The organism is Ruegeria marisrubri (genome assembly GCF_001507595.1).
GTDB classification, from domain to species: domain Bacteria; phylum Pseudomonadota; class Alphaproteobacteria; order Rhodobacterales; family Rhodobacteraceae; genus Ruegeria; species Ruegeria marisrubri.
This window is the reverse complement of the sequence record NZ_LQBQ01000002.1, coordinates 1-111609: the sequence shown is the minus strand read 5'-3', so window position 1 is coordinate 111609 and position 111609 is coordinate 1. Positions and strand designations below refer to the sequence as shown.

Here is a 111609-nt window from a genome sequence, read left to right as displayed (position 1 = left end):
CCATTCCAGCCGCATCCTGCGCGATGCCCGCGGATGGGAGAAGCCCAGCGATCACGCCCCCGTTTTCGCGACATTCGATCTCTGAGTGGGCGGTACCGTTGAACTCGGCTCTTGGTTTCCGGTGCAAGCGACTGCATATAGAGGCCAAGTTCGAACCGGAGAGTTGAAGCCATGGATATTCTGAACGGCGCAGGCACACCCGCCGCCACCGATCTCATCAAGGACGGGACCGAAGCCACCTTCATGACCGACGTGGTCGAGGAGTCGCAGCAGGTTCCGGTGATCGTGGACTTCTGGGCGCCCTGGTGCGGCCCGTGCAAGACGCTGGGCCCGATGCTGGAAGAGGCCGTGACCGCGGCCAAGGGCGCGGTGAAGATGGTCAAGATCAACGTGGACGAGTCGCAGATGATCGCGGCGCAGATGCGCATCCAGTCGATCCCGACGGTTTATGCCTTCTACAAGGGGCAGCCGGTTGACGGGTTCCAGGGCGCGCTGCCGGGGTCAGAGATCAAGGCCTTCGTGGATCGCGTGATCAAGGCCGCCGGGGGCGAAAGCCCGGGGGAGCAGCTGGATGATGCGGTTGCCGCGGCCGAAGAGATGCTGGCCGAGGGCGCCGCTGCGGACGCGGCACAGACCTTCGCCGCCATTCTGGGCGAGGATCCCAACCATGCCGGTGCCTATGGCGGGCTGGTGCGCGCGCATATCGCTCTGGGCGATCTGGACCAGGCCGAGGCGGTTCTGAACGGCGCACCCGCCGAAATTTCCGGCGCTCCCGAACTGGAAGCGGCCCATGCCCAGCTGGAACTGGCCAAGCAGGCCGCCGATGCCGGGCCGGTCGCCGAATTGACCGCGCAGGTCGAGGCCGAGCCGGACAATCATCAGGCCCGGTTCGATCTGGCGCAGGCGCTCTATGCCAATGGCAATGCCGAAGAGGCCGTAGCGCAGCTGCTCGAGCTCTTCCGCCGCGACCGCGAATGGAATGACGGCGCCGCCAAGACGCAGCTGTTCACCATTTTCGACGCGCTCAAGCCGAACGACCCGATCGTTCTGAACGGCCGGCGCAAGCTCAGTTCGATGATATTTGCCTAAATCCGGATCAGAGCTACACTCGGGTACATGATGCACCCAGCCGATCTTCCGGAGACGGTTCCGGTCTTCCCGTTGCCCGGTGCGCTTCTGCTGCCCCGGGCGCGGTTGCCGCTGCACATCTTCGAGCCGCGCTATCTGCAGATGCTGGATGACGCGCTGAAGACGTCCGAGCGGCTGATCGGCATGGTCCAGCCCAACCCCTGCAAGGGAAACGGTGACAATCTGCACCTGATCGGCTGCGCCGGGCGGGTCACGCAGTTCTCGGAAACCGAGGACGGGCGCTATCTGATCACCCTGACCGGCATCTCGCGCTTTCGCATCCGTTCGCGCGTCGATGGTTTTGCGCCCTATCAGCGTTGCACCGTGTCCTGGGACGGGTTCGAACGTGATCTGGGCAAGCCCGAGGCGGATGACACCTTCAACCGGACCCGCTTTCTGCGCCTGCTCGAGCGGTTCTTCGCCGCGCGTCACCTCTCGACCGATTGGGAGACGCTCAAGGACGCCGATGACGAACTGCTCGTCAACTCCCTGTCGATGCTGCTGGATTTCGACCCCGAGGACAAACAGGCGCTGCTCGAGGCGCCCTGCCTGAAAACCCGGCGCGAAACGCTGGTCACTTTGATCGAATTCGCCCTGCGCGGCGGCTCAAACGAGGAAACCCTGCAATGACCGAACCCCAACCCGCCTTTGATCGCCGGATGCTCGAGGCGCTGGTCTGCCCGCAGACGCACACCACGCTTGAGTATGACGCCGAGCGGCAGGAACTGATCTCGAAGGCGGCTGGCCTTGCCTTTCCGATCCGCAACGGCATCCCGGTCATGCTGGTGGACGAAGCCCGCAAGCTGGACTAGATCGCGCGCCCCTGCAGAAGTTTCGGCAGGTCTCCGGTCAGCCCGGCGGCCTCGCGCACGAAGCCACGGCGCAGGCCGGGAATGGCGTTGACGACGCCCATGCCGATGTCGCGGCCCAGCCGCAGGATGGGGTTGTCGTTGGAAAACAGCCGGTTGAACGCATCCGTCGCCAGCGCAAGCGTCGCCGTGTCGAACCGCCGCCACTCCTGATACCGTTCCAGAACGAGGGTCGAGCCGATGTCCTCGCCCCGCCGCCCGGCCAGCGTCAGCACCTCGGCCAGGGCGCCCACGTCACGCAGACCTGCGTTCAGGCCCTGACCCGCGATCGGGTGCATCCCGTGCGCGGCATCGCCCACCAGCGCCAGCCGCTCGGCGATGAAGGAATTGGCGACGGTCAGGTTCAGCGGATAGGTGAACCGCTGGCCCTCCAGCTTGATCTCGCCCAGGAAATCGCCAAAGCGCGGGCGCAGCACCTGAAGGTAATCCTCGTCCGACATTGCGTTGATGCGCTGGGCCATCTCGCTGCGCTCGCTCCAGACGATCGAGCTGCGGTTGCCGGTCAGCGGCAGGATCGCCAGCGGCCCCGGCGGCATGAAGAACTGGTGCGCGATGCCGTGATGCGGTTTCTCATGCGCGATGGCGCAGACCAGCGCCGTCTGGCCATAGTCCCAGCCGGTGCGCTTGATCCCGGCCCTCTGCGCGGTGCCGCTGCGGCGTCCGTCGCAGCCGACCAGCAGGCGTCCGCGCAGATGGGTTCCGTCGTCCAGCGTCACGGTCGCGCCGGTGGCATCGGTTTCCTGCGCCACCACCGACTTGCCGCTGATCTGGGTGATCGCCTTTTCCTCGGCCATGGCGTCCAGAAACGCCCGGCGCAGGTGGCGGTCCTCGACCATGTAGCCCATCGGGCCTTCCTCGATCTCGGCATGGTCGAAATGCATGAAGAACGGCGAAGGCCCTTCGCCCGCATGGCCATCGGTCACCTTGATCTCCAGCATCGGCTGCGCGTGCTCGGCGACCCGCTCCCAGATACCGATGGCCGCCAGCAGCCGTTTCGAGGCCAGCGCCAGCGCGTAGGCGCGCCCGTCAAAGGCCGCGTTCTTGCGTACTTTCTCGGCCAGTGCGTCGATCACCGTCACCGAGTGACCGGTCTGCGCCAGTGCCAATGCCAAGGCCGGGCCATTCAGGCCGCCGCCCCCGATCAGGATATCCGAAACCTTTTCCATGGCCTGCAATATGCGCGACCGTTCGGGATTGTCCATGGTCCGTCCTGTCGCTACCGTCGCGAAGACTGACAAAAGCGGAGGCAGAGATGCAGGACTGGCTGAGGATGACGGCAAGCGATCTGGGCCGGGGGATCGGGGCAGGGCAGATCGACCCGGTTGAACTGACCGAGTGCTACCTGTCCGCCATCGACGCCCATCCGCATCGCGACCGCATCTATGCCCGCGTCACCCACCACCGCGCCCGGGCCGAGGCACTGGCCGCGCGGGACCGAGCCCGGCTGGGTCTGCGGCGCTCGCTGCTCGATGGCGTGCCGATCAGTTGGAAAGACCTGTTCGACACTGCCGGGATCGGAACCGAGGCTGGCTCGGCCCTGCTCAAGGATCGCGTGCCCGAGGCTGACGCCGTGGTGGTGCGAAACGCCACCGCGATGGGCACGGTCTGCCTGGGCAAGACCCACATGAGCGAGCTGGCCTTTTCGGGGCTGGGCCTGAACCCGATCACCGCGACGCCCCCCTGCATCCACGACGAGGCGGCCGTTCCCGGCGGGTCGTCCTCGGGCGCGGCGGCATCGGTGGCCTGGGGGCTGGCGGCTTGCGGCATCGGGTCCGACACGGGCGGCTCGGTGCGCATCCCCTCGGCCTGGAACGACCTGGTGGGGCTCAAGACCACTTCGGGCCGTCTGAGCCTCGAAGGCGTGGTGCCGCTGTGCCTGAAATTCGACACGGTCGGCCCGCTGGCCCGCTCGGTCGAGGACGCGGCGCAGGTGCTGGCGCTGCTCGAGGGCGGCACGCCGGCCGATCTGCGGGGCGCATCGCTGAAGGGGCGGCGCTTTGCCGACCTGCGGACCGTGGCGCGGGATGATCTGCGGGAGGCGCCGGGCAAGGCCCATGACGCGGCCCTGCAGCGACTGGCCGCCGCAGGGGCCGAGATCGTGCCGCTGGAGGTGCCGGAGCTGTCCGAGGCGATGGCGCTGTCGGGGGCGCTCTACACCGCCGAGGCCTACGGCCTGTGGCGCGACGTGATCGAGGCGAATCCCGGCGCGATGTATCCCGAGATCCTCGAACGGTTCCGGGCGGGCAGGATGTTCTCGGGCCCCGATTATGTCGCCGCATGGGCCAGACTGGAAAACTGCCGCGCGGCATGGGACGCGGCCACCGCCGGTTTTGACGCCGTGCTGGCCCCGACCGCGCCGATCCTGCCGCCCGGCCGGGAACGGTTGATGAACGACCATGACTACTATGTCACCGAGAATCTTCTGGCCCTGCGCAACACGCGGATCGGCAACCTGATGGGGCTGGCGGCGCTGACGCTGCCCGCCGGAACGCCCGGTTGCGGGCTGATGCTGCTGGGCCATCCGAACGGGGAAGAGGCGCTGCTGCGGCTGGGCGCGGCGGCCGAAAAGGCCCTGACCTGAATGCCACAATCCCCTGTTTCGCCGTCACTTTGTCTGGACGAAACAAGGCCCCGCCTGTAATTTGGGGCAAAACGGGGCGTCAACGATCCCGGTATTGAGGCAGTTGTGATGGATTTTCCCGAGCGGTTTTCGAACCTACCGCCATATGCATTTCCGCGTCTGCGCGCCTTGCTCGATCAGCACGAGCCGGGCGGTGACGTCGTGCATATGACGATCGGAGAGCCCAAGCATGCTTTTCCCGCCTGGGTGACGGACGTCATCATGGAAAACGCGGCCGGGTTTCAGGGCTATCCCAACAACGACGGCACGCCGGAACTGCGCAAGGCCATCACCGACTGGATCGAGCGCCGCTATGGCGTCGCGATGGACCCCGATTCCAACGTGATGGCGCTGAACGGCACGCGCGAGGGGCTCTACAACGCCGCCATGGCGCTCTGCCCCGAGCAGAAGAACGGCAGACAGCCGATCGTGCTGTGCCCCAACCCGTTCTACCAGGTTTACATGGTCGCCTCGATCTCGGTCGGGGCCGAGCCGTATTTCGTGCCGGCCACCGCGGCCACCGGGCACCTGCCCGACTATGCCGGGCTGCCCGAGGATGTGCTGAACCGCACCGCCGTGGCCTATGTCTGTTCCCCCGCCAATCCGCAGGGCGCGGTGGCGTCGCGCGGCTATTGGGTCGAGCTGATCCGGCTGGCCGAGCAATACGATTTCCGCATTTTCGCCGACGAATGCTATTCCGAGATCTACCGCGACGAGGCACCGACAGGAGTCCTGACCGTGGCGCAGGAACTTGGGGCCGACCCGGAACGGATCACGCTGTTCAACTCGCTGTCGAAACGTTCGAACCTGGCGGGTCTGCGGTCGGGGCTGATCGCGGGCGGGCCGGAATCGATCCGGCGGGTCAAGCAGCTGCGGGCCTATTCCGGTGCGCCGCTGCCATCGCCGCTGCAGGCCGCCGCTGCAAGGGTGTGGGCCGACGAGGCGCATGTTCAGGAGAACCGCGCGCTCTACCAAGAGAAATACCGCATCGCCGACGAGGTTTTTGCCGGTGTGCAGGGCTACATGTCGCCCGAGGCGGGGTTCTTCCTGTGGCTGCCGGTGGATGACGGCGAGCAGGCGGCGCTGAAACTCTGGCGCGAAACCGGGGTTCGGGTATTGCCGGGTGCCTATCTGGCGCAGGGAAAACCGGGTCAGAACCCGGGCGAGGGATATATTCGGGTCGCCATGGTGGCCCCAAAAACAGAGATGCGGCGCGGGCTGATCACGCTGCGCGACTGCATCTATACGTGAGGTACGAGGGTAGCATGGCATCATACAACGCGCGCAACCGCGACCCGCTGCTGGACAGCAACATGCAGGCGGCGATCGAGAAACGCAGCAAGGAACTGATCGGCATCGCGCTGATCGTGCTGGGCTTTGCCGCCGCCGCGATGATCGGGTCCTACACCCCGGACGATCCCAACTGGATGGTCTCGACCGACGCGCCGGTGCAGAACTGGATGGGGCGGATCGGCGCCTCGATCGCGGCGCCGCTGTTCATGATCGTGGGCTGGGGCAGCTGGGGCATCGCGCTGGTGCTTATCGCCTGGGGCGTGCGCTTTGCCCTGCATCTGGGCGAAGAACGCGCCGTCGCCCGCCTGATCTTTGCCCCGATCTGGATCGCCGTCGTGTCGGTCTATGCCGCGACGCTGGTGCCCGGTGCCGAATGGCGCGCGACGCACAGCTACGGGCTGGGCGGGCTGTTCGGCGACACCGTGATGGGGGCCTTGCTGACGCTGCTGCCGGTCTCGTCGCATTTCATGGTCAAGCTGATGTCGCTGATGATGGCGGCCGGGATGCTGGCGCTGGGCATTTTCGTTCTCGGCTTCACCACGGCGGACGTGAGGCGTGGCTTCCGCGCGTTCCTGATCGGGCTGGTGATGGCCTATGACCTGCTGATGACCCTGCTGGGCCGGGGCGCTTCGGCCACCGCCCAAGCGGCGCGCGCCCGCCGCGCCCAACGGGCCGAACGCAAGGCGGCCCGTGCCGTGGCGGCCGACGCGGTTCTGGACGACGACGTTGCCTATGTCGACCCGATGGTCGAGGATCCCATGCTTGAAACCCCGGAACCTGCGCCGAAACCGGGTCTGCTGTCGCGGATGCCCGGCCTGATCCGCCGCCCGGAGCCGATGCCGGAACCCGAACTGGTCGAACGCGAGCCGGTGCAGGGCTATGACGAGATGCCCGGCGACGACCGGATCCGCTCCAAGATCGCCGCCGCCGTGCGCAGCCGCAAGGTCGCCGCCGGCGTCATGGAGCCCGAACCCGATCCGACGCTCCCGCTGACCAAGGGGCGAGGACGTGGCCCTGACCCGCTGGTTCTGGACGCCGGACGTCACGGAGAACTGCCGCCGGAACCGCCGGTAACGGCCAGTGCGGGCAATCTGGCCGACCAGATGCAGCCTGACCCTGTGATCGAAGAGGATGACGAGCCGCTTGCCATGTCGCAGCCCCGCCCGGCAGCGATGAAGATCCCGGTGGCCGAGCCACGCAGGCCGGTCGTCGCCCAGCCGGTGCGCCGTGCGCCGCAACCGTCGCGCCGGGCCAAGGCCGAGGCGCAGCCCGGATTGTCGTTCGAGGACAGTGCCTCGGATTTCGAACTGCCGCCGCTCAGCCTGCTGACCAACCCTGTCAGCATCCAGCGTCACCACCTCAGCGACGAGGCGCTTGAGGAAAACGCGCGGATGCTGGAAAACGTGCTGGATGACTATGGCGTCAAGGGCGAGATCGTCAGCGTGCGCCCCGGCCCGGTGGTCACCATGTATGAACTGGAACCGGCGCCGGGCCTGAAGGCCAGCCGGGTCATCGGTCTGGCCGATGACATCGCCCGGTCGATGTCGGCGCTGTCGGCGCGGGTCTCCACCGTCCCCGGCCGTTCGGTCATCGGCATCGAACTGCCCAACGAGAACCGCGAGATGGTGGTGCTGCGCGAAATCCTTGCCAGCCGCGATTTCGGTGACGGCAACCACGCGCTGCCGCTGGCGCTGGGCAAGGATATCGGCGGCGATTCCGTGGTGGCCAACCTGGCCAAGATGCCTCACCTGCTGATCGCGGGGACGACCGGCTCGGGCAAGTCGGTGGCGATCAACACGATGATCCTGTCGCTCTTGTACAAACTGACGCCGGATGAATGCCGCCTGATCATGATCGACCCCAAGATGCTGGAACTCAGCGTCTATGACGGCATTCCGCACCTGCTGTCGCCGGTCGTGACCGACCCAAAAAAGGCGGTTGTCGCCCTGAAATGGGTCGTGGGCGAAATGGAGGACCGCTATCGCAAGATGTCCAAGATGGGCGTGCGCAACATCGCCGGCTACAACGGCCGGGTGAAGGATGCGCTGGCCAAGGGCGAGATGTTCAGCCGCACGGTCCAGACCGGGTTCGACGACGAAACCGGCGAGCCGATTTTCGAGACCGAGGAATTCGAGCCCAAGGCCATGCCCTATATCGTCGTCATCGTCGACGAGATGGCCGACCTGATGATGGTGGCGGGCAAAGAGATCGAGGCCTGCATCCAGCGTCTGGCGCAGATGGCGCGGGCCTCGGGCATCCACCTGATCATGGCGACGCAGCGCCCGTCGGTGGACGTCATCACCGGCACGATCAAGGCCAATTTCCCGACCCGGATCTCGTTCCAGGTGACGTCCAAGGTCGACAGCCGCACCATCCTGGGCGAAATGGGGGCCGAGCAGTTGCTGGGCCAAGGCGACATGCTGTATATGGCCGGGGGCGCCAAGATCACCCGTTGCCACGGGCCGTTCGTGTCGGACGAAGAGGTCGAAGAGGTGGTCAACCACCTCAAACAGTTCGGCCCGCCGGACTATGTCGGTGGCGTCGTCGAGGGGCCGGACGAGGAAAAGGTCAGCAATATCGACGCGGTTCTGGGCCTGAACACGGGTGGCAATACCGACGGAGAGGACGCGCTCTACGATCAGGCGGTTGCCATCGTGATCAAGGACCGCAAGTGCTCGACCTCCTACATCCAGCGCAAGCTGGCCATCGGCTACAACAAGGCCGCGCGTCTGGTCGAGCAGATGGAGGACGAGGGCGTGGTGTCCGCCGCCAACCATGTCGGCAAGCGCGAAATTCTGGTGCCCGAGCAGTGAGGCATTTCCAAACGGGGGCAGAGCACCTATCTGATCTCACATGAAACAGATTGCCTTTGCCCTCGTGCTATCGTTGGCGGCGCCCGCCGCCTGGGCAGCCGACAAGCTGCCGCTTTCCGAGATTTCAAGATACCTGAACAGCCTGACGACCGTCGAGACGACCTTCACGCAGGTGAATGACGATGGATCTCTGAGCACCGGCAAGCTGTGGCTGCAGCGCCCCGGCCGGATGCGGTTTGAATACGACCCGCCGGAACGTGCCGTCGTCGTCGCCAAGGGCGGGACGGTGATCATCCACGATCCCAAATCGAACCAGCCGCCCGAGCAGTATCCGCTCAGCAAGACTCCGCTCTCGATCGTTCTGGCCCGCAACGTGGATCTGGGGCAGGCCAACATGGTCGTCGGTCACGGGTTCGACGGCACCGCTACGGTGGTGACCGCGCAGGACCCGAAAAACCCAGAATATGGCAAGATCGAACTGATGTTCACCGGCGACCCGGTCGAGCTGCGCAAATGGGTGGTGCATGACAGCGCCGGATCACGCACGACCGTGATCCTCGGGCCGCTGACCAAGGGCAACAGCTTCAACCAGAACCTGTTTGTGGACGGGGAGCCGGGCGTCTCGACGGATCGCTGAGGCGCCCGGTCCGGGGTTCAATATCCGCAGAAGGCCAGTTGCTGGCGATACCGCTCGGCGCGGGCATCGACGTCGTCGGCAACCCGCAACAGCCACGACTTTCCGCGATAGGTGCCGCGTGCGTAACCGGCATGACCCTCGTGATAGGCCAGATACTGATTCCGGGTGTCGCTGGGGGGAATGCCGTTCTTTTCCCAGCTCTTGTTCATGTACCAGCCCACGAAATCCGAGGCATCCCGGATGCGGTCCCGCTTGGCCCGACGCTTGCCGGTTTCCTTCTGGTATTGCTCCCAGGTGCCATCCAGCGCCTGGCTGAAACCATAGGCGCTGCTCTGCCGGCCCATCGGAATCACGCCCAGAACGTATTTGTGCGGCGTGCGGGCGTCATGGCGATACTTGCTCTCCTGATAGATCGTCGCCATCTGGACGTGAACCGGAACGCCCCAGCGGCGTTCCGTGGCTTTGAATGCTTTCATGTAGTCGGGGCGCTGCTTGGCGATGCTGCAGGCATCATTGAGATTGCTGGGCGGAGCCTTTGACCCGCCACAGGACGCCAGCAGCAGCACTGCCAACAGTGCGCAAAGAGTTCTGCTCATGTGCCTCTTGCCTTTTTTCGACCAGTTTAACGCATTTCGGACGGCGAGGAAATCACAATTGATACAGGGTCATAGCCTTGATCGACGCCTCAAGTGCCGCAAACTCGGCGCCGAATTCTTCAAACAAACCTGCTTGTTATCCTGTCTCCGGGATACCGAGTTCAGGCACTGTACGAGCCAGGTTCACAGACTGTTTCTTTGAATCTTGGATCAATCAATAGACATTCAGGCCCATTTGGGGGTACCAAGATAGGCGGGGGCTAGTACCATGTTAAAAACGTGTGCCAAGTATTCCTTGGGCCAAGTGGTCCGCCATAAAAAGCACCCCTTCCGAGGGGTGGTTTTCGATGTCGATCCGGAATTCTCCAATACCGAAGAATGGTATCTGGCGATCCCGGAAGACAGCCGGCCGGCGAAAGAGCAGCCTTATTATCACCTGCTCGCCGAGAATGACCAAACCTATTACGTTGCCTATGTTTCGGAACAGAACCTTATCGAAGACCCGTCGGGAGAACCGTTGGACCATCCCGACATTCCCGAAATGTTCGGTCCTTTCCAGGACGGCGCTTATCCGCTGCACGTCCATTTGAACTGACAGGCACGGCCCGGGAATGTCCCGGGGGCCCAATGTATCAATATCCCAGCGCGCAGCCGTCCTTGCGTGGATCGCTGGCACCTTCGAGTGTGCCGTTGTCCCGAATGCGAATGGCCTGTGCGCCGCCGATCGGGGCGGGCGGAACTTCGACCCTGTGCCCGAGATCGGCCAGTTGCTGCCGAACCTTGTCGGAGTACCCTTGCTCTACCTTCAGCATGCCTCCATCGGCAAAGGCGCGCGGGGCGTCGATGGCCGCCTGAAGGCCCATTCCCGCATCCGCAAGGTTGGTCAGGAACCGGGCGTGGCCGTTGGGCTGATAGGCGCCGCCCATTACGCCGAACGGCATCGAAATTCGACCATTCTCACGCAGGAATCCCGGTATGATCGTGTGCATGGGCCTCTTGCCGCCCGCCAGTTCGTTCGGATGGCCCGGCTCCAGCGTGAAGCCGGCCCCGCGGTTCTGGAGAAGGATGCCGAACTTCTCGGAGGCGATACCGGACCCGAAACTGTGGTAGATCGAATAGATCAGGGATACCGCCATCCGGTCGCGATCCACGACGGTGATATAGACAGTATCCTTGTGCACCGCCTCGGTCAGCGGCGCGGCCGCGGGCATAGCCCGTTTCGGGTCGATCAGGGCCGCAAGCCGGGCTGCGGTCTCGGGCGCGAGGAAATGCTCCATCCGCGCCGTGTGGTCGGGATCGGCAATGAACCGGTTGCGCGCGTCATAGGCCAGCTTGGCCGCTTCGGCCTCGATATGGACCCGCTCGGATCCCAGCGGATCCATCGCGGCGATGTCGAAGTGGCTTAGAATGTTGAGCATCAGAATCGCGGTCGCGCCCTGGCCGTTGGGCGGATGTTCGAGCAGTTCCAACCCCTTGTATTCGCCGCTTACCGGTTCGGTTTCCATGCAGCGCGTGGCGGCGAAATCCTCGACCGTATGGCAGCCACCCATCGCGTTGAGCGAAGCGACCATGTCCTCGGCCACCTCGCCGGTGTAGAAGGCATCGCGCCCTTGTCGCGCGATCCTGTGCAGGACCTCGGCCTGCCGAGGTGCGCGGAACATCTGGCCGACCGAGGGAACACGACCGTGGATCAGATAGTGGTTGCGCGCTGCGCCTTGCAGGGCTTCAGCCCCGGGAATCCAGTCGAAGGCCACCCGCGGGGCAACCGGCACACCGCGCTCCGCGTAGTGGATTGCCGGCTGCAGGATGGCTCCCAACTCGAGCCGTCCCTCGGTTTCCGACAGGTGACAGAACGCGTCCACGGCACCCGGCACCGTAATGGCATGCGGGCTACCGATGGGGACACTGGTCAAACCGGCGTCTCTCAACTCCTGCGCATCGGCCGCAGCCGGTGCGCGACCCGACCCATTCAGGGCCCGGATTTTCGTCTCGCCCGGCCGGTTGTACAGCACGAAGCAGTCGCCGCCGAGCCCGGTCATCTGCGGTTCGCAGATTCCCAACAGAACGGCACCAGAGATTGCCGCGTCCATGGCATTGCCGCCGGATTTGAGGATGTCCAATGCCGCCTGCGCGGCCAAAGGGTGGGATGTCGCGCACATCCCCTCTGTCGCCAGCACTTCGGACCGGCCGGGCAAATGAAAATTGCGCATTCTGCTGCTCTCTCCAAGTATTGGCGAGAGCCTAGACGTTTCAACGCCTTTGTCCAGTTGCCGACGCAAAGAGGTCCTCGGCGCTGCTCACTGTTTTGGGGGCTGTGAAACGCAGCGCCGAGGGAAGCTGAAGTGAGCTACCCGAGGATTGTCAGCCTGCTTTTAGGTGAGGTCATGACCTGATTTGGGCCTTATTATGACCAAGTGCCGTGGCGTCCGCGCAGCGCAGATCAAAGCGCAGGTGCAGCCGGTTACTCCCGTCGCGGCGTTCATATCGCACATCTTTGGCCAATTGCCGGATGAGAAACCATCCGAATCCGCCCTCAGGCAAGTCCTGAAGAGGCGTATCTACGCTTGCCGGTTCGCCATCGGGTGGACGCGCGCCGGGCAGCGGTCGGCCCGTGTCCGAGATCAGGATGTCCAGCCGGTTCGGGCCGAAACGGCATTCCACTTGAACCAGAGCGGGCTCCATCCCCGCATAGGCATGCTCCACCACATTGTTGATGGCCTCGGCCAAGGCAATTTTCACGTCGCCCGCACGCTCCTGCGGCAAACCACGGGCCGCGAGCTGTGCGGACAGGTTAGCCAATCCGGCACTCGCAGCGACCTCAACCGCGGGAAAAGAGAGCTCCACTCTGTCCTGGTCGCGCCACAATGCCGGTCATCTCCCGCAGCGAGTCACCCTGCACACTTGGCAATTGCATCGCCGAGAGTGGGGTGCAGGGTAAATACAGTGTCCATGCGCGTCAGTCGGAACACCTTGACAACAACCGGGGTCAGCCCGGCCAATTCCAGGCGGCGATTGCCTCCCAGCTGTTTCATGGACGCCACGATCGCGCCAAGGCCGCTGGAATCGATGAATTGAACTGAAGTCAGATCCAGGATGACCCGGTCCGGCGCGGATTCCGTCTCTACCCGCATCTCCTCCTTGAACCGAATGGCCATTGCCGCGTCGATCCGGTCGGCATTGACCGTGATCACCTGCGTTTGCGCGTGCATGGTGCTGGTCAGGCTCATATATTCATATCCCGTAAAAATTGCTGCGGTTGCGTAGAAATACGCTAGACGGCAAAACTTACCATTCGGTATTCAACCTCGCAGATCAGGAGGAGTTTCGAGATGAAAGAGGTTGTCATTGCCGGCGCTGCCCGCACACCGATGGGCGGGTTCCAAGGCATGTTCGAAGGCGTCAGCGCCGCCGAGCTGGGCGGCACTGCCATTCGGGCCGCGCTCGAAGGGGCTGGGGCCACGACCGTGGACGAGCTGCTGGTGGGCTGTGTCCTGCCCGCGGGACAGGGTCAGGCACCGGCGCGGCAGGCGGGTTTTGCCGGCGGCTTGGGCGAAGAGGTTCCGGCCACCACGCTCAACAAGATGTGTGGCTCGGGGATGAAGGCCGCGATGATGGCCTTCGACCAGATCGCACTCGGCCACGCGGACACCATGATCGCGGGTGGGATGGAAAGCATGACCAACGCTCCCTACCTGCTGCCCAAGATGCGCGGAGGGGCGCGGATCGGCCACAGCCAGGTGATCGATCACATGTTCCTCGACGGCCTCGAAGATGCCTATGACAAGGGCCGCCTGATGGGTACCTTCGCCGAGGATTGCGCCGAAACCTATCAGTTCACTCGCGAAGCACAGGACGAATACGCCCTGCAATCGCTGTCCAATGCCCTGTCCGCACAGGAAACCGGCGCCTTCGACGGCGAAATCTCACCCGTCGCCGTGAAGACCCGCAAGGGCGAGGTCATCTGCGACGCGGACGAACAGCCCAAATCGGCGCGTCCCGAAAAGATCCCGACGCTGAAGCCCGCCTTCCGCAAGGACGGCACGGTGACGGCGGCCAACTCCTCGTCGATCTCCGACGGGGCTGCGGCGCTGGTGCTCGCCTCGGCCGATGCCGCCGAGGCGCAGGGCCTCAACGTGCGTGCCCGCATCGTCGGCCACGCCAGCCATGCCCAGGCGCCGGGCCTGTTCACCACCGCGCCGGTTCCGGCCGCGCGGAAACTGCTCGAACGGATCGGCTGGAGCAAGGACGACGTGGACCTCTGGGAGATCAACGAAGCCTTTGCGGTCGTGCCGATGGCGTTCATGCGCGAAATGGGACTGCCGCGCGACAAGGTGAACGTGAACGGCGGAGCCTGCGCGCTGGGCCACCCGATCGGGGCCTCCGGCGCCCGCATCATGGTGACCCTTCTCAACGCACTTGAAAAGCGCGGGCTGAAGCGCGGGGTCGCGGCAATCTGCATCGGCGGCGGCGAAGGAACCGCCATCGCAATCGAACGGGTGTGACCCTTCACCTTTTGGAAAATACTCCGGGGGTGAATTGAGCCGTAGGCTCAAGAGGGGGCAGCGCCCCCTCCCCCATACACGGGCCCGACCATGACCGCAGACTACGATTCACTTGCAAAAACGATCTCTGCCTTGACCGAGGGCGAAACCGACGAGGTCGCCCTGATGGCCACCGTAACATGCGAGGTCCACCATTCCGACGAGCGTTTCGACTGGACGGGGTTCTACCGTGTGACCGAACCCGGTCTGCTCAAGATCGGCCCCTATCAGGGCGGGCATGGCTGCCTTGTCATCCCTTTCGACAAAGGTGTCTGCGGAGCCGCCGCCCGCACCGGAGAGGTGCAGCTGGTGCCGGACGTGGACGCTTTCCCGGGCCATATCGCCTGTGCGTCCTCCACCCGATCGGAATTGGTTCTGCCGGTTCGCAACGCTGCTGGCGATATCATCGCGGTCTTCGACATCGACAGTGACCAACCCGATGCCTTCACCCAGGCCGATGCCGAGGCGCTGGGCGCAATCCTGTCACGGGTTTTCGCGCGCTAGTTTCGCGTTCGTGCATTGTCCAGGATTTCGCGGGCCGAGCCGAGGCGCGCCTCATAGCATCGTCCCGCCCTGAACCGAACCCAGAGGGACATCCGCGGTAAACGGTGTGCCGGTCAAGGCCAACGCGGCCCAGCTAGACCCGGCAAGCGAAAAAAGCAGGTTGCCAGTTCGCCTCACGTATTCGGTTCAATCGGAAAACAGATAATCGATGCTCATTACTCTCGCCGCCTGCTCTTCTGACACGGACAGAAATTCGGCGATCTTTTCGGTGTTTTCCGACCACGGCGCCGTTTCTCGCAGGAGCCAGTAATGGGAAAAATCCGCGTCGCGGATTCGCTCCGCTTCATGCGCAAGATCATTCCGAATCGTCGGCAGCAACGCGTCGAGCGTGCCCGTCGGCGTGTGCTCTCCGGCGAGGCCGACCCGCCGAGCATGCCCCACCAGGTAGTCATCCGAATACTGGCATTCGATTTCAAGCAGCCGCGTCGTCGCCCTGTCGGAACAGAGATCCTGCATCAGGTCCAGATCAGCGGGGTCGAGGCATAGGACCAGCCTTTCAGTCTCGAAGTGTTCGAACAGCATCCGCACCAGGGCGCGGCGATGTCGTGTTCGCTTGCCGAGCGTCTTTTCGATGCCGCCAAGGTCGGGCAGGCCGGCGCTCTCTTCGTTGAACAGGTATTCGACCGCCGGCACGTCCGTTTCGCGCCGGATCTGATCCACGAGGCGCTTTGCCACGTGCCATTTCTTGCAGACGACCAGCAGCAATTCGCGCCTCGGGCCCAGCGTGCTTTCGGCCTCCCAGAACCGTTTCGCAAAGCGGCGCCCGACCCGGCCACGGCCGGTCAGAAACGTGTACAGGTTCCGCCCCTCGTTCGAGACCCGGAATTCGATGCCCTCGGCCGCGTAGAGCTGGCCGAGCCGCTCCTTGAGTTTCAAGGCTTCCGGGCTGATCTTGCGTGCGAACAGGAAGTCCTGCGCCAACAGCATGTCGTAGTGATCGTTGTAGAACGTCACGGGCATCCCGTAGTCGGAAAACATCAGGAACGTGAGGGTCCGGTTTTCGATCTCGCGTTCCGGGATCAGGTGTCGGACCAACGTCTGAAAAAAGGTCTCGTCCGGTATCCAGGTCGTCAAGAAAAAGAGCATGACGTCCCGGCGAGCGCGTGTGAATTCGAGGATCCGCTCGATCGTCCGGCGCCGCAGGCACCACCATTGGCTGCCGATCATGACCTGGATGTCATGCGGGGTCTCGCGTGCCATGCCGAACCGCTTTTGCAGGTTGTACGAGGTGTAGAACCACCAAGGGTTGTTCCGTTCGTTGAAAAAGTGTCGATAGATCAATCGATCCTTCTTCAGGCCGGTCTTGATCCAATTGCTCTCGAAAAAGTCGTGGCTTTCGATGAAATCCTTGTCATTCTCATCGAGGAACCGGTGTACATATTGCGCCGTCTTGATCGCCATGCAGTCACCGGACAGCATGTAGAAATGCGTCGCAAGCGGGAATGCTTCCACGGCTGCTTCGATCGCGTTCAACGAGGCCCGAACCAGAGACCACTCTCCCCAGCCACATTTGACGCGTTTTCTGGCGAAGGTGACGTTCGGATTGCCGGCCAGCTCGGTCCGGATGCGGCGATAGTCGGCGGGGTTCGCACGGGCGTCGAAATGAATCGACATGCAATCGCCGGCTGCCGTCAGCTGCCCGGCTTGCGCAATGATCGCATCCGGGTTCTTGTGGCACAGCAGGATATAGGCGATCTTTGCCATTTCCGAAACGATGATCTCAGCAACTGCTCATTTCCTGCCCTGATAAAGGCGATGGCCGATTGAATAAACAGAATATTTTTGCTTCCTTGATTTCCAATAAACTGCCAATCAATTTGAGATGCGAAGGGCATAGGAGGCGCGGCGGATGGGTTTTCCCGGCACATGGATGACGGAAAGCGAGAGCATGGTCTATCGCGTCGTGCCGAAATGCGCCTGCTCCACCATCGGCCAGATCATGTATTACTCCGATCACGGCCATTTCTTCGATGGTGATATTCACGATGCGCAGGCAGGGCTGCACAAATGGGCGATGGACGGCAGCCAGGATGCGATTTCGCGGACGGTCAAGGCGCATAGCAGTTTTGCCTTCACCTGCGTCCGGAATCCCTACACCCGGATTCTCAGCTCGTTCTTTGACAAGATCTGCGGCATCCAGCGCAACGGCAAGCGGTATCGCGGAAATCTGGTGCCGAGCCTGATCTACAACTACGGGATCGAAGTCGGCGGGGATGACGGCAAGGGAGAGTTCGACCAGATCCAGAGCTTCCGCCGCTTTCTTCTTTTTGCCCGCGACACCATCCGCTGGCGGCGCCCGATGGATCCGGACATTCACTGGTCATCCATGTCAGGACACGTCTCGACCTTCGTCGTCAATGGCGGGCGTTATGACCGGATATTCTGGACCGAACGGTTCAACGAGGGGATGCAGGATGTTCTCGATCATATCGACACGCCGCATCCGGTGAACCTGTCCGAGATCCCGAGATTCAATGAATCCGAGGGCCACGGACCCAAACGCGCGCATCCTGTCGAGGATTACTTCGACGATCTGTCGATGCATCTCGTCTATGAAATCTACAAACGCGATTTCGAATTGTTCAAATACGATTTCGAGAACCCGGCCAACAAGATGCCGACCGGAGAAATCGATCTGGACGAGATACACGCCAAGCTCGGCGACTGATCCGAAGGATCGAAGAACTCCCGCCCATCGTCAATGTCTCTGACGAGACATCTCCTCTGGTTGGGCCGGGCGCCGCGCTTTGCGCGGCGCCCGGCCCAAGGCTGACGGAGGCATCGGCATCGCCGAAGGGTCCTGTCAGGCGCGGGAGCCCTTCGGGAGAAAGGGGCAGGCCGTCCCGCAACATGCGGGCTGGTAGGGTTCAGGCCTGGCGCACGGCACCCTTTGCCGCACTTGTGGCCAGCTTCGCATAGGCCTTCAGCGCCGTGGACACCTTGCGTTTGCGCGGCTGCGCCGGCTCCCAGCCTTTCGCGTCCTGCGCCTTGCGGCGCTCGGCCAGTTCCTCGTCGGACACGGCCAGGTGGATCGAGCGGTTGGGGATGTCGATCTCGATCGTGTCCCCGTTCTGCACCAGACCGATCTCGCCGCCTTCGGCCGCCTCGGGCGAGACGTGGCCGATCGACAGGCCCGAAGTGCCGCCCGAAAAACGTCCGTCGGTCAGCAGCGCGCAGGCTTTGCCCAGGCCCTTGGATTTCAGGTACGAGGTCGGGTACAGCATTTCCTGCATGCCCGGCCCGCCGCGGGGGCCTTCATAGCGGATCACGACGACGTCGCCTTCCTTGACCTTGCCGGTCAGGATGTCGTTCACCGCCTGGTCCTGGCTTTCGCAGACATAGGCGGTGCCGGTGAATTTCAGGATGTTCTCGTCTACACCCGCGGTCTTCACGATACAGCCATCGCGCGCGATGTTGCCGAACAGCACCGCCAGACCACCATCCTGGCTGAACGCATGTTCCTTGGACCGGATCACGCCGTTCACGCGGTCGGTGTCCAGTTCCTTGTAGCGGTTCGACTGGCTGAAGGCCTGGGTCGTCCGCACGCCGCCCGGCGCGGCCTTGAACAGCTCTTGCGCCTTGGGGTTGTTGGTGACCTTGATGTCCCAGTTGGCGATCGCCTCGGCCATGGTGGCGGAATGCACCGTCCGGCAGTCGTCATGCAGCAGGCCGGCGCGGCTCAACTCGCCCAGGATCGAAAAGATGCCACCCGCGCGGTGCACGTCCTCCATGTGGACGTTTTCGGTGTTGGGCGCGACCTTGCACAGGCAGGGCACCTTGCGGCTGAGCCGGTCCATGTCGGACATGGTGAAGTTCACCTCACCCTCATGCGCGATGGCCAGCAGGTGCAGCACCGTGTTGGTCGAGCCGCCCATGGCGATGTCCAGGCTCATGGCGTTTTCGAAGGCCTCGAAGGTCGCGATCTCGCGCGGCAGGAAGCCTTTTTCATCCAGATCATAATGGCGCTTGGTGATCTCGACGATGCGGCGTCCGGCCTCCAGGAACAGTTCCTTGCGGTCGGCATGGGTGGCCAGGGTCGAGCCATTGCCCGGCAGCGCCAGACCCAGTGCCTCGGCCAGACAGTTCATCGAGTTCGCCGTGAACATGCCCGAGCACGACCCACAGGTGGGGCAGGCGTTTTCTTCGATATGCTGCACCTGTTCGTCGGTATAGGCATCGCTGGCCGCCGCGACCATCGCATCGACCAGGTCGATCTTCTTGACCTCCAGATCGGCGATGTCGATCTTGCCGGCCTCCATCGGCCCGCCCGACACGAAAATGGTTGGAATATTCAGTCGCATCGCCGCCATCAGCATGCCCGGGGTGATCTTGTCGCAGTTCGAGATGCAGACCATCGCATCGGCACAGTGCGCGTTGACCATGTATTCTACGCTGTCGGCGATGATCTCGCGCGAGGGCAGCGAATACAGCATCCCGTCATGACCCATGGCGATGCCGTCATCGACGGCGATGGTGTTGAACTCCTTGGCGACACCACCCGCCGCCTCGACCTCGCGGGCGACCATCTGGCCCAGGTCCTTGAGGTGGACGTGCCCCGGCACGAATTGCGTAAACGAGTTGACGATGGCGATGATCGGCTTGCCGAAATCGTCGTCGCCCATTCCGGTGGCGCGCCACAGGCCGCGGGCACCGGCCATGTTGCGGCCATGGGTCGAAGTTCTGGATCGGTACATTGGCATGATGCTGTTTCCCTTTTGCCCCGGTTGCAAAACCAAGGTTTCGTGCGTTATAGCGCACGTAACATATGTGCGCTATAACGCACAAGGGGAAACGCAAGGCCAGATCATGGAATCAGACGACATCACTCTGAAACTGCGCGACGTGCGCGCTGCCGCGGGCCTGAGTCTGTCCAAGGCGGCCGAACTGACCGGCGTCAGCAAGGCCATGCTGGGCCAGATCGAGCGCGGCGAATCCAGCCCCACCATCGCGACGCTGTGGAAGATCGCCAAAGGGTTCCAACTGCCGTTGAGCGCCTTGATCGGCACCAGCGCCCTGCGCGACCCGGCGGATGCGGCCCGGTTCCGCACCGTGACCTTCCCAGGCAGTCTGAAGGTCAAGATTGTCTTTCCCTTTGATCCGGTGTTGGGGGCCGAGACCTTTCACGTCGAACTGGACAGCAACCAATGCCACGAATCCCCCGCCCATGCCGCCGGCGTGACCGAGGAAGTTTTTGTGTTGAACGGCTTGCTTGAGGTGCTGCGGAACGGCGAATGGGTGCCGCTGAACGCGGGCCAGGGGTTGCGCTTTCCGGCCGATCTGCCGCATGGATATCGCGCCGGGCCCGAGGGCGCGGCATTCTTGAACATGCATCACTACGGACACCGGCCCGCGACCGCCGCGGCCGGTTGATGCGGCAGAAGGAGGCAACCCGATGACGGAATTCCTGAACGGCCTGACGCTGGCCGATGCCATCGGGTCTTTCGGGGCGCTGATCGTGGTTGCGGCCTATTTCGCCACCCAGATGCGGATGATGAACTCCGACGATCTGGCGTTTCCGGTGGTGAACCTCGTCGGCTCGGTGCTGATCGTCTATTCGCTGCTGCAGAATTTCAATCTGGCCTCGATGCTGATCGAAGGCTTCTGGATCGCGATCAGCATGGTGGGGATCGTTCAGTATTTCAGACTGCGCCGAGAACCGTGACGCCTGCGGCATCCTACCCCCCTTCTGCGCCGTTCTCACCTTGAATCAATATCCGCTGAAGTATAGGGAAAACCCTGCGCGCATAGGGGAGGCATTGATGCAGGACGATCCGAAAACCCTCGTTTCCACAGACTGGCTTGCCGCTCATCTCAAGGATCCGGACCTTCGGATTCTGGATGGGTCCTGGTACCTGCCCCAGCAGGGCCGCGACGCGAAAGCCGAATATGACGAGGCGCATATCCCCGGTGCCCGCTTCTTTGACATTGACGAGATTTCCGATCACCGCTCGGACCTGCCGCACATGGCGCCGCCGGTGGAGAAATTCATGTCGCGCCTGCGTGCCATGGGCGTCGGCGACGGCCATCAGGTCGTGGTCTATGACGGCGCCGGCTTGATGTCGGCGGCCCGCGTCTGGTGGCTGTTCCGCCTGATGGGGCAGGAAAACGTGGCCGTTCTGGACGGCGGCTTTCCCAAATGGAAGGCCGAAGGTCGCGAAATCGAGGACCTGCCCCCGGTGATCCGCGACCGCCACATGACCGTGCGCGTGCAGAACCACCTTGTCCGCGACGTGACCCAAGTGTCGGCCGCCGCCAAGCTGGCCGATCACGAGATCATCGACGCCCGTTCCGCCGGGCGCTTTGCCGGAACCGAGCCGGAACCGCGCGAAGGCCTGCGGTCGGGCCATATCCCCGGCTCGCGCAACGTGCCCTTTGACAGCCTGCTCAACAAGGATGGCACGATGAAATCACCCGAAGAATGCCGCGCCGTGTTCGAGGCTGCCGGCGTCGAACTGTCGAAACCCGCCATCACCACCTGCGGATCCGGCGTGACCGCAGCCATCATCAGCCTTGCGCTCGAGCGCATGGGCAAGAAAGATCACTCGCTTTATGACGGCAGCTGGGCCGAATGGGGTGCCTTCCCGACCCTGCCCGTCGCAACCGGAGAGTCCTGATGTTCGAGAACCTCAAGCCGCAGCCAGCCGACAAGATCCTGGCGTTGATGCAGATGTATCGCGATGACCCGCGCGAGCAGAAGATCGACTTGGGCGTGGGCGTCTACAAGAATGCCGACGGCGTGACGCCCGTCATGCGCGCGGTCAAGGCCGCCGAGCTTCGCATCTGGGAAGAGCAGCAGACCAAGGCCTATACCGGTCTGGCTGGTGACCCGGCCTATGCGGACGTGATGATCAACCTCATTCTCGGAACCACGGTGCCGCGCGCCAATGTGGCGGCTGTTGCGACGCCGGGTGGAACCGGCGCTTGCCGTCAGGCGTTTGAATTGATCCGCATGGCCAACCCCTCGGCCCGGGTGTTCGTCTCGAACCCGACCTGGCCGAACCACATTTCGATTCTGAACTACCTGGGCATCGAAACCGTCGCCTACCGCTATTTCGACGATGAAACCCGCGGCGTCGATTTCGACGGCATGATCGAGGACCTCAAGACCGCCAATGCCGGCGACGTGGTGCTGCTGCATGGTTGCTGCCACAACCCGACCGGCGCCAACCTGAACATGGTGCAGTGGCAAGAGGTGGTGAACCTGATCAACGACCGCGGCCTGGTGGCCATGATCGACATCGCCTACCAGGGTTTCGGCGACGGACTGAACGAGGACGCGCAGGCGACCCGCCTTGTCGCCTCTTCGGTCAAGGAATGCCTGATCGCCGCTTCCTGCTCGAAGAACTTCGGCGTCTATCGCGAGCGCACCGGCCTTTTGATGGCCGTCAGCGCCGATGCCGGTCAGACCGCGCTGAACCAGGGCACGCTGGCCTTCCTGAACCGCCAGAACTACTCGTTCCCGCCGGATCATGGCGCGCGAGTCGTGACCCGGATCCTGCAGGACGAAGAGCTGCGCGCCGACTGGGCGGCGGAACTGGAAGAGGTGCGCCTGTCGATGCTGGGTCTGCGCCAGCAACTGGCCGACGAACTGCAGCGCCTGACCGGCTCGGACCGGTTCGGTTTCCTTGCCCAGCATCGCGGCATGTTCTCGCGCCTCGGCGCCTCGCCCGAACTGGTCGAGAAGCTGCGGGTCGAGCATGGCATCTACATGGTCGGCGACAGCCGCATGAACATCGCCGGCCTGAATGAAAAAACCGTGCCGATCCTTGCCAAGGCGATCGTCGAGGTCGGCGTCTGAGTCGACACCATCTTTGGAAAAAGAGAAAACCCGGGCGCGGATGCCCGGGTTTTTTTTGTTGTTGTGGCGGGGCGCTCAGCCCTTGGAGAACTCGGGATAGGCTTCCATCCCCAGCTCGGCCATGTCGAGACCGTTGATCTCTTCTTCCTCGCCGACCCGCAGGCCCACGGTGGCCTTGATGATCGCGAACAGGACATAGCTGACCGCGAAGACGAAGATGCCGATTGCCAGGAACCCGATGATCTGGGTGACGAAGGAAGCGTCCGAGTTGGTCCAGGCCACGATGAAGGTGCCCCAGAAACCCGCGATCAGGTGCACCGGGATGGCGCCGACGACGTCGTCGATCTTCATGCGGTCCAGCATCGGAACCGCGAAAACCACGATCACGCCGCCGATGCCGCCGATTATCAGCGACTGGAACAGCGACGGGGCCAGCGGCTCGGCGGTGATCGACACAAGGCCGGCCAGCGCGCCGTTCAGCGTCATGGTCAGATCGACCTTGCCATAGCGCACCTGGGTCAGCAGCAGCACGGCGACGGCGCCGGCGGCAGCGGCCATGTTGGTGTTGGCAAAGATGCGGCTGATGTCGGCAACGTCACCGATGGTGCCCATGGCCAGCTGCGAACCGCCGTTGAAGCCGAACCAGCCGAGCCACAGGATGAAGGTGCCCAGCGTGGCCAGGGCGAGGTTCGAGCCCGGGATCGGATGGACCTTGCCGTCCTTGGTGAACTTGCCGATGCGCGGACCCAGCACGATGGCGCCGGCCAGAGCGGCGAAACCGCCTGCGGCATGGACCAGGGTCGAACCGGCGAAGTCAGAGAAACCCATCTCGGACAGCCAGCCGCCGCCCCACTGCCACGAGGCCTCGATCGGGTAGATGATGCCGGTCAACACGACCACGAACAGCAGGAAGGGCCACAGCTTGACGCGCTCGGCCATGGTGCCCGAAACGATCGAGGCGGTGGTGGCGCAGAACATGAGCTGGAAGAAGAAGTCGGAACCGACAGACGCATAGGACAGGTCGGTTTCCGTGTCGGCCAGCCCAACGGGTTCGAGAGATGTGGGCGAGAACGCCCCCAGGAAACCGGTGATCGACCAGCCATCGCCCGGATACATCAGGTTGAAGCCAACCAGCCAGTACATGATCGCGGCCAGCGAAAACAGCGCGATGTTCTTGGTCAGCTGCATGGTCACGTTCTTGGAGCGGACCAGGCCGGCTTCGAGCATGGCAAAGCCCGCGGCCATCCAGAAGACCAGGAAACCGCCGACCAGAAACAGCAACGAGGTCAGGATGTATTGCGTATGTTGCGCCGCCTCGCCGCTGGCTGCGGCCTCCTGGGCCAGGCCCATTTGCGGCAACGCGGCGATCGCGACCGCGGGAATGAGAGTTTTGATTAGGTTCATTTTGATGTCCTCGGAGTGGAAGTGGCGGCGCTCAGAGCGCATCTTCGTCGGTTTCCCCGGTCCGCACGCGCACGGCCTGCTCGACGTCGAGCACGAAGATCTTGCCGTCGCCGATCTTGCCGGTCCTTGCGGTCGAGGAGATGGTTTCCGTGATCTGTTCGACCATCGTGGCGGGAACCACGATTTCGAGCTTGATCTTGGGAACGAAATTCACGGCATATTCCGCGCCCCGGTAGATTTCCGTGTGACCGGACTGCGAGCCGAAGCCCTTGATCTCGGTCACCATCATGCCGCGCACGCCCGCTTCGGTCAGTGCCTCGCGCACCTCCTCGAGCTTGAACGGCTTGATTGTCGCAATGATGAGTTTCACGTCTTTACCCCTTTGCCTTGCCGGCCACCCGGCCTGTTTGCACGTGCAGAAAAGCCGTGGCATGGGGCTTAGAGGAACCGCTCAGTGGGGTTGATTTTCCAAAACATCAGAAATATTGCACATTTTTTGCACATATCCGGTAGGGTGATTATTTTTTAATCGCTCCTGCAAGCATGGTTTATGGAAAATCGCACCTCTACACCGGCGGCCGGGCAGGCTATTGTCCGGCTCAAACAAGAAACGGGCAGAGTTGAGCATGACTGAGTCCAAGCGCCGCAAGCCACGGCTGGTGGCGGACAAGAGATACCCGTCCGCGGGCAGGGGCAAACCTTCGGGCAAGGCCGGAGGCAAAAAGCCGGCACGCAAGGCAACATCGGGAAAATCCGGGGCGAAAAAACCGTCGCGCCGCACAACGCGCCGGTCAACGAAAAAGTCCGGCGGCGGAGGTGGAATCCTCGGTCTGTTCCGCCGTTTCTTTGGTTGGTTGTTCCGCCTTGTCTGGGGCATCACCTGGCGCGTGGGAATGGTTGCCGCGCTGCTGATCGCCCTGGCGGTGGGGCTGGTTTACACGACCCTTCCCGAATCCGAGGCCCTGCTGGACGGGCGCGCGCGCGGCTCGGTCACGCTGCTGGACCGTGACGGCAAGGTGTTTGCGTGGCGCGGCGACCAGTTCGGGGGCGTGATCACCGCAGACACCGTCTCGCCGCATCTCAAGCACGCGGTCATCGCCACCGAGGACAAGCGTTTCTATCGCCATTTCGGCATCAGCCCGCGCGGCATCGCCAGCGCCATCCGCATCAATCTGAGCGAAGGGCGCGGCCCTTTGTCCGGGCACGGCGGCTCGACCATCACCCAGCAGACCGCCAAGCTGTTGTGTCTGGGCGTGCCCTACGAGCCAGAGAAATGGGACTCCGAGGCCGCCTACGAGGCCGACTGCCGCCAGGGCTCGCTGTGGCGCAAGGCCAAGGAGGCCATCTATGCGATGGCGATGGAGGTCAAGTATACCAAGGACGAGATCCTGACGATCTATCTCAACCGGGCCTTCCTTGGCGCGGGCGCGCGTGGGTTCGAGGCCGCCAGCCAGCGATACTTCGGAAAATCGGCGGCCGAAGTCGACCCGGCCGAGGCGGCGATGCTGGCCGGTCTGCTGGTGGCGCCGACCCGATATGCGCCGACCAACAACCTGCAACGGTCGCAGAACAGGGCGAATGTGGTCATCGGGCTGATGGAGGATCAGGGATATCTGACCGCAGCCCAGGCCCGGGACGCGCGCAACAACCCCGCGCAGCTCTCCGAGGCGGCAGCGGCCCGGGCGGGCGGGTATTTCGCCGATTGGGTGATGGCCAGCGGGCCGGAATTCTTTACCCGCAACACGACCGAAGACGTGGTGATCCGCACCACGCTGGACCAGCGGATACAGGCGGCGGCGGAAGAGGCGCTCAAGTTCATCTTCCAGGAAAAGGTCAAACCCGGCTCCAAGGCGCAGGCGGCCATCGTGGTGATGTCGGCGGACGGCGCGGTCCGCGCCATGGTCGGCGGGCGCAAGACCCGCGTCTCGGGCGCGTTCAACCGCGCGACCCAGGCGCTGCGGCAGACCGGTTCTTCCTTCAAGCCCTTCGTCTATGCCACTGCGCTGGAACTGGGATATTCACCGCTCGATACGGTGGTGGACGAACCTTATTGCGAGATGATCCCCGGCTCGGGCCAGTGGTGCCCGAAGAACTACACCAACAAGCATTACGGTCGCGTGACGTTGACGCGGGCGCTGAGGGATTCTCTGAACGTCCCCGCCGTGAAGGTGGCCAACATCGCCGGACTGGACAATGTGCGTACCGTGGCCAGCGGCTTTGGCATCGACAGCGATCTGGCCTCGGGGCCCGCGCTGGCGCTGGGGGTCTCGGAAAGCACGCTGATCGAGATGACCGGCGCCTATGCGGGCATCCTCAATGGCGGCTCCTCGGTGGAGCCCTACGGGCTGACCGAGTTGAAACTGCTGGGCGACGACCAGCCGCTGATGGTGACCACGACCGGCATCGGCGAACGGGTGATCCGCACCGATGCGGCGCAGCAGCTGATCTGGATGATGGAGAAGGTCGTCTCGGAAGGGTCGGGCAAACGGGCGGCGCTGCCGGGCTGGCAGGTGGCGGGCAAGACCGGCACCACGCAGGCGGCGCGGGATGCCTGGTTCATCGGCTTCACCGCCGATTATGTGGCCGGGGTCTGGATGGGCTATGACGACAACACGCCGCTTTCGGGGGTCACTGGCGGTGGTCTGCCCGCCGAGATCTGGCACGAAACCATGATGCGGGTGACCGAGGGCATGACGCCGACACCCCTGCCCATGCAGCCGCCCAAGGAGCCCACCCAGACAGCCCAACCCAACCGGAGCCGGAAGGGCGGCGGCGGGCTGGGCTTTGCGGTGGAAAAGCTGCTCAGGGATATTTTCGGCGGTAATTGATGGGGCGCCTGCCTTTCGTGTTTTCCCCGGCGAGAAGAGAATTGTGTTGCGGCGGGCAGGCGGCCCGCCCTTGGCGACCCGCATTCTTGTAACGGCAGAGAATCACTCGCCATGGGCAGGGCGAATCACAATGCGGCCCGATTCGCCAAGTTTGGCCAAGAAAATGTCAAAAACCACGAAGAATTCAACCTGTGCTTGAATTCCTTTCCGTTTGGGGGGACGCGGAAAGATTAACGGTTTGGTAGTGAATTGTGTGACGGGGGAAGTCTGCCTCGTGTAAGTGCGGCGCAAATTAGCCCGCTTAGTACAACGTAGTATGGAGTAACAAACATGTTGAATACTGTCCGCAAAATTTTCGTGCAGCTGCGCCGCGACGAGCGTGGGGCAACCCTGGTGGAATATGCGATTGCGCTGCTGGTCGCGATTGGTGTTGGCGGCTTCATCGTCTCCAACCTGGCGGTGCACACCCAAGACAACTTCTGTGACGCGGATAACGTGATCCAAGGAAACGCTCTTTCCACTGCCGGTGGCTGCTGATCGACCGGTCACACCTGACAAATTCTGCAGCGGCTAACGCTGCAGAAATGGCACAAACTCATTTGATGCAGGTTTCCGCGCACCCGAGTGCGTGCCATGGCAGCGTCCATTTCATGGCTGCCCACCTGATGTCGGGTGTTTCGCATGGCCAAACCGCGGAACACCCGGCAGACCAGTTCATCTTCGCACTGTTCGGAACAGTTGGATGGTGCGGTGCGCCTGACGTGAAGCCGTTGTCCGGATCGATGACGAATGCGCCACAGAATTAGGAGACGAAAATGAGATTGAAATCCTTGATGATGACGGTTTTCGGGATCGCTGTGGCTGGCGGCGCGGTTCTCGTTGCGCAAAATCAACTGCAAGAGGCATCCCAGGTCGCTGATCCGACGATCGTCCGGGTGGTGGCCGCGGCCGAGGACATTCCGTTCGGCGCAACGATCGAGGGGCACCAGCTGACCTCGATCGAATGGCCTGCGGAATCGGTGCCGAAGGGTGTCTTCACCAGCTATGACCAGGTTCTGCCGCAAAACGGTGGCGAGCCGCGCCGCGCCAAGCGGGCACTGGCCCAGGGCGAAATCCTGCTGACCTCGAAAGTGTCGAATTTCGGCGAGAAGGTCACCATCGTCCAGACAATCGGCGAAAACAACCGCGCCATGGCGCTGAACGTGAACGCTCAGACCGGCGTTGGCGGCTTTGTCACGCCGGGCGACAATGTCGATATCGTGCTGACCCAAGGCAGCGGCGACACGCTGCGCGCGGTCACCATCCTGCAGAACATCCGGGTCATCGGCGTTGACCAGAAGGCGGACGAGGATCTCGACCAGCCCGGCGTCGCGCGCACGGTGACGGTCGAAGTGACGCCCGAGCAGGGCCAACGCCTGGCGCTGGCGCAGAAGGCCGGGCAGCTGAGCCTGTCGCTGCGCTCGCTGAACACCGAAGAGGACAAGCCTCTGGAAGCGGTTCGCCTGAGCGACATCCTGCTTGAGAAATCGCCGCTCGAGGAAGGTGCCCCCAAGCCGATCGTCCGCGTGCGCCGCGGCACGGGTGAAATCGAAGAGGTTCCCGTTGTCGGCAGCACTTCCGAAGAAGAAGTCCCCGTGAACTGATCGACAGGAAGCCAGTGGAGTGACCGCCATGAAACGGATCAGCGAATTCAAGAAAGACGAAGGGGGCATGATCCTGGTCTTTGTCGCGCTGTTCCTGGTCGTCATCTTCGGAATGACCGCGCTGACCTTCGATCTGGGGCGGATGGCCTCGACGCAGACGGACCTTCAGGCCTATGCCGACCACGTCGCGCTGGCAGCTGCCGGCGAACTGGATGGCAGCAACGACGCGATCACCCGCGCCACGCTTGCGGCGGAAAACATGATCCGCGACCGTCAGAGCTTTGCCACCGGCGACCGCGATCTGGACTCGATCGCCGATTTCTCGCTGCGGTTCCTGAGCGGCCTGCCGGACGCGGCCGCCGATCCCGATGACAATGACCCGGTTGACGCCTTCGTGACCAATGATCCGACCCAGGCCGGCATGGTCGAGGTCACGGCGACCCCCAGAACCGTTTTCCTGCCCTTCGCGAACGCGCTTGCCGCGCTGCTGGGTGTTGCCGGGCCGGATGGGACGGTCGGCGCCGTGGCGATCGCCGGGTACACGCAATACGCCTGCGATGTCACGCCGCTGATGTTCTGCATTCCGCCGAACTGGACGGCTGACGCGAACAAGGGGGCGACGATCAACCTGCGCACCGGTGGCAACAATGCCTTCTGGGAGCCCGGAAACTTCGGCTTTCTCGATCCCGAAGACAACCTGATCAACCCCACCGGTCCCTGCGCGGGGCTGACCGGATCGAAACTGTATATCTGCATGGTTGCGGCGAACGGGCCTCTGACCAAATGCGTCAAGCAAACCGGCGTCGATACGGAAGTCGGGCAGAGGAACGGGATCGGCAGCGCCATCTACAACTCGCGCTTCGACATTTTCATGGCGACCATGAGCCAGCTCAAGAATGACCCTGACTATGCCCCCGGTCCGCAGGTCATCAGCGGGTGGGAAAACTCTGGCGGCGGGTGCCTGAAGAACAACCCGACTGTGTCAACGGATTCGATGCCCTTCCCGCCGGATGACTGCTTTGCGACGGATTCCTGCGCACCCTATGCCCGCTTTGGTGACGCCGACTGGTCGCAGGGCAAGGACAAGTATCTTTCCCTGAACTATGGCAATGGCGGTACCTATGTGGATCCGCCGAACTCGCTGACACCGCATCCGGCGGGCCCGCCGACGCCAGTCGGCACCACGCGGTACGACATGTACCTGGAGGAGATCAGCAGGACCGCGGCAGGTGATGACATTCTCGAAGGCCGGAGCGAAAGCGGCAGGCCGCAATGCGCAAACACCACGGTTGATGATCCGAACCGTCGTACTTTCATCGCCGCGGCCATTGATTGCGCAGCAAACCCGATCCAGGGGCGTACGCAGGACGTGCCGGTCAAGGAATTCGTGAAAGTGTTCCTGATCCAGCCGCTCGAAAGTTCTTCGGGATCGGATTTCGACATCTACGTCGAGGTTGTCGAAAAAGTTGGCGGCGGTGCCGGCAGCAGCAATATCGACTCCATTTTCCGGGATGTGGTGCGGCTATACAGATGAAACGGCTCAGAAAACATATCGCCCGGCTGAAAGGCTGTGATGCTGGCGGACCCGTAGTCGAATTCGCCATTGTCCTGCCCCTTATCCTGCTGTTCATCGCCATCATCATCGAAGGCGGGCGGATCACCTGGATATATCAGTCGGCGGCCGCCGGGGTGCGCGACGCATCGCGGATGGTGGCCCGGATCGCGCCGATCGATCTTTGCCCGGCCGGAAGCGTTGCAGGCTACGATGCCATGGTGACGGATATCGTCGAGAACCGCCTGAACGGACCATCGGTCATCCCGGGGGGGGCCACCCTTCTGGACGTGATCCCGGTGCTTCACACCAGAACCGGTGCCTATCGCATCGACCCGACCTGCGTGGTCGAAGTCCGTGCCCAAGTTCAGATCGACTACATTTTTGGCGGCGTCTTCGGATGGTTCGGAAACCCGCTGGGGCCGGTTGTGACCGAGGTCGCCGATCAGAGCAGGATTTTCGGAGTATGACAAACTGGCCGCATATCACCCGAGCGTTTCGGCGCGACACCCGCGGCACCGCGTTGGTCGAGCTTGCCATCGTGCTGCCGCTGTTCCTGCTGCTGATGTTCGGCGTCCTGGAATACGGGCGTCTGTTCTGGAATTCGACGATGTCGCAGAAAGCCATGCAGATGGCCGCGCGTCTCGCGACGGTGGGGCCGCCGCTTTGTGCAGGGGTGCCCACCGTTCACGAAATCACCGACCCGCCGCCGGCCAACACGCAATATGGCACGCTGTGCCGAGGCACAGGTGTCTGCGCAACTGTCGCCGCGGTCAGCTGCACCCTTTCGAACGCCCTTGATGACGGTGTGTATGACGGAACCTATGCAGATCGGGTGTGGACGAGCATAGAGCCGCTTTTGCCGCCCGGATCCAGCCCCAGCAACGTGCAGTTCACCTATTCCCAGGATCCCGATCTCGGCTTCCTTGGCGGGCCCTACACGCCGGTGGTCACGGCCGAGCTGGTCAACGTGAACTTTGATTTCGTCCTGCCGATCGGTGGTCTGGCTGCCTTGGCGGCAAACGACCCGACACTCGCAGCAAGCACACCAAACAGCATTTCGATCCCAGCCATGAGCACCTCGGTTCCAGGTGAGGATCTCGACAGCGGAGCCGGAGACTAAGGAGAGGTTTCATGAGTAACTCACAATTATCAGTTCTTTTGATTTCGCCGGATCAGGAAATCTATTCGACGATTGAAAAGTCGCTGGCGAAGGAAGCCGGCTGCCGCTTCACCGGCAAGCAGGGAACGGTCGCGGGCGTAAATGGATCCGCGATTCCTCTGGTTGGGCGGAATGACGTGGTTCTCTTCGATCTGGACGAGAGCGACGACAATCTTCTTCAGTCTGCACGTGACATCTGCGAGGCGCGTCGGCCCAACGCGATCATCATTGCGCTGGCATCCGACAACCTGCCGCTGGAAAAGGCACGCCAACTGCGCCGGATCGGCGTGGATGATGTGCTCCCGAGAAATTCGGTGCAGGATGAGATCATCCCGCAGGTCCAGTCCATTCGCGAACGCCGCGAAGCACAGCTTCCCGCGATTTGGGGCGGGCATGCGACGCAAGGCAAGGTGATCGCCGTTGCCCAGTCTCGCGGAGGCGTCGGTTCGTCCATCCTGGCGGCAAACCTCGCCAACGAATTGCAGGACAAGCAGGGCTTCTTCAAGAAGAAGGCAAAGAACGACGTCGCGCTGGTCGACCTTGATTTCCAGTTTGGATCGCTTGCCGCGATGATGGATGTCGAGGAAAGCGACGCGATGTGGCGCATGGCGATGGAGGGCAGCATTCCGGACAGTGCGTTTCTGGAACAGGCGATGACGAAATCGAAATGCGGCGTCGATGTTTTGCCCGCCCCGTCGCGCTACGGGCCTCTGAATGCAATCAAGGAAGAGCAGGTCTCGGCCATTCTCGACAGCCTGAAGCGTAGCCACGACTATATCGTGGTTGATCTGCCGCGCGCCCTGGTCGAATGGCTGACACCGGTTCTGACGCAGGCCGACAGACTCTATCTGGTGACGGACGTCTCCGTTCCTTCGGTGCGCTCAGCGCGGAAACTGATGGATTTCTATCAGGCGGAAAACCCGGCGTTGGAAATTCAGCTGGTTGCCAGCTTCGAAAAGAAGCCGTTGATCCAGGCGGCGCATCACAGGGCTGCGACCAAGCTGCTGGACAAGGAATTTTCGTATTGGGTGCCGAAGGACGAAAGAACGACCCGCGAGGCGCTGGATCGTGGCGTACCTCTCCACGATGTTTCGAGCCGCGCGCCGCTCACCAAGACCATTCGGAAGATGGCACTGGACATGTCCCACGCGTTGCCGCCGCGGGCTGGCCACCACTGAAGTTTGGGCAACTGTGAAATGAAGATGATGAGTAAGTGAGGGTCAGCTAATGTTCCGTGAATTTGATAGAGTTACCCGCCGGCCCACAGAGGTGGCAAAGGTTGTCCAGCTGAGCGACAAGAAACCGGTAGAAGATGCGGCAGAAATCTCCTCGTTCGAGGCCGAAAAACTGGCGCTGCAGCATGATGTCGAAGTCGACCGACTGGAACTCAAGGGCCGGTTGCACAATACGCTTCTGGACAAGCTCAACCTCGCGGTAATCGACAAGGTTGAAGAAGACACCCTGCGGGGCGAAATCGGCAAGCATGTCACCGAGACGCTGCGGGCCGAGGGGCGGGCGATGCGCAGCGACGAGATCAAGCCTCTCGTCGATGAATTGATGTACGAAGTGTTGGGGCTCGGACCGCTCGAACCCCTTTTGGCCGACCCTTCCGTCAACGACATTCTGGTGAATGGGCACCAGCAGGTGTTCGTTGAACGCGATGGCGTTCTGGAAAAAACGGCGACGCGGTTCAGGGACGAACGGCATCTGTTGCGGATCATCGACAAGATCGTCAGCCGCGTGGGTCGCCGGATCGATGAACGGCAGCCATGGGTCGATGCGCGACTGGATGACGGCAGCCGCGTCAACGCGATCATCCGCCCATGTGCCCTGGACGGCCCTGCGCTTTCGATCCGGAAGTTCTCCAAGGTCCCTCTGACGATGGAGCGCCTGATCAAGAACGAGGCGCTGAACGAGAGCGCCGCGGCGCTGCTGCGTGGCCTCGTGGACGCCAAGATGAACATCCTCATTTCCGGGGGTACGGGTTCGGGCAAGACGACGATGCTGAATGCCCTGTCGTCCTACATCAGCCCGAAAGAGCGGATCGTCACGATCGAGGATGCGGCCGAACTCCAGCTGCAGCAGGAACATGTCCTGCGAATGGAAACCCGCCCGGCCGGCCTGGACGGAACCGGCGCCGTGCATCAGCGCGACCTGGTTCGGAACGCGCTGCGTATGCGGCCTGACCGGATCATCGTGGGCGAGGTTCGCGGCGCCGAGGCGTTCGACATGCTGCAGGCCATGAATACGGGCCATGACGGCTCTATGACCACGGTTCACGCAAACAGCCCGCGCGACGCCCTGTCGCGAGTCGAGCAGATGGTGCAGATGGGGGGGCTGGAGCTGCCGCACGCGGCAATCCGGGCAACGATCGCCTCAGCAATCCATTTCGTCCTGCAGCTCAACCGCCTGTCGGATGGTTCGCGCCGGGTCATGTCCGTGTCCGAGATTACCGGCATGGAAGGTGATATCGTGACCATGCAGGACATCTTTGTCTTCAAACGCGAAGGCAAAGACGAGGCCGGCAGGGTCAAGGGCCGCTTCATGCCGACGGGCATTCGCCCCAAGTCGAGCGATGTTCTGGCCGCTGCAGGAGTCGACTTGTCCAGCATCAAGTTCAACTGAGGGAGGCCGGTATGTTTGAGAATTTCCGAACCTTTCTGTCTCAGTTGAGCCTGGACACGTTGTTCGGCCCTGAATTGGAGGTTGCCGGTTACGATGTCAGGTTCGTGATCACACTGACGATATTCCTGGGCGCTCTGATCGCATTCGAGGGTATCCGCCAGTTTCTCAAAAGGGGTGAAAACCGCGAGGAGGCCATAAACCGCCGGATCAAGATGCTGAACGAAGGCAAAACCGGCGAAGATGTCCTCAACTTGTTGAAACCGCCCCCGTCGAAACCGTTGATGAAGAAGATCCCGTTTGCGGGGGATCTGCCTGCCGCGCTGAAGGCCTCGGACCTGTCGATGCCGCCCGAAATGTTCCTTATCGGGTGTGGCGCGGCCTTCCTCATTTCTTCCATCGCGGGTTCGATGGTTTCCGATCCGATGAAAGTGATCCCGGTTTCAGCCCTTGTTTTCCTGATCCTGCCGCTGGCCATCGTGGGCAACAACCTCAACAAACGCAAAGCGAATCTGGTCAAGCAACTGCCTGATGCACTGGATCTGATGTCACGCGGGCTGAAGGTGGGCCATCCTCTCAACACGACGCTGCAGAGCGTTGCCAACGAAATGCCCGATCCCATTGGCACCGAGTTCGGTCTCGTCGTGGACCAGGTCGCTTACGGTGACGAATTGACCACTGCGATCAGGGCAATGGCCGATCGCTTGGAGGAGGAGGATATCCAGTACCTGGCGGTCGCCCTGACCATGCAGCACGGCACCGGAGGTGACCTGGCCGGAATTCTGCGTACTCTGGCCCGTGTGATCCGCGCTAGAATGTCCCTGCGCCGCAAGATCAAGGCGATCACGGCCGAAGGGCGCATGACCGCCTATATTCTTTCCTGCGTCCCGGTCGCGATCGTTTTGGTCATGACCATCTTTACGCCCAGCTTTTATGGCGACGTCATGCACTATCCGATCTTCTGGCCAATCATGGGTGCGATCGCCTTTGCAGTAGTGCTGAACGCCTTCATTCTGCTGAAACTCGTCAATTTCAGGATCTGAGGAGACGGATATGGACTTCTCGTTTATTGGATCGTTTTTCGAAGGCGAATTGGCCACCCAGGTCGTCGTGTTCGGATTGGTCGCCATCGGAGCTGTCTTGGCCTTCTTTGGCATTTCGTCTTCTCTGAGCGAAAGAGCATCCGCTGCCGAAAGGATGGCGCCCAAGCGTGCGCGCGGCAACCTGGCTCGGGAGGTTCCAGAAAACGTTGAGGGAAAAAACCCGACTGGGCTGAGTGCCGCGCTTATCCCCAATGATGCAAACCTCCGGTTCGAGGTCGGGCAGGCGCTCGCGCGTTCGGGATTCCGCGGTGAAAATGCGATTGCGAATTTCTACCTGATCCGACTGGGGTTGGCGACGTTTCTGCCCCTGGTCTTTCTTGCGGCGGTGGCGTGGCAACCGGCCAACGATTTCGGAGCTTGGCTGGGTCGATATGTGTCGGGTCTGGATACGTTTGCCATTTTCAGGAACGTGGCGATTCTTTGCTGGCTGGGCTTTTTCGTTCCGCAGTACTGGCTCAACGCGCGGATCAAAGAGCGCAAACGGAGGATGGAGGAAGCCTTTCCGAATATGCTCGATCTCTTGCAGATCGGTATCGAGGCCGGGATGGGTTTTGACCATGCCTTGCTGAAGGTGGGCGTGGAAATACAGCGCGTGGCCCCGGAAATGTCCGAAGAAATTCTGATCGCCCTGAGCGAGATCCAGGCCGGGCGTGACCGGGAAGCGGCTCTCATGAGGATGGCGCGCAGAACGGGAATCGAGGAAATGAACTCCTTCGTGAGCGTGGTTCTGCAGTCGGCCCGTTTTGGCGTTCCGCTCGCGAGCGCCCTGAATACCTATGCAGAAGAAATGCGCGAACTGCGGCAAACGCGGGCGCAGGAGAAGGCCAACAAATTGCCGGTGCAGATGTCGGCTGTCATGGCCTTTCTCATGTTGCCGGTTCTGCTCGCCCTGATTCTGGCTCCCATCATCATCCGCTATGTGGCAACCTTCGGGGCGTAAGAGCCAGGCGGATCATTGACCGCACAATCATTCCGGGGCGGCGGGGAAGGGGCGATGTTGTCCTCGTCCTTTGGGGAAGGGGCGATGTTGTCCTCGTCCTTTGCAACGACCAGCAGTGGTTTAAATTGCCATTCCGAAGACGGGAAAGACGCACCGTGCGGCTTCAGGCTGCGCAACGGCCACGCTGCTCTGTGTCTGTTGTTCGGATTTTGCCTGGATCTGCAGGTAAATGGTGGAGCCTAGGGGAGTCGAACCCCTGACCTCTTGCATGCCATGCAAGCGCTCTCCCAACTGAGCTAAGGCCCCATTCCGGTACCGCCTTGGCGGTGGACGGACGTTTATGAAACGCGGATGCGGAGTGCAAGCCCAAAAAAACGATTCAAACGAAAAACTTTGAACTCGATCCTAGCCGCGGCCGCCCTCCTCGGAGGCGCGAACGGGGCGGGCATCCATGCCGCCCCTGTCTTGCGTCAGGACTCGTCATCGGAGGACATGTCGGTGATGTCGTCCAGCGAGACGTTGTCGTCGTCGTCTTCTTCGAGAATGTCGTCATCCAGTTCGACGTCGACGGCGTCGTCATCATCCAGGACGAGATCGTCTTCCGTGACCGACTGACGGGCCTTGGCCGAGGCTGCATCCTCGGCATCAGCCGAGATCATCCGGCTCTTGCCGGTTTCCAGTTCCACGATCTCGCCGGTATAGGGGCTGACGATCGGGTCCTTGTTCAGGTCATAAAACCGTTTGCCGGTGGTCGGGCAAACACGCTTTACACCCCATTCTTCCTTGGGCATGTGAAATCCCCTTGATATCTGGTGAGTCGTAGCAACGATTCAGGTCACCTGCCACAAGCGGTAGGGACTGTCAAAGCCTTTGCGCACAGGAGAGGGGCGTCTTGGGACGACACGCATTGAATGGCCATCCTCCGGTGCCGCTGACCCTGCGCCGTTCGGCGCGCGCGCGCAGGATCAGTCTGCGAATTTCCCAATTGGACGGGCGCGTTACGCTGACCTTGCCGGTCGGTGTGCCCGAGTCGGAGGCTCTGGATTTCGCCCGGACAAAGGAAGACTGGATTCGCCGACATCTGCAGTCGCGGCCCGAAGAAATCCGCGTCGCATTCGGCGAAACAGTTCCGATCGAGGGCCATTCGCACCGAATCGTTCCGGCCAAGGGGCGGCGCGTCGAGCTGCACCAAGGCGAAGTCGCGGTTCCCGAGGGTGCGGAGGCACGGCGATTGTCCAGGTTTCTGAAAGAGCTTGCCCGTGAACGGCTGACCGAGGCCTGCGACGGGTATGCCTCGGCGCTGGGCCGCCCCTATGCGCGACTGACCCTGCGTGACACGCGGTCCCGCTGGGGGTCGTGCAGCACGGACGGCAGGTTGATGTTTTCCTGGCGATTGATTCTCGCGCCTCCTGACGTCCTGCGCTATGTCGCCGCGCACGAAGTCGCGCATCTGGCCGAGATGAATCACTCCCCCGCGTTCTGGGCGCATGTCCAGGGGATTTTCGGCGCCTACGACCGCCCCCGCCGGTGGCTGCGTGACAATGGGGCGACGCTACACCGTTACCGGTTCGATGCAGGTGAGAGTTGACGGGGGGGCGTTTTGTGATCACATGGGTGCATGTTGAACGCGCGCCCCTCCGACACGCAAACCGCTACCCACGATCAGGTCTATCGCACCCTGCGGTCGAGAATCATGCATGGCGAGATCCCGCCCGGCCAGGCCTTTACCCTGCGCGGGATCGGCAAGGAATTCGGTGTCTCGATGACGCCCGCGCGCGAGGCCGTGCGCCGCCTGGCGGCCGAGGGGGCGCTGTTCCTGTCCTCGTCGGGCCGGGTTTCGACGCCCGAACTGACCAATGACCGGATCGAGGAACTTGCCGCCCTGCGCGCGCTGCTTGAGGTGGAACTGGCCAGCCGTGCCCTGCCGCGTGCGCATATCGCGCTGATAGACAGGCTCCAGACGATCAACATGAACGTGGCCGAGATGGTGAACAAGCGGGATGCCGTGGGTTACATCCGCGCCAATCTCGAGTTTCACCGGACGCTCTACCTGCGGGCCCAGGCCCCCGCGATGCTGGCGATTGCCGAAACCGTCTGGCTGCAACTTGGTCCGACGATGCGGGCGCTTTACGGCCGGCTGCGCCGGACCGAGCCGCCGCATTACCACAAGCTGATCATCGCCGCGCTGAAGGCCGGAGACGAGCCCGGTTTGCGCCTTGCCGTGCGCTCGGACGTGACGCAGGGGCTGCGGCTTCTGGTGTCCTGAGCGGCTTGTCGCCCATCGGGTTTTCTCGGCCGTCGTGTCTGGTGCCGTGGGGCTGATCGCGGTAGATTTGGCCCGAGGCATACAAGAGCAGGGCAGGACCATGATCAATCGGCGCGTTTTCTCTCTTGGCATCGGTGCGGTTTTTCTGTCCGCCTGTTCAGGAGGCGGGGTCACGCAGAATGCGCCTGCGTCGCGCATGCGCGCCGTCCCGAATTCGGGCTGGGATGCCTGGGTGGCAGGCTTCAAGGGTCGCGCTGCGGCCAAGGGCATTTCGCAATCGACCATCGATCGCGCGTTTCGCGGGGCGGGATATCTGCCGGGCGTGATCGAGAAGGATCGCAACCAGGTCGAGTTCAAGCGTTCGCTCGAGGACTATCTGGCCATCGCCGCTTCGGATGAACGCATCGGCACCGGAAGGCAGATGCTTCAGCGACATGGCGCCACCCTGTCGCAGATCGAATCGCGCTATGGCGTGGACAAGGAGATCGTCGTTGCCATCTGGGGGCTTGAAAGCCGCTATGGCCAGCGCCGCGGCGATGTTCCCGTCATTTCCGCCCTCTCCACTCTGGCCTATGACGGCCGGCGCGGCTCGTTCTTCGAAAGCCAGCTGATCGCGGCGCTGAAGATCCTGCAGAACGGCGATACCACGCCCGAACGGATGACCGGCAGCTGGGCCGGTGCGATGGGGCACACGCAGTTCATCCCGACCTCGTATCTTGCCTATGCGGTGGATTTCACTGGCGACGGGCGTCGCGACATCTGGTCCGACGACCCGACGGATTCACTTGCCTCTACCGCGGCCTACCTGTCGCGCGCAGGGTGGGTGCGCGGCCAGCCCTGGGGCGGCGAGGTGGGTTCGGCCGCGGCCAGTTCGGGCACGCCGATTGCGGTTCTGCAGCCCCAGAAACCCGGACCGCGCATTGCCGTGTTCCGCAATTTCAAGGTGATCAAGCGCTACAACAACTCGGACAGCTACGCGATCGGCGTCGGGCATCTGGCCGACCGGATCGCGGGCGGAGGGCCGTTCCAGGCGTCATTCGGGCCGGATGAAAACGGCCTGACCCTGGAAGATCGCAAGGATCTGCAGCGCCGCCTGACCTCTGCCGGCTATGACACGCAGGGTGCCGACGGGGTGATCGGCAACAATACCAAGTCCGCGATCAGCGCCTATCAGAGCGCCAGCGGACTGCCGGTGACCGGGGAACCTTCGGTGGCGTTGTTGCGACGGCTGGGCGGCTGACGGATCAGGCCGCCAGCCCTTTCGAGCCGATGTCGAGGAATTTCTGCCGCCGATCCTGGATCAGCGCGGCCGCATCCTTGCCTTCGAGTTCTTTCAGCATTCCGGCCAGCGCCTCGCGCACGGCCTCGATCGTGCCCTGCCGGTTGCGATGCGCCCCGCCGCGTGGCTCGGGGATGATGTGGTCGATCACGCCCAGTTTCTTGAGGTCCTGCGCGGTCAAGCGCAGCGCATCGGCGGCCTCGCGCATCTTCTCGGCATCCTTCCACAGGATCGAGGCGCAGCCCTCGGGCGAAATCACCGAATAGATCGAGTGTTCCAGCATCGCGACGCGGTTGGCTGTGGCAAAAGCCACGGCGCCGCCCGAGCCACCCTCTCCGATGATCACCGACACCAGCGGCACGCCAATCTTCAGGCACATCTCGGTCGAGCGCGCGATGGCCTCGGACTGGCCGCGTTCCTCGGCACCCTTGCCGGGATAGGCCCCCGCCGTATCGACTAGGGTGATCACGGGCAGGCCGAAACGTCCGGCCATTTCCATCAGGCGCACGGCCTTGCGGTAGCCTTCCGGTCGCGCCATGCCGAAATTGCGCTCGATCCGCGATTTGGTGTCGCTGCCCTTTTCGTGGCCGATCACCATGACGGGTTTGTCATTGAAACGGGCAAGGCCGCCCATCACCGCAAGGTCATCGGCAAAGTTCCGGTCGCCCGCCAACGGAGTGTATTCCGTGAACAGCGCCTCGATATAGTCCTTGCAATGGGGCCGCTCGGGATGACGCGCGACCTGGCATTTCCGCCAGGGGGTCAGATCCCTGTACAACTCGTCCAGCAGTTTCGACGCTTTCGCATCCAGCGCCGCCGCTTCTTCCGATACGTCCATCTCTTCGTTGGCGCGGGCCAACGCGCGCAACTCCTCGGCCTTGCCTTCGATCTCGGCCAGGGGTTTCTCGAAATCCAGATACTGGGTCATGACGCCTCTCAACGCGGAATTTCCACGCTATATGACCTCTGGTCACGTCAGATGCAACTCGCCTCGCGCTCAGTTGGGCCAGAGCACGGGGTAAAGCGAGGCAACCAGCAGCGCGGCCATGGTCCAGTTGAACAAGGCCAGCCGCCGCGGATTGGTCAGAATCCGCGCCATCTGCAGGCCAGCCAGCGTCCACGAGCTGACCGTAGGCAGGTTGATCGCACCGAACACGACCGCGACGAAAACGATCGCCCGGTCGTTTCACTCTGCGGGGTCGGAGCGGCATGCGCGATCTTCCAGGCCAGCCACAGCAGATAAATCACGGAACCGGCCTTGAGCGCCGTGTAGCTGAAGGGGAAGGCGTCAAAGACCTGAACCAGGCCGCCGCCGTCGAGTATCTGCTGCGCGTGGAATGCGCCGATCTGGCCAGTTACAAGCAGTTTAATACGGAAACTCTGGGAACGACGCCGCATGTGACGTCGGTCACTTCTTATGTGGTTATGGGGTCTCCCAAGGTTCTGCGCGCGTGAAGGGCCTTGTTCCACAGGGCGTTGCGGCCTAGATTCCAATCAAGGACCGCGTGATGGGCAGGCTCGGGCCGGTTGTGCCGGCTCTCTGACAGGGAGAACAGGATGAAGACCGTCTGGACCGGATTGCTGGCCATGGCCGGCACTCTTTGTGCCGCGGCCGCGCTGGCCGCGCCGCTGAAGCTCACCCCCGCCAACCCGCAGCCGAGCAATCCCAAGGCCGGTCTGGCGGTGAAATATGCCTGGGCGGGCGACCCGCCGGCCAAGATCCAGTCGATCGACACCGCAAAGCAGATGGTTCGCAGCGCCAAGCCCGGTCAGCCGCTGCGCGGGCTCGATTATCGCGACACCGACGAAGGCGACCCGGTTTTGACCTTCAACAAGGCCTTCAACGTGGCCGCCGACATCCGGGGATACATCCGTTTTGACGCGCCGGGGATCTACGAGCTTGAGACCTGGTCAAATGACGGCATCGACGCACGGATCGGCGGCCAGCAGGTGGGCTACTTCAAAGAGCGGCAACCATGCGATGCCAACCAGCGGGTCGAGGTCGAGGTGCCCAAGGCCGGGTGGTATGATCTGCAGATCGTGTATTTCCAGAAATACAGCACCTCTTGCCTGATGATGAAATGGGGCAAGAAGGGCGGCAAGATGCAGTGGGTGCCGAACAACGTGTTCGGATACTGAGCCGCTTTCAGTTCGGAAAAAACGGGGCCGTTCGGCCCCGTTTTCCTTTTCTGTGGTTCAGCCGTTCGCGGCGATCAGCTCGGCCTGCGCCACGATCACTTCGGCCTGCTTGATCGACGCGATGTCGACCAGACGGCCCTTGTAGACGGTGGCGCCTTCGCCATTGGCCTTGGCCTGTTCCATCGCGGCGAGGATTTCGCGCGCCTCGTTCACCGCCTCTTCCGACGGGGTGAAGACCTGATTGGCCAGCGCGATCTGCTTGGGGTGGATGGCCCATTTGCCGACCATGCCAAGCGTGGCCGAGCGTTTGGCCTGCGCGATGTAACCCTCGTCATCCGAGAAGTCGCCGAACGGCCCATCCACCGGCAGCACGCCGTGGGTGCGGCAGGCGGCGACGATGGCGGCCTGGGCCCAGTGCCACGGGTCGGACCAGTGCTTGGTGCCGTCATGCAGCATGTAGTAGTTTTCCTGTGTCCCGCCGATGCCGGTGGTTTGCATCCCCATCGAGGCGGCGAAATCGGCAGCACCCAGACTCATGGCCTGCAGGCGGGGCGACGATGCGGCGATTTCCTCGACATGTGCGATGCCGGCGGCGGATTCGATGATCACCTCGAGCGAGATCGGCTTGGTTCGCCCCTTGGCGCGCTCGACAGCCGTCACCAAGGCGTCCACGGCATAGACATCCGCCGCGCAGCCGACCTTGGGGATCATGATCTGGTCCAGACGGTCCCCGGCCTGTTCCAGCAGGTCCACCACGTCACGATACCAATAGGGCGTGTCCAGACCGTTGATCCGCACGGACATGTACTTGTTGCCCCAGTCGATGGTGTTGAGCGCCTCGATCACGTTGGCGCGGGCAAGATCCTTGTCGGAGGGCGCAACCGAATCCTCGAGGTCGAGATTGATCACGTCGGCAGCCGACGCCGCCATCTTGGGAAACAGCTTTGGGTTCGAACCGGGGCCGAACAGCTGGCAGCGATTGGGGCGCGCGGGGGCGGCGGGCTGGATACGGAAGCTCATGTTGGTCCTCTTGCGGGTAAGGAAATTGCGATTTTCTTGGTGAATGGGGTATTAAATTGCGCGGCCATGCGCAAGCATCTTTGTGCGTCCGCAGCATTGCTGTTGCAGCATTCAGCGAAAAGGGGGGCGAAATCGGTGATGAAATATTAATCATTTTGAAAACTTCGAAGCTTCTTGCGGATTCTTCTGCCAGTGCGCAAAAATCTCCCGGTGATTGCCTGCGGATCGCGGAAAAACGCGAGATGCTCGTCAGCCCGGTTCAATAGTTTAGGCCGGAATCAATGGAGTGCACCGCAATGATCGAGACACCGTATCTGCTGTTTTTGGGCGATGCGCCCGACCAACTGGCGGCGAAGGTTGCCCAAGGCATCAAGGACTGGCGCCCCGAGAATGCCGTGGGACAGTTCCGCATGGAGGGCTGCAAGGCCGATCTGGGGCTGAAGGACATGGATCTGGTCGAGGCGCGCGAAGCCGGTGCCAAGACGCTGGTGATCGGTGTCGCAAACCGCGGTGGTGTGATCAGCCAGGAGTGGAAGAAGGTTCTGGTGATGGCGCTGGAGGAAGGCTTCGACCTGGCCTCGGGTCTGCACAACCTTCTGCGTGACGAGCCTGACCTGGTTGCCGTGGCCGAGGCGACCGGGCGCAAGCTGCATGACGTGCGGGTGCCCGAGGTGGACTATCCGATCGCCAACGGCATCAGGCGCAAGGGCAAGCGGTGCCTCGCCGTTGGCACGGATTGCTCGGTGGGCAAGATGTATACGGCGCTGGCCATGGACCGGGAGATGCGCGAGCGTGGCATGAAATGCACCTTCCGCGCCACCGGGCAGACGGGCATCCTGATCACCGGAGACGGTGTGCCGCTGGATGCGGTTGTCGCCGATTTCATGGCTGGTTCGATCGAATGGCTGACGCCCGACAATGATGACGACCACTGGGATCTGATCGAGGGGCAGGGGTCGCTGTTTCATGTCTCGTATTCCGGCGTGACGATGGCATTGATCCACGGGGGCCAGCCTGATGCGCTGATCCTCTGCCACGAGCCGACCCGCGAGCATATGCGCGGCCTGCCGACCTATTCCTTGCCGTCGCTGGAAACGCTGCGGGATACGGCGCTGCAGATCGCGCGCGTGGCGAACCCCGACTGCCAGGTGGTCGGGGTGTCGGTGAACACCCAGCACATGAGCGAGGCCGATGCCGAGGCCTATCTGGCGCAGGTCGAGGCGGACATGGGCCTGCCGGCGACCGATCCGTTCCGTTTCGGCTCGGGCAAGCTGGTGGACGCGCTGGCCGCGATGTGATCCAAACGGCCCGCCGGTGGCGGGCCGGTTCCGCCTCCGGCGGGAGTATTTGGGAAAAGATGAAGGAGCGGGCGCGTGCAGATAGAAGTCACTCGTGACGTATTCCGTCTGGCGCAGGTGTTCACCATCTCGCGCGGGTCGCGAACCGAGGCGAAGGTGCTGACGGTTCATGTCTCGGACGGAGAGCATCGGGGCCGGGGTGAGTGCGTGCCCTATGCCCGCTACGGCGAGACGCTGGACTCGGTCGAGGCCGAGATAGCGGGTCTGCCCGCCGAGTTCACTCGCGAATCCTTGATGGGTCTCTTGCCGGCTGGCGCTGCGCGCAATGCGGTGGACTGCGCCCTGTGGGATCTCGAGGCCAAGCGGGCGGGCAAGCGCGCCTGGGAACTGGCCGGGCTGCCCGCGCCCAAGCCCGAGATCACCGCCTATACGCTGTCGCTGGACACGCCCGAGGCGATGCAGGCGCAGGCGGCGAAGAATGCGCATCGACCGCTTTTGAAGATCAAGCTGGGCACGCCGGACGACATGCCGCGCCTCGAGGCGGTCCGGGCCGGGGCTCCCGATGCGAGGATAATCGTGGATGCCAACGAGGGCTGGTCGGCCGGGGTTTATGCCGATCTGGCGCCGCATCTGGTGCGCCTGGGCGTTGCATTGGTCGAACAGCCCTTGCCCGCCGGGGACGACGACGCCCTGATCGGGATGGAGCGCCCGGTGCCCGTCTGCGCCGACGAAAGTTGCCATGACCGTGCAAGCCTGCCCGGCCTCAAGGGCAAATACGATGTGATCAACATCAAGCTGGACAAGACCGGCGGCCTGACCGAGGCGCTGGAATTGCGCCGCGAGGCGCAGGCGCGAGGCTATGGAATCATGGTCGGCTGCATGGTCGGCTCCTCGCTGGCGATGGCGCCTGCGACACTGGTGGCGCAGGGTGCGCTGGTGACGGACCTTGACGGGCCGCTTCTGTTGGCCGAAGACCGCGACACCCCACTGATTTTCGACGATGCCGGAGTGCACCCGCCCGAGGCGGCGCTCTGGGGCTGATGGAGATGAACATGACCCGCACCGTTTACGTGAATGGCGAATACCTGCCCGAAACCGAGGCCAAGGTTTCGATCTTTGACCGAGGCTTCCTGATGGCGGATGCCGTTTACGAGGTGACCAGCGTGCTGGACGGCAAGCTGATCGATTTTCACGGCCACGCGGTGCGGCTGGCGCGGTCGCTGACCGAGTTGGACATGCAGCAGCCCTGCAGCGAGTCTGAGTTGCTGGAGATCCACCGCGAGTTGGTGAAGCGCAACAATATCGAAGAGGGGCTGGTCTATCTTCAGGTGACCCGTGGTTCGGACGGGGACCGGGACTTTGTGTTCCCGCCCGAGGACGTCAAGCCGACCCTCGTGCTGTTCACCCAGAACAAGCCCGGTCTGGCCGACAACCCCGCTGCGAAGAAAGGCGCCAAAATCATCTCGATCGAGGACATCCGCTGGGGCCGCCGCGACATCAAGACGACCCAGCTGCTTTACCCGTCCATGGGCAAGATGATGGCCAAGGCGGCCGGCTGCGACGACGCCTGGATGGTGGAGGACGGCTATGTGACCGAGGGCACGTCGAACAACGCCTATTTCGTCAAGAACGGCAAGATCGTCACCCGCCCGCTGTCCAACGAAATCCTGCACGGGATCACCCGCAAGGCGGTGCTGCGGCTGGCTGCCGAGGCGCAGATGGAGATCGAAGAGCGCCTGTTCACCATCGACGAGGCGAAAGAGGCGGACGAGGCCTTTACCACCTCGGCCAGCGCCTTTGTCATGCCGGTCGTCGAAATCGACGGCGTCAAGCTGGGCGATGGCACGCCGGGGCCGATCGCGAAGCGTCTGCGCGAAATCTACCTGGAAGAAAGCCGCAAGACCGCGATCTGACGGCTGCCCCGCGCGTCAGCCGAAGCGATAGCTCGACGCGGTCAGGGCGCCGAAGAACTGGGTTTCGTGATAGACCCGCGTGGCGGGGGCCTCTTCGGCGGCCCCCAGCGCCACGAAGAGCGGCACCAGGTGATCTTCCTGCGCGTGGCAGATGCGCGCGTAGGGCGCGCTTTCCCAATCGATCAGGGCCTTGGTGCGTTCGGCCGGCTGCAGCGCCAGAGCCTCATTCAGCCATGCATCGAACCTGGCCGAGGGTACTTCGCCCTCGCGCCCCATGAGCCGGAGGTTGTGGTAGCTCAGGCCCGATCCCACGATCAGCACGCCTTCGTCGCGCAGCGGGGCCAGCGCCCGGCCCAGCGCCAGGTGTTCGGCCGGGTCGTAGTGGCTGCGCAGCGAGATCTGGTAGGTCGGCACATCCGCCTGTGGATACATGACCGCCATCGGGGCAAAGGTGCCGTGGTCGAACCCCCGTTCCGGGTCCAGCCGTGTGGGCAGACCCGCCGCCGAGATCAGTTCGGCCGTGCGCTGGGCCAGTTCGCGGGCGCCGGGGGCCGGATAGGTGATCTGGTAGGTTTCGGGCGGAAAGCCGGAATAGTCATAGACCATCGGCGGGTGGGCCGAGGACATGACAGCATAGGCATCGCTTTCCTCCCAATGCCCCGAGATCATCAGGACGGCCGAGGGGCGTTGGCCGATTTCCTGCGGCATCCGGGCCAGCGAGGTTTCAAGTTCGGCGAAGCGACGCCGCATCGCCGGCAGCCACGGCCACGGGCCGCCTCCATGCGATATGAAATAGGTGGGAAGTGTCCGTGTCATGCCGGCCTCGGGGCGGTTGTGCATGACACAGAAGATAGCCCAGTGGCAACAAATCGGAACCGTGCGTTACGAACAGGGTCTGTGCGCGGATTCGCGAACGTCCGGCGGTTCGGATGTCGCCCCCGCGCCTATTCTTTCTTGAGCACGTTCTCTTCGAAGGCCACCTTGAAAGCGGCTTGTTTCTCGGGGCTCGCCTCGGTCTGGTAGTTGGCTTTCCACTCATCCATGGTCATGCCATAGAATATCTCGCGGGCCTCGTCCTTGCCCATCTCGATGCCTCTTTCGTTGGCTGCTTCCTGATACCAGCGCGCCAGGCAATTGCGGCAGAACCCGGCCAGATTCATCATGTCGATGTTCTGAACGTCGGTCCGGTCTTCCATCAGGTGTTTCTGAAGGCGGCGGAAGGCGGCGGCCTGAAGTTCGATTTCGGTTTGCTTGTCCATGTCATGGCTCCGGGTGGGTGAGTTGGGATCCTGCAAACGGGGTAGCAAGCCACGATTGGGGTGACAACCGGCCGGTCACACCAACTTCAGCGCCAGCCAAGGCATCAGGCAGAAGATGAAGGTCAGAACCTTGTAATGGGCGAGGTAGCGGAAATAGGCTTTTCTCACCTCGGACGGATCCATGTCGAACATCCGGCCATGAAAGCCGGCCATCCAGTCCCGCAGGGCGACGATCATGAGGGTGCTCAGCGTCAGAAAGCCCAGATTCAGAACGGTCATCCAGCCGAAAAAGGCGGTCAGCGTCTCTTGCGTCATTGGTGGCTCCTCTCCACAGAATGTGGGGACGTCGAGACGGTCCCACAAGAAGCTGTGGTCAGAGGTTCACCGCTTCAGAGGCCGCTGTCTGCCAGTGCCTGCTCCAGAATGGGGGCCAGACGTTCGGCCCATGCCCGCTGACCCGCGTGATCGGCGATCAGGTCGTTTCTGAGTTCGATCAGCACGTTCGGGCGGTTGTGGGCGGTGCAGTGCTTGTCGATCGAGTCACCGGGCAGGTGGCCGCCATAAGGTTCGTTGACCCCGACGCAGAGATCGCCCTCGGCCCGCAGACGCTCGATGAGCGGGCGGGACAGGCGTTCGTCATCCGTGTGAAGGACGCCGATATGCCAGGGGCGTGGATCGCGGCCTCGCAGTTGCCTTGTAAAAGAATGCATGGAAAGGATCACTGCGTGCGGCAGCGATGCCATGCGCGCGAGGGCCTCGTGATAGGGCCGGTAGCACATGTTCAGCCGACGCTCGCGCTCGGCATCGTCGGCGTGGCGGTTGCCCGGAATGATCGAGCCGTCATAAAGCTTCATCAGGAGGGTCGGGTCGTCCTCTCCGCGGTTCGGGTCGATCACCAGCCGCGAGAAATTGGCCGCGATCACCGGTGCGTTCATCAACTCGCCCAGATGTTTGGAAACCTCGTAGGCGCCGACGTCGTAAGCGATGTGGCGCTCCATGTCCTCGCGCGGCAGCCCAAGGTCGCCGCCGTTGATCTCGGGTGGCACCATGTTGGTCGCGTGGTCGCAGGTGATCAGCCAGCGCGAGGGCCGATCTTCACCATGAATGAAAAACGGAGTGTATGTCATCTGCCTGTCATCTTGTTTGTCGCACCTTTAGGGCAGTTGCTTGGGAAAGGGAATTGGGCGATAAGCGGCGCCAACACTGTTTGCGATAACAAGGCGGGATGGAGGTGAGCGGAGCCAATGCGACGCCTGAGAAATGTGAAAATCGTGGCGACCCTTGGGCCGGCATCCGAAAGCTACGAGATGATCCGGGCCCTGCATGAGGCGGGCGCGGATGTGTTCCGCCTGAACATGAGCCACGGCAGCCATGACGAGATCCGCGAGAAGCACCGGATCATCCGGCAGGTGGAGAAGGATCTGGACAGCCCGATCGCCATTCTGGCCGACCTGCAGGGGCCGAAGCTGCGCGTCGGTGTCTTTGCCAATGGCGAAGAGGAACTTGCGGAGGGCGCCTCGTTCCGGCTTGATCTGGATGAGGCGGATGGCGACGCCAGCCGGGTCTGCCTGCCGCATCCCGAGATTTTCGAGGCGCTGGAGCCGGGTGCGCATCTGCTGGTCAATGACGGCAAGATCAGGCTGGTGGTCGAACACTGCGGCCGCGATTTTGCCGACTGCAGGGTGGAGACCGGTGGGACGATCTCGAACCGCAAGGGCGTGAACGTGCCCGATGTGGTGCTGCCTTTGGCGGCGCTGTCGGAAAAGGATCGCGCCGATCTGGAATTCGTTTGCCAACTTGGGGTCGACTGGCTGGCGCTGAGTTTCGTTCAACGCGCCAAGGACGTGTTCGAAGCCCGCGCGCTGGCTGACGGGCGCGCCGCGATCCTGTCGAAGATCGAAAAACCCGCGGCGGTCGAAGCCTTTGACGAGATCCTCGATGCCTCGGACGGGATCATGGTCGCGCGGGGCGATCTGGGTGTCGAATTGCCGGTTTCGGCGGTGCCCCCTATCCAGAAGCGCCTGGTGCGCAAGTGCCGCGCGGCCGCAAAGCCGGTGATCGTGGCAACGCAGATGCTGGAAAGCATGATCGAAAGCCCGATGCCCACGCGGGCCGAGGTTTCGGACGTGGCCACCGCCATCTACGAAGGCACCGACGCCATCATGCTGAGCGCGGAATCGGCCGCCGGCAGCTATCCGGTCGAAGCGGTGAAGACGATGGACCGGGTTGCGGTCGAGGTCGAGGCCGACCCCACCTACACCCAGATCATCAACGCGTCGCGCACGGCCAGGGGGTCGACCGTCGCCGACGCCATCGTCGCCGCAGCTCGTGAAATCGCGGAGAAGACCGACATCAAGGCCATCTGCTGCTTTACGCAAAGCGGCACGACCGCGTTGCTGACCGCCCGGGAACGCCCCGGCGTTCCGATCATCGCCATGACATCTCTGGTCGGCACCGCGCGGCGGCTATGCCTGAGCTGGGGGTGCCACTGCGTGATGACGCCGGAACTGGAGCGGTTCAAGGGGGCGGTGGTCAACGCCGCTCGTGCGGCCCGCTCGGGGGGATTCGCCTGTGAGACCGACCAGATCGTCGTAACGGCGGGCGTTCCCTTCAACGTGCCGGGCACCACGAACATCCTGCGGGTGGCGCCTTGTGACGAGCGGCTGATCTACAATACCGATCCGGGCTGATCGGGCGGGTTTTTCCGGGTTTGCGGCCAGATTCCGGGCAAAACCCTCTTGCCAGCCGGACAAGACTTGCGTAAACGGCGCCTCTGACCGCGCGACCGGCCGATGTGGCATGCCGAGTCGCGTCAAGAACCGAACCCGTGAAAGGAGACGGAAATGCCCAAGATGAAGACCAAGTCGAGCGCCAAGAAGCGCTTCAAGATGACCGCGACCGGCAAGGTCAAGTCGGCCCAGGCCGGCAAGCGTCACGGCATGATCAAGCGGACCAACAAGTTCATCCGCGATGCCCGTGGCACCACCACCCTGTCCGCCCCCGACGCCAAGATCGTCAAGGGCTACATGCCCTACGACCGCTAAGAGGAGATTTGAGAGATGTCCCGCGTTAAAGGTGGAACCACGACTCACGCCCGTCACAAGAAGGTCATCAAGGCCGCCAAAGGTTACTATGGCCGCCGCAAGAACACCTTCAAGGTTGCCCGTCAGGCCGTTGACAAGGCCAACCAGTATGCAACCCGCGACCGCAAGAACCGCAAGCGCAACTTCCGTGCGCTGTGGATCCAGCGCATCAACGCCGCTGTGCGCGCTCATGACGAGGCTCTGACCTATTCCCGCTTCATCAACGGCCTGAACCTGGCCGGCATCGAAGTGGACCGCAAAGTTCTGGCCGACCTGGCCGTGCACGAACCGGAAGCGTTCGGCGCGATCGTCGCCAAGGCACAGGCTGCTCTGTCGGCCTGATCCTCTTTCGAGAGACAGTGAAACGGGGCCGCTCCTTCGGGAGCGGCCCTTTTCGTTTCTGGCCCGTCAGGCCGGCACACCATGCGGACCGTGACGGATGATCGCCCATTGGCCGTAGCTGTCGTCCAGATCCAGCGGGATCGCGCCGCTGGCCTTGGTCGAGGCGCTTCCCACCTCGGCCAGCCGGAACTCGATCCCGTGGGGCAGGTCGATCCTGACCCGGTGCTCGCCATCGCTGTGCGGAGGCTTGATCGGGCGGCCGGTCGACTCGAGCATGCCGTCTATCGATGCCCTTGCCCTGCGCCCGTCGATATCCATCTCGATGTCTATTCGCCGGCTCAATGGTTCGTGGATCGTGTCGCACATGGCATGAAAGACCCACCAATGGGTCGCCTCGGGGTCGGTGTCCTCGCCATGCAGCACGCGGCACAACGCATCCCGCTGCGCCTCGCTGGCGCGGTCGTCGATGATCGCCTGCAACGCGCCGCCGCCCTTGTAGATCGGTCCCGGCCAGGCGTAGAGCGTCGCGCAGCGCACGCCGCTCAGGTCGATGTCCCCGAAATGCCCCTTGTCGATGTGAAGGATTTCGAAGCCCGTGCAGTTGCCCTGCGTCGGGTCGCGTTCGAATTGACATGGGCAGCCATAGTCGCAGTTGCAGTTCCCGAAACTCCTTGCCTCGATAAACCAGTCTGTATGGGCCATGGCGCTCTCCTTCGTGTTGAAAAATCGGAATTGTCGGGAATTGCCGGAACAATAGCAGACTTGCGGTCGGTTTTCACGAAAAGGGGCCCGTTTCGCGTGGCCCGAGGGCGGCACAGCTGCAACCCTCGGCACTGGCGGGCGCTGCGGCTCTTGCTTTCAGCCTCTGCTGTGATAGCAGGACGCAAGAAGAATTCAGGGGACCGTCATGGACGATCTTAAGGCAAAATACCTTGGGCAGATTGCAGAGGCCGCCGACGAGGACGCGCTCGAGGCGATCCGCGTGGCAGCTGTCGGCAAGAAGGGCGAAATCGCCCTGAAAATGCGCGAACTGGGCAAAATGACACCCGAAGAGCGCAAGGCCGTCGGCCCCGCGCTAAACGCGCTGAAGGACGAGATCAACGCGGCGCTGGCCGCCAAGAAGGCCGCTCTGGCCGACGCGGCGCTGGATGAACGCCTGCGCACCGAGTGGCTGGATGTCACGCTGCCGGCCCGCCACCGCCGGCAGGGCACGGTCCACCCCGTCAGCCAGGCGACCGAAGAACTGACCGCGATCTTTGCCGAGCTGGGCTTTTCGGTGGCCGAAGGGCCGCGGATCGAGACCGACTGGCACAATTTCGACGCCCTGAACATCCCGGGCCACCACCCCGCGCGGGCCGAGATGGACACGTTCTACATGCACCGCGCGCCGGGCGACGACCGGCCGCCGCATGTGCTGCGCACCCATACCTCGCCGGTTCAGATCCGGTCGATGGAGCTGCAGGGCGCGCCGATCCGCGTGATCTGTCCGGGCGGTGTGTACCGCGCCGACTATGACCAGACCCACACGCCGATGTTCCACCAGGTCGAAGGGCTGGCCATCGACAAGGACATCTCGATGGCGAACCTGAAATGGGTCCTGGAAGAATTCGTCAAGGCGTTCTTCGAGGTCGACGACGTCGAACTGCGCTTCCGCGCCTCGCATTTCCCGTTCACCGAACCCTCGGCCGAGGTCGATATCCGCTGTTCCTGGGAGGGCGGCCAGCTGAAGATCGGCGAGGGCGACGACTGGATGGAGATTCTGGGCTCCGGCATGGTCCACCCCAAGGTGATCGCCGCCGGCGGGATCGACCCCGAGGTCTATCAGGGCTTTGCCTTCGGCATCGGCATCGACCGTCTGGCGATGCTGAAATACGGCATCCCGGATCTGCGGGCGTTCTTTGACAGTGACCTGCGTTGGCTGCGCCACTACGGCTTTGCTGCACTGGATATACCGACGCTGCATGGCGGTTTGTCACGATGAAATAGCGTGGGGCTTGCCCTGCTGCCCAAGAGATTTCGGCGGGTTGGCCCGCCTTACCGGACAGGAAAACAGAAATGAAATTCACCCTCTCCTGGCTGAAAGACCACCTGGACACCGACGCCTCGGTTGATGAGATCGCCGAGGCGCTGACCGATCTCGGGCTCGAGGTCGAAGAGGTCATCAATCCCGCCGAGCGGCTCAAGGATTTCACACTCGGTTATGTGAAACACGCCGAGAAGCACCCCGATGCCGACCGGCTGCGCGTCTGCAAGGTCGAGACCGACGAGGGCGAAAAGCAGATCATCTGCGGTGCGCCCAACGCCCGTGAAGGCATCACCGTGGTCGTCGCCAAGCCCGGCACCTATGTGCCTGGCATCGACACCACCATCCAGGTCGGCAAGATCCGCGGCATCGAGAGCTTTGGCATGATGGCTTCGGAGCGCGAGATGGAGCTGTCGGACGAGCATGACGGCATCATCGAGCTGCCCTCGGGCGAGGTTGGCCAGCGTTTCGTGGACTGGCTGGCCGAGAACGACCCGGCCAAGGTCGATCCGGTGATCGAGATCGCCATCACCCCCAACCGCCCCGACGCGCTGGGCGTGGCGGGCATCGCGCGCGATCTGGCAGCGCGCGGTCTGGGCACGCTCAAGACCCGCGACTATGCGCCGGTGCCCGGAGAGTTCGAGTGCCCGATCAAGGTCACTATCGACGAAGATACGCTGGACGGCTGTCCGCTGTTCACCGGCCGGATGATCCGGGGCGTGAAAAACGGCCCCAGCCCGCAATGGCTGCAGGACCAGCTGAAGGCCATCGGCCTGCGCCCGATCTCGGCGCTGGTGGACATCACCAACTACATGACCTTCGACCACAACCGGCCGCTGCACGTGTTTGACGCCGACAAGGTCAAGGGCAACCTGCGGGTGCACCGCGCCAAGGGCGGTGAGAAGCTGGTGGCGCTGGACGAAAAGGAATACACGCTCCAGCCCGGCATGATGGTGATTTCCGACGACAACGGCCCCGAGTCCATCGCGGGCATCATGGGCGGGCTGGAAACCGGCTGCACCGAAGAAACGGTGAACGTGTTCCTGGAAAGCGCCTACTGGAACCATGTCCAGATCGCGCTGGCGGGCCGCGCGCTCAAGATCAACTCGGACGCGCGGTATCGGTTCGAGCGTGGGGTCGACCCGGAATACACGCTGGAAGGGCTCGAGCACGCGACCCAGATGATCCTCGACATCTGCGGAGGCGAGGCCTCGGACGTGGTGGTTGCGGGCAAGGTGCCGGATCATTCGCGCGCCTACAAACTGGACGCCGAGCGCGTGCAGTCGCTGGTCGGCATGGATATCCCCGAAAGCGAGCAGCGCCAGACCCTGACCCGCCTGGGCTTCCGGCTCGAGGGCAACATGGCCCATGTGCCCAGCTGGCGACCCGACATCATGGGCGAGGCCGATCTGGTCGAGGAAGTGGCGCGTATCGCCTCTCTCACCAAGCTGCAGGGCAAGCCGCTGCCGCGCGTGACCGATGGCATCCCCAAACCGGTCATGACCCCGGCGCAGCGCCGCCAGTCGATGGCGCGGCGCACTTGTGCGGCGCTGGGCTACAACGAATGCGTCACTTACACCTTCATCGACAAGGCGTCGGCCGAGCTGTTCGGCGGCGGTGACGACGAGACGATGCTGGAAAACCCGATCTCGTCCGAGATGAGTCACATGCGCCCCGACCTTCTGCCGGGGCTGCTGCAGGCGGCGGCCCGCAATCAGGCGCGTGGCTTCGCCGATCTGGCGCTGTTCGAGGTCGGCCCCGCCTTTGACGGCGGTGAGCCGGGCGATCAGCACACGCAGGTGTCCGGCCTGCTGGTCGGGCGGACCGGCCCCAAGGACGTGCATGGCGCGTCCCGCCCGGTGGACGTGTTCGACGTCAAGGCCGATGCCGAAGCCGTGCTGTCGGCGATCGGCGCGCCCGCCAAGGTCCAGATCATGCGTGGAGCGCAGGGCTGGTGGCACCCTGGCCGTCACGGCAAGATCTGCTTGGGACCGAAAAAGGTGCTGGGTGTCTTTGGCGAGCTGCATCCGCGCGTGTTGCAGGCGATGGACGTCAAGGGGCCGGCCGTGGCCTTCACCATCTGGCCCGATCAGGTGCCGCTGCCGCGCAAGTCGGGGGCGACACGTTCGGCGCTGGAACTGCGCGATCTGCAGGCGGTCGAGCGCGACTTTGCCTTCGTGGTCGATGCCGATGTCGAGGCGCTGACGCTGGTCAATGCCGCCGCCGGTGCCGACAAGCAGCTGATCGAAGAGGTTCGCGTGTTCGACGAGTTCATCGGCGGCAGCGTGGGAGAGGGCAAGAAATCTCTGGCCATCACCGTTCGGCTTCAGCCGACCGAGAAGACGCTGAAGGAAAAGGATATCGAGGCGGTCGCCGAAAAGATCATCGCCAAGGTCACCAAGGCCACCGGCGGCGTTCTGCGCGGCTGATTTGCGATCCCTGTGATTTCGAGAAACGCGCCTTCGGGCGCGTTTTTCATTTTCCGGGCTCTTGGCGCGCCAGATGCTCGGCCAAGAGGTCAAAGACCAACCGAATACGCCGACTGGTATGCAACTCCCGGTGCGTGGTCAGCCAGATCGGGAACAGGATCGGCTCCATGTCCGGCAAGACGCGCTCGACTCCTGCGGTGGCGTCACCGACCTCTTCTGGCATGGGCGCCAGTCCGAAACCCTGCCTGACATATTCCCAGGCCACGATGCCGCTGGGCGATCCAATCGGGAAATTCTGTTGACGCAGGTGAATGCCGAGCGGGGCAAGAAACTCGATCATTCGGGCGGTGTCACCGAAGCCCACGAAGTCATGAGCCGGCAGCTCGGCCATCGTCCTGGGTCGCCCCTTTCGTTCCAGGTAAGTCGAGGCGGCGTAGAGGTGGGCCCGGGCCTCGCGCACCAGGCGCGCGATCAGGTCGGGTTGGTCGGGGCGCACATGGCGGATGGCGATATCCGCCTCGCGCCGCATCAGGTCGCGAATGTCATTTGTGGCGATCACCTCGATGCGCAGCAGCGGCGCGCGCTCGCGGATGTCGCGCAGCACGTCTGGCAGGACATGGGCGGACATCACGTCGCTTGCGGTGATCCTGACCTCGCCTTCGATCGACTGCGCCTGACCCGAGGCGGTCAGGGCGATCCGGTTGGCTGCCTCACCCATTGCGCGCGTGTGCTCCAGCAGCTCGAGCCCGGCCTGCGTCAACTCCAGCGACCGGCCGACGCGCTCGAACAGCATCACGCCCAGATCGGCCTCCAATGCCGCCACCTGCCGGCTGAGCGTCGGCTGCGTCTGCCGCAACTGCCGCGCAGCAGCCGAAAGCGAGCCGGCCTCTGCCGTCGCCAGAAAGGCCCGGATGTGGTTCCAGTCGAAGTCGCCAAGCTCAACCATGCAGATATGTATAACTGCTCTACGATATTCGGCAATTTATCTTTGATTCTTGCATAAATAAACTGCGCCCAAAGGAGAGATGACATGAATGCCACGGCCAAATTCTGGGACGGGATCGCCGAAAAATACGCCCGGACCCCCATCAAGGACATGGATTCCTATGAACTGACCCTGCGCCGAACCGCGTCCTGCCTGACGCCGTCCGACAAGGTGCTGGAACTCGGGTGCGGCACCGGGACGACCGCGCTGAGACTGGCGCCAAGCGTTGCCGAGGTCGTGGCCAGCGATGTCTCGGCCGGGATGCTGGCGGTCGGGGCGCGCAAGGCGGACGAGCAGAAGGCGACCAATGTGCGCTTTGTCGAGGCCGAGGCCGGCAGCCCGCCCAAGGGGCCGTTCGACGCCGCGATGGCCTTCAACCTGCTGCATCTGGTCGAGGACCTGGACGGGACCCTTTCGGGCATATCCGAGGTGCTGAAACCCGGAGGGCTGTTCATCTCCAAGACATTCTGTGCCCAACGGGCTGGCAGCCTGCGCTATCGGGTGATGCGGCTGATCCTTCCGGTCCTGCAGATGCTGGGCAAGGCGCCGTTCGTTCGCTTCATGGCCGAAGAAGAACTGGATGCCGCCATCGAGCGGGCCGGGTTCGAGATCATCGAGCGCGACAGTTTCCCGGCAACGGATGCGCGCCGGTTCATCGTCGCGCGCAAGATCTGAGGCGGAATGTCCCGCAGGACGTTGGGTTTTGAAACTGACCCAGCTATGGTCCGGCTTCGAGCACAATGGAGAAGACCATGGGACTGAACGTTTACCTGTCGGGTGAAATCCATACGGATTGGCGCGAGCAGATCATTGATGGGGCGCAGGGGCTGGACATCACCTTCACCGGCCCGGTGACCGACCACGATGCCAGCGACGATTGCGGGGTCGCCATTCTCGGGGCCGAGTCCGACAAGTTCTGGCACGACCACAAGGGTGCCAAGCTGAACGCGATCCGCACCCGCAAGGGCATTGCCGACGCCGACGTGGTGGTCGTTCGATTCGGCGAAAAATACAAGCAGTGGAACGCGGCCTTTGACGCCGGATACGCGGCTGGGCTTGGCAAGTCGATCATCGTGTTGCACGGGCCCGACCACCAGCACGCGCTGAAAGAGGTGGACGCGGCCGCGCTTGCCGTGGCCGAAGAGCCGAGACAGGTCGTCGAGATCCTGCGCTATGTCCTGACGGGCAAGCTGCCCGACTGAGTCGCGCCACGTCATTCTTGATGCAATAACCTGCCGTTCCTACGCTTTCCCAAAGCTGCATGGGGAGGGCGGTGATGGAATTCGACTATGTGATCGTGGGTGGCGGGTCTGCCGGGTGCGTTTTGGCCTCGCGGCTGAGCGAGTCGCCGGATGTTTCCGTGTGCCTGATCGAAGCGGGCGGCGACGGCCAGGGCCTTTTGATCCGCGCGCCTGCCATGGTTGCCGCAATGATCTCGGGGCGGCCCAAGATCAACAACTGGGCCTTCGAAACGGTGCCGCAGCCGGGCCTGAACAATCGCAAGGGCTTTCAGCCGCGCGGCAAGGCGCTGGGCGGGTCGTCGGCGATCAACGCCATGCTCTATGTTCGTGGGCATCCGTCGGATTATGACGACTGGGCCGAACTCGGGTGCGAGGGGTGGGACTGGCAGAGCGTCCTGCCTTATTTCCGAAGGGCCGAGGGGAATGCCCGGGGCGCGGACGAGTTGCATGGCGACGAAGGGCCTTTGCAGGTTGCCGACCAGTCCGAGCCGCGCCCGATCTCGCACGCTTTCGTCGAGGCCTGCGCCCAGCAGCAGGTTCGGAGCAACCCGGATTTCAACGGCCCCGAGCAGGAGGGCGCGGGGCTCTACCAGGTGACGCAATTCCATGACGGTCCGCACAAGGGCGAACGTTGTTCGGCTGCCGCTGCCTATCTGCGCGACAACCTGAACAGGTCGAACCTGACCATTCTGACGAAGGCCGCCGCGCAGCGGATCGTTTTCGAAGGCAAGCGCGCGACAGGAGTTGAGATCCGCCGCAAGGGCACCGTCGAGGAGATCCGGGCCAAACGCGAAGTCATCCTGTCGGGTGGCGCGTTCGGCTCGCCCCAGTTGCTGATGTTGTCGGGTGTCGGCCCCGAGGATGAGCTTGCACAGCACGGGATTCCTGTCGTGCACGAGCTCCCCGGCGTGGGGCAGAACCTGCAGGACCATCTCGATTATGTCATCAGCTACCACTCGAAACGCAAGGACGTGATCGGCTTGACGCCCGGCGGCCTGTGGGATCTGGCGAAGGCCGGGATGAAGTGGCGGCGCGAGGGCGGCGGGCTGTTCTCGACCCCCTTCGCCGAAGGCGGGGCTTTCCTGAAATCCGATCCGTCCCAGCCGCGTCCTGACATCCAACTGCACTTTGTCGTGGGCATCGTCGATGACCACATGCGCAAGATCCATTTCCGGCACGGGTTTTCCTGCCACGCCTGCGTATTGCGGCCATTCAGTCGCGGCCAGGTCGGGCTGGCCTCGGACCGGGCTTCGACCGCACCCCGGATCGATCCGGCCTTTCTGAGCGACGAGCGCGACCTGAAGCTGTTGAAAACCGCCGCACGGCAGATGGAGGCCATTCTGGAGGCGCCGCCCTTGGCGGATTGGCGGGGCAAGCGGCTCTATCCCCACGATGGCAGCGATGCGGGGTTGGAGGCGGATATCCGCGCCCGTGCCGATACGATTTATCATCCCGTCGGCACCTGCAAGATGGGCGTCGATGACATGGCCGTCGTCGATACCGAGGCGCGGGTGCATGGCGTCGAGGGGTTGCGGGTGGTGGATGCGTCGATCATGCCCACGCTGATCGGTGGCAACACGAATGCGCCGACCATCATGATCGCGGAGAAGATCGCCGATACGATGCGGGAGGCGGCGACGTAGGGCGCTATTGGCAACTTCAGTTCGCACCGGGTTGCAACCCACCCCTGTTTCCCAATGAGCAACATGGGAGTTTTCAATCTGTCCGCATCCTAGACCTGTGGCCGATTTTCCCCGATCATCCGGCCAATTTCCACGTCGTCGGCGTGGACATGCAATTTGTTGAAAAGGAGATGGGTGTGGAAGACATACTTGCAGGCACGGGCGGATTGGCGCCTCTTGTGATGAATACGGTCAAGGCGCTGATCGTCCTCGTCGTCGGGTGGGCCGTGGCCGGAATGGCCGGCCGCCTGGTCCGGCGTCGGATCAACGCGACGCCCCAGATCGACCCGACGCTTGGGAACTTCGTTGCGAGCCTGGTGAAATGGGTGATCCTGGCGATCGTTCTGGTCGCGGTTCTGGGCATTTTCGGAATTCAGGCAACGAGCATCGTGGCCATCCTCGGGGCCGCATCGCTGGCCATCGGCCTGGCTTTGCAGGGCACTCTCAGCGACCTGGCGGCGGGTGTCATGCTGGTGGTGTTCCGGCCCTACAAACTGGGTCAGTTCGTCGATATCGGCGGCACGTCGGGCACCGTCGTGGACCTGAACCTGTTCACGACCGAACTTGTGACCCCGGACAACGTGCAGATCATCGTGCCGAACGGGCAGGCATGGGGGTCGATCATCTTCAACTACTCGGCCCATGACACGCGGCGCGTCGATCTGGTGTTCGGGATCGATTATGGCGATGACGCCGACAAGGCCATGCAGATCATTCTGGATGTCGCCAAGGCGGACGGGCGCGTCCTGTCAGACCCCGAGCCGTGGGTTCGGGTCACCAATCTGGGCGACAGCTCGGTGGATGTGACCGCGCGGCTTTGGTGTGCCACGGATGATTATTGGGATCTCAAGTTCCAGCTCACCAAGGCGGTCAAGGAGGCCTTTGACAAGCAAGGCATCTCGATTCCCTATCCGCACACGGTGGAAATCCAGAAACAGGCGTAGCGCCGCGACAACGCTGGCAAAAGGTGAAAGACCCGCCTCAGGGGCGGGCCTTTCTTGTTGCTTTGACTTAGGTCGCGATCAGGCGGCCTTGATGATCACGTTCGGCGACACGACATCCAGACCCAGCGCCTTGCCGACTTCGTAATAGGTCAGCTGGCCTGCATGAACATTGAGGCCCGCCAGCAGGTGTGGATCTTCTTCGCAGGCCTTGCGCCAGCCCTTGTTGGCCAGGTTGAGCATGAAGGGCATGGTGGCGTTGCCCAGCGCGATGGTCGAGGTGCGCGCCACCGCGCCCGGCATGTTGGCCACGCAGTAATGCATGATGCCGTCGACCTCGTAGATCGGGTCGGCGTGGGTGGTGGGCTTCGAGGTTTCGAAGCAGCCGCCCTGGTCGATGGCCACATCCACCAGAACCGCGCCGGGTTTCATGGTCGAAAGCTGCTCGCGTGAGATCAGTTTCGGCGCAGCCGCGCCGGGGATCAGGACGGCGCCGATCACCATGTCGGCATCCTGGATCAGTTCAGCAGTGGCGCCGGCGGTCGAATACTGGTTCTTGAACAGGCCGCCGAACACGTCGTCGAGGTAACGCAGGCGAGGCAGCGAACGGTCCAGAACCGTCACATCGGCCCCCATGCCGGCAGCAATCTTGGCCGCATGGGTGCCGACCACGCCGCCGCCGATCACGACGACCTTGGCCGGACCCACGCCCGGCACGCCGCCCATCAGAACGCCGCGGCCACCATTGGCCTTTTGCAGGGTCCACGAGCCGACCTGCGGGGCCAGACGGCCAGCGACCTCGGACATGGGCGCCAGAAGGGGCAGGCCGCCGCGGTCGTCGGTCACGGTTTCATAGGCGATGGCGGTGCAGCCGGACTCGAGCAGGTCCTTGGTCTGCTCCGGGTCGGGGGCGAGGTGCAGATAGGTGAACAGCAGCTGGCCTTCGCGCAGCATCTTGCGCTCGACCGCCTGCGGCTCCTTGACCTTGACGATCATGTCGGCGGTGGCGAACACCTCTTCGGCGGTGTCCACGATCCGGGCGCCGGCGGCGACATAGGCCGCGTCGTCAAAGCCCGAACCCATGCCGGCATTGGTTTCGATGATGACCTCATGGCCGTTGGCGACCGCTTCCTGGGCCGCGTTCGGGGTCATGCCGACGCGGAACTCCTGCGGTTTGATTTCCTTGGGGCAACCGATTTTCATTGTGGTCTCTCCGTTCAAATACTGCCTAAATTATGTGCAAGTCCGCGCGCAATTTCTGTGAAACCCTGCTCGCCATGGGTCGGGTGTGCAGGATAAACTTCGAAGAATCCGAGAAATCATGCAAAGGATGTGCGTGAATGAGCCTTGATGCAACCGATCGAAAGATTCTTGCGGCCCTTCAGAAGAAAGGGCGGATGTCCAATGCCGAGCTCTCCGAGCAGGTCAACCTGTCTCCGTCCGCCTGCCACCGGCGGGTGCAGCGGCTCGAGGCCGAGGGATACATCCGCGACTATGTCGCCCTGCTCAATGCACGCAAGATGGGGGTGCCGACCACGGTCTTTGTCGAGATCACCCTGCAGGGGCAGGCCGAAGAGGTTCTGGACGCCTTCGAAAAGGCGGTGGCGCGGATCCCGGATGTTCTGGAATGCCACCTGATGGCGGGCACGGCGGATTACATCCTCAAGGTCGTGGCCGAAAACACCGAGGACTTTGCGCGCATTCACAAGCAATACCTGTCGCGCCTGCCCGGCGTGGCCCAGATGCAGAGTTCGTTTGCCCTGCGGACGGTATTCAAGACGACGGCCCTTCCTGTCTGAAGCAGCCGACCGGCTGAAAATATGCCGGGTTCAGACCTTGTATCTGCCGGGGGAGAGGTTCAGATTTGTCAATGAGGATTGAAGGTTTCGACTGGCTGAACGACAGGCATTTGCGCCCATGCTCTTCGCCGGAACACCATTGAAGACAAGGAAAAGACATTGGCCGAAGAAAAGAATGACGCCCCCATGGACTGGCTGGAAGCCGAGCTGCAGGACACGTTGGACGAGGATTTCGAGATCGAGTTCAACGAACCGATGCTGTCGATGGAGATCCGCAAGATCTACCAGGAACAGCATCCTGACATGCTCGACCGCAAGGTCTATTTCCGCAACCTGCTGAGGCTGCAGGCCGAGCTGATCAAGGTGCAGGACTGGGTTCAGCATACCGGCGCCAAGATCTGCATCCTGTTCGAAGGCCGCGATGCCGCCGGGAAAGGGGGCGTGATCAAGCGGATCACCCAGCGGCTGAACCCGCGTGTCGCCCGGGTGGTGGCCTTGCCGGCGCCCAGCCGGCGGGAGCAGAGCCAATGGTATTTCCAGCGCTACGTGCCGCACCTGCCCGCGGCGGGCGAGATCGTGTTCTTCGACCGCTCGTGGTACAACCGCGCCGGGGTCGAGCGGGTCATGGGGTTCGCCACCGAGGACCAGGTGGAGCAGTTCTTTCAGGACGTTCCCGAATTCGAGCGGATGCTGGTGCGGTCCGGCATCATCCTGCTGAAATACTGGTTTTCGATCACGGACGAAGAGCAGCAGCTGCGGTTCCTCATGCGCATCCATGACCCGATGAAGCAATGGAAACTGTCGCCGATGGACCTGGAGTCGCGGATCCGTTGGGAGGATTACACCAAGGCCAAGGAGGACATGCTGTTCCGCACCAACATCCCCGAGGCGCCCTGGTACATCGTCGAGGGCAACGACAAGAAGCGCGAACGGCTGAACTGCATCGAGCACATCCTGACCAAGATCCCGTATGAAGAAGTGCCGCAGGAAAAGGTCACGCTGCCGGATCGGAAATACAATCCCGATTACGAACGCCGTGTTCTGCCGGACGAGTTGTACGTGCCCAAGATTTACTGACCCTTCCTGCCTTTGACGTTTCGGCTGGTGCGGAACTCGCCGAAACGCCTGAGCGGAGTCAAAATAGGTTGATTGGTGACGGCTGGTGACGCACCGTTCGTGCGTCGGTCTATCCGGCTAATGTTTTTCGCAATTCATAGGAGAGAGCTTTATGGGTTTTCTTGAGCAATTCGCCAGAAGGTTTGCCGCCACAGCGGTGCTTTCGGTGGCAGCATTTGGTGCCACTTCAGCTTTGGCAGCAGACCAGCCCAACTTTCTGATCATCTGGGGCGACGATATCGGCTATTGGAATGTCAGCGCCTACAATCAGGGCATGATGGGGTATGAGACCCCGAACATCGACCGCATCGCCAAAGAGGGGATGCTCTTCACCCACGGTTATGGCGAACAGAGCTGCACCGCTGGCCGCGCTTCTTTCGTCACCGGGCAAAGCGGTTTCCGGACCGGTCTGCTCAAGGTCGGGCTGCCGGGCGCCAAGGAGGGGATGAGCGAAAAGGACCCCACCATCGCCGAATACATGAAGTCCAAGGGCTACATGACGGGCCAATACGGCAAGAACCACCTGGGCGATCGGGATGAGCATCTGCCGACCAATCACGGTTTCGACGAGTTTTTCGGCAACCTCTACCACCTGAACGCCGAGGAAGAGCCGGAAAACGTGGACTATCCCAAGGACCCGGCCTTCCGCGAGAATTTCGGGCCGCGTGGCGTGATCAAGTCCAGTGCGGATGGCAGCATCGAAGATACCGGCCCGCTGACCCGCAAACGGATGGAGACCATCGACGAGGAGGTGACCGCCGGTGCGCTCGACTTCATGGATCGGGCTGTCGAACAGGATAAGCCGTTCTTTTTGTGGTACAATACGACGCGCATGCACATCTTTACCCACCTCAAGGAAGAGAGCCAGGGCGTGACGGGTCTGGGCGTCTATCCCGACGGGATGGTCGAGCATGACAAGATGGTTGGCCAGATGCTGGACAAGCTCGAAGAGCTTGGCATCGCCGACAACACGGTGGTGATGTATTCGACCGACAACGGGGCCGAGGTGTTCTCGTGGCCCGATGGTGGCACCACACCGTTCCGCGGTGAAAAGAATGACAACTGGGATGGCGGTTTCCGCGTTCCGATGATGATCAAATGGCCGGGCGTGATCGAGCCGGGCCGGGTGTCGAACCAGATCATCAGCCACCTCGACTGGTTCCCGACCTTCATGTCGGCGCTGGGTGACCCGGATATGAAGGAACGGATGCTGACCGAGGCGCCCTTTGGCGAGGGCAACGAGCCTGTCCACCTCGATGGTTACGACTTCATGCCCTATTTCCGGGGTGAAACGGACAAGGGGCCACGGCGCGAGTTCTTCTATTTCTCTGACGGGGGGGATCTGATGAACCTGCGCTATGACCAGTGGAAAGTCGTTTTTGCAGAACAGCGCGCGCATGGGTTCGACGTCTGGCAAGAGCCGCTGACACCATTGCGTCTGCCGAAAGTGTTCAACCTGTATTCCGATCCGTTTGAACGCGCCGATCATGAATCCATCGGCTATTCGCAATGGCGGTTGGAGCGCGCCTATCTGCTGGTGCCCGCGCAGGCCTTCGTGGCGCAGTTCCTTGAAACCTTCAAGGACTTCCCGCCGCGCCAGAAACCGGCGAGCTTCTCAATCGACCAGGTGCTGTCGACCTTGCAGTCGGGCGGGACCGGCAGCAACTGACCAGCCAGAAATGGCAATCACCAAGGGCGGCCTTTCCGGGGCCGCCTTTTTTTGGGGTTCAAGGATCGGACGCGTCGTGGAAGCCCGATGGCTCGGAGCTTTTTCGGCCTGGGTTGTTCGCCAGCGACCTTTCTGTCGCTGAAGCGCAAGACCGTATTTTCGGTTGGGGCAGCTTGTCCTGAGATCGAAAAGCGGGAATCTCCATGGCAGCGACCGACCAGTTCACAGCGCCGATCTCTGTTGCAGGCTACGCCTCGCATCCTGTTGCCGGAATACTCTGGCTTTTGCTGGCGACGACGCTGTTTCCCATTCAGGACGTCATCATCAAAAGCCTCAGCGGCGAGTTTGCCGTGCACCAGATCATATTCTGGCGGGGCATCTTTGCCCTGCCTCTGGTCGCGGCGATCGCATGGTTCGAAGGGTCGCTCTGGCCGCTCAAGCTCGGCTCCATCCCGTTGCAGTTGCTGCGGGCGGCATCCATGTTCGGCTTTTTCCTGGGCTATTACATGGCGCTGGCGACGATCGGCATGGCCGAGACGGCGGCGATCACCTTTTCGACGCCGATCTTCGTCACGATGATGGCGCCGCTGTTTCTCAGCGAACGGGTGGGACTCTATCGCTGGGGCGCCGTGGCGACCGGCCTGATCGGCGTTCTGGTCATCGTGCAGCCGGGCGCGGCCGTGTTCGAACCGGCGGCGATTCTGGCGCTGCTGGCGGCGATCAGCTATGCGATCTCGATCATCTGCACCCGGCGTCTGGGCAACCGCAGCAACGGCGGCATGATGACCTTGTTCGCCGTGATCTTCTTCATCGTCATGGGCGGCGCGCTGGGCCTGGCCTTTTCCGGGGTCGAGGCCGGGTCGCCGCATCCCAGCATCGCCTTTCTCTACCGCGACTGGGCGACGCCGACGACGCGGGACTGGCTGTTGCTGCTGGCGCTCGGGGGAATTTCCGGGCTCGGCTTCTTCGCTCTCAGCCAGGCCTACCGGCTGGCCGAGGCAAGCGTCGTGACGCCCTTCGAATACACCTATCTGCCCTGGTCGGTCCTGTGGGGATACGTGGTGTTCGGTGCGCTGCCGGGCGTGGCGACATGGATCGGCCTGACCCTGATCGTTGGCGCGGGCCTGATGATCGTGTTCCGCGAAAGCCTGCGGAACGGTCGCGCCGGCCGGGGCAAAAGATCCAGCCTGCTGCGCCAACGCTAGTCCGGAAACGACAAACCCCCGGGCAGGGCCGCGGGGGTCGTCAAATAGTGTCATCCAAAGCTGGAGGAGGTTTGCTCAGAGCAGACCTTCACGCTGGGCTTTCTTGCGTGCCAGTTTACGGGCACGGCGGATCGCTTCAGCTTTCTCACGCGCTTTTTTCTCGGACGGCTTCTCGAAATGCTGCTTGAGCTTCATTTCGCGGAAAACGCCTTCGCGCTGCAGCTTTTTCTTCAGGGCACGGAGCGCCTGATCGACATTGTTGTCGCGAACACTAACCTGCATGTGGTTGTCACCACCTTTCTAAGTTGAGTTGCAAGGAAATTTGCAGGAATTGGCCATATAGCAAAGCCCGGCAAACTTGTCTAGTAGTGGGACCGAAATCAGGAGGCCTGCGATGACGACGTCCCATGAAGATGCAAAAGAGCGGTTGCTGGACGCGGCGCTCGTCCATGTTCCGTTCGACGGCTGGTCGGAAACCTGCTTTCGCGCGGCCATCGCGGATACCGGGCTGGACGAGACGCTGGCGCGCGCGGTCTGCCCGCGCGGGGCGGTCGATCTGGCGCTTGCGTTTCATCGCCGGGGCGATGCCGCGATGCTCGAGCGGCTGAAGGCCGAGGATCTGAGCGACATGAAATTCCGCGACAGGATCGCGGCGGCGGTGCGGTTCCGGCTGGAGGCGGTGGAGGACAAAGAGGTCGTTCGGCGCGGCGTCACCCTGTTTTCGCTGCCGACCCATGCGGCCGACGGCGCCAAAGCCATCTGGGGCACCTGTGACCTGATCTGGACCGCGTTGGGCGATACCTCGCAGGACGTGAACTGGTACACAAAACGGGCCACGCTGGCTGCGGTCTATTCCTCGACGATTCTCTATTGGCTGGGTGACGACTCGCCCGATCATCAGGCGACCTGGGAGTTCCTGGACCGCCGGATCGAGGACGTCATGCAATTCGAGAAGTTCAAGGCGCAGGTCAGGGACAATCCGCTGCTCAAGCCTTTGCTGGCAGTGCCGAACTGGCTGGCCGAGCAGATCCACGCTCCGACGGACGCGGTCAAAGATCTGCCCGGTTCGCTATCCCCCCGGAAATAGGCGCGGAACGGTCGCTTGCGGCTATGCCTTGAGGGTTCCGCCTGCTAGGCATTGCGCAAAGGAGATTTGCCGATGACCCAGATGATGAGAGCCGTCGAGATCACGCGCCCGGGTGGGCCGGATGTTCTGCAGCTGACCGAACGCCCGATCCCCGCGCCCGCCAACGGGCAGGTGGTCCTGAAGGTGGCCTATGCGGGCGTGAACCGTCCGGACGCCCTGCAACGCGCCGGTGCCTATGATCCGCCGCCGGGCGCAAGCGATCTGCCCGGTCTGGAAGCCTCGGGCGAGGTGGTGGCCGTGGGCCCCGGTGTCGAGGGGCTGGCGATCGGCGACAGGGTCTGCGCGCTTCTGCCCGGCGGCGGTTATGCCGAATACGTGGCGACGCCGGCCGCGCATTGTCTGCCGGTTCCGGCGGGCATGGGCATGAAAGAGGCCGCCTGCCTGCCCGAAACCTTTTTCACCGTCTGGTCCAATGTCTTCACCCGCGGCGGGCTGAAGGCGGGCGAGCGGTTTCTGGTTCATGGCGGATCCAGCGGGATCGGAACAACGGCGATCCAACTGGCCCATGCCTTTGGTGCGCGGGTGTTCGCAACGGCCGGGTCTCAGGAGAAATGCGACGCCTGTGTCCGTCTGGGGGCCGAAAAGGCGATCAACTACCGGGAAGAGGACTTCGTCAAGGTGATGCAGGCCGAAGGCGGCGCGAACCTGATCCTCGACATGGTGGGCGGCGACTATATCCCGCGCAACGTCAAGGCGCTGGCCAATGATGGCAGGTTGGTTCAGATCGCTTTCCTGCAGGGGCCGGTGGTCGAGTTGAACTTTGCGCTGATGATGGTCAAGCGGCTGACGCTGACCGGCAGCACCCTGCGCCCGCAAAGCGATCTGGCCAAGGCGCAGATCGCGCAGGACCTGCGCGAGGCCGTCTGGCCGCTGCTCGAGGCCGGAAAGGTCGCACCCGTGATGGACAGCGAATTCGATCTGGCCGACGCCGCCGCCGCCCATGCGCGCATGGAAAGCTCGGGCCATATCGGCAAGATCGTTCTGAAAGTCTCGGGCTGAGGCAAAAAGCGACGCGCGCGGGTTATACGTTCCCGCGCGCGTTTCGTGCCGTCAGGCAACCGCCCGGCGATACAGATGCCAGGTCGCGTGACCGAGAATGGGCATGACAAAGATCAGCCCCAGCAGCAGCGGGATCGAGCCCAAAGCGAGCAATCCGGCAACGATGAAGCCCCAGGCCAGAATGACGCCCGGATTCTGCCGGAACACCTGAACCGAGGTCACCACCGCCACCGGAACGCCGACCTTCCGGTCGAGCAACAGCGGGAAGCTGACCACGCTGATCGCCAGCGTCACAAGCGCAAAGACGAAGCCCACGAGCGATCCCAGCAGGATCATGCTCCAGCCTGCGCTGGTGGTGAACACATCCGTGATGAAGGCACCAAACGAGGCTGGCGGTTCCGGGCCCAGCGTGAAGGCGTAAATGCTGTGTGCGCTTGCCAACCACACCAGGAATATCATCACAAGGTAGAAGCCCAGCACCAGGATCGCCCCAAAGGACGGAGACCGGAACACGCCGAACGCATCCAGCCAGTGCACCTCTTCTCCTCTTTCCCGCCTTCGGCTGACCTCGTAAAGGCCGAGCGCCGCGACAGGTCCCAGCAGGGCAAACCCCATGACCAGAGGGGCGAGCAGAGGAACCAAATCCATGTGGAAGCCGAAGCCGATCAGGATCAGACCGGCAATCGGATAGATAACCGCCACGAAAACGGCGTCTGCGCGGGCCGCCAGAAAGTCTTGGTATCCGGCCCGCAGGCAGGCCCGCAGATCCTGCATCGTCAGGGTTTGCACCATCGGCAGATGCTTGGTGTCGATACTGCCGATCTGGCCGACACTTTCAGTTACATGGTCGCTGGCTGCCCCGAGGTTGCGGGCGAACCAACTGACCGGGTTTCCAATTGTTTTCGCCATGATCATCCCTTTCCTTGGCGATATCGCGCGCCCCGGGAGGTTTCCGGCATCGGGGTTGCCCTTGGCCGGAACAGCCGGCAACGCCATGCGGCAATGATAGCACATCAATCGGCCGCTCCGAATCACCTCTGCGAGATCGAAATGATTGCCTGACGAAGCGGCCATGTTAGCTTGGTAGAAAATCTGGGGAGGACGTCATGCACGATACCGCACGCACAGTTGTGATTCATGAATTCGGCGGACCGGAAGTGTTGAGGTTCGAGGACCGGCCGCTGGGTGAGCCGGGCCCGGGCGAGGTCCGCATCCGGCATCATGCGTGCGGGCTGAACTTCATCGACGTCTATCACCGCACGGGCCTCTACCCGCTGCAACTGCCGCACGCGCTGGGAATGGAGGCCGCAGGCGTGATCGAGGCGGTGGGCGAGGGGGTCACGCACCTGGAACCCGGCCAGAGGGCGGCCTATGCCGCCGACCCGCCCGGCGCGTATTGCGAGGCGCGGGTGATGCCCGCTGCCCAGGTCTGCCCGCTGCCCGACGGGATTTCGTTCGAAACCGCGGCGGCGATGATGCTCAAGGGGATGACCGTCGAATACCTGTTCCACCGGACGACGCCGCTCAAGCGGGGTGATACGGTCTTGTTTCACGCCGCGGCCGGTGGTGTCGGCCTGATCGCCTGCCAATGGGCCAAATCCGAGGGGATCAAGCTGATCGGGACCGCCGGGACGGATGAAAAATGCCGGCTGGCGCATTTCAATGGAGCCACCCACTGCATCAACTACCGGACCGAGAATTTCGTCGAGCGGGTGCGGGAACTGACCGATGGCAAAGGCGTGGACGCGGTGATGGATTCCATCGGTGCAGACACGTTCGAGGGGTCGCTCGACTGCCTCAAGCCCCTGGGCATGATGATCTCGTTCGGCAATGCGTCGGGGCCTGTTCCCCCGTTCAACCTTGGGATCCTCGCGCAGAAGGGGTCGCTCAAGATCACCCGGCCAACCCTGTTCACGCATATCGCAAATCACACCGTCTGCCAGGCCATGGCGCGTCGGTTGTTCGGAAAGGTCGAGGGCGGCGAAGTCAAGATTCACATCGACCAGCGGTTTCATTTGGAGAACGTGGCCGATGCGCACCGCGCGCTCGAGGCCCGGCAGACGACAGGAAGCACCATTCTGGAACTTTGATGAATTGGCCCGGCCGATGGTGCCGGGCCTTGGTCGCTGCGCTGAAGGGCAGGGTCAGAAGCGATAGGCCGCCCGGAACTGGAATGTGGTCGCGTCCACATCCACCCCGGATGAGTTGAAATTGTTAAACTCGTGATAGAGCAGTTCGCCCGCGACGCTGACATTGGGGGCCACGACCTGCTCGTATCCCGCGCCGATGAACCAGCCGTCATCGCTGCCCAGCGTGTCCGTGCTTGCTTCGGCATAGCCCGCAACGCCGTAGAACAGGCCCTGCGGATTGACCTTGTAACCGGCCCGCGCTTTCAGGCGCCATACGTCTTCGACGGTCGCGGCACCGGACAGGCCGATATCGGTCCAGTCATAGTCAAAACCGCCGCCGATGACCCAGTCACCCAGATCGTAGTCGTAACCAAGGATGATACCACCGATCACGCCATCTCCGTCGATACCGGAAACATTCGTGCCGATATCCGCGTAACCGATCTGGCCACCGGCATAGAAACCCGTCCAGTTGCCAGAGGATTGCGCTATCGCCGAGCCGGCGGCAAGTGCAGCGACAGTTGTGAAAAGAGCCAAAGTCCGTTTCATCGTCCTAACCTTTCGTTCGAAATGCCGTGGCAGAAGGCCTGCCAGCGGGCCTGCACCTACCTCTACGCATCAGTCGAGCGATCGGATCATCGAAAGCCACGTATTCCGACCCGAAAATTCGCAAGGCAGTGCCCTTGCGCGCCCCTTCGGAGGGGGCTTTTGATGTCACAAAGCCCCAAGCCGATACAGGAAAATCGCGACCGGCAGCGGTCTGGCAGATCGGGAAACATTGGAAAGACCTCGGTGCTCTGGCCAGTTCCGGCAGATGCCAGTTCCGCGTTTTTTGGGGGAGCAAACAGAAAGAACCGGCGCGAGACGCGCCGGTTCGGGAGGGCACCTGCCGCAGGGAGGAGCTGTGCTGGCAGGTGTAGGTGTCGTCAGCCGAACACGCGGCCCAAGGCGCCGTCCACGGCGTCGGTGATCTGGTCGATATCGTCTGCCGTTGCGATCAGGGCCGGCGAGAAGCACAGCGTGTTGTTCTTGCCCGGCACCGAGCGGTTGGTGACGCCGATGATCACGCCCTGCGCCATGCAGTCGGCCACGACCGCTTGGGCTAGCTTCTCGTCCACGGGCTCCTTGGTCGCACGATCCGCCACCAGTTCGGCACCCAGGAACAGTCCCTTGCCGCGCACGTCACCGATGACCTTGTGCTTTTCCATCAGCGCCTGCAGGTTGCCCATCATGCGATCCCCCATCGCGGCACAATTGGCCAGCAGGTTCTCGTCCTCGATGATGCGCATGTTCTCGATCGCCGCGGCCGGCCCGGCGGTGCAGCCGCCAAAGGTCGAGATGTCGCGGAAATAGTTCAGCGGATCGTCGGCATTGTCCTTGAACATGTTGAACACCTCTTCGGTGGTCACCATGCAGGCAATCGCCGCATAGCCCGAGGCCACGCCCTTGGCCATGGTCACGAAATCGGGCTTGATGCCGTATTGCTGATAGCCGAACCAGGTGCCGGTGCGGCCCACGCCGCAGACGACCTCGTCGATATGCAGCAGGATGTCGTACTTCTTGCAGATCTCCTGCACGCGCTGCCAATAGCCCTCGGGCGCCTCGATCACGCCGCCGCCGGCGGTCACCGGTTCAAGGCACAGCGCGCCCACCGTGTCGGGGCCTTCGCGCAGGATCACGGCTTCGATCTGATCGGCGGCCCATTCGCCGAAATTCTCCTCGGGCGCACCGTCCAGCTCGTGCTTGCGGTATTCCATGCAGTGCGGCACGCGCACGAAATCGGGGGCGAAGGGGCCGTACTGCGCGTTGCGCTCATCCTGACCGCCCGCCGACATCGCCGCCAGGGTCGAGCCGTGATAGTCGCGGTCGCGATACAGGATCTTGGTCTTCTTGCCGCCATAGCGCTTGTGCGCGATCTGGCGGACCATCTTGAAGGCCTTCTCGTTCGCCTCACTCCCCGAGTTGGTGTAGTAGACCCGGCTCATGCCCGGCATCTTCTCGATCAGTTTCTCGGCAAAGATCGCGCCGGGGATCGAGCCCGCCGACTGGGCGAAATAGCACAGTTTCATCAGCTGGTCATAGACGGCCTTGCAGATGGATTCGCGGCCATAGCCCACGTTCACCGTCCAAACACCGCCCGAGACGGCATCCAGGTGCTCCTTGCCCTTCTGGTCCCAGACGCGCATGCCCTTGCCTTCGACGATGATGCGCGGGTCGTTGGTTTCAAAGGGCTTGTGCTGGATCAGGTGATGCCAGATATGCGCGCGATCGGCTTCGACGATGCGGCTGAGATCGTTTTCGTTGAACGTGCCGTCCATGACATGTCCTTTCAGAGAGTGACGAGGCGCTAGAAACGGGATAGCTCCCGCCCAAGCGGTTTGAATTCCTATGATCAGATCACAGCGAAAGGCCCAGATTAGATAGGGCCAGATCGCCGCATCGCGTATCGCCAGTCCTGCCCGGGTCGGTATTTTTACGGGTTTGTCAGGGGCAATCCTTTGTGCTCAAACTCATGCTCGAAGACGAGGGAGGAATGGCAGATGACGACGCCAAACATATACGAGCGCGATCTGGATAAAAACCGTGCAAACTTCGCGGCCTTGACGCCGCTGAGCTACATCGAGCGGACCGCCTCGGTTTACCCGGACTATCCGTCGGTGGTCTATGGCGACAGGCGCTATACGTGGTCGGACACCTATGCGCGCTGCCGCAGGCTGGCCAGTGCCTTGGCGCAGCGTGGAATCGGGCGCGGGGACACGGTGTCGGTCATCGCTGCCAACATCCCCGAGATGTACGAGGCCCATTTCGGCGTTCCCATGACGGGCGCGGTCCTGAACGCGATCAACACACGGCTGGATGCCCCGATCATCGCCTTCATCCTAAACCATGCCGAATCCAAGGTGCTGCTGGTCGATCCCGAGTTTTCGGAGGTTGTGAAACAGGCGCTGGAACAGGTGGATCACGACATTCTGGTGATCGACATCGAGGACCCGAGTTTCGGCGGTGGCGAGAAACTGGGCGCGCTGACCTATGACGATCTGCTGGCCGAGGGCGACCCGGAATTCGACTGGTCGCTGCCGCAGGACGAGTGGGACGCCATCACCCTGAACTATACCTCGGGCACCACGGGCAACCCCAAGGGCGTGGTCTATCACCACCGCGGCGCGGCGCTGAACGCCACCTCGAACATCCTGACATGGGGGATGCCGCAGCATTCGGTCTATCTGTGGACGTTGCCGATGTTCCACTGCAACGGCTGGTGTTTCCCCTGGACCATGGCCGCCAATGCGGGAACCTCGGTCTGCCTGCGCGCGGTGCGGGACGAACCGATCTACAAGGCGTTCCGGGACGAGAAGGTCACCCATTTCTGCGGCGCGCCGATCGTGCTGAACATGCTGGCCAATGCGCCCGGTCACCTCAAGGACTTCGATCACGAGATCAAGGTGATGACAGCCGGTGCCCCGCCGCCCGCCGCCGTGATCGAAAAGATGGAGGCGATGGGTATCGACGTCACTCACGTTTACGGCCTGACTGAAACCTACGGGCCTTCGGTCGTGTGCGCCTGGAAGGAGGAATGGAACGACAAACCCGCCGAGGAACGCGCCGCGCTCAAGGTGCGGCAGGGAGTGAAATACGTGGCGCTGTCCGGGTTGATGGTGGCCGACCCCGAGACGATGGAGCCGGTCCCGGCCGATGGCGAGACCATGGGCGAGATCTTCATGCAGGGCAACATCGTGATGAAGGGTTACCTCAAGAACCCCGAGGCCACGCAAAAGGCGTTTCGCGGCGGCTGGTTCGCCTCGGGCGATCTGGGGGTCATGCATCCCGACGGCTATATCGCGCTCAAGGACCGGTCCAAGGACATCATCATATCGGGGGGCGAGAACATCTCGTCGGTCGAGGTCGAGGATATCCTCTACAAGCATCCCGCCGTGATGGAGGCCGCCGTGGTCGCCAAGCCGGACGAGAAATGGGGCGAGACGCCTTGCGCCTTCGTCGAGTTGAAACCCGGCACCGAGGCGACCGAAGCCGAGCTGATCGCGTTCTGCCGGGACAACATGGCCCATTTCAAGGCGCCCAAGACCGTGGTGTTCGGCGCCCTGCCCAAGACCTCCACCGGCAAAATCCAGAAATTCATTCTGCGCGACCGGGCCCGCGCCCTGTGACCACCCGGATGGCCAAAAAGAAAGCCGCCACAAGGCGGCTTTCCGCTTTCCGGCCGGGGTCGAACTGAACGGCCTACGCCTTCCGGTGATGCAGAACGCGCCCCAGCGTGTTCATGAGCAGCTGGGCCGCAAGGATCGAGGTGCTGCCGGTCTGGTCATAGTCTGGGGCCACCTCGACAAGGTCGATGCCGACGATCTGACCGCGTCTGGCCAGCCCGTCTATCAGTTCCAAGACCTCGTAGTAAAGAAAGCCGCCATGGCTGGGGGTTCCCGTTCCCGGTGCGATCGAGGGGTCGAAGGCGTCGATGTCGACGGTCAGGTAATAGCGCGCGTCGGCGGGGATGCGCTCCAGCATGGCGTCGGTGCCCATGCGGCGCACATGGCGCACCGACTGGATGTCCGACCCCATCGCCCGCGCCGCGTCATAGCCATCCTTGGCGGTGGACGAGACGTTCCGGATGCCGATCTGCGTCAGCCCGGTGACATAGGGTTTCTCGGCGGCCCTGCGCATGGGGTTCCCGTGCCCGTATCTAACGCCGTGCCGTTCATCCACGAAATCCAGATGCGCGTCGATCTGGACCACGTGGATCGGCTCCTGATCGTCGAAGGCGTTGATGCAGGGAATGTTGACCGAATGATCGCCCCCGAGAACCACCGGCAGGGCGCCGGCCCGCAGTATCTTGCGGACGCCATACTCGATATTGGCGTGGCTCTGCATCGTGTCCGTGTGGATGATATCCGCGTCGCCCAGATCGACGATCCTGACCTTGTCGGGCTCCAGATAGGTGATGTCATCCTCGAAATCATAAGCCCCTGCGTGACCGAAGGCGAACAGGGTCGAGGCCTCGCGTATTGCCCGCGGCCCCATGCGCGCGCCCGAGCGCCATTGGCAGCCAAAGTCGAACGGCGCGCCCAGAATGGCGGCATCGGCCTCGATCTCGTCCCAATCCTCGACATAGGGGTATTTCCCGAACGTGCAGATCCCGACGAAAGGCAGGTTGAGCCGACCGCCTTCGTAACCGTGTTTCGCCATATCGCGCCCTCCTTGCGTGTTGTTACGCGCCAGTAAGAGAGAGCGCCGGCCTCCTGTCCAGCGCAAAGAGACTCTGCAATGTTGACGCCTCGGAGGGTGCCCGGGTTAACTGTGTGCAACAGATTGAAACAGCGAGGTTCAACATGGCGGCGACACCACCTGTCTGCGATTTCGACTGGCCAGCGCCGGATTTCGAACTGCCGGGGACTGATGGGCGGACCTATCGGTTGGCGGATGTCGCGGGCGAAAACGGAACGCTCGTGATGTTCATCTGCAATCACTGCCCTTACGTTCTCGCCGTGCTTGACCGGATCATCCGCGATGCCCGCGACCTGAAGAAACTGGGCATCGGAGTCGCGGCCATCTGTTCGAACGACGCGGAAAGCTACCCGGCGGACAGCCTTGAAAACATGAAGAAGATGGCCGAGGAACACGCCTTTCCCTTCCCCTATCTTCATGACGAGGACCAATCGGTCGCACGCAGCTACGGGGCCGCCTGCACGCCGGATTTCTTCGGCTTCAACCGCGAGCTCGGGCTGCAATACCGGGGTCGGCTGGACGCATCGCGCAACAAGGCCGGGCCGGCGGACCTGCGGCGGGACCTGTTCGAGGCGATGAAGCAGATTGCCGAAACCGGGCGTGGCCCCGCCGAGCAGATCCCGTCAATGGGGTGTTCCATCAAGTGGAAGGCGGCCTGACGACGGGCCGCCCCAACGTGACGGTTCCCGTCAATCTGCCGGTCGGCAGACGTCCGGGTGGGCTTCGGCAAAGGCCGGGTGCTCGGCGCAGGCTGCTTCGATGGCCAGAATGCGCGGCATGTCGGACAGTTTCACCTCCCACCGGCGCGCGTTGTAGATCTGCGGGATCAGGCAGATATCGGCCAGGCCCGGCGTTCGACCGGTGCAGTAGGGGGCTTGCTCGAACCCTTCCAGCAGCTTTTCAAAGGCCATCAGGCCCGGCCGGATGAAGTGGCGCATCCAGTCGCCGGGCATCCCCTCGGCTCCGCCGGACAGGGCGGTAGCATGCCGGGCCACCTGAAGGTTGCAGACCGGGTGAATGTCCACCGCGATCGAATGTGCCAGGGCCAGCGCCTTGGCACGGGCCGCGGGCTCCTTGGGCAGCAGGCCCAATCCGCGGGTCTGGTCGAGATAGTCGAGGATCGCCAGCGATTGCGTCAGCTGCAGCCCGTCGATTGCGAGGACCGGGACCAAGCCCTGCGGGTTGCGCCCAAGGTGCTCGGGGCTGCGCTGCTCGCCCTTGGTCAGGTCCACCGGAACCGAGTTGTAGGCGATCCCGGCCAGGTTCAGCGCGATCCGCACCCGGTAGCTGGCTGACGAGCGCCAGTAGTCATAGAGAACGACATCACTCATTCGGTTCCTCCCCAAAAGCCATGACAACCGGCGCGGGGCCGGTTGCCACTGTTGTCACGTCTTGTCGGGATCAAGACTTACCCAGTTCCTTGGCATGCAGCCAGTCCGCATGTTTGGGCGCTTTCTTGGTCTTGGACCATTCCTCGAGCATCTCCCATTTCACCGCGTCCAGCTTGCCCAGCATTTCTTCTTCCGCCGGGTCCGGGCAGGCCAGTTCGATGCGGTGGCCGTTCGGGTCGAAGAAATAGATCGAGTGGAAGATCGAGTGATCGGTCACGCCGAGAACCTCGACGCCATTGGCTTCGAGATGATCCTTGAACTTGATCAGCTCATCGCGGTCCTTCACCTTGAAGGCGATGTGCTGCACCCATTTCGGCGTGTTCGGGTCGCGCCCCATCTCGGGCTTGGTCGGCAGTTCGAAGAACGCCAGAACGTTCCCGTTCCCCGCATCCAGGAAGATGTGCATGTAGGGATCGGGCTCGTGGGTCGAGGGCACATGATCCTCGGCAATGGCCAGGATGAAACCCATGTTCAGCATCTTGCCATACCATTCGACGGTTTCCTTGGCGTCCTTGCAGCGATAGGCGACGTGGTGGATCTGTTCGATTTTCATGAAAGTCACTCCTGTTTCAGGGCGGCGGCCTTGAGCGCCTGGCTCAGGATCGACCGGTCGCCGATGTGGTTTGCCAGAACCAGCACGAGGCGGGCGTTCAGCGCGTCGCTCTCGTCCTTGCCGAGCCCTTCATGGGCCGCCAGAAGTACGGCATAGAAATCGTCGGGGGTGTCGATGTTCGGTGTCAGGATCAGGTCAGACATTGGCGTGCTCCTTGCCTGTGGCACGGCGGATGGCGTGCCGGATCGATTGTTCGTCGAAACTCGGGCTGCGGGCGGCCACGTGTTGATCCGGGCGGATCAGGTAGACCGCGCTTTCGGCCTCGCCCAGATAGCGGCGCTTGAGTTCCTGCGTCGGGTCGTCCTTGACCGAAAGAGCAAGGCGGGTGACTTCGATCCCGTCCTCTTCGATCACGTCCGGTGCATCCGCGTCGATGGTCAGCAGCGTGAATTTCCCGCCCAGCCTGGGCAGCAGGAAGCCATCCTCGAGCGGCGCGTCGGGGCAGGGCGAGCCGGGGCGGGTCCGCTCGGGGCCGTCCAGCGCATCCGCCGAGTTGAGCGGCGAGCCGTCATAGGTGCAGGGCACCGACAGACGCCCCGAGTTCACCAGCGGCCGCGCGAATTCATAGTGCTCGCTGAGATCCAGAACCGCATCGCGCAGGATGCGCGACATATCGGATTTCGGAGTGATGAAATCGGTCGAACGGGTTGAATTCAGGATGTTCTCGTCCGCGCCGTGGATGCGTTCATAGTCGTAGCTGTCCAGCAGGCTTTCCGGCGCCTTGCCGTCCAGCACCAGCTTCAGTTTCCAGCACAGGTTGTCGGTGTCCTGCAGGCCGGAATTGGCCCCGCGCGCGCCGAAGGGCGAAACCTGGTGCGCGGCGTCCCCGGCAAAGATCACCCGGCCGTGGCGGAACTTTTCCATCCGGCGGCACTGGAAGGTATAGATCGAGACCCATTCCAGCTCGAACTGAACGTCCTCTCCCAGCATCGCCTTGAGACGCGGGATCACGTTTTCGGGGCGCTTCTCGCGTTCCTTGTCGATGTCCCAGCCCAGCTGCAGGTCGATGCGCCAGACATTGTCGGGCTGCTTGTGCAACAGCGCCGACTGGCCCCGGTTGAAGGGCGGATCGAACCAGAACCAGCGTTCGGTGGGGAAGTCGGCCTCCATGATCACGTCGGCGATCAGGAAGTTGTCCTCGAACACGCGGCCGACGAAATCGAGCCCCAGCATCGAGCGGATCGGCGAGCCGGCGCCGTCGCAGGCGATCAGCCAGTCGGCTTCGACGGTGTACGCGCCCTCGGGCGTGTCCACTTCCACTTTCACATGGTCGGGATGCGTTCCGATGGCTTCGACCTTGTTGCGGCCGCGGATTTCGATGGGTGCGCCTTCGGCCTGCAATTCGCGAACCCGGTTCACCAGGTATTCTTCGAAATAGTATTGCTGCAGGTTGATGAAGGCCGGGCGCTGATGGCCTTCCTCGGGGAGCAGGTTGAACTCATAGACCTGGCGGTCGTTGAAGAAGACCTTGCCGATGTTCCATTCGACGCCCTTGTCGACCATCGGCTGGCCACAACCCAGCCGGTCGAGGATTTCCAGCGGGCGCTTGGCATAGCACACGGCCCGGCTGCCGAAGCTGACCTTGTCATTGTCATCCAGCACGACGACCTCGACCCCCTGCTGGGCAAGGTCGATGGCGGCGGCCAGACCGATCGGGCCGGCCCCGACCACGATCACCTTGTGGCGCACCGGAGCGGGCGCGTCCTGGTCGGGACTCCGCTCGTAGGCGTAGAGTGGAACTTCGAATATCTTGCTCACGGGTTCTCCTCCGATTTGGGTGTGCGCGGGGCGCACCTTTCCTGTCCTCCGCCACGCCGGCGCCGGAGGTCTTGTTTCATGCTCTCATCGTTTCCCGGGGGGCGATACGACCTGAGTCAATACCGCCCCGTCAGGCGATCAGCCCTGCAGGGCTTCCCACATCTCCAGATCGCGCTGGGCGGTCCAGATGCGCGGGGTGTCGATGCCGCGCGCCTCGTCATAGGCGCGGGCGACGTTGAAGGGCAGGCAGTGCTCGTAAATGGCGTAGTCCGAGAATTTCGGATCGCATTCCGCGCGCACTGCGTCCCAGGCTTCTTTCAGGCTGCCGCCGCGTGCCGCAACCTTTGCTGCCGGGCGATAGGTGCTTTCGACGAAATCGCGGGTGTTCTCGATGGCGGCGTTCACCATTTCCTTGCCCACCAGCGCATCGCCGCGCCCCGGCGCGATGGCGTCGACGTCGAACCACTGGATCTGATCCAGCGTGTCGCCCCAGTCGTTGAAATGCCCGTCGCCGCAATAGCAGGCCGAGTGGTATTCCACGATGTCGCCGGTGAACATCACGTTCTGGTCGGGGACGTGGATGACGATGTCGCCGGCCGTATGGGCCCGGCCCAGATGCATCAGGTCGACCCGGCGGTTGCCCAGATAGACCGTCATCGTGTCGCTGAAGGTGGTGGTGGGCCAGGTCAGGCCGGGGATGCTTTCATGGCCTTCGAACAGGCGCGGGAAGCGCTGGAACTCGCTGTCCCAATCCTCTTTCCCGCGCTCGACGACCATGGCGCGGGCCATGTCCGACATGATGATCTGCTGCGCGCCGAAGGCGCTGGCGCCCAGCACGCGAACGGCATGGTAGTGGGTCAGCGCCACATGGGTGATCGGCTTGTCGGTCACCGAGCGGATGCAGTCGATCACCTTCTGCGCCAGGCGCGGCGTGGCCTGCGCTTCGACCACCATCACGCTGTCGTCGCCGATGATGACGCCGGAATTGGGGTCGCCTTCGGCGGTGAAGGCATAAAGCCCTTCGCCCACTTCGGTGAAGGAGATTTTCTTTTCGGTCATGTCCCCTTGGGACGCGAATGCCTTGGCCATGTGGTTCTGTCCTTTTTGCGGATGCGCCGGTGGCAGCTATCGGATGCCTCCGGCGGGAGTATTTTTGAAAAGATGAAGATCAGTTCGTCATCTTTCGTACGGGTCATCCAGTGCGGGCAGCAGCTTGCCCACGCAGTCGCCGAAGCCGATCGTGTAGCCATCGCCGCGGGCCGCACCTTTGAGGGTCAGTGTGTCGCCGTCCTCGATGAAACTGCGGGATTCGCCGGTATCCAGCGTGATCGGTTCCTTGCCGCCCCAGCTGAGCTCCAGCAGTGAACCGCGGCTATCCTTCGTCGGCCCGGAGATCGTGCCCGAGCCCAGCAGGTCGCCCACGTTCATCGGGCAGCCCGAGGTGGTGTGATGCGCCAGTTGCTGCGCCGAGGAATAATACATTTCCTTGTAGTTGGTGCGGGCGATGGTGGTCGCCGGTTTGCCCTCTGGGGCCATCGTCACCTCGAGCTCGATGTCGTAGAGCATCGGGCCGCAATCCTTGAGGTGGTCCAGCAGTTCGACCTCGCGCGTGGGCGTGTCGCAGCGGAACGGGTCCAGCGCCGCCTTGGTCACGATCCAGGGGGAAATCGAGGTGGCGGTGGCCTTGGCCTGGAACGGGCCCAGCGGCTGGTATTCCCAGGCCTGGATGTCGCGCGCCGACCAGTCGTTCAGCAGGACGTAGCCAAAGATGTGGTCGTCGGCCTCCTGCACCGTGATCGGGCCGTCGGACGGGGTGCCGACGATGGCGCCCATCTCCAGCTCGATGTCGAAACGGCGGCTGGGCAGAAAGGCAGGGCGGTCATGGTCGGGGGATTTCAGCTGCCCCCAGGGGCGGCGGATATCGGTGCCCGAGACCACCACCGACGAGGCCCGCCCGTTGTAGCCGATGGGAATGTGCAGCCAGTTGGGCGGCAGCGCATTTTCCGGGCCGCGGAACATGGTGCCCACGTTGAAGGCATGGTTCTTGCCCGCATAGAAATCGGTGTATTCGCTGACGGCGAAGGGCATGTGCAGCTCGGCCGACTCCATCGGGACCAGCAGGGGTTCGACCTTGGTGCGCTCTTCCGATCCCTCCGAGAGCAGTGCGATCAGACGTTCGCGCAGTGCGGCCCAGACGGCGGGGCCTTCCTCCATCAGCTCGTTCCAGAACGGAACATCGAACAAAGGATAGTCGGCCAGGGCGACCAACCCCTCGGCCTCGGCCGCCGTGACGTCGAGGATCATGTCGCCGATGGCGACACCGCAGCGTGGCTCGGTGCCCTCGGTCGAAAAGACGCCATAGGGCAGGTTGTTCAGGGGAAACGGGTGGTTCGCGTCATTGGCCGAATCCACCCAGGATTTCATCAAAGGCATATGCGGTTCCTTGTGCGGTGCGGTGGCCGGGGGCCGCCGGGGTCATTTCTTGCCGGGCGTGCCGTCGAATTTCTTCTCCAGATCCGTCCAGCAGTCGATGTAGTCGTCCTGCAGCGGCGCCTCGTTCGCGGCGAAGGCGGTCAGGTGCTGCGGGAAGCGGGTCTCGAACATGAAGGACATCGTGTTGTCCAGCTTGTCCGGCCCCAGATTGGCGTTGGACGCCTTTTCAAAGGCTTCCTTGTCCGGGCCGTGCGGGATCATCATGTTGTGCAGGCTCATGCCGCCCGGCACGAAGCCCTGCGGCTTGGCGTCATACTGGCCATAGATGTTGCCCATCAGCTCGGACATGATGTTCTTGTGGTACCACGGCGGGCGGAACGTGTCCTCCATCACCATCCAGCGTTCGCGGAAAAGAACGAAGTCGATATTCGCGGTGCCCGGCACGCCCGAAGGCGCGGTCAGCACGGTGAAGATCGAGGGGTCCGGGTGGTCGAACAGGATCGCGCCGACCGGGCAGTAGTTGCGCAGGTCGTATTTGTAGGGTGCGTAGTTGCCGTGCCAGGCCACCACGTCCAGCGGGCTGTGGCCGATTTTCGTGGTGTGGAACTGGCCGCACCACTTGATCGTCACGGTCGAGGGCACCTCGCGATCCTCGAAGGCCGCCACCGGCGCCTTGAAGTCGCGCGGGTTGGCCATGCAGTTGGCGCCGATCGGGCCGCGGCCCGGCAGCTCGAATTTCTGGCCGTAATTTTCGCAGACGAACCCTCGGCAGGGGCCTTCCAGCACTTCGACGCGATAGACCAGCCCGCGCGGGATGATGGCGATCTCCTTGGGTTCCAGGTCGATGATGCCCAACTCGGTCGCAAAGCGCAGGCGGCCTTCCTGAGGCACCACCAGCAGCTCGGAATCGGCCGAGAAGAAATAGTCATCCACCATAGACTCGGTGACCAGGTAGATATGGCTGGCCATGCCGACCTGGGTGTTCACGTCCCCGGCGGTGGTCATGGTGCGCATGCCGGTCAGCCAGGTCAGCGGTTCATCCGAGTGGGGCACCGCGTCCCACCGGTATTGCCCCAGCGAGATCACGTCATCCACGACATGGGGCGCCGATTTCCAATAGGGCAGGTCGATCTTTTCGTAGCGGTGCGAGTGTTTCACCGAGGGGCGGATGCGATAGCACCAGGTGCGCTCGGGCGGGTTGGCGGTAAAGGCCGTGCCGCTCAGCTGTTCACCATATAGTCCATAGTTACATTTCTGCGGACTGTTCATGCCCTGCGGCAGAGCGCCCGGCAGCGCCTCGGTCTCAAAATCGTTGCCAAAGCCCGGCATGTAGCCTTCGTGGGTGCCGACGGGCGTGCTGGCTTGGGTCAATGCGTGCGGGTCAGTCGGACGATTCATTGCGCGTTCCTCCGTTTGTCGCTTGTCGGATAATAGTTGATTTTGTAACTAACAAGCATGACTGATGCGAAAAATGCCGAAAAAGATACCTTCGACCTGCGAAATTTCCTGCCATTCCTGCTGAATCAGGCCGCCGAGGAAAGCTCGCTGGAGTTTCAGAGAGTATACAAGAATCGCTATGGCATGCTGCGCACCGAGTGGCGGGTTCTGTTCCACCTCGGGATTCATGGCGAGATGACCGCCAAGGAAATCGGCGAGCGCGCCAAGATCCACAAGACCAAGATCAGCCGGGCCGTGCATCGGCTGGAGAAGCGCCGCTATCTGAGCCGAACCCGTGACGAAAGGGACCGCCGGGTGGAAAGATTGACGCTGACGCCGGCCGGTTCCGCGGTCTACCGTGAATTGCGCGGCATCGCCGAAAGCTACGACGCCAAGCTGGCGGCGCATTTCACCAAGGGCGAGGCGGCGTTGCTGAGGATGATGCTGCGCAGACTGGCGGGAATGGAGTGAGCCTCTGGTAATCCGCCGCCCCCGACCCCAAGTCGGGTTCAAACCATTCGGAGCCCTCAATGACCTCGAGCCCCCCACGATCCTCCGCCGATGAGCTGATCGACTGGCTTCTCGAACGGGGGCTGGAAGGGGCCGAGCAGCCCGAGATCCTGGAAGGCTACTGCGTCCGGCTGGTTGAGGCCGGAGTGCCGCTGATGCGCTTTCATGCGGCCCAAAGCGCCTATCACCCGACCTATGGAGGCACCGGGTTCAACTGGTATCGTGACGAGGGTGGCAGCGTCGAGAACTACGAACATCGCGAGGAACCGCCCGAGCAATGGGTGTCGAGCCCGCTTTACGAGATGCTCAGGACCGGTGCGATGGAATTACGTGAACGGTTGAGGGACCAGAACGAGCCCAGCCGGTTCCCGTTCCTCAACGAACTGCATCAGAAAGGTGCGACCGACTATTTCGCCTCGGGTCTGGTATTGCAAAAGGTCGATCCGGGCCAGCGGATCGCGCTGGACCAAATGCCTGAGGGCGTTCTGATGTCTTGGACCACCGATCACCCCGAAGGCTTTGCCGAGCAGCAGCTCGGCCTGATCCGATACACGATGCCGCAACTGGGGCTGGCCTTGAAATCCGCATCCAACCGGAAATTGGCCGAGGACCTTCTCAAGGTCTATCTGGGGCGCGATGCGGGGCAGCGGGTGTTGTCAGGCGAGATCCGCCGCGGTTCGCTTCAGATGATCGACGCGGTAATCTGGAACTTTGACCTCGAGGGGTTCACCGGCCTGTCCGAACGTCTGCCAGGTTCGGACATCATCGCGATGCTGAACGATTACCTGGCTGTCGCGGTCGAGGTCGTACAGGGGTGCGGGGGCAACATCCTCAAATTCATGGGAGACGGCTTGATGGCGATGTTCGATGTCGGCGAAAGCGACGAGGACGCTCGTGCCGCACTGGCAGCCGTTGCCAAGCTGCAAGACAGGATGACCGAACTGAACGCGCAGCGCGCTGCGGCCGGCTTGCCGGTGTCCAACTACACGCTGGCCCTGCATTCGGGTGAAATTCTGTACGGCAATATCGGTGCTGAAAACCGGCTGGACTTCACCGTCATCGGTCCGGCGGTAAATCAGGCCGCCCGGATCGCCGGGATGCACCGGGCTCTGGATCAGCGGATTCTCATATCGGACGATGTTGCCAGGGCTGCGGGCGACAGCGGTCGCGATCTGGTATCTCTTGGCCGTTACATGCTCCGCGGTGTTGCAGAGCCCAAGGAGCTGTTCACGCTGTATCAGCCAACAGCCTAGAAATCGATTTCGACACCCGGCAGGTTCAGTTCGCGCATCATGTCGCGCAGTTCCTGCCGCGCGGCGATGTTCGAGATGTTGAGCTGTTTCACCCCGATGTCCTTGAGGTCCAGCAGGGTCAGGCCGCGGGGGAACAACTCGCGGAAGATGACGCGCTCGGAAAAGCCCGAGGCGACGCGGAAGCCGATGCGCTTGGACAGCATGTCCACCGCGCGCTGCATCTTTTCCTTGTTGACCATGCGCTGGGTGCCCACGCGGTTGCGGACCACGACCCAGTCCACCGGCTTCAGCCCCGCCTGCGCCCTGAGCTGGCGGGCGTTCCACACCATCTCGGAATAGACCGAGGGGCCGAGGATCTTTTCGCCCTTCGAGTCGATCCGCGCCAGAAGGTCGAAATCGATGAAACTGTCATTGAGCGGGGTGATCAGCGTATCGGCCAGCGAATGCGCCACCTGGCTGAGGCGCGTATGCGAGCCCGGACAGTCGATCAGGATGAAATCGCTGTCGCTTTCCAGTTCGGCCACGGCCGCCGAGAGGCGGTGGTCATAGATGTTCTCGCCGGGCTTCAGCGAGGCCGGGTCGATCTCGGGCAGGTCGTGGTGATAGGGGGTGGGCAGGTTGAGATCGGAGCCGTTCAAGAAGTTGCGCCGGTTCTCGAAATAGCGCCCCAGGGTGCGTTGCCGCAGGTCGAGGTCCAGGGAGCTGACCTTGTGGCCAAGCCGGGCCAGCGCGGTCGCCACATGCATCGAAACAGTGGATTTGCCCGCTCCGCCCTTTTCGTTCCCTACGACGATGATATGCGCCATGCCTGTATTCCCCGACCGCCGCGCCTTTGTCGGCGCGTTGTTGCCATGCACTATATGTTGTGGCGAATCTGAAGGGAAGAACCGAAAAACCGGATTGGGGGTGAACGGAACCCGTTTGCACCAATGAAACCAATGAAAAAGGGCCGCCCCGCGGGGACGGCCCTTGTCTGTCGCGAAGATGCCGGATCAGAAGCCCAGACCTTCGTATTTCTTCTTGAACTTCGACACGCGGCCGCCTGCGTCCATCAGGCGGGTGCCGCCACCGGTCCAGGCCGGGTGCGAGCTGGGGTCGATTTCCAGGGCAAGCGTATCGCCTTCGCTGCCCCAGGTGGATTTCATCTGAACCACGGTGCCGTCGGTCATCTTGACGTCGATGATGTGGTAGTCGGGATGGATGTCTTTTTTCATCTTTCCGCTCCTTACGCCTCGGCGCCAGCCTTGGGCTTGTAGTTGGTGACTTCTGCGATACGGGCAGATTTGCCGCGGCGCGAGCGCAGATAGTACAGTTTGGCGCGGCGGACTTTACCACGACGGACAACGGTGATGCTGTCGATGTTGGTCGAGTACAGCGGGAACACACGCTCCACGCCTTCGCCGAACGAAATCTTGCGAACGGTGAACGAGCCGGCAATGCCATTGCCGTTCTTGCGCGCGATGCAGACGCCTTCGTAGTTCTGCACGCGGGTGCGCGAGCCTTCGGTCACCTTGTAGCCGACGCGAATGGTGTCACCGGCTTTGAAGTCGGGGATGTCCTTCCCCAGGGCGGCAATCTGTTCCGCCTCGAGCTGTGCGATCAGGTCCATCGCAGTTTCTCCTATCTGCTCGTGGTTGGCCCACGAAGTTAAGCACGGCCTGAGAGCTCTTGGTCTCCATCGGGTCCCGCCGGTAGCAGCCCGCCAGAGGTCAGGTCGAATGTTCCTTCGGATCGGATCGTCCGCGCCACGCCGAGGGCCGAAGAAAGCCTGGCGAAATGGTGCGATGCAACCCAAAACGCCGGAGTCGCCGCAGGCGAGTCCGGATTGCGGTCGTTTAGGGGTTTTGCCCATGGGGATCAAGCCCTGAATCCCGGCCAATTGCATCTTTTCGAAAACAGGGGCCGATCGGCGGGAACCTGCATCCGCACATCTGCGGCGTTGCGATTTCTGGGCAATGCCTCATTCTGTAAGCAAGAAAAAGATACTTTCAATTGAATTGAGGCAGAGCGGTTCGATGCGGAAATTAATACCTTTCCTGCTGTTGTTTTTACTTGTGGTGTCCTGTGGTCGCCCGACGCCCGAGGTGGAGACCGCGACAGGCCCGGATTACAGGGCTCTGGCGAGATCCCTTGTGACCTATCCCAAGTTCGGTGACGCAGATCCGCATTCCTGGAAGGGGCGCGGCCCGACCTCATTCCCGATCCATGGCATCGACGTGTCGCGCTGGCAGGGCGATATCGACTGGCCGACGGCCAAGGCGGCGGGCGTCAACTTCGTTTTCATCAAGGCGACCGAGGGCGGCGATCTGGCGGATCCGATGTTCGACGCGCACCGGCGCGGCGCGAGGGCGGCAGGGGTTCCGTGGGGCGCCTATCACTATTTCTACTTCTGCCGGCCCGCCGAAGAACAGGCGCGCTGGTTCATCCGCCACGTTCCGCGCGGCGCGGATCTGCCCCATGTGCTGGACATGGAGTGGACGCCCTATTCCAAGACCTGCACCCTGCGGCCGGATGGCAAGAAGGTGCGCGCCGAGGCGAAGAAGTTCCTCGACATGCTCGAGGCGCATTACGGGCGTCGACCGATTGTCTATACGACCGTGGATTTCTACAGCGACACCGGGATCGGACGCCTGCGCGGAACCCAGTTCTGGCTGCGTTCGGTCGCAGGCCATCCAAGGCAGGTGTATCCGGGCGCCTACTGGACGTTCTGGCAATATACCGGCACCGGCCTGGTCCCGGGCATTGATGGCGAGGTGGACATCAACGTGTTCCGCAGCGCCCCGGAAATCTGGCTGCGGTGGGTCGCGGGTGCGCTCGGCTAGTTCGAGTGGGGCCCCGGGTCCCTCGGTGACGTACGGCAACGACAGCGGAAACCGAATGCTGTGCCTGCCCATCGGCGGCTGATTTCAGGGTTCGGCAGAAGGATTGGGGCGGCTCGGGAGCAGGGATGTGCGAGACCAAGATATGGCCCGGCGGATTCAGCCGACCTCCCTCTGCCAGGATGGCCACTCGACCTGCTCCACAGCTTTGTTGATCGTGAAAATCGCATCCAGTTTCGATGCGGCCTGCAGGCTGATTTCTTCGCCAACCCGGTAGGTGAGCTTGGTGTTCGGCAGGGCGTCGATGGCGCCTTCGGCAGAGATATCCGACAGCTTTTGTGCCAGCCAATGGTCGCTCTGCTCCTCGTCGTTGTCGAGAGCAAGCAGGAACACGCCGTTTCCCCAGTACGTGGCGAAGTTGCGCGTCTCCTGCGTGGCAGACAACAGCGCGTCGCCTGCCGAAGCCATGATTTTCCGAAACTCGTCGGGGGTGCTGAAATTGAAGATCTGCTCGGCGTTCGTGACTTTCACGGCCACGATTTTCGAGTTCAGAGGATGTGTCGTTGCGATCTGGACAACGTAGTTCTCGAATTCGGACAAACCGAAGCAACCCGCCAGGTCCGAAAAATGCAGCGGATCACTCAGATGAAAATCCGGCTTGACCTTTGTTACGTTCGACGCGTGTTCGCAGGCTTCGAGCGCCTCGATCGCGGCCTTCCGTTCCGCTGCAAGCCTGTACGCATCCGAAAGCCTTTGTTTCAGATCGTCGAACTCGAAAGGCTTGGTGACGTAGTCAGTCGCGCCGACTTCGAAGGCCTCGTCTATGTACTGCTTCTGCACCATGGCGGTCACCATGATGATCGGCGTGAACCTGTAGTCAGGAAGTTTCCGCGCTTCCTCGCACAGAGTTATCCCGTTCATTTGAGGCATTTGCACATCCAGAAGCAGGCAGTCGAAAGCCTCTGTCGTTTCTGACAGGATCCGGAGCGCCTCGCGACCGCTCTTGGCAGTGACGACGTCCTCGTACCCGAAAGCCGTCAGGATGTGGGTCAGCAACTCCAGGATGCTCAGGTCGTCGTCTACGGCAAGTATTCTCATTACTAGTCACCATTGGTTGACGTCGCGCGAATATGCCGCCGACGTGGACATGGAGCAGGAAACGCCTTGCAAGCGAACCTGCCGGGGGGGGTTCTTGCAGGTTATGGGGTGAAAACGGCGAAACAATGGCCCGTCAGGGGCGTCAAGGTGTTTCGGTCAAGGGCGGCTTCCGCAGAATTCGGGTGTTCGCAAGGGCTGAAACCGGGGGAAATTCCCTGGGAAAACTTGCTGCCGGCCACGGCTGGATTGCCGCGGGAAACTCGCCCGAAAGGCGATAACATGCGAGCGTCGTGAATTCGGGGAATCCGCCTGCATCTCTCGGCCGATTGGGCTCGTTTAACCCTATCGCCTAAACGAAAAATTTTCGGCGATACCCCTGAGGTGACGCGCCGTCATCGGTTGGATTCTGTGCGGAGGAGTGCGTTTCGGCCACACAACGCTTGCAATCCAGAGGCGAACTCCACTTAAGTGTGGACTTGGCAAAAAGCATTTTGTCATAAGTGTGTCAAAAATGGGGGCGAAATATGGTTCAGTCGTTGAGGATTGAACGGGTTCACCGGGCGTCCAGCGTTTTTCCGGAACTGGAGCCTGTTGTTGATGCTCCGGCTGCGCCGAGACCAACTGCACAGCGCAATATCTTTTCGCTCCGACGCAGCCTTCCGTCGCGCCGGCCAAGCCTTGGCGGCATAAAGGCGACGACCATGAGTTTTCGCAGCATGCATGAACACGGCACGCTGCTTACGAAGTATCTCGAGGCGCGAAAATCCATCTTCATCGACCGATTGCACTGGCAGGTGGGCGAAGTCGATGGGATGGAGTTCGACCAGTATGACACGCCGGCCTGCCGCTGGGTGGTGCTCCATGAATTCGGTGAGATAATCGGTGGGGTGCGACTGCTCCCTACCACGGCAGAATGCGGTATCTATAGCTACATGTTGCGAGATGCGCAGAGGGGCCTCCTCGCGAGTTTGCCGACGGATGTGCTGTTTTTCGAAGCACCGGTAAATCCGAATATCTGGGAGGCCTCGCGATTCTTCATCACGGATATCGTTCCGTCGGCGCGCCGAGCCGTCGTTCAGCAAGAGCTGTTTCGCAACATGACGCTGGCTGCGAAGGAAAACGGCGCATCCAGGTTGCTTGGGATCGTCCCCGCAGTTTGGTCCCGGTGGTCGCGGCGACTGGGGGTTGGGGCCACACCCATTGGCGCGAAATTCTCTATTGACGGAACCGTCAGTCAATCCGTGTTGTTCAATATTTATGGCCATACGAACTAGGTGGTCTTGCCCAAACGTCGAAACCGCGGGCGGTTTGACGCGCTTTCAGTGAAGATCCGGGGCTGCCGCCGCGGCGGTTCCAGCGCGTCGGGTGTTCGCGGGCGTGCTTGAGCAGTGTTGCATCTTATCTCGAAGGCGGTCCGTTTCCTCTGTCGTTGCGGGGCAAGCTGATCTCCGTAGCCGACTCCTGCGTGACCTAGGGTCTCTTTGCGGGGTTCCCCTTCGGACAACACGATCCGAAAACTGGCCGCCACAAAATTTCCCAAAAAACGCCAGAAACCCAGTCGTTTTTTTCAGTTTTGCCGCTGTTTCGTCCCACTCGTTGCCTAGGCTGGCCAATAAGTACAGTCAAAAGGGGTTCAATACTCATGAAACATTCGAACCCGGGAAGAGAGAAGTTCCAGCGCAAGCTGGAGCACCGAGCGCAGAAACAGAAGATGCTCAAGGTCTTGGCCGTCGACGACGAGCAAAGCATCCTCGAGCTTCTGCAGACGGCGCTCGCTGCGTTTGGAAACTGCGACGTTTCGGTTGCCGACTCGGCTTCCAGCGCGCTGGAGATCGTCAAGGCGTCCGACACGCCATTCGATTGCCTGCTCCTGGATATTCAGATGCCGGGAACCAGCGGAATAGAACTGCTCAAGAAAATCCGGAGCCTGCCAGATTACAGTGAAACGCCGGCGATAATGCTGACTGCGATGAGTGACCGGAAATACGTTGAAGAAGCGTTTCTGGAAGGCGCGTCCGATTACATCACCAAACCGTTCGACTTTCTGGATCTTCGCAATCGTATGAGCGCGGCCCACCTCCTCAAGCAGGAGCGGATCGAAGCCAGGCGGAACCTGAACTCGGCGAAATGTCTTCGCGAAGAACTGGACCACAATCAGAAGTTCAGTTTCGAAGATCCCCTGTCGATCCACGGGCCGAACCGAATTCTGCAGTATGTCGAGTTCGACAACTACATTGATCAACTTTCCAGGGGGCGTCTGTTTGATTCGTCGGTCACCGCCGTCAAGCTGCTGGATGCGGAAAACTATTATCATCTAAGCAGCTTTGGTGATTTCCGGCGTGCTGTTTCGGACCTCGGTCGCGCCATAGAAATAGCCACCAAGGACGCTGCCCCCGTGTTTTCCTATCGCGGCAGCGGGGCCTTTCTCATCGTTACGCATGGGAGGTCTCGCACCGGTGCGCTTCCGTCCAAGGAACGTCTGAATCAGGTGTTCAAGGCGATTCTAGGCAGACGCGGTGCCTCGGGTCAGCTTCATGCCTTGATGGGCAAACGTGTGTCCATGCGTTCGATTTCAAGGGCCGGCGCCTTTGCTGCGATGGCCAAAGCGCTGGAAAACGTGAACAGGCAGGAGTTGGAACTCATCGATGGCGTGAATTCCCTTTCGGTTCTGAATGAAGAACTCGAGCCCGTGCAGCAAGAGACTGTCCGCAAACGAGTTTACGAAAGGGTGATGCTCGAACTCGTCGGAGAGGAAAGTTGCCTGACGCGAAAATAATCGCGTAGCCGGTTTCAGCCTTGTCGAATTCATCCCGGTGGTTGCCTCGCGCTGCCGGCGGAGTTCAAAAAAACCGCCGAGCGCAAGCGGGTTTTGTGCCCTTTCTGCGAGATGGTCCGGAATAGGCCCTGCCGCCCGGATGCCTTGGTTCCCCGTTATCGCATCAGGGCAAATCCGGCTGACCGTTTTGGCGGTGATCTTGCTGCCGGCGGGTCGGGCCGCTCCGCGCCGGATCGCGTTCTGCCAAACTGTGAACCCAATTGTGACCAACTGATTCCGCAATGTTTCGCTAGAGCTACCCTGAGGCAATGAACAAAGAAGTAGTTGAGATGGCCGCCATCGAAGCAGCGCAACCAGGCAGAGTTTCCACGGTACCCGACAGCCGGGTTCTGCAGAACATCAAGGATTACTCCGCGATGATCCTTGTGCTCTTCTGGCAGAGGCAGGCGATTTATCTTGCCGCAACGGTATTGACCGGGTTCTTTTTCGATCCGTTCAGGGCGGTGCTGTTCTACGGCACGGTCCTCATTTGCGAAGCACAGGACTATTTGCTCGCCAAGCGTGTGGCGAGTGTGAAAAAGCACGAGCACAAAGCGATATCCATGATCCGCATTTGGTTGTTGCTGAACGCGAGCCTGAGTTCTGCCGCCATCTGCTTGTACGCTGTGTCAGTGGCCTTCGAGCAGCCGGCGGGCGATCACTTCACTCCGTTGTTCTTTTTGTTCGCCGCAGCCTTGTTTGCCGCGATGAACAACCATCAGATCGTCTCTGCGTTGATTGTTCGCCTGACGATGTATGGTGCCTCGTTCATCGTGATTGTCGTCAAGGATATCTGGGTCGAACGCCCCGACCTTTCGTCTGATTTGTGGTTACATTTCTTTACGGTTGTGTTTGTCATGTATTTTCTCATCGACTGTTCTCTTGTTTTCTTGAAGCTTTACCGGACCAACCTTGAGCAGATGGAAAAGCTCAAGGAAGAACATGAGCGCACCAAGGCCGCTTATGTTGCCAAGACCCAGTTCATCTCGACGGTCAGCCACGAGCTTCGAACGCCTCTGACATCGATCAAGGGTTCACTTGACCTGATCAATTCCGGGGCGCTGGGCGAAGTACCCGAAAAAATGCGCAGCCTCATCGATATGGCCACCAAGAACAGCGAGCGGCTGTCGTCCCTGATCAACGATGTTCTGGACATCCAGAAAATGGAAGCCGGAGAAATGGCCTATTGCATGGAAACGGTTGACGTATGCTCTCTTGTCCAAGAGGCGATCGCCAGCTGTTCGGGATATGCCAGCGCGCACAAGGTCCGGATCGAGGCGGATTGCCAGAGCCGCGACGAGCTTTGCATCCAGGGTGACACATCTCGCCTGATGCAGGTGTTGGCCAACATGATATCCAACGCGGCCAAGTTTTCCTTCGAGGGTGGCACGGTCACCGTCGGCTGCAAGAGGATCGGCGAGCGGGTGCGAATCTTCGTGAAGGATCAGGGCGTCGGTATCCCCGACGGCTGCAAGGACAAGGTCTTCGAGAGGTTCTCGCAAATCGATTCATCGGACGAGCGTCACGTCGGAGGCACGGGCCTCGGGATGAGCATCTCGAAAGAGATTGTCGAGCATTTCGGCGGCACCATCGACTATCACAGCGAAGTCGGAGTCGGTACGGAGTTTTTCGTGGATTTCCCGGTATTTGGAGATATCGGCGCAGAGTCTTCTGACACGCACGTCCAGGGGGGATCGAAGAAGGCGGTCCAAATGAACCTGGCGGATTTCTCGCCGGAAGCTCGTTCGAACTGATTGAGCCATACCGGCATCCGGATCCCGACGTTTGGAACTGCTCGCCGCAAGGGCAGCGGGGGTGCTTTGGGGACCGCTCCGATTGGTCGCTGCTGCGGGTGTTGCGCCGGATCGGGAACTCAAAAGCTCGACGAAGGATCCGCTCACCCCGCGCAACCGGCGGGAATTACAACTGTCCGTCGTCAGGGATTTTGGGACAGATGGCCGCCTGAACTAAGAGAGGGTCTGGCTCATCTGGTTGGTTTGATTATGCGGCGGACTTGCGGATAGCACGGTTTCGACTGACGAAGCGTTGAGAATATTCCATGCGTCAATGGCAGAATATCGGGCGAAAAAGGCAAGCCAAGCGACGCAATAGCGAATAAGACATTGTTTCGATTGCGTGAATCCGTGTCAGATATAGCGTTCTGAGATTGGGGGGCGTTGGCAGGTGGATAGCGCGCCCTTCGAATTTATGCAATAAATACAATTATTTATGCAATGTAATGGCGGACGAAGGCAGCCTAACAAGAGGTATAACAAAATGAAAATGCATGAAAAAATAGAATGATGGAAAATCATACCACAAAAAATACCACTGTTTGTTGAAATTTCGGAAATTCCACACTCAGTAACAGGGTTCATAGCGCCAAGAATGTCTGCTTGGATACGCCAACCAGCTGATGATACCCGCAGAGCGCTGACTGCTGAGAACGCGCAGAGGGGGCGCTTCATTCTTCACGTGCTTCTTAGGTAGTACCGACTACCTCCCATTTTGATATCTGTAATACAGATTTTCCCTCGCGCGGGTGCGCACAGGAGCGGAGGAATCGCGAAATCTGGGCTCAACGGCCTTATTATTGCACCTAGCAGCCGTTGGAACTGGACTGCCCGGGTGGCAACTCAGCGGACAAAGCAGAATTCCCCTACCCGAAAGCCAACGGCTGCTCTGCAAATCCAATCAGCCTTTCCAACAAACTGACCCGTTATCTCATTTCCCGCTCATGCAGCACCCGCCCAATGATGTTCATCAGCAACTGGGCGGCCAGTATCTGGGTAGATCCCGTCCGGTCGTAATCCGGTGCCACCTCGACCAGATCGATCCCGACGATGTCGCCACGCTTGGCAAGGCCCGCCATCAGTTCCAGCACTTCGTAATACTGAAAGCCGCCGTGGCTGGGTGTGCCGGTGCCCGGCGCAATCGAGGGGTCGAACGCGTCGATGTCGATGGTCACGTAATAGCGCGCGCCCTCGGGAATACGCGCCAGCATCGCCTTGGTGCCCATTTTTCGCACCTGACGTACCGACTGGATGTCCGACCCCATGGCGCGGGCATCGACATAGCCGTCCCGCGCGGTGGACGAGACGTTGCGGATACCGATCTGGCTCAGGCCGGTCACGTAGTCCTTTTCGGCGGCGCGGCGCATCGGGTTGCCGTGACCGTAACGCACACCGTGGCGTTCATCCACGAAATCCAGATGCGCATCGATCTGCACTACGTGGATCGGCTCCTGATCGTCAAAGGCATTGATGCAGGGAATATTGACCGAGTGGTCGCCCCCCAGCACCACCGGCAACGCCCCCGCCTTCAGGATCTTGCGCACGCCGTATTCGATATTGGCATGGCTCTTTTCGGTATCGGTATGCACAATGTCGGCATCCCCCATATCGACGATGGTGACCTTGGACGGATCAAGATAGGTGACATCGTCCTCGTGGTCATAGGCGCCGGCATGGCCAAAGGAAAACAGGGTCGAGGCCTCGCGGATTGCCCGCGGTCCCATCCGCGCGCCCGAGCGCCACTGGCAGCCGAAATCAAACGGAGCGCCCAGTACGGCAACATCGGCGTTTATTGCGTCCCAGTCCTCAACATAAGCGTGTTTCCCGAAGGTGCAGATGCCGACAAACGGCAGATTCAAGCGGCCGGATTCGTATCCATGATTGGACATTGCAAACTTCCCTTTTATTGATTTCAGACCGTGACCGGACCGGCATATTGCGGCATCGCGACCCGGCGCGGCGTATATTGTCCGTTTTGCGTGACCTTTTCGACATGGGCGGCGATCTCTTCCATCGGCGCGAACCAGACATCGCCCCGGCTCAGCACATTCTCCAGAAAGCTTGCGACAACCTCCCAGCGCGACAGACGGCCGGTGGCGAATGGATGCACGACCGGCACCCACAGTCCGCCATGGCGATAGGCCGCTTCGAATTCCTGAACAAACGGTTCCCACCCTGTTTTCGGCGAACGGATCGGCATCATGTAGTCGAGATCCATCGACTGAACGTATTGCGGCCAGTCGTCCAGCCCCCAATGCGACGGCAGCTCGACAAAGCTGCCGCCTTTTCCGTCCACGATATAGGGCACGTCATCACCCATCAGCGAAGCGTCATAGCGAAAGCCCCGCTCGATCAGCAGTTCCGCCGAATGATTCGAGAAATTGTAAAGCGGCGCGCGCCAGCCACGCGGATGCTGGCCAGTCATCCGGTCGATCACCTCGATTGACCGATCCATCCATTCGGCTTGTTCCTCGCGGCTCTGGTGCACCGGGTTTTCGTGTAGATACCCATGCTGGCCAATCTCGTGACCGCCTTTGAGAATGGCCTCGACCGCATCCGGATAGGTTTCCATGCACCAGGCCGGGATGAAGAAGGTCTGCCGTATGCCAAGGCGGCGATAGGTTTCGACAATGCGCGGAATGGCGACGTTGGGGCCATATTGCAGCATCGAGATCGCCGAGGCGCGTCGGTATCCGTCTTTCGGGTGGTCAAGGTGAATGAGGCTGTCGGCATCCATGTCAAAGGTGACGCAGCAGGCGCATTTGGCACCATTGGGCCAAGGCACCGGGTTCTGGATCATGGCTTGTCCGGTCATCACTTGCCTCCCCTTTCGTAACGGATGCCAATGGCGGCCGGGGGCCGGACCTTGCCGGCAAACACCACCAGCGCCAGAAATGAGGCGAGGAATGGCACCATCGAAAAGAGCTGGTAAGGCACGTCGGGGCTGTTGAATTGCAGGCGAAGCTGCATCGCGTCCGAAAGGCCGAAGAACAGACAGGCCAGCAAGGCACCGATCGGGTTCCAGCGGCCAAGGATCAGCGCCGCCAGGGCGATGAACCCCTTGCCCGCGCTCATATGTTCGGTGAAGACGAAGACTTGGCTCAGCACCAGATAACATCCGCCCAAGCCTGCCATGGCGCAACTGGCCAGCACGGCGAACAGCCGCACTTTGGGAACGCTGATACCGGCGCTGTCGGCGGCGACAGGATAGTCCCCGATGGCCCGCAGGTTCAGGCCCCAGGGCGTCTTGTAGATGACCCACCAAGACAGGGGCACCAGGAGATACATCAGATAGGTCAGCAGGTCCTGTTCGAACAGCACCGGCCCGAGAACCGGGATGGCCGACAGGCCCGGAATGGCAATCGGGCCAAAGCCCGGCAGCGTCGATGTGGCGTCGGCGCCAAGGATCAGCCGCGCTAGGTAGGATGTCAGGCCAAGCATCAGGATGTTGATGGCGATCCCGGCGACAAGCTGGTTTATGGCAAGCCCCACGGCGAGCCCGGCAAGGATCAGTCCGGCCATCATCGCCACGAAGACCCCCAGCAGCAACCCGCCAACAGGATGGCCGATCAGATAGGCACCCACCGCGGCCCCGAATGCGCCCCCAAGGATGCAGCCTTCGAGCGCGATGTTGAAGACACCGCTGCGTTCCGAGATCACCCCGCCCACAGCAGCAAAGATGATCGGGATGGACAGACGCAGGCTGGTTGACAGGAAATCGGTCAGGGCCTGCGGATCGGTCAGCAGGTCGATCATATCTCATCTCCTCCGACTTTGGGCTGGAATGTATCGCCCAGTTCGGCGTCCAGGCGTTTGCGGCGGCGCATCAGGCGGGCCGCCCATTTCTGGGCGTCGTATTTCAGGCCCAGGCTGGCGGCGACGAAGATGATCACCAGCCCCTGAATGGCCTCGATCACGGTGCTTTCCAGCCCCACGACACGCTGCATGACAAGCGCCCCAGCCTTGAGCCCCGCGAGGAAGAACGCGGCAAGCGGCGCCAGCAGCGGGTTCACCGTTGCCAGGAAGGCCACCACGATCCCGTCAAAGCCATAGCCCGGCGAGAAATGGTGATAGAGCCGGTATTTCAGGCCCAGCACCTCGAACGTGCCGGCCAGCCCGCCGATGGCTCCGGCGGCGAACATCACGCCCACCACGTAGGGTTTGACGGGAACGCCGGCATAGGTCGCGGCTGTCGCGTTCTTGCCGATCATGTCCAGCGCGAAACCGATGGTTGAATAGCGCAGCACGAAGAACAGGATCATGGCAAGCGCAACGCCGATGATCACCCCGGCATGAGCATCGGTCGATGGCATGATCCAGGGCAGCCACAGCCCTTCGCTGATTTCCTCGGAATAGGGGTATGGCGCCCCTTCCTGCATCATCGGGCCACCGGCGACATAGCTGACGATATTGATGGCGACAAAGTTCATCAGGATCGTCAGGATCACCTCGTTCATGCCGTGATAGGCTTTCAGGTAACCCGGGATCAGCCCCCAGATACCGCCGCCAAGAGCCCCGGCCAGAATGCAGATCGGTACATGGACCCACGGGTTCATCTCGGGCAGCAGCAAGGCGGCCATGGCCGAAAACAGCCCGCCCATGTAAATCTGTCCCTCGGCGCCGATGTTCAGAAGCCCCGCCCGCAAGGGCAGGATCACCGCCAGCCCGGCCAGCAGGATCGGCGAGGTCTTGACCAGCGTTCCGGCCAGCCCCCAGTAGTCAAGGAACGCGCCCTTGAAGAGTTCGCCATAGGCCGCGATCGGGGAAACGCCCGCAAGCAGGATCAGCCCCGAGCCGACGAACAGCGCCAGCAGGACGGCCCAGACCGGCCGGAAAACATAGAAATAGCGGATCACGCCTTGCATCAGACCGCCTCCTTCTCAGACAGGCCGCCCATGAGTGCGCCAATACGTTCGTCAGTCACTTCGTCCGGCGTCAGCGTGCCGGTGATCTCTCCGGCGCACATCACGGCGATCCGGTCGGCCACGGTCATGATGTGCTCAAGCTCGGTCGATATGTAGAGGATCGCCTTGCCCTCGGCGCGTTCGCGCATGACCGTGCGCTGCACCGCCTCGATGGCGCCCACGTCAAGCCCCTTGCAGGGCTGCATCACGACGAAAACGCGCGGGTCGCATTCCACCTCGCGGGCAAAGATCAGCTTTTGCTGGTTGCCGCCGGACAGGAACCGCACCTTCTGGTCAATTGACCGCATCCGCACGTCATAGCGGTCGACCCAATCCCGTGCCGTCTTGCGCACCTGCGACGTGTTGATGATCCCCCATTTCGAAAACGGCGGCACATTGAAATCCCGCATCATGGCGTTCTGGGCAATGGTGAAATCCAGCACCAGCCCGGTATGGTGGCGGTCTTCGGGCACGTAGGACAACCGGTTCCGGTGCCGCCGCGCATGGGCCGAGCTGGTGGTGACATCCACGCCGTCGATCGTGACGGTACCGGCCTCCGGCGCCATCAGGCCGGCGACGACATTGGCCAGTTCCGCCTGCCCGTTGCCGTCCACGCCCGCAATGCCCAGAACTTCGCCTGCGCGGATCTCGATGGACACGCCCTTGAGCGCCTCGATCCCGCGCTGATCCCGGGCGCGCAGCCCGTCGGCGCGAAAGATCACCTCGCCGGGCTTGCTGTCGCCCCGGTCCATCTTGTCATGCACCACCTCGCGCCCGACCATCAGCCGGGCCATGTCCTTGGCGTTCGACTCGGCCACCCTGACCTCGGCGCTGACGCGCCCGTGCTGAAGGATCGTGACGTTGTCGGCCACGGCTTCGACCTCGTCCAGCTTGTGGGTGATGAAGATCACGGTCTTGCCCAGGGCGCGCAGCCGCCGTAGCCCGTCAAGGAAACTGGCGATTTCGTTGGGGGCCAGAACGCTTGTCGGTTCGTCGAGGATGATGATGTCAGCGTCGCGGAACAACACCTTCAGGATTTCCACCCGTTGCCGCATGCCGATGGGCAGCTTCCAGACTTCCTGATGCGGGTCGATGTCGAAATCATATTCGGCGGACAGCTGCGCCAGCCGGTCGGCGATCCGGTCAAGGTCCAGCGTCATGCCCTGACCGGGCAGGCCAAGCGCGACATTCTCGGCAACGGTCAGGCTGTCGACCAGCATGAAGTGCTGATGGATCATCCCGATCCCCATATCCATCGCGTGCCTTGGTGACGGAATGGTGGTGGCTGTCCCGCGGAGGGAAATCTGCCCCTCTTCCGGCTGATATAGCCCGAAGAGGATGTTCATCAGCGTCGTCTTGCCGGCGCCGTTTTCGCCCAGGATGGCGTGGACAGTGCCATTTTCGATCTGCATGTCGACCTGATCAAGCGCGCGGAAGGTTCCGAACAATTTGGAAATCCCACGCAAGGAGAGAGCGGTGCCGCCCATCTGTTTGCTCCGGTTGCTGTGTTGGACATGATACATTCAGGCGCACGCAAGCGCGCGCCTGATGTTCGGCGACCCTAGTGGGTTTCCACCTCGCCGGCGATGATCTTGTCGATCAGCGCGGTAACCTCGTCTTGGGTGGCTTCCGTCACGCGGTCGGAGTAACTGCCGACTCGGGCTGCAACGGGGGTTTCAAGCCCGAAGATATAGGAGGTGCCCTCCAATTCACCGGCCTGCGCCTTGGCGATGACCTCTCCGAGCGCGCTGCGCATGTCGAAGATCGCCGACTGGATCACGGTGTCGGGCCAGTCGGCAATGGCGTCATAGTAGATGCCGATGGCCATTGCGCCCTTTTCCTTGACGCCCTGCAGGCTGCCGACCACGGCGTTGTCCATAGACGGGAAAATGACATCCGCGCCCTGACTGATCAGGTTCAGCGCTGCTTCTTTGCCCTTGGCGACATCGTCCCAGTCATTGGTCCAGGCGGTGAACACCTCGCCATCCGGGCGGGCATCCATAAAGCCCTTTTCAAAGCCCTCGCCAAGCTGAACATAGAACAACAGCTTTTGCGCGCCGACATAGCCGGCCTTACCGGTTTCCGATGTCTTGCCCGAGACATATCCCATCACATAGCCCAGGGCGGGGAAATCGAAGCTCATCGTTGCCACGTTGTCGCCGGGCTCGGTTCCGTTGACGATTAGGAATTTCGTGTCGGGGAACCGCCTTGCGATACGGTCGACCGATTCCTGGAATTCGCCCCCGTGTCCGATCACCAGATCATAACCGCGACGGGCATAATCCGACAGCGCCTCGGGCTGATCCGGCTGGGCCGTCTTCTCGGAATAGGCAAAATCGATCCCCAGCTTTTCAGCAGCGCGCTGAACACCCTCGTAGCCCGCCTGGTTGAAAGACCCGTCGGTGATGACACCGGGCAGTACGATGGCCACTTTGAAGTCTTCGGCAAAAGTCGCGGTTACAGATGCGGCGGTCAAGGCGGCACCGACCGCCAACGCCTTGCAGGTTAATAGAATACGACGCATGGGTCTTCTGACCTCCCTTGGTTATATGTAGCATAAATTTAGAGTGACTATAAGTTTTATGTCAATCTTATTATTGAGATGGCTCTGAATTACATGTAATGATCATGTTTACATCACGAAAGGATCATTATGAATCAGAGCCTTAGGCAAAGACAGAAAGCATCGAGGCGGGCGCGGATTCTTGACGTTGCGCGGGAAAAATTCCAGAAAATCGGCTATACAGAGGTGAAGATCGAGGACATCGCCGCCGATTCAGATGTCTCGCCAGCCACGGTCTACAACTACTTCGGAACCAAGGCCGGCATCCTCTTGGCCTTGGTTGGGGAAAGCGACACGATCCTGATCCAGCAGTTGGATGACCTGACGGATGGCTGGCAGGGCGATCTGGTTCCGGCGGTGCTGGAATTTGGCCGCATCCTGCGCAAACACGCCATGACGTATCTGCGCAAGCCTACCTGGAGAGAGGTGGTCTCGGCGTCGATCCATGACGGCAGCGGAGATTTCGGGCGGACATACACCGCATTGGACGAGGTTCTGATCGGCAAGATGGCAGGGTTGATCCGGTCCCTTCAACAGCAGGGAACCGTGTCGAAAGAGGTCAATCCGGATGCATTGGCGGACTGCCTTTTTTCGCTTCAGAACATCCGCTTCTTCCAGTTCATAGCCGATGACAGCGTCAGCCTGGACGATGCAGACGAGAAATTCCGCCAGGACCTTGAACAATTGTCGAAACTTTTTTGCAATCATTGAGCTTCATCGGTTTTCGTCTGGTCTTGGGATGCCCCCGTTGAAATGTTCGATCTTGTGCGGTGCCAATATGGGCAATGACAGCTTGCTTGCATCCTTTCCCATTCGTTCATAGTGCAGCATTCGTTTCTATTGGGCTCAAAACAGCCATTTCACTGACGGTTTTGGATGACCGCTTTCATAGGGCAACCGGACACTGGCGGTAACACCTGAACCCTATTTGATCAATTTCTCCAAATTTCGTTGGGTTCGGATCAAATCAACGACTGCTTTTCTCATCTCTTTCGCCTCTTGAGATCGATGACCGTGCTTCCATGATGGATGTGATGGGCCCGCAATGTGTCCACCACGCGCGCCATGAACACGGCAAACACACCAGCCTCGAACCGCGGGCGCTCTGCACCGTTTGCCGGAGGATTTTGCCGTCGCAGTGCATCTTGGCGCCTCTCGAAGCCTCTTGGTAGGGTCCATGAGGTTGACGTCACTTTTTGTCATTGCCCTGCCCCCTATGGTGGACATTGCCGACAATTGCCTGCCCTCCTTCCTTCACCTCTACGCGTTCAACCCGGACAGTTTGATCCGCCTTTGAGCGGTACCTTTTCAATGTCTCAACCTGGCTTGTGAATGTACGCGCCAGCTTGTTGAGCGCACGCTCCGCTGCATCTTGTTGCGGGATGGTTTCGACATGATTTAGCCTGCGCGCCATCATCATGGTTGCTTGGTGGATGGCCCCCATCTGGATCGCCAGCATTGCCTCTATTTCGTCCTGCGGCTGTACACCTCCAACCACGGACAGTACAAAGTTCGAGGAGGTTTCAGAAACAGCGCTGCCTTGTTTGCCAAGAGCCGCCACCTGCTCCACTACGCCTTCGAAGAACCTTGAGTCCGCGGTCCCAAGCTCATGCATTGCCAAAGCGGTCGCCGCCAACGGCTCCTTGCCCTTGTGTCCCACAGTGAGGCTTCGCTTGCCCTCATCGAAATCGAGCCTCAAGTCCGGTGCTCTTACATGCGACCGCCTCTTTTCCCGAACAGCCAAAACTGCAGCTGCCTCTGCTTCAGTGAGCTCAGGTTCAGAAGGTTTCAATGTTTTGCCGGTGTCCTTCGTGGTCTTGCTCATGCCTGCCTCCGGCCCACAGTCGTGACTATTGTTGAGGGACTTGGTGAAGGACATGTCAGCCATGCTCGATCCGCCCTTTCCGAATGATCACCCGTTCAACCGAATGGCTCATAGGCGACCAGTAGTACCGGCGCTCGTTCTGTCTTGTCGGCGCGGGGTTTCCTGTGGCATCATCTGGACTTGCGACGGTGGCAGCTGATGTCACGGGAAAAGCCCCGACTCCGCGCGTGGAGTTGGGGTTTTTCATTATGCAGCCTCGTTGTTGGGATCGGTGCGCTGAGCCGCCAGCCAGGCGTTCAAATCAGCACCGTGATAGGCGATCCGCCGACCGATGCGGATAAAGGCCGGACCACACATGCGGTGGCGCCATTGAGCCAGCTTTTCCCGATTTCCCAGCAACTGCATTTCTGGGTCTTCTGGAAAATAGACTCGGTCGTCGTTGAAGACGTTTGCCATCGTTGAAATCCTTCTGGACTGTTTCGATGGCTCCCAATTATGGGCAGCTTTGCCGAAGTGTCACCAGACTTTTTCCAGCGCTTAAGCGTCTTCCCGAAGTGAGAAAACGCTTAAGCGTTTTTCCTGAACACCGCTTCGTACCTTGATTTGAAAGGCTCTTCAGATCTCAGAGTAGTGAGGTAGTTTTCCACCGTTTTATTGGACTGAGGCATTTGAGGGTTTTGTTTGCGCGCACGTTCAAAAGCCTCGGCCACAATGCGATCTTCGCTTATGAGACCAGCGGCACTTCCCAGTTTCTCGATCTCTTGCAACAGCACTTCCAGGTTGGCCAACCTGCGTTCCCGGGACGCACGCGCACCTGCGTCACCTGCCCTTTTTCGAATATTGGCCGACTGCATTCCTGCTATTGCTGCATCCTCGTAGCTGAACTTCCAGCGGTAATGTTCAACCATCCGACCCAATGCCATGAGTTCGCCGTACATATAGTGTCGCAATTGCCCAGCTAAGGCTTTGCTCAGTTCGCTATCCCTTGAACCATCATGAACGTAACTTTTAAACCCCGCTAACTCGTCCAGTATTTTGAACTCAAGCCAACGCTTACTGAATACTGAATCGAGCTTCTTGAGCTCGAATGCCAACGCTTCTCTTAGTTTGTCTAGCGGACTCCTCGAACGCTGTGGAACTTCTTCGTAGTCGCTGAAGTCAAGAGGGTAGCTTCTATCAAAAACTGCGAGCGCGGCATCTATCTGCTCTTGGGAGTATTTGGTTTTGTTTATTTTGCTAACTCGAAGGATATGCCGAGCCTCTTCCAACTCATCTAACGATGCAATGAGAAAGTCAAAATACTCTCTCGTGTGGTCAATTTCATAGTTTTTTCGACATTGCTCCACGAAAAAATCCCAGAGGTCATTTATGGAAAACTGAAAGAAATTCATCTCCCACCATTTGGGCGCTGAACTAACCTGTCTTTCTTCCAAAATCTCGTTCAAAATTTGGATGCGAACTTGATCTGGCAGCTCGTCGAAACCAATCCGGTCGAGCTCGGCATTCGCATCGGAAGGTAAATTCATTCGAGTTTCGAATAACCAGTCCTTCGATTTCCTGCCAATTGGAACTGGTTTCTTTTTGCCCTCGCCATGAACGAATGGGTTTAGTTCATAGGAAAGAACTCTGTTTAACCGTTCAATTTCTTCTTCCGAAAACCGTTCCAATAAACTCGTTTCCTCCGATCATGTCGTTAGCAAATGAACCTGCACCAGCGCTCAATCAATTCACGCCGCCTTTCCAACAAATCCGACCGTGCATAGGCCCGCTCCACATCCGAACCAACCTGATGGGCCAAGGCCGCCTCTGCCAGCTCGCGCGGTGCGTTTGCAGCCTCCGCCACCCAATCCCGAAACGAACTGCGGAAGCCATGCACAGTGACGCCATCCTGCCGCATCCGGCGCAGCAACATTAGCATGGACATGTTTGACAGGGGCTGATGCCGCTTTTGCCCCTCGAACACATAGTCAGAGGCCAACGCACGCAGCGGCTCCAGAATCCCCAGCATTTCGTCGGTGAGAGGCACTCGATGGACCTTCCCGCTTTTCATGCGTTCCGCAGGAATGGTCCACAGCCGCGCATCAACATCGACCTCGGGCCATTTCATCTCCAGCACTTCAGAGGTCCGGCAGGCGGTCAGAATGGTGAACTGCAGCGCCTTGGCGGCCATGGCTGAGCGGGCCTGCAACTCGGCATAGAACGCGGGCACCTCTTGCCACGGCATTGCATCATGGTGCTGGACCTTGGCCTTGACGGTGGGCAGCACCTTGCCTTCGCGGATCGCGGTCACCGGGTTCTCGCCTGAGCGAAAGCCCTTGGACTTTGCCACGTCGAGCACCGTCTTGATACGTTGCGACAGTCGCTTTGCGGTTTCGTGTTTCTCGGTCCAGATGGGGGACAGGCACATCAGCACTTCGGGCTGACCAATGCTGTCCACGGGCATGCGGCCGATCTTGGAGAACGCATAGTCGCGCAAGGTGTTGAGCCATTGCTGACCATGCTTGGCATTCTTCCATGTCGGCAGGCGATCGATGTGAACCTGACGGCTGAGTTCTTCGAAGGTTGGGACTTCTCGCTGCGCATTGAAACGCGGGTTCAACCCGGCTTTCGCCATGCGGCGGTATTCGAGCGCTCTTTCACGTGCCTGGTTCAGGGTGACCACATCTGCTCCACCCAAACCGAAATCCGTACGTAGCGGAGCGCCTTTGCGATTCTTCTGTCCCTTGACCGTGACCCGTACGATCCAGCGCCGCGCGCCAGAGGGATCGACAACAAGATACAGGCCAGAACCGTCGCCATGCCGACCCGGACCCAGATTTTCCACCAGCTTCTTGGTTAACTTCCCGCTCAGGGCAGACACATGAATACCACAAAACATACCACTCAATGAACAATGATATATGCAATCCAGTAAAACTCAATATGAGATTACGAAACGATAAGTGGTTATTATCTGCGGAGATACGGCATGTTGCACATGCCACAAGAACTGAGTGAAATGGGTGGGTGGCGGTGCTGGGAGACCAATGCGAACCAGTCTCTACTAAAAGGGCGGCACACGAGAACACCAGGCGAACACCAGGCGAACTCCGGGCGACTTTCTAACTTTCTGAATTTTCTCGGTTTTAATCGAGCGAAGCGACTTCGAACTGAACGTCACTCTACTCAGGAGTGCCGCGCACCTGGCGCGAAACACCGCCTACTCGTTTTCACCAGCCCCTGCCTCGGAAGTTCCGAGAAGGCCGTCCAAGACATTGAGCACCTGAAGAACGCTCTCGCGGGTTTCGTGAAGTCCCGCCCCGATCTTCAACTCACCTCGCCCGGCCAGCGAAAGCACGGCTGCCAACACCTCGTTCGAATTCCGCATGAGCTCGACCAGGTGCTCTCCAGCCGGACCGTGGGAGCCGGCAAGCCAGTTCTTGGCTGTTCGCTCCGAGACACCCGTCCAGCGCATCACGATCTTGATCGCCCGATGAGATCCGCCGAGCTCCCGCTTCAACGCGGCCGAAATGGCCATTTGGTATTTTAGTCGATCGACCTTCCCTTCGTCGTCATCTGGAAAAGTCTTGCCCATCTTAGGAAACATTTTTCCGAACCTCCGCGTCTATGCTTCGGCCCCATGGAATCACGGGCATTTCCCGTGACTTGCCGAAGGCGAAAAATGAAAGGCTCGGTTCTTGAGCTGGAGGGACGGACATGACGGAGGCGCAATGGCGCCAAGGGGAGCGCCGCCTCGGCGCGCTGCTCAATACGTTCGCATGTCGACCGAGCACCAACGCTACTCGACCGAGAACCAGTCTGATGCGATCGCGCATTATGCAGAGCAGCGCGGGATCGAGATCGTCCGAACGTATTCGGATGAGGGTAAGAGCGGATTAAGGATCCAAGGGCGCGATGGGCTCAAGCAGCTCATCGATGACATTCAATCAGGTCGCGCAGATTACGGGGCCGTGCTGGTGTACGACATCAGCCGGTGGGGGCGGTTTCAGGATGCGGATGAGAGCGCCTATTACGAGTACATCTGCAAACGCGCCGGCATCTCCGTCATCTATTGCGCCGAGCAATTCGAGAACGACGGCAGCCCGGTCTCTACGATCGTCAAAGGCGTCAAGCGCGCCATGGCAGGCGAGTACAGCCGGGAACTCTCGCAAAAGGTCTTCACCGGTCAAAGCCGTTTGATCGAACTGGGCTATCGCCAAGGCGGCCCACCCGGCTTCGGCCTGCGGCGCATGCTCATAGACGAGCATGGGGTAACGAAGGGCATCCTGGAACGCGGTCAGCACAAGAGCATCCAGACGGATCGCGTCACCCTCGTCCCGGGGCCCGCGGAAGAGATCGCTGTCGTCCAAGAGATTTTCCAAGCCTTCGTTGAAGACCTGAAATCCGAGACCGAAATTGCCGAGGCTCTCAATGCCCGCGGGATTCTTACGGACCTCGACCGCGCCTGGACCCGCGGGACCGTGCACCAAATCCTGATCAACGAGAAGTATATCGGGAACAACGTCTGGAACCGCAGCTCGTTCAAACTGAAGAAGCGGCGTGTGCAAAACGATCCTGAGATCTGGGTCCGCGCCCAGGGTGCCTTCGAGGGGATCGTCGATCCGGATCTGTTTGCAGCGGCCAACGCCATCATCAGTGCCCGATCGAGCAAGCTCACCGACGACGAAATGCTCGAGGGCTTGAAGGAGGTATTCGAGGCCCAGGGCTTTCTGTCCGGTCTCGTCATAGACGAAGCCGACGCGCTGCCATCCAGCAGCGCGTATCGGTCACGGTTTGGGAGCCTGCTGCGCGCCTATCGGCTGGTCGGGTTCAAGCCAGATCGGGACTACAGATATATCGAGGTCAATCGACGCTTACGCGAGCTTCATCCGGATATTGTCGCCGAGACGATTGCCGGCATCGAAGCTTCGGGCGGCAGCGTCGAACGACACGCCAAGACAGACCTGCTCACCATAAACGGCGAATTCACCGCGTCTCTCGTCATCGTCCGTTGCAGCGAAACCAGTGCGGGCTCTTTGCGGTGGAATATCCGCTTCGACATGAGCCTCAAACCTGACATCACGATTGCGGTGCGCATGGATCGGCCAAACCAACGGCCGCTCGACTACTACCTCCTCCCAAGCCTCGACATGACTCTCCCCCGCATCCGCCTGGCCGAGCATAACGGCTTGTCGCTCGATGCCTATCGCTTCGAGACCCTGGACCCCTTGTTCGATATGGCGATCCACGTTCCTGTTCCGGAGGTGGCCTGATGGCAGACCCGCAATCCCAAACCGCTGAATTGATCCCGATGGATCGCATCACAGTAGTGAACGCGCGCGTGAGGAACCGAAAAGCTTTCCGAGAGATCGTCGACAACATTGCCGAGCTCGGACTTAAACGGCCGATCACTGTCGCAGCCCGCCAGAGCGAGGATGGCTTGCGATACGATCTGGTCTGTGGACAGGGGCGGCTGGAGGCTTTCCAAGAGCTTGGCCAATCAGAAATCCCGGCGATCGTCATCGACGCCAGCAGCGAAGACTGGACCTGTCACGGAATTGTTCCGCTCCTTTGACTTGGTATTTTGCCACAAAGGAGAGACATCATGGCACAGAAACCAACCCCGGAATTCCGCGCCGAGGCAGTGCGCGTAGCGTTGACGAGCGGCTTGCCTCGTAAGCAAGTGGCAGCCGATTTCGGTATCGGCTTCTCGACGTTGAGCCGTTGGATTCAGCAGGATCGGCGCAATCCTGAGAAGCCAGCCGCCCAATCCGATCTCGAGCGCGAGGTCGCCGAGCTGCGGAAAGAGAACCGTATGCTCCGGGAGGAGAGGGACGTGCTAAAAAAGGCCACCCAGTTCTTTGCGGAGCGAAGCAAATGAGGTTCGCTTTCATCGCAAAGAACGCCGAAATGTTGCCCGTCGAACGGCTTTGCCAGATCATGGATGTCAGCCCGCGGGGGTATCGGGCCTTCCGAAGCCGTCCCCTCAGCCAGAGCCAACGCAAGGACATGGTTGTGCTGGCTCATATCCGTGAACAGTTCGCCCTGTCTCTCGGCAGCTATGGCCGGCCACGCATGACCGAGGAATTGAAAGAGTTGGGCCTGCCAGTCGGCCACCGCCGCATCGGACGCTTGATGCGTGACAACGGCATTGCGGTTAGAAGGAACAGGAAGTTCAAGGCGACCACGGACAGCAACCACAGCTTCAACATCGCACCGAACTTGCTGAACCGGGACTTCTCGGCAGCCCGTCCGAACCGGAAATGGGCGGGTGACATCAGCTATGTCTGGACCCAAGAGGGCTGGCTGTATCTGGCGGTCATCCTCGATCTGCATTCCCGGCGGGTGATCGGCTGGGCCGTCAGCAATCGCATGAAGCGGGACCTGGCGATCCGGGCGTTGAACATGGCTATTGCGTTGCGGCGACCATCGAAAGGCTGCATCCATCACACGGACCGCGGTAGCCAATACTGTTCCCACGACTACCAGAAGGTCCTGCGCCAGCACGGCTTCGAGGTATCAATGAGCGGGACCGGGAATTGTTACGACAACGCTGCCGTAGAAACCTTCTTCAAGACCATCAAGGCGGAACTGCTGTGGCAGCGATCCTGGCGGACACGTCGCGATGCTGAGATGGCCATCTTCGAATACATCAACGGCTTCTACAATCCGCGTCGAAGGCACTCAGCATTGGGCTGGAAAAGCCCCTTGGCCTTCGAACGAAAGGTCGCTTAAGTGAGCAACCGGAGCGGCACGAAAGCGTGACAGGTCCAGACTGTCTGGTGATGAGCCTCGTAGAAAACCTAGCGCGCCGGCAGCATCGGGCGCTCGACCTTCTGCGTGACATCAAAGGTTTGAAGGAGCGCGGTTACTCTGGCCCAGAAATCGCCCGCAAAACCCAGCTCTCACTAAAATATGTCCGCGGCGTCCTTCGGCTGCTCGAGAGCGGCGAGCACAGACTTCTCAGAGCCGTTGAAAGCGGAAAGCTCCCGGTCAGCGTCGCCGTCGATATCGCGGAGGCAAAAGACACGGACGTGCAGGACGTTCTACGCGAGGCCTACGAGAACAACCAGCTGCGCGGTGGCCGACTGATGGCTGCGAAACGCCTGGTCGAGGCCCGTCAGCAATACGGGAAAGGACAACCGAGCGCGGACCGAAAGAAGAGACGAACGCTGTCGGTCGAAAGCTTGATCCGCACCTATCAGAACGATGTCGAAAAGAAACAGGTTCTTCTGCGCAAGGCAACGGCGACACGCAACGAGCTGATGTTCATCACGGAGGCCCTTCGCAAACTCCTGAATGACGAAAACTTCGTCACGCTTCTCAGAGCCGAAGGATTGGCGACGATTCCGAAGAACCTCTCTGACCGCCTGTCCGCTCGAACAGGAGACATCTGATGACGCGATCCGGACGCTCCAAGCCGATCAACATGGCGTTTGAGAAAGAGCTGATTCACCTGCCGCTCGAGCAGATTTGCCCGCTCTACGCCGTTCGGAAAGAAACCAAGGAAACGGTGAAATACCGCCAGGTCGTCGCCTCCATCAAAGAGGTCGGGCTCGTTGAGCCCCTCGTCGTCGTCCGCGACCAAGCCGATCCCGAGAAATACATGCTGCTCGACGGGCACGTGCGCCTCGCGATCCTGGTCGATCTCGGTGAGCAGGACGCGCCGTGTCAGGTTTCGACGGACGATGAGGCCTTTACCTACAACAAGCGCATCAGCCGCCTTGCCACCATTCAGGAACACAAGATGATCCTGAAAGCGCTCGAGCGCGGTGTACCCGAAGAACGGCTGGCCCGGGCGCTCAACGTGAACGTCAAATCCTTGCAGGACAAAAAGCGACTTCTGGACGGCATCTGCCCAGAGGCAGCTGAGCTTCTCAAGGATAAGCAGGTCGCGCTGACAGGTTTCCAGATCCTGAAGAAGATGAAGCCAATGCGCCAGATCGAAGCCGCGGAGCTGATGGTGACGATGAACAAATACACCGTCAATTACGCCCGCTCGCTTCTGGCGGCGACACCGGCAAGCCAGCTGAAAGATCCGGAGAAGCCTAAAGCTGTGAAAGGGATCTCCCGACAGCAACTCGAGCTGATGGAGCGCGAGTCCGCAAACTTGGAGCGAGAGTTGCGCCTGGTCGAGGACACCTATGGCAGTGATCACCTCGATCTGGTTCTCGCGCGTGGCTATGTCTCAAAGCTCATCACCAATGCACGCGTTACGCGGTACCTCGAGATGTATCATCCCGAGTTTCTGCCTGAGTTCGAAAAGATCACGGAGACGGAGGCCTTGGCCTCCTGATCCAAGCAGTTCGGTCAATTTCGGCTGGGCTGCATTCGGGGACCCGGACCCATAGAAGCGCGGGGACCGCAGGAGACGCCGCACAGTGGGGCGGATCAAGCGCGGCGGTGGGGATGGCGGCGAACCCGCGCGGGGCCCACCAAGCCGAGATTATCCACTCGGCCAGATTTGCGAGAATTACCTCGCATGGGAGCCGGAGCGACTCACCCCACGGAAAGACGCTCCGGCTCGACAATAACCAAAGCCGTACCTTTGCCCTATTGTGGTCGCATGACCAGTTTATGCTCCTTTCGAAGCAGAGGAATCGATTGTTTCCAGTTACTTTTTCGGCTCAGATATAACCTCAAAGTGGGCGAAGAATTCTTGGAACGCCGGCATGTGCCAGGTGACACACGGCAATAATAATGAGAGTGGGAAACGTGTACGAAGGCCTCGCCAAAGGATACGCAACGGAATACGTGCAGAAGAAGGCTGATCACAGCTGCATTCAGGAATGGATAGAAAGCCCACAACGAACTCAGGCGTTCAACAAGTTTGTTCTGGCATCACAGATGGAAAATGAGGGGCGAGTACTGGAGCAAATGGCTCCGCTAATTCATCCTCCCTTCAGCAAGCCATTCATTCCGTATCCGTGGAGCAAGAATTTCAAGTCCGTATCTGCCCAGTTAGTAAGTGCCGCACCGGAAACTGATGTCTTTGAAGTCTCAGATGTTGATTTCTGCTGAGAAGTGACCCGGTATTTTCACCGAGAACTGACCCACCTTTGTTTATGTCTCATCGGTTATGTTGTGGTCAATGCGGGTGCCT

At 61.6% G+C, this 111609-nt stretch carries 110 protein-coding genes, 1 tRNA gene and 3 pseudogenes (1 of these 114 only partly in view); 66 read left to right on the top strand and 48 right to left on the bottom strand.

Annotation, left to right across the window (positions count from 1 at the left end):
• From AVO45_RS04875 to AVO45_RS04860, 4 genes are all read left to right on the top strand, one after another.
• Nucleotides 1–85: the final stretch of an exodeoxyribonuclease III gene (locus AVO45_RS04875; RefSeq protein ID WP_068344814.1), read on the top strand. It extends 704 nt beyond the left edge of the window; 85 of the gene's 789 nt are visible here — the last part of the coding sequence; its start codon lies off the left edge, out of view; its stop codon occupies nt 83–85.
• Nucleotides 86–171: 86 nt separating this feature from the next.
• Entirely contained in the window at nt 172–1089 is a 918-nt protein-coding gene (gene trxA / locus AVO45_RS04870; RefSeq protein ID WP_068344813.1) for a thioredoxin, read from the top strand.
• Between the two features lie 27 nt (nt 1090–1116).
• Nucleotides 1117–1758 (top strand): LON peptidase substrate-binding domain-containing protein, encoded by a 642-nt coding sequence (locus AVO45_RS04865; protein ID WP_068344812.1) that lies wholly within the window; start codon nt 1117–1119, stop codon nt 1756–1758.
• Entirely contained in the window at nt 1755–1940 is a 186-nt protein-coding gene (locus AVO45_RS04860; protein WP_068344811.1) for a Trm112 family protein, read from the top strand. Before AVO45_RS04865 ends, AVO45_RS04860 begins: the two co-directional genes overlap by 4 nt.
• On the opposite strand, the gene AVO45_RS04855 is transcribed toward AVO45_RS04860, so the two are convergent.
• Complete coding sequence (locus tag AVO45_RS04855; protein WP_240482073.1) at nt 1937–3199, bottom strand: FAD-dependent monooxygenase; 1263 nt, start codon at nt 3197–3199, stop codon at nt 1937–1939. The two genes, AVO45_RS04860 and AVO45_RS04855, sit on opposite strands and share 4 nt — an antisense overlap.
• A gap of 50 nt (nt 3200–3249) precedes the next feature.
• On the opposite strand from AVO45_RS04855, the gene AVO45_RS04850 reads away from it, so the two are divergent.
• From AVO45_RS04850 to AVO45_RS04835, 4 genes are all read left to right on the top strand, one after another.
• On the top strand, nt 3250–4578 hold the full coding sequence (locus AVO45_RS04850; protein WP_068344810.1) for an amidase: 1329 nt from the start codon (nt 3250–3252) through the stop codon (nt 4576–4578).
• Between the two features lie 108 nt (nt 4579–4686).
• The gene (locus AVO45_RS04845) at nt 4687–5868 is read left to right on the top strand and encodes an aminotransferase class I/II-fold pyridoxal phosphate-dependent enzyme (RefSeq protein WP_068344809.1); all 1182 of its coding nucleotides are present in this window, start codon (nt 4687–4689) and stop codon (nt 5866–5868) included.
• Nucleotides 5869–5882: 14 nt separating this feature from the next.
• Nucleotides 5883–8723 (top strand): DNA translocase FtsK, encoded by a 2841-nt coding sequence (locus AVO45_RS04840; protein ID WP_068344808.1) that lies wholly within the window; start codon nt 5883–5885, stop codon nt 8721–8723.
• Nucleotides 8724–8763: 40 nt separating this feature from the next.
• Nucleotides 8764–9360 carry a LolA family protein gene (locus AVO45_RS04835; protein ID WP_068344807.1) on the top strand — a complete coding sequence of 199 codons (597 nt, stop codon included), beginning with the start codon at nt 8764–8766 and terminating at the stop codon, nt 9358–9360.
• 17 nt (nt 9361–9377) lie between these two features.
• On the opposite strand, the gene AVO45_RS04830 is transcribed toward AVO45_RS04835, so the two are convergent.
• Nucleotides 9378–9956: a transglycosylase SLT domain-containing protein gene (locus AVO45_RS04830; RefSeq protein ID WP_068344806.1), complete on the bottom strand. Its 579-nt coding sequence runs from the start codon at nt 9954–9956 to the stop codon at nt 9378–9380.
• Between the two features lie 268 nt (nt 9957–10224).
• Between AVO45_RS04830 and hspQ the strand changes: the two genes are divergently transcribed.
• A complete protein-coding gene (gene hspQ / locus AVO45_RS04825; protein ID WP_068344805.1) occupies nt 10225–10551 on the top strand; it encodes a heat shock protein HspQ in 327 nt (108 codons plus the stop codon).
• Between the two features lie 37 nt (nt 10552–10588).
• Here hspQ and AVO45_RS04820 read toward each other — a convergent pair whose 3' ends face one another.
• The 3 genes from AVO45_RS04820 to AVO45_RS04810 all read right to left on the bottom strand — a co-directional run bounded on the left by AVO45_RS04820 (nt 10589) and on the right by AVO45_RS04810 (nt 13183).
• Nucleotides 10589–12166, bottom strand: a complete 1578-nt coding sequence (locus tag AVO45_RS04820) for a gamma-glutamyltransferase family protein (RefSeq protein ID WP_068344804.1) — start codon at nt 12164–12166, stop codon at nt 10589–10591.
• A 172-nt stretch (nt 12167–12338) separates the two neighbouring features.
• Nucleotides 12339–12755, bottom strand: coding sequence for an ATP-binding protein (locus tag AVO45_RS04815; RefSeq protein ID WP_240482072.1), 417 nt, complete (start codon nt 12753–12755; stop codon nt 12339–12341).
• Nucleotides 12756–12844: 89 nt separating this feature from the next.
• Nucleotides 12845–13183 (bottom strand): STAS domain-containing protein, encoded by a 339-nt coding sequence (locus AVO45_RS04810; RefSeq protein WP_068344802.1) that lies wholly within the window; start codon nt 13181–13183, stop codon nt 12845–12847.
• A 102-nt stretch (nt 13184–13285) separates the two neighbouring features.
• Here AVO45_RS04810 and AVO45_RS04805 point away from each other — a divergent pair, with 102 nt between their 5' ends.
• Entirely contained in the window at nt 13286–14458 is a 1173-nt protein-coding gene (locus AVO45_RS04805) for a thiolase family protein (RefSeq protein ID WP_068344801.1), read from the top strand.
• A gap of 90 nt (nt 14459–14548) precedes the next feature.
• Entirely contained in the window at nt 14549–15001 is a 453-nt protein-coding gene (locus AVO45_RS04800) for a GAF domain-containing protein (RefSeq protein ID WP_068344800.1), read from the top strand.
• Nucleotides 15002–15187: 186 nt separating this feature from the next.
• Here the strand turns inward: AVO45_RS04800 and AVO45_RS04795 are convergent, their stop codons facing one another.
• Complete coding sequence (locus AVO45_RS04795; protein WP_068344799.1) at nt 15188–16765, bottom strand: DUF5928 domain-containing protein; 1578 nt, start codon at nt 16763–16765, stop codon at nt 15188–15190.
• A gap of 145 nt (nt 16766–16910) precedes the next feature.
• On the opposite strand from AVO45_RS04795, the gene AVO45_RS04790 reads away from it, so the two are divergent.
• Nucleotides 16911–17729, top strand: coding sequence for a sulfotransferase family protein (locus AVO45_RS04790; protein WP_068344798.1), 819 nt, complete (start codon nt 16911–16913; stop codon nt 17727–17729).
• Between the two features lie 199 nt (nt 17730–17928).
• Here AVO45_RS04790 and ilvD read toward each other — a convergent pair whose 3' ends face one another.
• Nucleotides 17929–19761, bottom strand: coding sequence for a dihydroxy-acid dehydratase (ilvD, locus tag AVO45_RS04785; protein ID WP_068344797.1), 1833 nt, complete (start codon nt 19759–19761; stop codon nt 17929–17931).
• Between the two features lie 106 nt (nt 19762–19867).
• Here ilvD and AVO45_RS04780 point away from each other — a divergent pair, with 106 nt between their 5' ends.
• The 4 genes from AVO45_RS04780 (at nt 19868) to AVO45_RS04765 (ending at nt 22859) form a co-directional block, all read left to right on the top strand.
• Complete coding sequence (locus AVO45_RS04780) at nt 19868–20431, top strand: helix-turn-helix domain-containing protein (RefSeq protein ID WP_068344796.1); 564 nt, start codon at nt 19868–19870, stop codon at nt 20429–20431.
• A gap of 22 nt (nt 20432–20453) precedes the next feature.
• On the top strand, nt 20454–20723 hold the full coding sequence (locus tag AVO45_RS04775; RefSeq protein WP_068344795.1) for a CBU_0592 family membrane protein: 270 nt from the start codon (nt 20454–20456) through the stop codon (nt 20721–20723).
• A 97-nt stretch (nt 20724–20820) separates the two neighbouring features.
• Complete coding sequence (gene sseA, locus AVO45_RS04770; protein ID WP_068344794.1) at nt 20821–21675, top strand: 3-mercaptopyruvate sulfurtransferase; 855 nt, start codon at nt 20821–20823, stop codon at nt 21673–21675.
• On the top strand, nt 21675–22859 hold the full coding sequence (locus AVO45_RS04765; RefSeq protein ID WP_068344793.1) for an amino acid aminotransferase: 1185 nt from the start codon (nt 21675–21677) through the stop codon (nt 22857–22859). Before sseA ends, AVO45_RS04765 begins: the two co-directional genes overlap by 1 nt.
• A gap of 75 nt (nt 22860–22934) precedes the next feature.
• Here the strand turns inward: AVO45_RS04765 and AVO45_RS04760 are convergent, their stop codons facing one another.
• Together AVO45_RS04760 and AVO45_RS04755 are read right to left on the bottom strand one after the other, a co-directional pair.
• A complete protein-coding gene (locus AVO45_RS04760; RefSeq protein ID WP_068344846.1) occupies nt 22935–24263 on the bottom strand; it encodes an ammonium transporter in 1329 nt (442 codons plus the stop codon).
• Between the two features lie 31 nt (nt 24264–24294).
• On the bottom strand, nt 24295–24633 hold the full coding sequence (locus tag AVO45_RS04755) for a P-II family nitrogen regulator (RefSeq protein WP_068344792.1): 339 nt from the start codon (nt 24631–24633) through the stop codon (nt 24295–24297).
• A gap of 256 nt (nt 24634–24889) precedes the next feature.
• Here AVO45_RS04755 and AVO45_RS04750 point away from each other — a divergent pair, with 256 nt between their 5' ends.
• The 10 genes from AVO45_RS04750 (at nt 24890) to AVO45_RS04705 (ending at nt 36113) form a co-directional block, all read left to right on the top strand.
• Entirely contained in the window at nt 24890–27091 is a 2202-nt protein-coding gene (locus AVO45_RS04750) for a transglycosylase domain-containing protein (protein ID WP_068344791.1), read from the top strand.
• A 330-nt stretch (nt 27092–27421) separates the two neighbouring features.
• Nucleotides 27422–27628: a Flp family type IVb pilin gene (locus AVO45_RS04745; protein WP_068344790.1), complete on the top strand. Its 207-nt coding sequence runs from the start codon at nt 27422–27424 to the stop codon at nt 27626–27628.
• Between the two features lie 278 nt (nt 27629–27906).
• Complete coding sequence (gene cpaB, locus AVO45_RS04740) at nt 27907–28734, top strand: Flp pilus assembly protein CpaB (RefSeq protein WP_068344789.1); 828 nt, start codon at nt 27907–27909, stop codon at nt 28732–28734.
• A 28-nt stretch (nt 28735–28762) separates the two neighbouring features.
• Nucleotides 28763–30268, top strand: a complete 1506-nt coding sequence (locus AVO45_RS04735) for a pilus assembly protein TadG-related protein (protein WP_068344788.1) — start codon at nt 28763–28765, stop codon at nt 30266–30268.
• Nucleotides 30265–30756, top strand: a complete 492-nt coding sequence (locus tag AVO45_RS04730) for a TadE/TadG family type IV pilus assembly protein (RefSeq protein WP_068344787.1) — start codon at nt 30265–30267, stop codon at nt 30754–30756. The genes AVO45_RS04735 and AVO45_RS04730 overlap by 4 nt, the downstream gene beginning before the upstream one ends.
• On the top strand, nt 30753–31409 hold the full coding sequence (locus AVO45_RS04725; protein WP_068344786.1) for a TadE/TadG family type IV pilus assembly protein: 657 nt from the start codon (nt 30753–30755) through the stop codon (nt 31407–31409). Before AVO45_RS04730 ends, AVO45_RS04725 begins: the two co-directional genes overlap by 4 nt.
• Before the next feature lie 11 nt (nt 31410–31420).
• Nucleotides 31421–32626, top strand: a complete 1206-nt coding sequence (locus tag AVO45_RS04720) for a CpaE/TadZ family protein (protein WP_082688662.1) — start codon at nt 31421–31423, stop codon at nt 32624–32626.
• 91 nt (nt 32627–32717) lie between these two features.
• Complete coding sequence (locus tag AVO45_RS04715) at nt 32718–34073, top strand: TadA family conjugal transfer-associated ATPase (protein ID WP_240482071.1); 1356 nt, start codon at nt 32718–32720, stop codon at nt 34071–34073.
• Between the two features lie 11 nt (nt 34074–34084).
• Complete coding sequence (locus AVO45_RS04710) at nt 34085–35113, top strand: type II secretion system F family protein (RefSeq protein WP_068344783.1); 1029 nt, start codon at nt 34085–34087, stop codon at nt 35111–35113.
• 97 nt (nt 35114–35210) lie between these two features.
• Nucleotides 35211–36113: a type II secretion system F family protein gene (locus tag AVO45_RS04705; RefSeq protein ID WP_205627852.1), complete on the top strand. Its 903-nt coding sequence runs from the start codon at nt 35211–35213 to the stop codon at nt 36111–36113.
• Nucleotides 36114–36343: 230 nt separating this feature from the next.
• On the opposite strand, the gene AVO45_RS04700 is transcribed toward AVO45_RS04705, so the two are convergent.
• Both AVO45_RS04700 and AVO45_RS04695 read right to left on the bottom strand, forming a co-directional pair.
• Nucleotides 36344–36419 (bottom strand) — tRNA-Ala (locus AVO45_RS04700).
• Between the two features lie 164 nt (nt 36420–36583).
• Nucleotides 36584–36904 (bottom strand): TIGR02300 family protein, encoded by a 321-nt coding sequence (locus AVO45_RS04695; RefSeq protein WP_068344781.1) that lies wholly within the window; start codon nt 36902–36904, stop codon nt 36584–36586.
• Between the two features lie 101 nt (nt 36905–37005).
• Here AVO45_RS04695 and AVO45_RS04690 point away from each other — a divergent pair, with 101 nt between their 5' ends.
• The 3 genes from AVO45_RS04690 to AVO45_RS04680 all read left to right on the top strand — a co-directional run bounded on the left by AVO45_RS04690 (nt 37006) and on the right by AVO45_RS04680 (nt 39619).
• Nucleotides 37006–37701 (top strand): M48 family metallopeptidase, encoded by a 696-nt coding sequence (locus AVO45_RS04690; protein WP_068344780.1) that lies wholly within the window; start codon nt 37006–37008, stop codon nt 37699–37701.
• A 30-nt stretch (nt 37702–37731) separates the two neighbouring features.
• Nucleotides 37732–38379, top strand: coding sequence for a GntR family transcriptional regulator (locus AVO45_RS04685; RefSeq protein ID WP_068344779.1), 648 nt, complete (start codon nt 37732–37734; stop codon nt 38377–38379).
• A 100-nt stretch (nt 38380–38479) separates the two neighbouring features.
• Complete coding sequence (locus AVO45_RS04680; protein WP_068344778.1) at nt 38480–39619, top strand: lytic murein transglycosylase; 1140 nt, start codon at nt 38480–38482, stop codon at nt 39617–39619.
• Nucleotides 39620–39623: 4 nt separating this feature from the next.
• Here AVO45_RS04680 and AVO45_RS04675 read toward each other — a convergent pair whose 3' ends face one another.
• Complete coding sequence (locus AVO45_RS04675) at nt 39624–40586, bottom strand: acetyl-CoA carboxylase carboxyltransferase subunit alpha (RefSeq protein WP_068344777.1); 963 nt, start codon at nt 40584–40586, stop codon at nt 39624–39626.
• Between the two features lie 69 nt (nt 40587–40655).
• Nucleotides 40656–40981: pseudogene (locus tag AVO45_RS19300) on the bottom strand (LysE family translocator); the annotation flags it as partial.
• Between AVO45_RS19300 and AVO45_RS04670 the strand changes: the two are divergent.
• Nucleotides 40973–41113 (top strand): annotated as a pseudogene (locus AVO45_RS04670) (Lrp/AsnC ligand binding domain-containing protein); the annotation flags it as partial. The pseudogenes AVO45_RS19300 and AVO45_RS04670 sit on opposite strands and share 9 nt — an antisense overlap.
• Before the next feature lie 102 nt (nt 41114–41215).
• Nucleotides 41216–41797, top strand: a complete 582-nt coding sequence (locus AVO45_RS04665; protein WP_068344776.1) for a PA14 domain-containing protein — start codon at nt 41216–41218, stop codon at nt 41795–41797.
• A 57-nt stretch (nt 41798–41854) separates the two neighbouring features.
• On the opposite strand, the gene AVO45_RS04660 is transcribed toward AVO45_RS04665, so the two are convergent.
• The gene (locus tag AVO45_RS04660) at nt 41855–42817 is read right to left on the bottom strand and encodes an L-malyl-CoA/beta-methylmalyl-CoA lyase (RefSeq protein WP_068344775.1); all 963 of its coding nucleotides are present in this window, start codon (nt 42815–42817) and stop codon (nt 41855–41857) included.
• 56 nt (nt 42818–42873) lie between these two features.
• On the opposite strand from AVO45_RS04660, the gene AVO45_RS19645 reads away from it, so the two are divergent.
• The 4 genes from AVO45_RS19645 to AVO45_RS04645 all read left to right on the top strand — a co-directional run bounded on the left by AVO45_RS19645 (nt 42874) and on the right by AVO45_RS04645 (nt 46028).
• Complete coding sequence (locus AVO45_RS19645) at nt 42874–43083, top strand: hypothetical protein (RefSeq protein WP_157770097.1); 210 nt, start codon at nt 42874–42876, stop codon at nt 43081–43083.
• Nucleotides 43084–43113: 30 nt separating this feature from the next.
• Nucleotides 43114–44115, top strand: coding sequence for an N-acetyltransferase DgcN (dgcN, locus tag AVO45_RS04655; protein ID WP_068344774.1), 1002 nt, complete (start codon nt 43114–43116; stop codon nt 44113–44115).
• 75 nt (nt 44116–44190) lie between these two features.
• Nucleotides 44191–45156 (top strand): N-acetyl-D-Glu racemase DgcA, encoded by a 966-nt coding sequence (gene dgcA, locus AVO45_RS04650; protein WP_068344773.1) that lies wholly within the window; start codon nt 44191–44193, stop codon nt 45154–45156.
• Nucleotides 45157–45167: 11 nt separating this feature from the next.
• Nucleotides 45168–46028 carry a D-amino-acid transaminase gene (locus tag AVO45_RS04645; protein ID WP_068344845.1) on the top strand — a complete coding sequence of 287 codons (861 nt, stop codon included), beginning with the start codon at nt 45168–45170 and terminating at the stop codon, nt 46026–46028.
• 15 nt (nt 46029–46043) lie between these two features.
• Here AVO45_RS04645 and AVO45_RS04640 read toward each other — a convergent pair whose 3' ends face one another.
• From AVO45_RS04640 to AVO45_RS04625, 4 genes are all read right to left on the bottom strand, one after another.
• On the bottom strand, nt 46044–46844 hold the full coding sequence (locus AVO45_RS04640; protein WP_068344844.1) for a DODA-type extradiol aromatic ring-opening family dioxygenase: 801 nt from the start codon (nt 46842–46844) through the stop codon (nt 46044–46046).
• Nucleotides 46845–46972: 128 nt separating this feature from the next.
• Nucleotides 46973–47287 carry a DUF1244 domain-containing protein gene (locus tag AVO45_RS04635; RefSeq protein WP_068344772.1) on the bottom strand — a complete coding sequence of 105 codons (315 nt, stop codon included), beginning with the start codon at nt 47285–47287 and terminating at the stop codon, nt 46973–46975.
• A 75-nt stretch (nt 47288–47362) separates the two neighbouring features.
• Nucleotides 47363–47602, bottom strand: coding sequence for a DUF6868 family protein (locus AVO45_RS04630; RefSeq protein WP_068344771.1), 240 nt, complete (start codon nt 47600–47602; stop codon nt 47363–47365).
• Between the two features lie 74 nt (nt 47603–47676).
• The gene (locus AVO45_RS04625; RefSeq protein ID WP_068344770.1) at nt 47677–48414 is read right to left on the bottom strand and encodes an N-formylglutamate amidohydrolase; all 738 of its coding nucleotides are present in this window, start codon (nt 48412–48414) and stop codon (nt 47677–47679) included.
• 117 nt (nt 48415–48531) lie between these two features.
• Here AVO45_RS04625 and pyk point away from each other — a divergent pair, with 117 nt between their 5' ends.
• From pyk to rplT, 3 genes are all read left to right on the top strand, one after another.
• Nucleotides 48532–49977, top strand: a complete 1446-nt coding sequence (pyk, locus tag AVO45_RS04620; protein ID WP_068344769.1) for a pyruvate kinase — start codon at nt 48532–48534, stop codon at nt 49975–49977.
• 153 nt (nt 49978–50130) lie between these two features.
• A complete protein-coding gene (gene rpmI, locus AVO45_RS04615; protein ID WP_068344768.1) occupies nt 50131–50331 on the top strand; it encodes a 50S ribosomal protein L35 in 201 nt (66 codons plus the stop codon).
• A 15-nt stretch (nt 50332–50346) separates the two neighbouring features.
• A complete protein-coding gene (rplT, locus tag AVO45_RS04610) occupies nt 50347–50712 on the top strand; it encodes a 50S ribosomal protein L20 (RefSeq protein WP_068344767.1) in 366 nt (121 codons plus the stop codon).
• A 66-nt stretch (nt 50713–50778) separates the two neighbouring features.
• On the opposite strand, the gene AVO45_RS04605 is transcribed toward rplT, so the two are convergent.
• Complete coding sequence (locus AVO45_RS04605) at nt 50779–51414, bottom strand: DUF1326 domain-containing protein (RefSeq protein ID WP_068344766.1); 636 nt, start codon at nt 51412–51414, stop codon at nt 50779–50781.
• 205 nt (nt 51415–51619) lie between these two features.
• Here AVO45_RS04605 and pheS point away from each other — a divergent pair, with 205 nt between their 5' ends.
• Nucleotides 51620–52693: a phenylalanine--tRNA ligase subunit alpha gene (pheS, locus tag AVO45_RS04600; protein ID WP_068344765.1), complete on the top strand. Its 1074-nt coding sequence runs from the start codon at nt 51620–51622 to the stop codon at nt 52691–52693.
• A 74-nt stretch (nt 52694–52767) separates the two neighbouring features.
• A complete protein-coding gene (gene pheT, locus AVO45_RS04595; protein WP_068344764.1) occupies nt 52768–55164 on the top strand; it encodes a phenylalanine--tRNA ligase subunit beta in 2397 nt (798 codons plus the stop codon).
• A gap of 46 nt (nt 55165–55210) precedes the next feature.
• Here pheT and AVO45_RS04590 read toward each other — a convergent pair whose 3' ends face one another.
• Nucleotides 55211–56110 (bottom strand): LysR family transcriptional regulator, encoded by a 900-nt coding sequence (locus tag AVO45_RS04590; protein ID WP_068344763.1) that lies wholly within the window; start codon nt 56108–56110, stop codon nt 55211–55213.
• 84 nt (nt 56111–56194) lie between these two features.
• Here AVO45_RS04590 and AVO45_RS04585 point away from each other — a divergent pair, with 84 nt between their 5' ends.
• The 4 genes from AVO45_RS04585 to AVO45_RS04570 all read left to right on the top strand — a co-directional run bounded on the left by AVO45_RS04585 (nt 56195) and on the right by AVO45_RS04570 (nt 60016).
• The gene (locus AVO45_RS04585) at nt 56195–56824 is read left to right on the top strand and encodes a class I SAM-dependent methyltransferase (protein WP_068344762.1); all 630 of its coding nucleotides are present in this window, start codon (nt 56195–56197) and stop codon (nt 56822–56824) included.
• Nucleotides 56825–56901: 77 nt separating this feature from the next.
• The gene (locus tag AVO45_RS04580) at nt 56902–57351 is read left to right on the top strand and encodes a YtoQ family protein (protein ID WP_068344843.1); all 450 of its coding nucleotides are present in this window, start codon (nt 56902–56904) and stop codon (nt 57349–57351) included.
• A 74-nt stretch (nt 57352–57425) separates the two neighbouring features.
• Nucleotides 57426–59033 (top strand): GMC family oxidoreductase, encoded by a 1608-nt coding sequence (locus AVO45_RS04575; protein WP_068344761.1) that lies wholly within the window; start codon nt 57426–57428, stop codon nt 59031–59033.
• A 221-nt stretch (nt 59034–59254) separates the two neighbouring features.
• On the top strand, nt 59255–60016 hold the full coding sequence (locus tag AVO45_RS04570) for a mechanosensitive ion channel family protein (RefSeq protein WP_420819928.1): 762 nt from the start codon (nt 59255–59257) through the stop codon (nt 60014–60016).
• A 78-nt stretch (nt 60017–60094) separates the two neighbouring features.
• Here AVO45_RS04570 and ald read toward each other — a convergent pair whose 3' ends face one another.
• Complete coding sequence (ald, locus tag AVO45_RS04565) at nt 60095–61216, bottom strand: alanine dehydrogenase (protein ID WP_068344760.1); 1122 nt, start codon at nt 61214–61216, stop codon at nt 60095–60097.
• A 137-nt stretch (nt 61217–61353) separates the two neighbouring features.
• On the opposite strand from ald, the gene AVO45_RS04560 reads away from it, so the two are divergent.
• The 4 genes from AVO45_RS04560 to AVO45_RS04545 all read left to right on the top strand — a co-directional run bounded on the left by AVO45_RS04560 (nt 61354) and on the right by AVO45_RS04545 (nt 65802).
• Nucleotides 61354–61812 carry an Lrp/AsnC family transcriptional regulator gene (locus AVO45_RS04560; protein WP_068344759.1) on the top strand — a complete coding sequence of 153 codons (459 nt, stop codon included), beginning with the start codon at nt 61354–61356 and terminating at the stop codon, nt 61810–61812.
• 186 nt (nt 61813–61998) lie between these two features.
• The gene (gene ppk2 / locus AVO45_RS04555) at nt 61999–62889 is read left to right on the top strand and encodes a polyphosphate kinase 2 (RefSeq protein ID WP_068344841.1); all 891 of its coding nucleotides are present in this window, start codon (nt 61999–62001) and stop codon (nt 62887–62889) included.
• A 151-nt stretch (nt 62890–63040) separates the two neighbouring features.
• On the top strand, nt 63041–64597 hold the full coding sequence (locus AVO45_RS04550) for an arylsulfatase (RefSeq protein WP_068344758.1): 1557 nt from the start codon (nt 63041–63043) through the stop codon (nt 64595–64597).
• Between the two features lie 203 nt (nt 64598–64800).
• Nucleotides 64801–65802: a DMT family transporter gene (locus tag AVO45_RS04545; protein ID WP_068344757.1), complete on the top strand. Its 1002-nt coding sequence runs from the start codon at nt 64801–64803 to the stop codon at nt 65800–65802.
• Nucleotides 65803–65877: 75 nt separating this feature from the next.
• Here the strand turns inward: AVO45_RS04545 and rpsU are convergent, their stop codons facing one another.
• Entirely contained in the window at nt 65878–66084 is a 207-nt protein-coding gene (gene rpsU / locus AVO45_RS04540; protein ID WP_005614280.1) for a 30S ribosomal protein S21, read from the bottom strand.
• A gap of 112 nt (nt 66085–66196) precedes the next feature.
• On the opposite strand from rpsU, the gene AVO45_RS04535 reads away from it, so the two are divergent.
• Together AVO45_RS04535 and AVO45_RS04530 are read left to right on the top strand one after the other, a co-directional pair.
• Complete coding sequence (locus AVO45_RS04535; protein WP_068344756.1) at nt 66197–66889, top strand: COQ9 family protein; 693 nt, start codon at nt 66197–66199, stop codon at nt 66887–66889.
• 72 nt (nt 66890–66961) lie between these two features.
• Nucleotides 66962–67948 (top strand): NAD(P)H-quinone oxidoreductase, encoded by a 987-nt coding sequence (locus tag AVO45_RS04530; RefSeq protein ID WP_068344755.1) that lies wholly within the window; start codon nt 66962–66964, stop codon nt 67946–67948.
• A 51-nt stretch (nt 67949–67999) separates the two neighbouring features.
• Here AVO45_RS04530 and AVO45_RS04525 read toward each other — a convergent pair whose 3' ends face one another.
• Complete coding sequence (locus AVO45_RS04525; protein ID WP_068344840.1) at nt 68000–68857, bottom strand: DUF2189 domain-containing protein; 858 nt, start codon at nt 68855–68857, stop codon at nt 68000–68002.
• A 197-nt stretch (nt 68858–69054) separates the two neighbouring features.
• Here AVO45_RS04525 and AVO45_RS04520 point away from each other — a divergent pair, with 197 nt between their 5' ends.
• A complete protein-coding gene (locus AVO45_RS04520) occupies nt 69055–70038 on the top strand; it encodes a quinone oxidoreductase family protein (protein WP_068344754.1) in 984 nt (327 codons plus the stop codon).
• Between the two features lie 54 nt (nt 70039–70092).
• Here AVO45_RS04520 and AVO45_RS04515 read toward each other — a convergent pair whose 3' ends face one another.
• Both AVO45_RS04515 and AVO45_RS04510 read right to left on the bottom strand, forming a co-directional pair.
• Nucleotides 70093–70626 carry an outer membrane protein gene (locus tag AVO45_RS04515; RefSeq protein WP_068344753.1) on the bottom strand — a complete coding sequence of 178 codons (534 nt, stop codon included), beginning with the start codon at nt 70624–70626 and terminating at the stop codon, nt 70093–70095.
• 377 nt (nt 70627–71003) lie between these two features.
• On the bottom strand, nt 71004–72395 hold the full coding sequence (locus AVO45_RS04510; protein ID WP_068344752.1) for an aminotransferase family protein: 1392 nt from the start codon (nt 72393–72395) through the stop codon (nt 71004–71006).
• 222 nt (nt 72396–72617) lie between these two features.
• On the opposite strand from AVO45_RS04510, the gene AVO45_RS04505 reads away from it, so the two are divergent.
• Complete coding sequence (locus tag AVO45_RS04505) at nt 72618–74243, top strand: acyl-CoA synthetase (protein WP_068344751.1); 1626 nt, start codon at nt 72618–72620, stop codon at nt 74241–74243.
• Nucleotides 74244–74316: 73 nt separating this feature from the next.
• On the opposite strand, the gene speB (AVO45_RS04500) is transcribed toward AVO45_RS04505, so the two are convergent.
• Nucleotides 74317–75276 (bottom strand): agmatinase, encoded by a 960-nt coding sequence (gene speB / locus AVO45_RS04500; RefSeq protein WP_068344750.1) that lies wholly within the window; start codon nt 75274–75276, stop codon nt 74317–74319.
• Nucleotides 75277–75419: 143 nt separating this feature from the next.
• On the opposite strand from speB (AVO45_RS04500), the gene AVO45_RS04495 reads away from it, so the two are divergent.
• The gene (locus tag AVO45_RS04495; protein WP_068344749.1) at nt 75420–75974 is read left to right on the top strand and encodes a thioredoxin family protein; all 555 of its coding nucleotides are present in this window, start codon (nt 75420–75422) and stop codon (nt 75972–75974) included.
• 30 nt (nt 75975–76004) lie between these two features.
• Here AVO45_RS04495 and maiA read toward each other — a convergent pair whose 3' ends face one another.
• From maiA to hmgA, 7 genes are all read right to left on the bottom strand, one after another.
• Nucleotides 76005–76646, bottom strand: coding sequence for a maleylacetoacetate isomerase (gene maiA / locus AVO45_RS04490; protein ID WP_068344748.1), 642 nt, complete (start codon nt 76644–76646; stop codon nt 76005–76007).
• 70 nt (nt 76647–76716) lie between these two features.
• A complete protein-coding gene (locus AVO45_RS04485) occupies nt 76717–77259 on the bottom strand; it encodes a VOC family protein (protein WP_068344747.1) in 543 nt (180 codons plus the stop codon).
• A gap of 5 nt (nt 77260–77264) precedes the next feature.
• Nucleotides 77265–77462, bottom strand: coding sequence for a DUF2783 domain-containing protein (locus tag AVO45_RS04480; RefSeq protein ID WP_068344746.1), 198 nt, complete (start codon nt 77460–77462; stop codon nt 77265–77267).
• Nucleotides 77455–79077, bottom strand: coding sequence for an FAD-dependent oxidoreductase (locus AVO45_RS04475; protein WP_068344745.1), 1623 nt, complete (start codon nt 79075–79077; stop codon nt 77455–77457). The genes AVO45_RS04480 and AVO45_RS04475 overlap by 8 nt, the downstream gene beginning before the upstream one ends.
• Nucleotides 79078–79215: 138 nt before the next feature.
• A complete protein-coding gene (locus AVO45_RS04470; protein WP_068344744.1) occupies nt 79216–80166 on the bottom strand; it encodes an MBL fold metallo-hydrolase in 951 nt (316 codons plus the stop codon).
• Nucleotides 80167–80253: 87 nt separating this feature from the next.
• Complete coding sequence (gene fahA / locus AVO45_RS04465; protein WP_068344743.1) at nt 80254–81510, bottom strand: fumarylacetoacetase; 1257 nt, start codon at nt 81508–81510, stop codon at nt 80254–80256.
• 42 nt (nt 81511–81552) lie between these two features.
• On the bottom strand, nt 81553–82908 hold the full coding sequence (gene hmgA / locus AVO45_RS04460; protein ID WP_068344742.1) for a homogentisate 1,2-dioxygenase: 1356 nt from the start codon (nt 82906–82908) through the stop codon (nt 81553–81555).
• A gap of 57 nt (nt 82909–82965) precedes the next feature.
• Between hmgA and AVO45_RS04455 the strand changes: the two genes are divergently transcribed.
• Complete coding sequence (locus tag AVO45_RS04455; RefSeq protein ID WP_068344741.1) at nt 82966–83418, top strand: MarR family winged helix-turn-helix transcriptional regulator; 453 nt, start codon at nt 82966–82968, stop codon at nt 83416–83418.
• Nucleotides 83419–83477: 59 nt separating this feature from the next.
• Nucleotides 83478–84710: an adenylate/guanylate cyclase domain-containing protein gene (locus AVO45_RS04450; protein WP_068344740.1), complete on the top strand. Its 1233-nt coding sequence runs from the start codon at nt 83478–83480 to the stop codon at nt 84708–84710.
• On the opposite strand, the gene AVO45_RS04445 is transcribed toward AVO45_RS04450, so the two are convergent.
• The 3 genes from AVO45_RS04445 to rplS all read right to left on the bottom strand — a co-directional run bounded on the left by AVO45_RS04445 (nt 84707) and on the right by rplS (nt 86319).
• A complete protein-coding gene (locus tag AVO45_RS04445; RefSeq protein WP_068344739.1) occupies nt 84707–85516 on the bottom strand; it encodes a division plane positioning ATPase MipZ in 810 nt (269 codons plus the stop codon). The genes AVO45_RS04450 and AVO45_RS04445 overlap by 4 nt on opposite strands.
• A 186-nt stretch (nt 85517–85702) precedes the next feature.
• Entirely contained in the window at nt 85703–85924 is a 222-nt protein-coding gene (rpmE, locus tag AVO45_RS04440; RefSeq protein ID WP_068344738.1) for a 50S ribosomal protein L31, read from the bottom strand.
• Nucleotides 85925–85935: 11 nt separating this feature from the next.
• Nucleotides 85936–86319, bottom strand: coding sequence for a 50S ribosomal protein L19 (gene rplS, locus AVO45_RS04435; protein WP_068344737.1), 384 nt, complete (start codon nt 86317–86319; stop codon nt 85936–85938).
• Between the two features lie 406 nt (nt 86320–86725).
• On the opposite strand from rplS, the gene AVO45_RS04430 reads away from it, so the two are divergent.
• Nucleotides 86726–87532 carry a glycoside hydrolase family 25 protein gene (locus tag AVO45_RS04430; RefSeq protein WP_068344736.1) on the top strand — a complete coding sequence of 269 codons (807 nt, stop codon included), beginning with the start codon at nt 86726–86728 and terminating at the stop codon, nt 87530–87532.
• 156 nt (nt 87533–87688) lie between these two features.
• Here the strand turns inward: AVO45_RS04430 and AVO45_RS04425 are convergent, their stop codons facing one another.
• Nucleotides 87689–88627, bottom strand: coding sequence for a response regulator (locus tag AVO45_RS04425; RefSeq protein WP_068344735.1), 939 nt, complete (start codon nt 88625–88627; stop codon nt 87689–87691).
• 524 nt (nt 88628–89151) lie between these two features.
• Here AVO45_RS04425 and AVO45_RS04420 point away from each other — a divergent pair.
• From AVO45_RS04420 to AVO45_RS04410, 3 genes are all read left to right on the top strand, one after another.
• A complete protein-coding gene (locus tag AVO45_RS04420; protein ID WP_082688661.1) occupies nt 89152–89901 on the top strand; it encodes an acyl-homoserine-lactone synthase in 750 nt (249 codons plus the stop codon).
• Nucleotides 89902–90269: 368 nt separating this feature from the next.
• Nucleotides 90270–91403 (top strand): response regulator, encoded by a 1134-nt coding sequence (locus AVO45_RS04415; protein WP_068344733.1) that lies wholly within the window; start codon nt 90270–90272, stop codon nt 91401–91403.
• A 308-nt stretch (nt 91404–91711) separates the two neighbouring features.
• The gene (locus AVO45_RS04410; RefSeq protein ID WP_240482070.1) at nt 91712–93196 is read left to right on the top strand and encodes a sensor histidine kinase; all 1485 of its coding nucleotides are present in this window, start codon (nt 91712–91714) and stop codon (nt 93194–93196) included.
• Nucleotides 93197–94161: 965 nt separating this feature from the next.
• Here the strand turns inward: AVO45_RS04410 and speB (AVO45_RS04405) are convergent.
• The 6 genes from speB (AVO45_RS04405) to AVO45_RS04380 all read right to left on the bottom strand — a co-directional run bounded on the left by speB (AVO45_RS04405) (nt 94162) and on the right by AVO45_RS04380 (nt 100570).
• Nucleotides 94162–95124 (bottom strand): agmatinase, encoded by a 963-nt coding sequence (speB, locus tag AVO45_RS04405; protein ID WP_068344732.1) that lies wholly within the window; start codon nt 95122–95124, stop codon nt 94162–94164.
• Nucleotides 95125–95147: 23 nt separating this feature from the next.
• Nucleotides 95148–96050: a polysaccharide deacetylase family protein gene (locus AVO45_RS04400; RefSeq protein WP_240482069.1), complete on the bottom strand. Its 903-nt coding sequence runs from the start codon at nt 96048–96050 to the stop codon at nt 95148–95150.
• Entirely contained in the window at nt 96050–96991 is a 942-nt protein-coding gene (locus AVO45_RS04395) for an ABC transporter permease (RefSeq protein WP_068344731.1), read from the bottom strand. The genes AVO45_RS04400 and AVO45_RS04395 overlap by 1 nt, the downstream gene beginning before the upstream one ends.
• Nucleotides 96988–98100, bottom strand: coding sequence for an ABC transporter permease (locus AVO45_RS04390; RefSeq protein ID WP_068344730.1), 1113 nt, complete (start codon nt 98098–98100; stop codon nt 96988–96990). The genes AVO45_RS04395 and AVO45_RS04390 overlap by 4 nt, the downstream gene beginning before the upstream one ends.
• Nucleotides 98100–99626: an ABC transporter ATP-binding protein gene (locus AVO45_RS04385; protein WP_068344838.1), complete on the bottom strand. Its 1527-nt coding sequence runs from the start codon at nt 99624–99626 to the stop codon at nt 98100–98102. The genes AVO45_RS04390 and AVO45_RS04385 overlap by 1 nt, the downstream gene beginning before the upstream one ends.
• Before the next feature lie 74 nt (nt 99627–99700).
• Nucleotides 99701–100570 (bottom strand): BMP family protein, encoded by an 870-nt coding sequence (locus AVO45_RS04380; protein WP_205627850.1) that lies wholly within the window; start codon nt 100568–100570, stop codon nt 99701–99703.
• Between the two features lie 222 nt (nt 100571–100792).
• On the opposite strand from AVO45_RS04380, the gene AVO45_RS04375 reads away from it, so the two are divergent.
• Nucleotides 100793–101413: a TetR/AcrR family transcriptional regulator gene (locus AVO45_RS04375; protein WP_082688658.1), complete on the top strand. Its 621-nt coding sequence runs from the start codon at nt 100793–100795 to the stop codon at nt 101411–101413.
• A gap of 478 nt (nt 101414–101891) precedes the next feature.
• Here the strand turns inward: AVO45_RS04375 and AVO45_RS04370 are convergent, their stop codons facing one another.
• The 5 genes from AVO45_RS04370 to AVO45_RS04350 form a co-directional block, all read right to left on the bottom strand.
• Complete coding sequence (locus AVO45_RS04370; RefSeq protein WP_157770096.1) at nt 101892–102527, bottom strand: hypothetical protein; 636 nt, start codon at nt 102525–102527, stop codon at nt 101892–101894.
• A gap of 246 nt (nt 102528–102773) precedes the next feature.
• Entirely contained in the window at nt 102774–102983 is a 210-nt protein-coding gene (locus tag AVO45_RS04365; RefSeq protein ID WP_068344727.1) for a MerR family transcriptional regulator, read from the bottom strand.
• A gap of 110 nt (nt 102984–103093) precedes the next feature.
• Nucleotides 103094–104194, bottom strand: coding sequence for a hypothetical protein (locus AVO45_RS04360; RefSeq protein ID WP_157770095.1), 1101 nt, complete (start codon nt 104192–104194; stop codon nt 103094–103096).
• A gap of 26 nt (nt 104195–104220) precedes the next feature.
• Entirely contained in the window at nt 104221–105387 is a 1167-nt protein-coding gene (locus AVO45_RS04355) for a tyrosine-type recombinase/integrase (RefSeq protein ID WP_240482068.1), read from the bottom strand.
• 339 nt (nt 105388–105726) lie between these two features.
• Complete coding sequence (locus tag AVO45_RS04350; RefSeq protein ID WP_068344724.1) at nt 105727–106113, bottom strand: hypothetical protein; 387 nt, start codon at nt 106111–106113, stop codon at nt 105727–105729.
• Nucleotides 106114–106237: 124 nt separating this feature from the next.
• Here AVO45_RS04350 and AVO45_RS04345 point away from each other — a divergent pair, with 124 nt between their 5' ends.
• The 6 genes and pseudogenes from AVO45_RS04345 to AVO45_RS19640 all read left to right on the top strand — a co-directional run bounded on the left by AVO45_RS04345 (nt 106238) and on the right by AVO45_RS19640 (nt 111527).
• A complete protein-coding gene (locus tag AVO45_RS04345) occupies nt 106238–107779 on the top strand; it encodes a recombinase family protein (protein WP_276202392.1) in 1542 nt (513 codons plus the stop codon).
• Nucleotides 107779–108048 (top strand): annotated as a pseudogene (locus tag AVO45_RS04340) (ParB N-terminal domain-containing protein); the annotation flags it as partial. The gene AVO45_RS04345 and the pseudogene AVO45_RS04340, both read left to right, overlap by 1 nt.
• Nucleotides 108049–108111: 63 nt before the next feature.
• Nucleotides 108112–109241 (top strand): IS3 family transposase gene (locus tag AVO45_RS04330; RefSeq protein WP_099045711.1). Its coding sequence is split into 2 segments (ribosomal slippage): nt 108112–108355 and nt 108355–109241, totalling 1131 coding nucleotides; the frame shifts between segments, so codons are not numbered across the junction.
• Nucleotides 109242–109291: 50 nt separating this feature from the next.
• Nucleotides 109292–109903 carry a plasmid partitioning protein RepB C-terminal domain-containing protein gene (locus AVO45_RS04325; protein WP_240482067.1) on the top strand — a complete coding sequence of 204 codons (612 nt, stop codon included), beginning with the start codon at nt 109292–109294 and terminating at the stop codon, nt 109901–109903.
• Nucleotides 109903–110802 (top strand): plasmid partitioning protein RepB C-terminal domain-containing protein, encoded by a 900-nt coding sequence (locus AVO45_RS04320; protein WP_068344719.1) that lies wholly within the window; start codon nt 109903–109905, stop codon nt 110800–110802. The genes AVO45_RS04325 and AVO45_RS04320 overlap by 1 nt, the downstream gene beginning before the upstream one ends.
• A 419-nt stretch (nt 110803–111221) precedes the next feature.
• Nucleotides 111222–111527, top strand: coding sequence for a hypothetical protein (locus AVO45_RS19640; protein WP_157770094.1), 306 nt, complete (start codon nt 111222–111224; stop codon nt 111525–111527).
• Nucleotides 111528–111609: the final 82 nt, after the last annotated feature.

What these genes read in the sequence shown, in the direction of transcription:
- trxA (WP_068344813.1), top strand. Translation starts at nt 172, where the DNA reads ATGGATATTCTGAACGGCGCAGGCACACCCGCCGCCACCGATCTCATC.
- AVO45_RS04865 (WP_068344812.1), top strand. Translation starts at nt 1,117, where the DNA reads ATGATGCACCCAGCCGATCTTCCGGAGACGGTTCCGGTCTTCCCGTTG.
- AVO45_RS04860 (WP_068344811.1), top strand. Translation starts at nt 1,755, where the DNA reads ATGACCGAACCCCAACCCGCCTTTGATCGCCGGATGCTCGAGGCGCTG.
- AVO45_RS04855 (WP_240482073.1), bottom strand. Translation starts at nt 3,199, where the DNA reads ATGGACAATCCCGAACGGTCGCGCATATTGCAGGCCATGGAAAAGGTT.
- AVO45_RS04850 (WP_068344810.1), top strand. Translation starts at nt 3,250, where the DNA reads ATGCAGGACTGGCTGAGGATGACGGCAAGCGATCTGGGCCGGGGGATC.
- AVO45_RS04845 (WP_068344809.1), top strand. Translation starts at nt 4,687, where the DNA reads ATGGATTTTCCCGAGCGGTTTTCGAACCTACCGCCATATGCATTTCCG.
- AVO45_RS04840 (WP_068344808.1), top strand. Translation starts at nt 5,883, where the DNA reads ATGGCATCATACAACGCGCGCAACCGCGACCCGCTGCTGGACAGCAAC.
- AVO45_RS04835 (WP_068344807.1), top strand. Translation starts at nt 8,764, where the DNA reads ATGAAACAGATTGCCTTTGCCCTCGTGCTATCGTTGGCGGCGCCCGCC.
- AVO45_RS04830 (WP_068344806.1), bottom strand. Translation starts at nt 9,956, where the DNA reads ATGAGCAGAACTCTTTGCGCACTGTTGGCAGTGCTGCTGCTGGCGTCC.
- hspQ (WP_068344805.1), top strand. Translation starts at nt 10,225, where the DNA reads ATGTTAAAAACGTGTGCCAAGTATTCCTTGGGCCAAGTGGTCCGCCAT.
- AVO45_RS04820 (WP_068344804.1), bottom strand. Translation starts at nt 12,166, where the DNA reads ATGCGCAATTTTCATTTGCCCGGCCGGTCCGAAGTGCTGGCGACAGAG.
- AVO45_RS04810 (WP_068344802.1), bottom strand. Translation starts at nt 13,183, where the DNA reads ATGAGCCTGACCAGCACCATGCACGCGCAAACGCAGGTGATCACGGTC.
- AVO45_RS04805 (WP_068344801.1), top strand. Translation starts at nt 13,286, where the DNA reads ATGAAAGAGGTTGTCATTGCCGGCGCTGCCCGCACACCGATGGGCGGG.
- AVO45_RS04800 (WP_068344800.1), top strand. Translation starts at nt 14,549, where the DNA reads ATGACCGCAGACTACGATTCACTTGCAAAAACGATCTCTGCCTTGACC.
- AVO45_RS04795 (WP_068344799.1), bottom strand. Translation starts at nt 16,765, where the DNA reads ATGGCAAAGATCGCCTATATCCTGCTGTGCCACAAGAACCCGGATGCG.
- AVO45_RS04790 (WP_068344798.1), top strand. Translation starts at nt 16,911, where the DNA reads ATGGGTTTTCCCGGCACATGGATGACGGAAAGCGAGAGCATGGTCTAT.
- ilvD (WP_068344797.1), bottom strand. Translation starts at nt 19,761, where the DNA reads ATGCCAATGTACCGATCCAGAACTTCGACCCATGGCCGCAACATGGCC.
- AVO45_RS04780 (WP_068344796.1), top strand. Translation starts at nt 19,868, where the DNA reads ATGGAATCAGACGACATCACTCTGAAACTGCGCGACGTGCGCGCTGCC.
- AVO45_RS04775 (WP_068344795.1), top strand. Translation starts at nt 20,454, where the DNA reads ATGACGGAATTCCTGAACGGCCTGACGCTGGCCGATGCCATCGGGTCT.
- sseA (WP_068344794.1), top strand. Translation starts at nt 20,821, where the DNA reads ATGCAGGACGATCCGAAAACCCTCGTTTCCACAGACTGGCTTGCCGCT.
- AVO45_RS04765 (WP_068344793.1), top strand. Translation starts at nt 21,675, where the DNA reads ATGTTCGAGAACCTCAAGCCGCAGCCAGCCGACAAGATCCTGGCGTTG.
- AVO45_RS04760 (WP_068344846.1), bottom strand. Translation starts at nt 24,263, where the DNA reads ATGAACCTAATCAAAACTCTCATTCCCGCGGTCGCGATCGCCGCGTTG.
- AVO45_RS04750 (WP_068344791.1), top strand. Translation starts at nt 24,890, where the DNA reads ATGACTGAGTCCAAGCGCCGCAAGCCACGGCTGGTGGCGGACAAGAGA.
- AVO45_RS04745 (WP_068344790.1), top strand. Translation starts at nt 27,422, where the DNA reads ATGTTGAATACTGTCCGCAAAATTTTCGTGCAGCTGCGCCGCGACGAG.
- cpaB (WP_068344789.1), top strand. Translation starts at nt 27,907, where the DNA reads ATGAGATTGAAATCCTTGATGATGACGGTTTTCGGGATCGCTGTGGCT.
- AVO45_RS04735 (WP_068344788.1), top strand. Translation starts at nt 28,763, where the DNA reads ATGAAACGGATCAGCGAATTCAAGAAAGACGAAGGGGGCATGATCCTG.
- AVO45_RS04730 (WP_068344787.1), top strand. Translation starts at nt 30,265, where the DNA reads ATGAAACGGCTCAGAAAACATATCGCCCGGCTGAAAGGCTGTGATGCT.
- AVO45_RS04725 (WP_068344786.1), top strand. Translation starts at nt 30,753, where the DNA reads ATGACAAACTGGCCGCATATCACCCGAGCGTTTCGGCGCGACACCCGC.
- AVO45_RS04720 (WP_082688662.1), top strand. Translation starts at nt 31,421, where the DNA reads ATGAGTAACTCACAATTATCAGTTCTTTTGATTTCGCCGGATCAGGAA.
- AVO45_RS04710 (WP_068344783.1), top strand. Translation starts at nt 34,085, where the DNA reads ATGTTTGAGAATTTCCGAACCTTTCTGTCTCAGTTGAGCCTGGACACG.
- AVO45_RS04695 (WP_068344781.1), bottom strand. Translation starts at nt 36,904, where the DNA reads ATGCCCAAGGAAGAATGGGGTGTAAAGCGTGTTTGCCCGACCACCGGC.
- AVO45_RS04685 (WP_068344779.1), top strand. Translation starts at nt 37,732, where the DNA reads ATGTTGAACGCGCGCCCCTCCGACACGCAAACCGCTACCCACGATCAG.
- AVO45_RS04680 (WP_068344778.1), top strand. Translation starts at nt 38,480, where the DNA reads ATGATCAATCGGCGCGTTTTCTCTCTTGGCATCGGTGCGGTTTTTCTG.
- AVO45_RS04675 (WP_068344777.1), bottom strand. Translation starts at nt 40,586, where the DNA reads ATGACCCAGTATCTGGATTTCGAGAAACCCCTGGCCGAGATCGAAGGC.
- AVO45_RS04665 (WP_068344776.1), top strand. Translation starts at nt 41,216, where the DNA reads ATGAAGACCGTCTGGACCGGATTGCTGGCCATGGCCGGCACTCTTTGT.
- AVO45_RS04660 (WP_068344775.1), bottom strand. Translation starts at nt 42,817, where the DNA reads ATGAGCTTCCGTATCCAGCCCGCCGCCCCCGCGCGCCCCAATCGCTGC.
- dgcN (WP_068344774.1), top strand. Translation starts at nt 43,114, where the DNA reads ATGATCGAGACACCGTATCTGCTGTTTTTGGGCGATGCGCCCGACCAA.
- AVO45_RS04645 (WP_068344845.1), top strand. Translation starts at nt 45,168, where the DNA reads ATGACCCGCACCGTTTACGTGAATGGCGAATACCTGCCCGAAACCGAG.
- AVO45_RS04640 (WP_068344844.1), bottom strand. Translation starts at nt 46,844, where the DNA reads ATGACACGGACACTTCCCACCTATTTCATATCGCATGGAGGCGGCCCG.
- AVO45_RS04635 (WP_068344772.1), bottom strand. Translation starts at nt 47,287, where the DNA reads ATGGACAAGCAAACCGAAATCGAACTTCAGGCCGCCGCCTTCCGCCGC.
- AVO45_RS04630 (WP_068344771.1), bottom strand. Translation starts at nt 47,602, where the DNA reads ATGACGCAAGAGACGCTGACCGCCTTTTTCGGCTGGATGACCGTTCTG.
- AVO45_RS04625 (WP_068344770.1), bottom strand. Translation starts at nt 48,414, where the DNA reads ATGACATACACTCCGTTTTTCATTCATGGTGAAGATCGGCCCTCGCGC.
- pyk (WP_068344769.1), top strand. Translation starts at nt 48,532, where the DNA reads ATGCGACGCCTGAGAAATGTGAAAATCGTGGCGACCCTTGGGCCGGCA.
- rpmI (WP_068344768.1), top strand. Translation starts at nt 50,131, where the DNA reads ATGCCCAAGATGAAGACCAAGTCGAGCGCCAAGAAGCGCTTCAAGATG.
- rplT (WP_068344767.1), top strand. Translation starts at nt 50,347, where the DNA reads ATGTCCCGCGTTAAAGGTGGAACCACGACTCACGCCCGTCACAAGAAG.
- AVO45_RS04605 (WP_068344766.1), bottom strand. Translation starts at nt 51,414, where the DNA reads ATGGCCCATACAGACTGGTTTATCGAGGCAAGGAGTTTCGGGAACTGC.
- pheS (WP_068344765.1), top strand. Translation starts at nt 51,620, where the DNA reads ATGGACGATCTTAAGGCAAAATACCTTGGGCAGATTGCAGAGGCCGCC.
- pheT (WP_068344764.1), top strand. Translation starts at nt 52,768, where the DNA reads ATGAAATTCACCCTCTCCTGGCTGAAAGACCACCTGGACACCGACGCC.
- AVO45_RS04590 (WP_068344763.1), bottom strand. Translation starts at nt 56,110, where the DNA reads ATGGTTGAGCTTGGCGACTTCGACTGGAACCACATCCGGGCCTTTCTG.
- AVO45_RS04585 (WP_068344762.1), top strand. Translation starts at nt 56,195, where the DNA reads ATGAATGCCACGGCCAAATTCTGGGACGGGATCGCCGAAAAATACGCC.
- AVO45_RS04580 (WP_068344843.1), top strand. Translation starts at nt 56,902, where the DNA reads ATGGGACTGAACGTTTACCTGTCGGGTGAAATCCATACGGATTGGCGC.
- AVO45_RS04575 (WP_068344761.1), top strand. Translation starts at nt 57,426, where the DNA reads ATGGAATTCGACTATGTGATCGTGGGTGGCGGGTCTGCCGGGTGCGTT.
- AVO45_RS04570 (WP_420819928.1), top strand. Translation starts at nt 59,255, where the DNA reads ATGAATACGGTCAAGGCGCTGATCGTCCTCGTCGTCGGGTGGGCCGTG.
- ald (WP_068344760.1), bottom strand. Translation starts at nt 61,216, where the DNA reads ATGAAAATCGGTTGCCCCAAGGAAATCAAACCGCAGGAGTTCCGCGTC.
- AVO45_RS04560 (WP_068344759.1), top strand. Translation starts at nt 61,354, where the DNA reads ATGAGCCTTGATGCAACCGATCGAAAGATTCTTGCGGCCCTTCAGAAG.
- ppk2 (WP_068344841.1), top strand. Translation starts at nt 61,999, where the DNA reads ATGGACTGGCTGGAAGCCGAGCTGCAGGACACGTTGGACGAGGATTTC.
- AVO45_RS04550 (WP_068344758.1), top strand. Translation starts at nt 63,041, where the DNA reads ATGGGTTTTCTTGAGCAATTCGCCAGAAGGTTTGCCGCCACAGCGGTG.
- AVO45_RS04545 (WP_068344757.1), top strand. Translation starts at nt 64,801, where the DNA reads ATGGCAGCGACCGACCAGTTCACAGCGCCGATCTCTGTTGCAGGCTAC.
- rpsU (WP_005614280.1), bottom strand. Translation starts at nt 66,084, where the DNA reads ATGCAGGTTAGTGTTCGCGACAACAATGTCGATCAGGCGCTCCGTGCC.
- AVO45_RS04535 (WP_068344756.1), top strand. Translation starts at nt 66,197, where the DNA reads ATGACGACGTCCCATGAAGATGCAAAAGAGCGGTTGCTGGACGCGGCG.
- AVO45_RS04530 (WP_068344755.1), top strand. Translation starts at nt 66,962, where the DNA reads ATGACCCAGATGATGAGAGCCGTCGAGATCACGCGCCCGGGTGGGCCG.
- AVO45_RS04525 (WP_068344840.1), bottom strand. Translation starts at nt 68,857, where the DNA reads ATGGCGAAAACAATTGGAAACCCGGTCAGTTGGTTCGCCCGCAACCTC.
- AVO45_RS04520 (WP_068344754.1), top strand. Translation starts at nt 69,055, where the DNA reads ATGCACGATACCGCACGCACAGTTGTGATTCATGAATTCGGCGGACCG.
- AVO45_RS04515 (WP_068344753.1), bottom strand. Translation starts at nt 70,626, where the DNA reads ATGAAACGGACTTTGGCTCTTTTCACAACTGTCGCTGCACTTGCCGCC.
- AVO45_RS04510 (WP_068344752.1), bottom strand. Translation starts at nt 72,395, where the DNA reads ATGGACGGCACGTTCAACGAAAACGATCTCAGCCGCATCGTCGAAGCC.
- AVO45_RS04505 (WP_068344751.1), top strand. Translation starts at nt 72,618, where the DNA reads ATGACGACGCCAAACATATACGAGCGCGATCTGGATAAAAACCGTGCA.
- speB (WP_068344750.1), bottom strand. Translation starts at nt 75,276, where the DNA reads ATGGCGAAACACGGTTACGAAGGCGGTCGGCTCAACCTGCCTTTCGTC.
- AVO45_RS04495 (WP_068344749.1), top strand. Translation starts at nt 75,420, where the DNA reads ATGGCGGCGACACCACCTGTCTGCGATTTCGACTGGCCAGCGCCGGAT.
- maiA (WP_068344748.1), bottom strand. Translation starts at nt 76,646, where the DNA reads ATGAGTGATGTCGTTCTCTATGACTACTGGCGCTCGTCAGCCAGCTAC.
- AVO45_RS04485 (WP_068344747.1), bottom strand. Translation starts at nt 77,259, where the DNA reads ATGAAAATCGAACAGATCCACCACGTCGCCTATCGCTGCAAGGACGCC.
- AVO45_RS04480 (WP_068344746.1), bottom strand. Translation starts at nt 77,462, where the DNA reads ATGTCTGACCTGATCCTGACACCGAACATCGACACCCCCGACGATTTC.
- AVO45_RS04470 (WP_068344744.1), bottom strand. Translation starts at nt 80,166, where the DNA reads ATGGCCAAGGCATTCGCGTCCCAAGGGGACATGACCGAAAAGAAAATC.
- fahA (WP_068344743.1), bottom strand. Translation starts at nt 81,510, where the DNA reads ATGCCTTTGATGAAATCCTGGGTGGATTCGGCCAATGACGCGAACCAC.
- hmgA (WP_068344742.1), bottom strand. Translation starts at nt 82,908, where the DNA reads ATGAATCGTCCGACTGACCCGCACGCATTGACCCAAGCCAGCACGCCC.
- AVO45_RS04455 (WP_068344741.1), top strand. Translation starts at nt 82,966, where the DNA reads ATGACTGATGCGAAAAATGCCGAAAAAGATACCTTCGACCTGCGAAAT.
- AVO45_RS04450 (WP_068344740.1), top strand. Translation starts at nt 83,478, where the DNA reads ATGACCTCGAGCCCCCCACGATCCTCCGCCGATGAGCTGATCGACTGG.
- AVO45_RS04445 (WP_068344739.1), bottom strand. Translation starts at nt 85,516, where the DNA reads ATGGCGCATATCATCGTCGTAGGGAACGAAAAGGGCGGAGCGGGCAAA.
- rpmE (WP_068344738.1), bottom strand. Translation starts at nt 85,924, where the DNA reads ATGAAAAAAGACATCCATCCCGACTACCACATCATCGACGTCAAGATG.
- rplS (WP_068344737.1), bottom strand. Translation starts at nt 86,319, where the DNA reads ATGGACCTGATCGCACAGCTCGAGGCGGAACAGATTGCCGCCCTGGGG.
- AVO45_RS04430 (WP_068344736.1), top strand. Translation starts at nt 86,726, where the DNA reads ATGCGGAAATTAATACCTTTCCTGCTGTTGTTTTTACTTGTGGTGTCC.
- AVO45_RS04425 (WP_068344735.1), bottom strand. Translation starts at nt 88,627, where the DNA reads ATGAGAATACTTGCCGTAGACGACGACCTGAGCATCCTGGAGTTGCTG.
- AVO45_RS04420 (WP_082688661.1), top strand. Translation starts at nt 89,152, where the DNA reads ATGGTTCAGTCGTTGAGGATTGAACGGGTTCACCGGGCGTCCAGCGTT.
- AVO45_RS04415 (WP_068344733.1), top strand. Translation starts at nt 90,270, where the DNA reads ATGAAACATTCGAACCCGGGAAGAGAGAAGTTCCAGCGCAAGCTGGAG.
- AVO45_RS04410 (WP_240482070.1), top strand. Translation starts at nt 91,712, where the DNA reads ATGAACAAAGAAGTAGTTGAGATGGCCGCCATCGAAGCAGCGCAACCA.
- speB (WP_068344732.1), bottom strand. Translation starts at nt 95,124, where the DNA reads ATGTCCAATCATGGATACGAATCCGGCCGCTTGAATCTGCCGTTTGTC.
- AVO45_RS04400 (WP_240482069.1), bottom strand. Translation starts at nt 96,050, where the DNA reads ATGACCGGACAAGCCATGATCCAGAACCCGGTGCCTTGGCCCAATGGT.
- AVO45_RS04395 (WP_068344731.1), bottom strand. Translation starts at nt 96,991, where the DNA reads ATGATCGACCTGCTGACCGATCCGCAGGCCCTGACCGATTTCCTGTCA.
- AVO45_RS04390 (WP_068344730.1), bottom strand. Translation starts at nt 98,100, where the DNA reads ATGCAAGGCGTGATCCGCTATTTCTATGTTTTCCGGCCGGTCTGGGCC.
- AVO45_RS04385 (WP_068344838.1), bottom strand. Translation starts at nt 99,626, where the DNA reads ATGGGCGGCACCGCTCTCTCCTTGCGTGGGATTTCCAAATTGTTCGGA.
- AVO45_RS04375 (WP_082688658.1), top strand. Translation starts at nt 100,793, where the DNA reads ATGAATCAGAGCCTTAGGCAAAGACAGAAAGCATCGAGGCGGGCGCGG.
- AVO45_RS04370 (WP_157770096.1), bottom strand. Translation starts at nt 102,527, where the DNA reads ATGAGCAAGACCACGAAGGACACCGGCAAAACATTGAAACCTTCTGAA.
- AVO45_RS04365 (WP_068344727.1), bottom strand. Translation starts at nt 102,983, where the DNA reads ATGGCAAACGTCTTCAACGACGACCGAGTCTATTTTCCAGAAGACCCA.
- AVO45_RS04350 (WP_068344724.1), bottom strand. Translation starts at nt 106,113, where the DNA reads ATGTTTCCTAAGATGGGCAAGACTTTTCCAGATGACGACGAAGGGAAG.
- AVO45_RS04345 (WP_276202392.1), top strand. Translation starts at nt 106,238, where the DNA reads ATGGCGCCAAGGGGAGCGCCGCCTCGGCGCGCTGCTCAATACGTTCGC.
- AVO45_RS04325 (WP_240482067.1), top strand. Translation starts at nt 109,292, where the DNA reads ATGAGCCTCGTAGAAAACCTAGCGCGCCGGCAGCATCGGGCGCTCGAC.
- AVO45_RS04320 (WP_068344719.1), top strand. Translation starts at nt 109,903, where the DNA reads ATGACGCGATCCGGACGCTCCAAGCCGATCAACATGGCGTTTGAGAAA.